Here is a 115,343-nt window from a genome sequence, read left to right on the forward strand (position 1 = left end):
GGGTTTATTACCGGCAATTAATGGTGTTGATGACGTTGCAAAAGTAAAGCGGTTAATTAAGGAAAATCATGACGGCAAAGGCCCCTTCTTTATTGCCGAATGGTATCCGGCCTGGTTTGACTGGTGGGGGACAAAGCACCACACCGTACCGGCAGAAAAATATTTGGGCAAATTAGATTCGGTGTTGGGTGCAGGGCTTTCCATTAACATGTACATGTTTCATGGTGGTACAACCCGTGGTTTCATGAATGGCGCCAACTACAACGACAAGGAACCCTACGAGCCGCAAATAAGCAGCTATGATTATGATGCTCCGCTGGATGAAGCCGGCAACGCGACAGATAAATACAATAAATTCAGGGATGTAATTAAAAGGCACCTTGTTGCCGGGCAAATATTGCCCGAGGTACCAGCTTCCAAGCCGACGATTGCCGTGCCTGCTATTAAGCTTACGCATGCTACCGGTTTGTTTGATATACTGCCGGTTGCAAAAATCAGCAAAACCCCATTGACTTTTGAAGACCTTAACCAGGCTTATGGCTTTGTTTTGTATCGTACTACCATCAATGGCGGTAAAAAAGGTGTAATCAAAGTAAATGGTTTGCGCGATTATGGGATTGTATTTATAAACGGCAAACGCATAGGCATCCTGGATAGGAGGCTGAAACAGGATAGCCTGTTAGCAGATTTGCCAAAAGGTAAAGTACAATTGGATATATTGGTAGAAAATCTGGGCCGTATTAACTTTGGTCCGTACCTGTTAAAAAATACCAAAGGAATAACTGAAAACGTAACCTTTGCTGGCACCGAAATAACCAACTGGAAAATGTTTGGTTTACCGTTTGATGATATCAGCAAAATAAAGCCCAAAGCAGGCAAGTTGAAGCCGAATGAGCCAGTCATCAAAACAGGAACTTTTAATCTGGTCGAAGTTGCCGATACCTATTTGGATATGAGTAAATGGGGCAAAGGCGTAGTTTGGGTAAACGGGCATAACTTAGGCCGCTACTGGAACAACGGCCCACAGCAAACATTATATTTACCTGCCGAGTGGTTGAAAAAAAATAATAATATCGTAGTTTTAGAGCTGATTAAACCGTCGGTAAATGTGATAGGCGGATTGAATAAACCAATTCTCGATCAGCTTCAGTAACTCATAAAATGTCAAAAATGTCAGGTAAGCAAAGCAGACAATACAGGGAATATTTCCTGGCATTGTTTGCTTTTTTTGTTTTAGCAGGTTGTAAATCCCCATCGTCATCAACTAACAATATGCAGGGCGATACGCTGTTTCGTTTGCTAAAACCCGAAGAAACCCATGTAGATTTCAGCAATACTTTAACCGAGGGCTTAAACACCAATGTGTTAATGTATGAGTATTTTTATAACGGGGGCGGGGTTGCCGTTGGCGATGTGAATGGCGATGGCTTACAAGACCTGTACTTTACAGGTAACATGACCGATAATAAGTTGTATTTGAACAAAGGTCATTTACAGTTTGCCGATGTTACCGCCGCCGCAGGCGTGGCAGGGCGCCCCGGTCCCTGGAAAACGGGCGTAAGTTTTGCTGATATCAATGGCGACGGCAAAATTGATATTTACGTTTGCTATTCGGGAAAATTAAGTGCCGAAAAACGTATTAACGAGTTGTTTATAAACCAGGGAAATGATAGTAATGGCACGCCGGTATTTAAAGAAAAGGCTGCAGATTACGGCCTGAATTTTCCCTCCTTTAGTACGCAGGCCTATTTTTTTGACTATGATAGGGATGGCGACCTGGATATGTTGCTGGTAAACCACAATCCTAAGCGCCAAAATAGCCTGGACGAAATAACCGTAAGCAACCTGATGAGCAAAACCGACCAGGAATCGGGCATAAGGTTACTTAACAATAATAATGGCCATTTTGAGGATATAACTAAAGCGGCCGGCATTGTAAATACCTCGTTATCGTACGGATTGGGCGCCGGTATTGCCGATGTAAACGGCGATGGCTACCCCGATATATACATCTCCAATGATTACAGCGTACCCGATAGGTTATACATCAACAATAAAAAAGGAATGTTTACCGACGAGTTGCCTAAGCAGATGGGGCACACTTCGTTTTCGTCAATGGGTAATGATATAGCTGATATTAACAACGACCTTGTGCCCGATATTTATACCCTGGATATGTTGCCGGAGGATAACAAGCGACAAAAAATGTTATTCGCGTCGGATAATTATGAAGCATTTAACCTTAATCTTAAAGTGGGGTTTTACTACCAGTACATGCGTAATATGCTGCATGTAAATAATGGTAATAACACATTCAGCGAAATTGGGCAGCTATCCGGAATATCAAATACCGATTGGAGTTGGGCCCCCTTATTTGCAGATTATGATAATGATGGCTGGAAAGACCTTTTTGTAAGTAACGGCTTTACCCGCGATTACACCAACATGGATTTTTTGAAATACGCCGGCGATAAACTGCGCGATAGGCGGGTTATGCGGCAGGATCTGTTGGCCCTGGTTAACCAGATGCCATCGTCGGAAGTAAAGAGTTACTTTTTCAAAAATAATGCCGATCTTACTTTTACCAATACGAGCGCGCAATGGGGGATAAACCAGCCATCAAACAGCAATGGCGCGGCCTACGCCGACCTGGATAACGATGGCGACCTTGACCTGGTGATCAACAACGTGAATAAACCGGCATTTATCTATGAAAACCAATCGGTACAGCAAAATAAAAATCATTACCTGTCGGTAAACCTTAAAGGGGTAAATAAAAATACCCAGGGTATTGGCGCAAAGGTTATTATTTATGCAGCCGGTAAAAAGCAATATCTTGAACAAATGCCCACCAGGGGCTATGAATCTACCGTATCAGCGGTATTACATTTTGGTTTAGGCGGAGCTAAGCAATTGGATTCTCTGCGTATTATATGGCAAAGCGGTAAGGCACAGGTAGTAAAAAGCATAAAAACCAACCAGCTGATTACGTTATCTGAAAAAGACGCTACTGCGCCTTATATCGCGCAAAATATGGTAAAACCTTTGTTTACTGAAGTGCCATCGCCGGTTAAGTACCATGGTACCACGACTTTGGTTAATGATTTTAAACGACAACCCTTACTTGTCAATCCGCTATCTTACGGCAGCCCGTGCATGGCCAGGGCCGATGTAAACCACGATGGGTTGGATGATGTTTATATAGGCGGCGAGAACGGCAGCTCCGGTGCTTTATATCTTCAGCAAAAAAATGGAGGTTTCACGCTAAAAAAAGAAGCTGCTTTTGAATCCCGTAAAACCGGTACTGATGCTGCCGCAGTTTTTTTTGATGCCAATAACGATGGCAAGCCCGATTTGTATGTATGCGCCGGTGGCTACCACAATTATATGCCAAATGACCCTGCTTTACAGGACAGGTTATATCTAAATGACGGTTCGGGGAATTTTACGGAATCAACTGATGCCCTGCCTAAAATGACTGGCAGCAAAAGCTGTGTTAAAGCAGCCGACATTAATGGCGATGGTTACCCCGATTTGTTTATTGGCGGCAGGGTAGTGCCGGGCAGATACCCCGAGACACCCGAGAGTTATTTGCTGCTAAATGATGGTAAAGGTCATTTTACAGATGCGACAGCGAAATTAAATCCGGTGTTGAAAAGTATAGGGATGGTTACTGATGCTGCCTGGGTAGATATGAATGGCGATAACAAGCCCGACCTGGTGGTAGTTGGCGAATGGATGCCAATAACTGTTTTTGAAAACAGTAACGGCAAACTGACCGATGCCACCGCTAAGTATTTTGATAACAAATATACAGGTTGGTGGAACTGTTTAACCGTGAGCGATGTTAATCATGACGGCCACCCTGATCTTATTGCTGGCAATATGGGCCTCAACACACAATGCAAAGCATCCGACAGGGAGCCTGCCGAAATGTATTATAAAGATTTTGACGATAACGGATCAATTGACCCGATTTTGTGTTTTTACATTCAGCATAAAAGTTATCCCTATGTTAGCCGCGATGAAATGCTTGACCAGATTAGCATGATGCGCGGCCGTTTCCCCGATTATAACAGTTATGCTGACGTTACCATCGATAAGATTTTTACACCGGAAGAAATGAAAGGAGTGGGGCACCTATCGGCAAACTGCCTTTCAACCATGTGCTTTGTAAGTAACAGCAAGGGTAAGCTAAGGCCATTGACCCTGCCGTTGCCCGCACAATATGCTCCTGTTTTTGCCATAACAACTTTAGATTACGACAAGGATGGTAACACCGATCTTTTACTCTGTGGTAATATTAACCACGCCAGGGTTAAGTTTGGTAAATACGATGCAAATTACGGCGTATTGCTCAAAGGAAATGGCAACGGAACGTTTAACTATATAGCCCAGCAAAAATCCGGTTTTAAATTACCGGGAGATGTAAGGTCGGTATTAAAAATAAATGATTTGTATTTGTTTGGTATTAACGGTATGGGGCTTAAAGCCTATCATCCATAGTTATTACTCCTGGCATTGTTGTGGTTAATCAAGAGAATGTTTGGGTACTTTAATTGCCGGCTGCGCTAAACTTTAAAAGTTTTATTAAAGTGATAAGGTTTAGGCTTATAAATCAACTACGGAGAAGTTAATTTAACATCACCTTTTAGTTTCTTTATACCGCTAAATTAACCTTAACCACCGGTACCCGCAATACTGAAAAAGGGGTATATCATATAGCCCGGAATTTGTTTATAGCCTCCACTTTATTTTGTACCTGCAGCTTGGTATAGGTATTGCGGATATGTTTTTTAACCGTACCAGTGGTAATATCAAGCCTGTCGGCAATTTCTTTGTACTGCAGGCCGCGGGCCAGGTGGTTAAGCACTTCCACCTCGCGTTCTGTAAGGTTTTCGGTGGCGGTGGGTTTTGGCTGGGCTGTATTAAATGAAGCTATTACCTTGCGCGATATATAAGCGCTCATCGGCGAGCCGCCTGCCGCAATTTCTGTAATTGCATTCCTGATTTCAGTGGCCGATGATTCTTTGAGTACATAACCTGTTGCGCCACTTTTTAATGATTCAAAAATATTGGTATTGTCGTCGTTTATTGTACATACCATAAATTCGGTATCCGGTAGTAACGGTTTAGCCCGTTTAATAAATTCAATGCCCGACATGCCCTCTAAATTGATATCAACAATAAAAATATCGGGCTTAAGTCCATCGATTTTTTTTAATACAATTTCGGCATTGGTGTATGATCCCATTAGGCTTACGCCGCTCATATCATTAATAATTTGTTCCAGCCCACGCCGGTAATGTAAATTATCTTCTAACAAAATTATCTGGAGCATGCTCGTGGTAAATGTATGACGCTAATATCCTAAAATTATCTTTGTTAAAAATACCTATTATGGCCACCATCTAAACATTCATTTTAAGACTGATGGATGTTCCCTTGCCGGGAGCTGTGTCAATTTTTAAATCGGCATTCAATCTTTTTGCACGCGCGTAAATGTTACGGATGCCCATAGTTTCGTGTTTGCGTACATCAGGCACAAAGCCCCGGCCGTCGTCGCGGATGCTGATATGGAGCCTGTTTTTGTAAAGACTGATGGCAAGAAATGCGTTTTTGGCATCCGAATGTTTAATAATGTTGTTTAAAGCTTCTTTCACCAGCAGGTATACCTGCCGCCTTTTTTCGCCAGTAATGGCAATCATGGTTTCGCCAACCGAGATATTTTCATGAAGGTGAATGTCGCAGCAGTCAAATATTTTAATGGATTGTTTATGAATAAAATTTGCCAGGCTGCTTACCTCATCGTTTTCAACATCAAGGCTCCAGATAATTAACCTTACCTGGGTAGATATATCAGTGATCGCATCATGAATGGCGTCTATTTCTTTAAACGCAGGCTGGTTGGTTACTTTCCGGCTCAGCATTTCGGTTTGCAGTTTAATGCCCGATATACTTGCACCCAGGTCATCATGCACCTCGCTGCTGATGCGCTGGCGTTCACGTTGCAGGGCAAGTGCGTTTTCATAATCCTTTTTTTGTAACCCGATGATAGACAGGTAGTATTTTCGTATCAGCAAAAAGCTTATAAATATAGCGCAGGTAACGGCAATAGCCTGTAGCCATAACTGTTGGTACCATAATGGTTCCACGGTAAATTGGAAAACAAGTGGACGGCTTAACTGATTAAAGCGGTCAATGGCTACAGCATCTAATTCGTAGTGGCCAGGCGGCAGCAGGTCAAACCGTTTTTCGCCGGTTGGCGCAGTACTCCAATTTTTATCAACGTCTTTAAGCCGGAACCGGTATTGTATTTTACCCATGCTTTTGTACGATAAGGCGACACAATTAAATACAACAGGCTGGCCATAAGCGAAACTGTTTTGTTTCCCGGGCATGCCATCATCAAGCAGTATTGGCCTGGGCAGGTTGATATTCCATAAATTTTGAGTAACGGCTATGCCCTTGTCGGTAGCTATATAATAATCACTGCCGTTCCGAACAACATCGGCAACGTTATCTGACGGAAGCCCGTTACTGGTATTTAACTGGCTTACCCGGTAAGTTTGGTAATTATTACTAAAGCCAATAATGCTTACTCCATTAGCCGTGCATGCCCACAGTGTATTGGCGTCTGTCCACACAAGTTTGCGGATGTTGCCCGATGAAATAACAGGCGCGGTAAATTGCCTAAGGGCTTTACCCGTTAACAGGTAAACGCCTTTATCTTCGGTTCCAATCGCGCATACCTGTTCGTTTGCTGCCAGGCACTTTACCACATTTATTCCTTTATCTGCCAGTATCCGTACATATTTAAAGTGGTGAACGTTAACCGGGAGGGTCATTTTATATAATCCGTAGAGTGAACCGACTAACAGGTGGTCTTTTTGCCACGCCAATGATGTTACCCGGATAGGAGGGAATTGGAGCCCGCTTCCGTTTGGTAACGTTACAATCCCTTGCGAAACAAGGAAATAAATTGTATCCCGCTGTTGTACAATCGCTTTTACCGGACCAACGGTATAGAGCATCGGGCGCCATGATAACGGATTGTTATTGGAAACATCTAACCCGAATATGCCATTGTCTGTGCCTATCATAAGCCTATTTCCGGTAATCGGGAGCAAACTTGTCACCCGGTTAAAATCTGACCGGTTTTGATTTAAATACAGGGTGCTTATTGGCGGATTTTGATTAGTGTCAAGTTTCATATAGCTCAACCCGGTTAAAATGTGGCCCGCGAAAAGGTAGCCGCCGGCTATGCATAGTTTTAAAACGTTTTCATTGGCCAGGCCGCTTTCTTTGTTGATGAGCTTTACTTCGGGGTTGGTACTTAAAAAAATACCACTTTCATAGGTGCCAAACCACAAATTATTTTCGCGGTCAATAAGTGTGGATGTGGTAATTTGGTTATTGAGATAGTTTTCCCGCTTGCCGGTGATATAGTTGATGAGATATGTGCCTTGTTTTACCGTTGTAACGGCAAAAGTGTTTTTACCGGTCAGGTTAACCGATGTTACATTGCCGGTAAAGGAGATTTTATGAAGAGATACAATCCCGGTTTTTTGATACCGGTAAACGTGTACCCAATCTTTGGTAAGCAGCAATAAATACTTTCCCTGTATAGCCAGTCTGTACGGCTTGGTATTGTTTTTGGCTGTTGTATAGCTTAAATGTGCTGTCCCAAGCTCATTTTTGAGCATGGTAAGATCATTTTCAGACAAGGCAATCTCTTCTACGCCCGCGCCATAAATATAGCTGCCAGGCTGTTGACGCTGATAGTTTTGGCACTTTAATTCCGCGAAGTGATAAACTTTGGTATTGAGCTCATAGTTTACACAAAGTTCATTATAGCGGTTAAAAAACATGTTTGCAAATGGTTGTACCAAAACTTTTTGAGTGGAGGCAAGCTTGTGGATAGCCCCGTTTTCGTAATAGCAAACCCTGTAATTATTGCAATAAAAAAAAATCCGGTGGTAATTGTCTTCGGCTATACGGAAGGCTTCATTGCTTTCAAGTCCGTCGGCGGCCGTAAAGTTTTTAAAGTGCTGCCCGTCAAACCTGCTTACACCTTTATCTGTAGCTATCCAGATAAAGCCCTTGCTATCCTGCATTAAATAGTTAATTTGCGAGCCGGGCAGGCCATCGGCTGCACTATAGTTTTTTAAGTAAACTACCTGGTATGGGGTGCTGGCATATACACCCGAAAATATAAGTTGACTAAATAGTAAAAGTTTAAGAAAAGGACTTTTTAGCAGCATTTTATCATTTGTATCAACCCAACATCGCGCCGTCATACATTACATGCAGGGCTCGGTTTTGCGCGAATATATTATCTGATAAATATAAAATAAATCGGCCATATTCAATATTACTCCTGAATATTTAAGCAAAACCGTTTCTAAACATTTATTATATTGCCATCCCTTAATTATGAGACTGCAATGAATAAATTGCCCGATTTGGAACTGAAAATTCAAGCCGAGATTGATAAAATACACGTGGTTGCCAACCTGCTGCCGGGTGTAACCATTATACACCGGATGCCCGATTTTAAACTGGAGTATATGTCTCAAAACGGGTTAAACCAGCTCGGTATAACTTTAGCCGAGTTTAGGAGCTATTCTACCCCCGATTATACGGCAAAATATTTTAACCCCGAGGATGCAGAAACGTATGTACCAAAGGTAAAAGATATGATTGAAAGAAATACCGACAACGACATCACCTTTTTTCAACAGGTAAAAATAAATGGCAACCCGGATTGGGTATGGCATTTAAGTACCATGAAAATTTTAATGCGCGATGATGAAGGGTTGCCTTTGCTGGTAATTAATATGGCTTTCAAGGTTGATCCCATTCAGCATGTTACGGCTAAAGTGGAGCGGATGCTGGAAGAAAATACCTTTCTGCGTAAAAACTTCAGTAAGTTCTCCAGTCTCACCAAACGCGAATGCGAAATTTTACGCCTGATGGTGCTGGGCAAAAGTTCGCCCGAAATTGCCGGCCAGTTGTTTATAGCTGCAGCCACTGTTGATACGCATCGCAAAAACATCAAGCACAAATTAGGGGCAACCTCATCTTTTGAATTATCGCAATATGCACGGGCGTTTGATCTGGTGTAAGGATCGGCAAAAAGATTGCACAAACAGACAGGACGAATCTGTTATTCAACATCATAATAGTTTAGCTGTTGTTTCTGATTCGAAATTGAAAAGAATAAAAACCGGCAATAAGCGTTAAACGGCTTGGCCATTACTATACTATTAAAAGACGAATAATAATTTTTTAAGCCAAGCAAAAAACAAGCATCCTTAACCAAAAACTATTGAATGTGCTTATATCGTTCTTCTTGGCCTTTTGGCTTTTGGTGTATCGTCGGCAGGCCTTTTATAGCTGCTGTTACTTTTACCGTAGCTGCTACCGCCATTGCCGCGGTTATTATTGCTATTGTAGCCTCCGAAACTCCTTTTGGGTGGCGGTGGTTTTACGGCGTTTTCTTCGTTTATTTTTACATTCAGGGTCCTGTCGCCCATTGGGGTGCCATCTAACGCAATCACAGCGTTTTCGGCGCCTTCACGGTCCTTCATCTCTAAAAAGGCATAACCTTTACAAATTCTCGTTTTTTTATCCCGTACTATTTTAATCGTACTCACTTCCCCGTGCAGGTTAATTATCTTAACCAGGTCAAGTTCTGTCATGTCCAAAGGGAATCCGCCGACAAATAATTTCACCATTAGCTTTAATGCTTTATTTAGATTTAAAGTTACTCATTAACCAACGAATATCGGTTTCGTTTTATATTAATAACTAAAAATCTGAATATTTTTTTTTGACGGTGTTATATATTTACACTTTTTGAAGCTGAAATCATTGGCTAACAGCATATTTGCCGGGCCGGTTGCCTGGAAATCGCGATATTGAAAATGCGATAAATTTTATCTTACATGCCGCCAACTGCTTGAGAAGGAAAAAAATAGCTTCAAATACCCCGTTTATACCCAAACATCCGCGCTCAAGTATTTTCTCTTTATATTACCAAATAGATTTTGTTGGTTTGTTTTGTTAACCCAAACGCACTAACATTGAAACAGCAAAAAAGTATATCGTTATATTGGGCCTGCCAGCTTATTGGCTGGTCGTTGGCTGGTTTATTTTGGGGATTTTCGGCCTGGATGCAAATGTATACCGGCGGACATAGCGGGCGATATAGTTACACGCTCGCGCTGTTTCACTTTTTGTTTGATATCGGTATTGGCATCCTTATTACCCATGTTTATTATCGCCTGGCGCACCGGTTTAACTTTACGCATTTAAAAGTGCAAAACATGCCTGTGCGCCTCATTCCGGCGGTGCTTTTAATGGGTCTTTGCTATATGCTGCTGGTTACGGTTAAATTGTACGCAGCCCGCTATTATTTTACATTTGCTTACAGCGAAAGCTTTTGGACTTTTTTTTGTCAAAACTACCTGGTGCTATTGGCCACGGGTATCAGGCTTATGGCCATTTGGGTGCTGGCTTTTCACCTGTATCACTATGCTATGATGGAGATAAGCACCGCCACCGATAATGCCCGTTTACAGGTAGTTGCCCGCGATGCACAAATGCAGCAATTATCGGCACAGCTTAACCCGCATTTCTTCTTTAACTCCCTTAACAGTGTTAAAGCATTAACAAATACCAACCCGGCAAAAGCCCGGCGGGCCATTGATTTGCTTTCTGATTTGCTGCGCGCTACGCTATATGGCGGTAACGCAGGGCTTATATCATTACATGACGAGATTAATTTGGTGAATGATTACCTGGAGTTGGAGAAGATCCGTTTTGAGGAAAGGTTGCAGTTTATCACCGACATAGAAGAGGGGACAGAACAATGCCTGATACCCTCGTTAAGCATCCAGACACTGGTTGAAAACGCCATTAAACACGGCATTGCACAACAGAAAAATGGAGGCGAAATTAAAATAGCTATAAAAAAGACAGGCGGAAAAATACATATCACCGTTTTGAACCCCGGCAAGCTCACTTCATCCTTTAACCGGCTGGGCCTTGGTTTAAAAAACCTGGAAGACCGTTTATTACTGCACTATCAAAACCAGGCCAGTTTTATAATTGAGGAGGTATATGGCGATAAAGTTTCATCAACCATCATTATGCCGGCATCATGAAAAAGATAAAGATAATTATTGTAGATGACGAGCGGCTTGCCCGTGAAGAGGTGAGGATGGCGCTGCGCCGTTACCCCGATGTAGAAGTTGTTGGTGAAGCAGCAAACGCCGACGATGCAAAACTTTTGATAGAAAAACATCAGCCTCAATTGATATTCCTGGATGTACAAATGCCCGAAAAAACAGGGTTCGACTTACTGGAAATGTTGGACAATGTGCCCGAAATTATTTTTACTACCGCTTTTGATCAGTATGCTGTGAAAGCGTTTGAAGCTGACGCACTTGATTATTTGGTAAAACCTATAAGAGACGAACGCTTTGCCAAAGCGATGGAAAAGGTGAAGGACAGGTTAAATATGCAGACGGTTAGCCGGCAAATTTTTATAAAGGACGGCGCCAAATGCCATCTTCTAAAAACAGATGAAATTCACCTCATTGAATCGATGGATAATTACGCGGTATTGTATTTTGGTGATAAAAAAACATTCCTGAAAAGATCGCTTAACCAGATGGAAGAAAAGCTGGACGCTGTAACTTTTTTTAGAGTAAACCGGGCGCAAATCATCAACCTGGCCTACATCGATCAAATTAACCATTTGCCGGGCGGAAAACTGAATATCAGTTTAAAAACCGGGCAGGCAGTTGAAGTGTCGGAAAGGCAATCCGTAAAGTTTAAGGGGAAGCTGAAGGCGTAAAGCCCGATGTAGGGAAGAGGTGAAAGGCTAAAGCTGAAAGGCAAAAGGCTGTTTTATAAATAATTATCAATAAATAACAACTGTTAATACAAAAAAGCTTTCTGCTTTTGCTCATCATAAACTAAAAAATAAACATGAAAAAACTAATGCTATTACTGGCTTTAATAGGCCAGTGGGCAACTCTTTTTGCCCAAAAAACGCCTGATGCAGACGTGGAAAAGTATGTTATTAACGATAGTGTGCTTATTAAAACCCCACAGGGGCATACACTGTCGGCAGTTGTTGTGCGCCGGCGCGATGTGGCTGGGCCGCAACCGGCAGCCTTGTTGTTTTTTATTTACTCGGATACCAAAAGGAGTTTGCTTGAGGCCAAATACGCTGCCGATCATGGCTATGTGGGCATAGTGGCCGATGTGCGTGGCAAGCGTTTAAGCCCCGATGAGGTAGTACCTTATGAACACGATGCCGAAGATGTTTATTGGGTAATTGACTGGATAAGCAAACAAACCTGGAGCAACCGTAAAGTGGGGATGTATGGTGGTAGTTATTCGGGCTTTGCGCAATGGGCAGGTTTAAAATATAAGGTACATCCGGCGCTTAAAACCATTGTGCCTTACGTTTCGGCCATTCCCGCTATGGGGCTGCCTATGGAAAATAACGTGTTTATTAACGCCAATTACGGCTGGGCCTTTTACGTAAGCAATAATAAATACCTTGATACCGCTACTTATAATAACCAGCAGCGCTGGCGAAACCTGAGCGAAAACTGGTACCAAAGCGGCGCTGCCTATAATAAAATTGATAGTGTTGACCATGCACCCAATAAATGGTTGCAACGCTGGCTTAAGCATCCTGGTTTTGACAAATACTGGCAAGCTATGATCCCATATGGTAAAGAATTTGGAAAGATCAATATCCCGGTGCTGGCTTTTGATGGTTATTATGATGACGGGCAAACATCCGGCTTGTATTACCTGCGCCAGTTGGCCAAATACAACCCCAGGGCCGACTATTACCTGGTACTTGGCCCGTACGATCATTTCGGTGCACAAAGGGGAGGGGAGCCTGTTTTACGGGGCTACCAGGTTGATTCGGTAGCTATCATCAACACCAAAGCAATTACTTTTGAATGGTTTGATTATATCATGAAACAAGGTAAAAAGCCTGCCATTATTAAAGACAGGATCAATTACGAGGTTATGGGCGCCAACCGCTGGGGTCATGCCACATCCCTGGATAAAATGCACCAAAACATGCTCAGGCTTTACCTCAGTAATGTAAAAAAGGATGATCAGTTTAAATTATCTCCCCAAAAGCCAACCATACCGGCGTACCTTGAACAGGAAGTTGATTTTGCCAACCGTACTACATCTAATAATTACGCCTACCCGTTCCCTATTATTCAAAAAGATGTTTACAGCAACGGGTTTACCTTTATAAGCGACAGCTTAAAACAACCGCTTATTGTAAACGGCGCTTTCCTGGGGCAAATCACAGCGGCTATCAACAAAAAAGATTTTGACTATAGCGTAGTGCTTTATGAAGTGATGCCCAACGGAGAATATTTTGAGCTTACCTACTTTTTGGGGCGTGCCAGCTATTCATGGGATATTAGCAACCGCAAACTACTGCAACCGGGCAAAATAACAACGCTTGCGTTTTCAAATACCAAGGTAGTAAGCAGGCAACTGTGTAAAGGCAGCCGCTTGCTGGTTGTTATCAATGTAAACAAGAATAATTTTTGCCAAATTAACTACGGTACCGGCAAAGATGTAAGCCTTGAAAATATTAACGATGCCAAAACACCGCTTAAAGTAAAATGGTACAACAGCAGCTATATAGATGTGCCGGTATCAAAATAATACCTGTACGACAAACTATGTCGTACAGGTATTATTTTTAACTTTTTTAAATAGCTTATTATCAGTTTGTTGTTGATTGTTTCGGTCGATTTTGGTGTTTTCTGAATCAATCACATACATAACCGAAACGCAACACCTGCGACATGTAGAGTATTGTCGTGGTATATCATCAACCTTAAAACAAGTTAAGGCCAGTTGTTGTTAACCCTTGTACCTGCTTAACACAAGGATCATATGGACACCCCGACATTAAAAACCATCGCTTATCAGCTGATGCAAGGCAACAAAGGCCTGCTGGCCATGGACGAAAGTACCGCTACCTGCAACAAACGTTTCCAGGAACTGGGCATCCCACAAACCGAAGAATATCGCCGCAAATACCGCGACTTAATTGTAAATACGCCCGGATTGGAAGAATACATTAGTGGGGCAATCCTGTTTGATGAAACCATAAAACAAAGTACGGCCGATGGTACCTTGTTTATAGATATTTTGAAGCATAAAGGCATCATTCCGGGGATAAAAGTTGATGAAGGCGCCATCCCGATGGTTGGCTTTCCCGGCGAAAAGATAACCGAAGGTTTAGACGGGCTGGGCAATCGTTTAAAGGCTTACTACCAAATAGGCGCCCGCTTTGCAAAATGGCGGGCAGTCATTACCATTGGTACCGATATCCCGTCGCCAACCTGTATAAAGGCAAATGCTTATACGCTTGCCCGTTACGCCATGTTTTGCCAGGAAGCCGGTTTAGTACCCATTGTGGAGCCCGAAGTAGTGATGGATGGCGATCATTCGCTCCAAAAATGTGCCGAGGTTACTACCGAGGTAATACATGCCCTATTTAACGCCTTATACCAGCACCGGGTTGACCTGGAAGGCATGATCCTGAAACCTAATATGATATTGCCGGGCGAGGACAGCACCGAAAAACCGGGGCTCGATGAAGTGGCCGAAGCAACCATAAAATGCTTTTTAAAAACCGTACCTGCATCGGTACCCGGCATAGCTTTTTTGTCGGGAGGCCAACCGGCAGCGCTTGCTTCCGAAAGGTTAAACCGCATGCACACCCGCTTTGGCGATGTAATGCCCTGGGTGCTCACTTTCTCTTTCTCGAGGGCGATACAACAACCCGCGCTTGAGCTTTGGCGGGGAAACGATGATAACATTGTTGCTGCGCAAAAAGCTTTGCTGCACCGCGCAGCCTGCAATAGTGCCGCCAAAATGGGTGTATACACCGCCGATATGGAAACTGCCGATGAATAGTTGTTAACCCATCGGGCCTATCTTCTGGCAGTTTGCAAATTTTGTTTTTGACCGGGATAGTTTTAACGCCGGGGGCGCAGTCTTAGTAAAAAAAGATTTCCCGCCGCGTTCCAGATACGCCAAAACAAGTTTGGTGCTAAAATCCTACAATATTATGATCAGGGAAACTATTACCAATAGTTCCCAGGGAAATTGCTTTTAAAAGCTGATCCTGAAGAAAGGTAGCTCCTAAGGAGCAAAAAGGGTTGAACTATTCATTTTCTACAAACAGGTAGCCTCTACGAGGCAGCTTAAAAGTGTATTTATATTGTAAAGGTTTTAACCGTTTGTGGCTGAAAAAAAGCTTAAAAGCGATTTTCCTGCAATAGTTCTCTGTCAGCCGCTCATTTTTAGTTTTCTTTATAGTTTTACATGGTTAGATGAGCCGGTTAAAATACCAGCCGACTTTTTTTTAATCCAATACTTATCGCCCCCCCCCCCCCCAAAAAAAAGTCTTAACTCTTGATTCTTGCCTCTTGATTCTATCTCTGTAACAATCTTTAAACATACCCAAATCAAAAAAAGCACTATTTTGCGCTTTAAACATAAGTTGACACTCATGAATAAATATTTACTCACCATTCCGGCGTTTGCCTGGGTTATGTCGGCGTATGCCCAGCAGGGCAGCCCCTTAACTACCAGGGACTATGAACATGCCGAAAGTTTTATGACCTACAATACCGCCCCGTTTGTTGATAGGGCCGATGTAAGGCCTAACTGGTTACCAGGCGATAAATTCTGGTACCGCGTACTCACCGCGCAAGGGAGCGAATTTATATTGGTTGATCCGGTTAAGAAAACACGTGAAGCAGCCTTTGACCATCAAAAACTGGCCCAGCTGCTTTCGGCGGCTTCGGGTAACAAATACGATGGTAATATGCTGCCATTTCAAACCATCAGCTTCCCCGCCGACGGCAAAAAAATGATGTTTACGGCAGCCGATAAACACTGGCAGTATGACCTGGCCACAGACCTGGTTACTGCCGGAGCAGAACCGGAACGCGGCCGCATGCAACCTGGCGGACGAAGGGGCAAAACAGAAGAAGTATTATCGCCCGATGGCAGCCGGGCAGCCTATATCAAAGATTACAATCTTTGGGTGCGCGATACAAAAACAGGCAGCCAAACCCAGCTAACTACCGATGGTATTAAAGATTTTGGTTACGCTACAGATAATGCCGGTTGGCAAAACTCCGACGCGGCAATTTTACGCTGGTCGCCGGATTCAAAGAAGATAGCCACCTTTAAGCAGGATCAGCGTAAGGTGAGCGATATGTACCTGGTTAGCACCAATGTGGGCAAACCGGTATTGAAGCAGTGGAAATACCCCTTGCCGGGCGATGAAATTGCCATGATAACCAGGGTGATTATTGAAGTTGATCACCCTAAAGTAATTACCCTGCAGGTACCACCTGATGCACACCGCGCTACCCTGAGCGACGACATCAGCAGCAGCGGCACATTTGATGATGTGGATTGGAGCGCTGACGCTTCAAAGCTGGCCTTCGTATCTACCTCGCGCGATCATAAAAACGAGAAGTTCCGCATTGCAGATGCCGCAACAGGCGCAGTTAAAGAAATTTTTGAAGAAACCGTGAAAACCCAATACGAATCGGGTTGGGGTACTATTAACTGGAAGTTTTTGCCCAAAACCAACGAGATCATCTGGTTTTCTGAGCGCGACAACTGGGGACATTTGTACTTGTACGACGCTGCCACCGGTAAAGTCAAAAATCAAATTACCAAAGGCGATTTTGTAGTAACCAGGCTCTTGAAAGTTGATGAGAAAACCCGCACGGTTTATTTTATTGCCGATGGTCTTGAAAAAGAGAACCCGTACTACAGCCAGTTATGTAAAGCAGGGTTTGATGGTAAGCACTTCGCGGTGCTGACACCCGAAGAAGGCAACCACAACACTACAATATCGCCAGGGGGCGGTTATTTTGTTGATAGCTATTCTAAACCAGACGTGCCGCCGGTTACCGTTTTACGCGGTATGGATGGTAAGCTGATAACCAACCTGGAAAAGGCCGATGTATCAAGGCTAACCGCTACCGGCTGGAAAGCGCCAACCCCGGTTAAATTGATTGCTGGTGATGGCAAAACCGATATTTACGGACTGATTTTTACGCCGACCAACATGGATGCCGGCAAAAAATACCCGGTTATTGATTACATATATCCTGGCCCGCAAGGCGGAAGCGTAGGCAGCTGGTCGTTTATGGCTTCAAGGGGCGATAACCAGGCGTTGGCCGAACTGGGTTTTATTGTAATAGTAATAGAAGGCACCAGCAACCCGCTGCGGTCAAAAAGTTACCACGATATGAGCTACGGTAATATGTCTGAAAATACCTTGCCCGATCAGATTGCCGGTATCAGGCAGTTATCAAAACAATACCCTATTGATACCAATAAAGTAGGCATATGGGGCCACTCGGGTGGTGGCTTTGCAACGGCCGCGGCCATGTTCCGCTACCCGGATTTCTTTAAGGTGGGTATTTCCGAATCGGGCAACCATGACAACCGCAACTATGAGGATGATTGGGGCGAACGTTATGACGGCTTAGTGGCAAACTCCGATTACGAAGCGCATGCCAATCAAACCTATGCCAAAAACCTGAAAGGTAAACTGATGCTTGCCCATGGCTTAATGGATAACAATGTACCGCCTTACAACACTATGCTGGTGGTTGAGGCGCTTGAAAAAGCCAATAAAGATTATGATCTGGTAGTTTTCCCAAATAGCCAGCATGGTTATGGCCCTTACTCGCCCTACATGATGCGCCGCCGCTGGGATTATTTTGTGAAAAACCTGTTGGGAGTAGATCCGCCGCATGAATACGTGTTGAAATCGAAAACGGATCCGAGGAATGTGGTAAAGTAGAATAACAATATCGAACACCGGATAACCAATGTAGAATGATGAAGTAAATTCATTATTCGATATTCAAAATTCGGTGTTCGATGTTTAATTGGGTTAGTTATGTATTTAGCTCGCTCTCTATAGCTTCCCCTTAAGCCTTTCCTTAACCCCGTTTTCCCATTCATCTTTTAAAATACTCAATACAATCGAGTCGCGCCTGCCGCCATCTTCCAGGGGCATGTTGCTGCGTAAAATACCTTCAACCTGGCAGCCAATGCTTTTCATGGCGGCTATACTGCGCTCGTTACGCGCATCGGCCCGGAATTCAACCCGTATCATATTCAATTCTTCGAACGCGAATTGCAATAGCAAAAATTTACAGTGTTTATTTAAGCCCGAGCCCCTGAATTTTTCGCCATACCAGGTATAACCCAGTTGAAGCGAGTTCAGTTTGGACTGAATGTCGTAATAGCGGGTACTGCCGGCATATTGGCCGGTTTGTTTGTCAATCACTATAAAAGGATATTCGCGGCCTTCTGCGCGTGCTTTAAGGGCGTCATCAACATAACGGCGCATGCCATCCTCATATTTGGCGCTTACGTTGGAGTATCGCCAGGTAGTAGGCTCATTAATTGCAAAAGGCAATAGGTTTTCAAGATCATCGGCCTGTAAAGGGCGTAGTATTACGCGCTCATCTTCTAAAACATAGGTAGCTGTTGGATCAAAATAAGAGGTCATTAGTATAGTTAATTTTTATAAAGCTAAAGGTATAATGATTTTTGAGGATTTAGTCTGAGGTTTTGAGTTCTAAGTCGACAAGCAACGATAGCGGTTTGTCTGCTATTCTTTTAAGGGCTATCCGTGGCAGGTTGAAAAATTCCAGACTTCCGAAGTTTTTAAAACTTCGGAAGTCTTTCGTCGGCTTGTCATTTCCTCTTCGGGTTTTCAGGAAGTTTTATGACTACTTATGACATATCCCATTTTCCTGTCATCCTGAGGAACGAAGGATCTATCAGCAGTGCATGACCGATAGAAAAGTTCGCGAATAGATGCTTCGTTCCTCAGCATGACAGTCTTTTTTTTGAATTGCATTCCCCATTCATAATTTCGCGAAGTTTTACAGCTCAGGATAACAATCTATTACGTATTGCAAAATGCCTCTGTTTATTACTGCTTATCAGCCATCACCTGCTCATACATCTGGTCAAAGGGTTTGTTCTTCAGCTCGATGGCTACGCCCGAGTTGCGTTGCTCGCAAAAGCGGAGCATCTCAAAACAATCAATTAAAATATTATCATCTACGCCTTTAAAAATCATTTCTACAACCTTACCCGATATCTTGTAATATTCCTCCAGTGCGTGCAGCCCTTCTCCGGTTATTTTAATGAGTTTGGCGCGTTTGTCGTCCGGCGATGTCCGCTCGTCAATTTTCTTTTCGGTTATCAGCCGGTTAATCACCTCCATACCCGTGGTGGTTTCGGCGAACATGTAGTTGATCAGGTCGCTTTTTCGTACCTCGCCTAAATGATTAAGGCCGTTAAGGTAGTAGAAACTTTCGGCAGGGGGCAAGGCAATGTGTTTTACCGCTGCACGAAAATAAAGGCTGTATGCACTCATGATACGGCCAATGGTTTTTAACAGGAAGGCGCCATTCATAATACGCTCGCCTTTTTTACCCGGATGTTTAGGCTGTGGCCGCTGTTTCTGAAGATAGTATCTGCAAAATGTTTCAACGGTGTGGTCCGTACTTACCTCTTCAAATTCCGACCAAGCTTTAATTAATTCGACTACTGGCTTCATGATATTCCTATTTCGGCATAAAAATAAAAAATTATTTCTAAAAAGTTTTATTTATTCCTAAATGGTAATATATTTGAAAAATTATTTCGGAATGGTGATAGTTGAATTGAATGCTAAGCGTATTTTTTACCCGGCGATAAATGAAAAGTTTTAATTTTAGCTATTTAAGTAAATGTGTTGAAATCACCTCCGCAAAAGCCCCCTCTAAATCTCCCCCGGTAGGGGAGACTTTAGCTTCGATGCCTGATAAAATCAGCAATCGAACCCAATAAAAGTGGGGAAGTTATTTTGAAAGTTTTGCTAAACTATTTTTTTAATCCTGTAAATCTTGCCAAATCTTGTTAAAATGTTTTTGATTATCAATCGTCCAATAAAGTAGCGTTTATTTGTAATATATTTTTACAGCATCTAATATAACTTGCATATGCAACCTGATAAAACCAAACCAAATCAAAAACCACCCGGCGTATTCAGCCTGCTGAAGCCATACCTGGGCTGGGTTACGCTATTATTAATATTTTCTGTAGCGGCAACTGCAATTAACTTGTGGCTGCCTAAAATAATTGCTAATGGTATTGATGCTTATACACATCACCAGTTTGTAGTTAACGAAGTGATTAAAAAGTTTTCGCTGGCGGCAATACTGGTGTTTATTTTCAGCTCTATCCAGAGTGTGATACAAACTTATTCGTCGGAACTGGTAGCAAAGGACTTGCGCGAAAAGCTGGCAGATAAAATATCGCGCCAAAGCCATGCCTTTATTGAGCAGGCCAATCCATCAAAACTGTTAACTAACCTTACGGCCGATATTGATTCTATAAAGTTATTTGTATCGCAGGCGCTGGTATCAATAGTTACGTCGATTATAACCATTGTTGGCTGTAGCGTAATGCTGCTCACTATTAACTGGCGTTTGGCGCTGGCTGTTATTGTTATTATTCCCATTATAGGTGGTACGTTTGCTTACGTTTTAAAAAATGTGCGGGCGCTATTCATGAAAAGCCGCGGGGTAATAGATACGCTTAACAAAGTTATCAACGAAAGTATTTTAGGGGCGGCACTTATCAGGGTTATTAACTCGCAACAGCTGGAGTTTAATAAATTTTTGGCAGCTAACACCGAAGCCAAAAACTACGGTTTAAAAATCCTTACCTTTTTTGCCGGGTTAATACCTATTGTAACTTTTACCGCCAACATGGCCGGGTTAACCATTTTAGTAATGGGCGGGCATTTTGTAATAAACAGCACCATGAGCCTTGGCAGTTTCGCGGCGTTCAACAGTTATTTATCGCTATTGATATTCCCCATATTTGTGCTTGGTTTTATGAGCAACCTGATAGCACAAGCCAGTGCATCATATACCCGTATCAGCGTTGTTTTGGATGCACCGGATGTTGCCGAAGGGGGCGATTTAAAAGATGCACTTCGCGGCAATGTGGAGTTGAAGGATGTATCAGTGGTTTATGGACAAAAACTGGCGCTTAAGGAAATATCGTTAAAAGTTACCGCTGGGTCAAAAATTGCCATTATAGGGCCAACATCCGCAGGTAAAACCCAATTGCTTTACCTGCTAACCGGGCTTATCAATGCAACAAGCGGCGAGGTTTTATATGATGATAAAAGCATAGCGGCTTATGACAGTGAATCCTTTCACCGGCAGGTGGGCTTTGTTTTCCAGGACAGCATTATATTTAATATGAGCATCCGCGAAAACATAGCTTTCAGCGATACAGTTACCGATGAATCGTTGCAAAAGGCTATCGACACCGCGGAGTTGAAAGACTTCATAGGGAGTTTGCCCGAGCACTTGAATACCATTGTTTCCGAACGCGGTTCCAGTTTGTCGGGCGGGCAAAAACAACGTATCATGCTGGCCCGGGCATTGGCGGTTAACCCTAAAGTTTTGTTACTGGATGATTTTACCGCCCGGGTAGACGGCAACACCGAGAAAAAGATCCTTGCAAATATTCAGAAAAACTATCCGGGTTTAACGTTGATATCAGTTACCCAAAAAATAGCCTCTGTTGAACATTACGACCAGATAATTTTATTGACAGAAGGCGAAATTGTAGCCAGCGGTGTACATGACGACCTGATGAAAACCAGTACCGATTATGTACAGATATTTAACTCGCAACAAAGTACCAGTAATTACGAATCGGTTAAGTCCTGAGTCTTAAGTCGAAAGTCTTGAGTTCTAAGTAGGAAGTAAAAATTCCTATGGGCTCTCAGGTCTTTCGACTTCAAACTTAAGACTTCGGACTTAAGACTTCTAAATAAGTATCAAAAATATTATTACAAAAATATTATTACAAAATGAATTACGATCTTAACCAGCTTGGTAAAACCGCGCCAAAAACGTCAACCTGGGCAGGCTTGCGGAAGCTGATCCAACTGATATCGCACGAGCAGCGAACGCTCATTATAGCGTTAATAGCCATCCTGGTCAACTCCACGCTGAACCTGCTGGGCCCCTTCATTATCGGCCATACCATCGATAATTATGTGCTTCATAAAAATTTTGATGGCGTTATACACAACGCCATTTTATTACTTTGTATGTACACCGCGGCCTTGTTTACCAGCTATAAGCAAACTACGCTGATGGGGGGCGTGGGGCAGCGCATGCTGTTTACGTTGCGCAACGCGATATTTAACAAACTGCAGCAATTGCCGGTCGGTTTTTTTAATCAAAACAAGGCGGGCGACCTTATATCCCGCGTAAATAATGATACAGATAAACTCAACCAGTTTTTTTCGCAATCGCTGATGCAGTTTATCGGTAATATATCTACCATGGTAGGGGCGGGAATATTTTTGCTTGTCATCCACATTGAATTGGGTGCGGCAGCGTTAGCACCCGTTTTAGTGATCCTGTTGCTTACTGTTGTCCTATCGCCATGGGTTAAAGCTAAAAACGCTGCCAACTTAAAAAGTACCGGCGGCTTAAGCGGCGAGATCCAGGAAAGTTTAAATAACTTTAAGGTGATTATCGCTTTTAACCGCCGAGATTATTTCAGGAAGCGATTTGCTATCGCCAACGGTGAAAATTATGAAAAGGCCATCGGCGCGGGATTGGCAAACAACGTTTTTGTGCCGGTTTATGGCTTGTTTGCCAGTATAGCCCAATTGATAGTGCTTACATTTGGTATTTACCTTATTACTCATAAACTATATGGTAGTCAAGCATTGTTTACCCCAGGGGCTCTTATCGCTTATTTGTCATACACCACCTTATTTTATAACCCGTTGAGGCAACTTGCCGCTTTATGGTCAAACTTCCAGACAGCCATGGCTGCCTGGGACAGGATCTCGCAGATATTATCTCTGGAGAGTGACTTGCCACAAATAGCGGTTGGCATAACTGAGCCTAATGCAGCATTACTCGAGTTCAGGAATGTGCATTTTAGTTACGACGAAAGCAAAGAGATACTGCACAATATCAACTTTAAACTGGAGCAGGGTAAAACTTATGCGCTGGTTGGCCCTACGGGCGGCGGTAAAACCACTACGGCATCGCTCATTGCCCGTTTGTATGATCCATCAAAGGGATTGGTATTGCTGGATGGCAAAGATATCCGCACCTATACCGCCGAAGAGCGGAGCCTTAAAATCGGCTTCATTTTACAGGAGCCATTTTTGTTTAGCGGCACCGTGAAGGATAACATTCTGTACAGCAATGATAGGTATAAAGAATATACCAATGAGCAATTGGAGACGGTAATTACCGATGCCAATCTGGGTAGTCTGCTGGCCATTTTTGAGAACGGGCTGGAAACTCCGGTACTTTCGAGCGGTGATAGTATTAGCCTTGGCCAAAAACAACTGATAGCCTTTATGCGCGCCGTGCTGCGTAACCCGCAGATACTGATTTTGGATGAAGCCACCGCCAACATTGATACCATTACCGAAAAACTGTTGAGCGACATTCTGAACAAATTGCCCAAAACCACCACCAGGGTAATCATAGCACACCGCCTGAACACCATTGAAAATGCCGACGAGATCTTCTTTGTAAACTCCGGCGAGGTGATCCGCGCGGGTGGCCTGAATGAAGCGATTGATATGTTGCTGCATGGGAAGAGGGTGAGTTAGGGGAGGAGAATCAAGAAATAAGAATCAAGAATCAAGACAGGAGCTTGTTGGACACATTGTGCCTGCGGTGCGCAGCTGCCGCGAGTTTAGCGTAAGCGTAACTCGTGGTATGCATAATTTAAGCTTCGAGCTTAAATTTAATTTGTTAAATTAACCTCATGAGCAGCAATTATAAATTTCGTAACCAGGAATGTTTATACTTTGTAACTTTTACGGTTGTAAGATGGATAGATGTATTGACCAGGAGAGCGTATAAGGATATCATTGTAGAAAGCCTTAAATATTGCATAAAACATAAGGGGCTTCAATTACATGGCTGGGTTATTATGAGTAACCATGTGCATTTAATTATCAGTACAAATGATAAGCCTATGCAGGATATTTTACGCGATGTTAAAAGGCACACTTCAAAAGCGATAACCAAAGCTATTATTGAAAATGTACAGGAAAGCAGGCGTGAATGGATGTTGTGGTTTTTTGAGCGTGAGGGCAAGAGTAACCCCAATAACGAAAATTACCAATTTTGGCAACAAGGCAATCACCCGATAGAAATATATACAAACAAAGTACTTGATCAGAAACTTGATTATATTCATAATAATCCGGTAACAGCTGGCTGGGTTGATGAACCACACCATTTTCTTTACAGTAGTGCAAGAGACTATGCCGGAGGTAAAGGCTTAATTGATATTATATTGGTTTAGTGCTGTAATTTAAGCTGGAAGCTTAAATTATGCAAGCCACGAGTTACGCTGCGCTAAACTCGCGGCAGCGAAGCAGCGAAAGCCTTAAAAGTTACATAGGTCTTCCTGGTGTGTCATTTCTGCCCATCGTGCAGAAATAAGTTTTGCATAATCAATATAAAAAAGGCCATAGTTTCCAATAGCGTATCCTTCGTTAACTTCTACAATTAAAAATCTTCCATCTGCTGTTAAACCGAAATCGAGAGCGTAACCGGCGGGTGCATTCTCATATGAATTCACTGCTTCTTCTATAATTTTATAATCATACTGGTTTCTCCAGTCGCCCTTGTACAGCTTTACGCCGAGTATTTCCTTGTATCTTACGAAAACCCTCCACTCGCTGATAAACTCAACAGGTTCAGAAACCCATACGGGTACGTCGCCCTCTATGTCACCGCATCCAATTAGATCATAAGTAGTTTTAATATGCCTGCCTGTAAACTTTTTAAGTTTATCGTTGGGTTTCACAAATACATTCCACAATTCGGGATTATTCGAAATCTTATCTATCGTAGATTCGGTTATTTTCCTTCCATAAAATTTCGAAAGGCAATCAGGATAGTCATTATGTTCAGGGATTTTAAAGTCTAATTTCGTCAACGCAGTTTGCACGAAGCCTATGCCGCCAAAGAAGATGTTGTGCGGGGATACCACAAGATCGTCAAAACGCTCTACCTCGATGATTTCAAATCCCATGTAGTAAAAAGCTTCAATTCCTGTAACTACAGTGATATTGCTTGCTTTTCCTCTAATGATTTTTTCCGTATATAGTTTCATTGACTCTGGGGTTGTAAATTAGATCGGTAGTATTTGTGATCGAAAACTTTTATAGTTTGCTGTCTTTGTACAATCGGTGTAGCTATTTAGAAGAACTCTCCATAGCTGGGCTTTGACGCTTCTATTAAAAGCGGATATCCGCCTGATCGAAAGATTGATAGTCAATACCTATATGGCCAATAAAAGCAAGCCATAAATGTCAACGCTGCGCCAAACTAAGGGAGATATACTGGTTAAAAAAATAGTTGTCTGCTTAACACTAAATAATTGCATAATTATTTTTACACTTGTAAATAAACTCTAATTAAATTATGCAGAAGTATAGCGGCCAGAAACGCATTTTAGTGGCTACCGATTGTATCATTTTTGGATTTGATGGATGGAATATTAAGCTATTGCTGGTTCAGCGTGGCCTTGAGCCCGAGAAGCATAAATGGAGCCTGATGGGCGGCTTCCTTCAGCCATCAGAATCGCCGGAAGATGCCGCTAACCGCGTTTTGGAATTGCGTACCGGGCTTAAAAATGTATATATGGAGCAGTTCCAGGTATTTGGCAGCCCCGATCGTGACCCGGTTGAACGCACGCTTTCTATAGCCTATTTTGCATTGATAGACATTCATCAGTACGAAAAACAGCTGAGTGAAGAGTATCACCCCGAATGGTTTTTGCTGGATGAGATGCCCGACCTGATATTTGATCATGCCCAAATGGTTAAACTTGCATTGAGGCAGTTGCGCTATAAAGCAGCACTCCACCCGATATTGTTCCAGCTATTGCCCGACAAGTTTACTATCCCGCAATTGCAGGCGCTATACGAGGGCGTTTATCAGGCCAAATTCGACGACAGGAATTTCAGCCGTAAACTATTATCAACAGGCTTGCTGGTTAAGCAGCCCGAAAAAGATAAACTGTCGTCAAAAAAAGGCGCGTTTTATTACAAGCTCGATCAATCGCACTACGAACAAAATTTCGAATCGTTTTTAAACCTAGTGCCAAACCCGGAAAAGTTTTTTTAAAATTCTGAGTGCCGAACCTGGCTGTTTCAAAGCTTAAGATCACCGATTTTTCAGGCAGCTTTTTTTGATTTTCGCGTAAAATATTTTCATTTTGTTTTTGTGCGAATAAATGCGCTTTTTGTGTCAATAAATAGTGCATTTGTTGCTGAAAAGTTGGAATTAATTGCCTCTTTTTTGGCTATTTGTGTATGAATAAAGGGCAGTTTCGAAATATAGAAGGCAGCATGTAAATTTGTACTGTTTACCCACAAAGAAACCAGGTTGCATGTTGTTTTGTACTGCATCGGATTTGTGGAATCCGCTTTAATTTGTGTGAATTATTTTCTATCGGTTTTGATCACCCATGCAATCCATATAAGATCCAATTTTTATTAACGGATACGTATTTTGGCTTGCTTCCCCGCAATTTTTGTTAAAAAACGCGCAAAGATTAAAACTTTATATAAATTTACTTTTCATACCGATTATTGAACCAATTTAAAACCTAAATTTTTGCCATGTCCGTAGGAGTGTTGTATGTTGATGATGAGATAAATAATTTAAATAGTTTTAAGGCAGCTTTCAGGCGGAGTTTTAATATTTATACGGCTCAATCGGCAGCAGAGGGGTGCCAGGTACTGCAAGCTTATGAAATAGGTGTTATAATCACAGATCAGCGGATGCCGGTTACAACCGGTATCGAATTCCTGGAGTCGATTTTGCCTCTGTACCCCGATACAATCCGCATACTTTTAACCGGTTTTTCGGATGTTAATGTTGTAATGGAGGCAATTAACCGCGGGCAGGTATACAGGTACCTGGTAAAACCCTGGCAAAATGATGAGCTTAAAATTTATATTCAAAATGCCATTGAAATATATGAGCTGCGAAAACAAAATAAGGAGTTAACCTATAAATTGCAGATAGCTAACCTTGAACTCGAATTGATTAATAAAACAGGAGGATAGTTTTGAATTAAGATAGGTTTGCCGGCCACACAATACACTTTAATAATCAACAAATGTTTCGCATTTCAAATCTTACATTTCAAAGCTATTATTGTTGATATGAAGACGATTTGCAAAACTGATTTGTGTGATTTTTTATGTTTTGCAGTGCTTAATAGTGTCAAATCTCCTGTCTCACATCTAATATTTGTTTCCCTTTTTCTAATCTGCTTTAATTTCGATGTAAGGGCGCAAAGCGGTTTTTCAAACCAGGGTACCGAATTCTGGACCGTTTACATGGATCATATTGATGCCCCCACTACAAGCGATCCCAGGGGTACGGTAAGTAAAATGGATCTTTATATTACTGCCGATGCAAATACCCGGGTAACAGTTGCCATAGCCGATGGCTCTTTTTCGCAAAGTTATGATGTAGTTGCCCGTCAAATACTCACTGTTATAATACCTGCAAGCGCTTTTATAGACCAACAAGGCCTAAGTTTAAAAGGTATTCATATTACCGCACAAAAGCCGGTTGCGGTTTACGCCCATATTTTTGCGCAGAGTGTTTCGGGTGCCACACTTTTGTTGCCTGTAAATGTGCTTGGTAAGGATTATGTTTCTATTAATTACACCCAGATATCCAATTCGCTCAGCAGTGAAAAAAGACCATCTTATTCCACATTCGCGGTAATTGGTACCGAAGATAACACCACCGTTGAAATAACGCCAACTACCTACCTGCTGAACGGCGAGCCGCCAGGTAAGGCCTTTACCGTCACTTTAAACAAAGGGCAGGTGTACCAGGGCCTGGCCAATGACGATTTAACAGGTACCCGCATCCGCACCTTAAGTACACAGGTCGGCTCATGTAAAAAGGTAGCTGTTTTTTCGGGGAGCTCAAAAATACTTATCGGGTGTGCTTCCAAAAATAATACCTCTGATAACCTTTTTCAGCAGGTTTATCCTACAGCTGCCTGGGGCAAAAATTACATTACGGCCCCCTTAAAAAGCCGCTATTACGATGTTTTCAGGATAGTTAAAAGTGATCCTAACACAACAGTAAATTTAAACGGCGCTAATCTTTCATCTTCGGATTTTGTTAACGGGCGCTATTACGAGTTTAATTCGCTTGCGCCAAATGTTATTAAAGCCGATAAGCCGGTGCAAGTTGTGCAATATGCCGTAACCCAATCAAAAACTATTAGTTGTATTGATACCGCGTATGATACGGGCGACCCGGAAATGATTTATCTTAATCCGCTTGAGCAAACGCTTGATCATGTTACCTTAAACTCAACCGGCAACTTCAGGATAGTAAATAACTTTATCAATGTAATTATTAAAACAACCGCGGTGCCAACTTTTGCACTTGACGGTAAACCTTATACCCAATTTAAGCCAGTTAGCTATAATCCGGCTTATTCATACGCCCAGATAGATGTTAATAACGGCGTTCACCACATTAGCGCGGCTGATGGTTTTAATGCCATAGCATACGGTTTCGGTAATGCCGAATCATACGGATACGCGGCGGGTACCAACCTCAAAAATCTAACCCGGTTTATAGCTTTAGATGACCCCAAAACGAATACCTCTACATTAAACGGCTGCTCTGGCGTAGCCTATAAAATACAATTAACCCTGCCCTACAAAACCACGCGGATTAAATGGGATTTTAAAAATGGGGTTACTTACGATGATAGCAATCCGGTTGTAAAATCAACTTCGGTAAAAGGGGGGCAGATCTTGTATTTATATGAGTACGCAGCCGAAAAGGTTTATAAGGCCGGCGATTACACGGTACTGGCAACCGTATTTAATCCTGTTGCCGACGAGTGTGGCTCGGATGAAGACGTAGAGCTCGACTTTAATATCTCCGATCCGCCTGTATCAAAATTTAACTTTTCGGATGTATGTTTGGGCGATACCACTTTTTTTAGGGATGCATCGATAACCAATGGCCGCGAAATTAAAACCTGGTTATGGGATTTTGGCGATGGATACACCGATGTGGTGCAAAACCCGTCACATTTTTATAAAAATATCGGAGAATACACAGTCAGGCTTACTATTACTAATGAAAATGGTTGTGCCGATATATCGGAGGCTTCTACCGTTAGCATCAGCAATTTGCCTGTAGCAAATTTTGATGTTGCTGCTTCAGGTTGTCCGGCGCAGGATATAACCTTTACCGATCAGTCTGTAACTACTGATGGTACAATATCAAAATGGATATGGGATTTTGGAGATAGCACTGCCGTGATAACTAAAACAGATAAATCGCCCATTGCACACGTTTACCAGGTTGCCGGTACTTATATTGTAAAATTAACCGTGATGAATGCTAATGGCTGCTCCGGATTGGCTATGCAAAAGACTATAGCAATAAGCGAACTTCCGGTAGTCGATTTTATTTTGCCGGACGCTTGTACTGCCGATTATGTTCAATTTAAAGACAACAGCACCATAGCCGACCACACAGAGGACGATTTTATTTACCATTGGAATTTTGGCGATGTTAACGCTACCGCCGCCAACAATACATCTGTCCAAAAAAATCCGCAACATCATTATACCGAGGCCCGCGATGATTACCAGGTAAGTTTGACAATTACATCAAAATATGGTTGTACTTACACCAAAACAAAAACTTTTACTGTTAACGGCGATATCCCCAAAGCAAATGTGGTTTTAAAAGACCCATCGGCAGTATGTAGTAATAAAGAAGTTTTTTTTGAAAACCGGTCGACGGTTAATTTTGGAAAGATAACCCGGCTGGAGGTTACATTTGATATGGCAGACGCCTCATCATTGAGGGTATATGAACATCCGGTTTACGGGCAACAGTTACGCTATACTTACCCGGTATTTACCGATGGCGACCGTACTTTTAATGTGCATGTCGCAGCTTATTCTGGTGGTGTTTGCGCCAATATTCAGGATTTTCCCATAGTCGTAAAAGCTACTCACATTATCACTTTTGCGCCTGTACCATCTATTTGTCCCGAGGCTAAACCTATACAACTTGCGCCTTTAAGTGTGACAGGCCAGCCAGGCAGCGGCTCATATTACGGCAATGGTGTAAGTTTAAGCGGCTTATTTAACCCGGCTGTTGCCGGTACGGGTGCAGCTAATATCAACTACGTATATGCAACTGCTAATACTTGCCCCGATACTGTGAAACAACAGATTGTGGTGTACCCGTCGCCAACTGTAGCTATAGAAGGGCCGCTAACCCTGCTTGAAGGCGCCACAGTTACTTTGAATGCATCGGTAACCGGTCATGAGCTGGTTTATAAATGGTACCCATCAACAGGTTTGAATCGTGATGACGGGTTGAACCCTTTAGCGGGCCCCGCCGAAACTACCACTTACCGGTTGACGGTAACATCTGCCGAAGGCTGTTCAAGTTCGGCTGATGTTACGGTGAAGGTTTTAAAATACCTGGTAATACCAAACGCATTTACACCTAATGGCGATGGAAGAAATGATGTCTGGAATGTGAAATATTTAAATGATTATCCCGACAATACCGTCGAAGTATATAACAGGTACGGCCAAAAACTATTTTCATCAATTGGCTATCCTGTTCCCTGGGATGGCAGATACAATGGAAATTACCTTTCGCCAGGTACATATTATTACATTATCAATCCTAAAAATGGTCGTAGGGTGGTATCCGGAAGTGTCACTATTATGAGATAGTAATAATGTTAAAATTTATAAAAACTACATGAATAACTGAAAACGTCGATATTTTTATAAATTCTATCGATAGAATATGTAATAGATACAGAGAAAGATTATATTCGTCAATTGGTTACAATGCACCCCATAACGGCAAACAGAATGGATCTGATTTGCCTCCGGGAATGTATTATACATAATGAAACCTAAACCGGACGGAATGTTATTTGGGTTTTTGTAGCCATTATAAGATAAATTAATGAAGAGAATTTTATACGCGATTGTTTTTTTTATTGCAGGTGTACATTTTGCATATGCGCAGCAAAAGCCTCAATACACCCAATATATTTTTAATAATTACCTGCTAAACCCGGCCTTAACCGGAATTGAGAATTATACCGACGTTAAAGCAGGCTACCGTAGCCAATGGACGGGTCTTGAAGGCGCACCTACAACCGGTTATTTAAGCATCAACGCGCCTATAGGCGATAGATTTGTGCAGGGTGATGCCACGGCCTTCCCGGCAAGCGGCGGGCTTAATCCATCGAGCAGGTTATATACGCAGCAATACCAGGCTGCCGAACCACACCACGGCATTGGCTTAACTTTAGTATCTGATAAAACGGGCCCCATAAGCCAAACAACTATTGATGCTACTTACGCCTACCATTTAGGTTTGACCGATAGATTGAACCTTGCTGTTGGCGTATCGGCGGGCGTAAGCCACAACGTACTCGATCGTGCGGCGCTTCATTTTGGTGGGGTAGATGACTCTGATCCGATCCTGGCTAACCTTAACACCAACCAATGGAAACCCGATTTGGGCTTTGGTGTTTGGGCTTATGCTTCTGATTACTTTTTTGGTGTATCGGTGCAGCAGATATTGCCGCAAAGCCTGTATGTAACCGGGTCATCATCGTTAAACAAAACGGTGCCGCACTACTTCTTTACGGCTGGCACCAAGCTGTTTTTGTCTGATGATGTAACACTTATCCCGTCGGTATTGGTTAAAGTGATACAGCCGGTGCCTACTACTTTTGATGTAAATATGAAAATATCGTTCCAGGACAAGTTTTGGTTAGGAGGCTCATACCGCCGTAGCGATTCTTTTGCGGCCATGGTTGGTTTCAACCTTAGCTCCTTCATAAATGTAGGTTACTCTTATGATTTTACTACCTCCGCCCTAAATACGGTGAGTAACGGATCGCACGAAATAGTTATCGGGATACTCCTTAATAACCGTTACAAAGTTACCTGCCCGCAACATACGTTTTAAGTTGGTAGCAAGTAGTTAGTATCAAGTATCAAGATAGGAGGGGACTGACTAACATGGCTATTTCTATAAATAAAAAATGCCCTGACACACAATCGTGGCATTTTCTGTTTCTTTTATATTTATCTCATCTGCACATCTTCCTACAGTTCTCTGCGCAGCCTTGCAACCGGGATGTTCATTTGCTCGCGGTATTTGGCTACTGTGCGGCGGGCTATGTTATAGCCGGCATCCTTTAATATATCGGTAAGTTTTTCATCGGCAAGGGGGTGGCGTTTGTCTTCTTTACCAATATGCTCTTCCAGGATCTTTTTAACTTCTTTATTAGATACCTCTTCGCCGCTTTCGGTCTGGATGGCTTCTGAGAAGAACGATTTTAACAGAAAGGTTCCAAACTCCGTTTGAACGTATTTAGAGTTGGCCACACGTGATACGGTACTGATGTCCATGTTTATCCTGTCGGCAATGTCCTTCAGGATCATTGGCTTCAGGTTTTTATCATCGCCCGTAAGGAAAAACTCATATTGGTACTGCATAATAGCATTCATTGTTTTTAACAATGTTTGCTGACGCTGTTTAATAGCATCGATAAACCATTTGGCCGAATCGAGCTTTTGTTTTACAAATTGTACTGCTTCCTTTAGTTTCTTATCCTTTTGCGATGCCTTATCATAATGTTGAAACATTTCCTGGTATGACCGGCTTACACGCAACTCAGGAGCGTTTTTGGAGTTTAAGGTGAGTATCAGTACGCCATCGTTATTGGTGATATGAAAGTCAGGTATCACCTGCATCTGTTTGGTGTTAATTTCGTTACTATCGCCCGGCTTAGGGTTAAGTTTTAAAATTTCGTTGATAACACCCCGCAACTCGTCCGAATCCATGTTTAACGATTTTTCAAGCTTATCGTAATGCTTGCGGGTAAACTCGTCAAGATATTGCTCAACAACGATGATCGCCTTTTTTATGATAGGGTCATTAGGGTCTTTTTTGCGGAGTTGGATGAGCAGGCACTCCTGCAAGCTACGTGCGCCTACACCGGCCGGATCAAAGCTTTGGATCACTTTTAACATGTCTTCAACTTCTTCATCCTCGGCCATCACATTTTGCGAGAAGGCCAGGTCGTCGGTAAGCGACATAATAGGGCGGCGCAGATATCCATCATCATCAAGGCTGCCAATAATCTGTTTGCCTATCCTGAAATCCTTATCACTCAGTGGTAACAGGTCAAGCTGGAGTTGCAGGCTTTCAAAAAAAGAGCTCTGTACAGCAATCGGTATCTCTTTTCGCTCATCCTCATCATCGCCATTTTGATCATACCGCGATCCATAGTCATTTACGTTATCATCCTGCAAATAATCATCTATGTTAAACTCATCCATTTCACCCTTTTCTTCGTCGCCATTAAAAGTGTCTTCGTCGGGGTCGCGGTCAGGGTATTCTTCAACAGGCTCATTCAAATTTGTTAAGCTCAGGTCTTCAAGCGCGGGGTTTTCTTCCAGTTCTTCTTTAATACGGGTATCAAGAGATACGGTAGGCACCTGCAGCAATTTTATAAATTGTATTTGCTGTGGCGATAGCTTTTGTAAGAGTTTTTGTTGAAGGTTCTGTTTTAGCATAGTTAAGATGTGGCCAAAAATACATCAATTACCGTTAACTTTAAAATAACTTACCGTAAATGGAGTAATGATGATAAATGCTAAATAAAAACTTTTGTTTGGTTGATGTGTTAACAATCTTAATCAAAAATTAATATCATGGCCATAATAAAAGAATTTAGGGAGTTTGCCCTGCGTGGCAGCGTTGTTGACCTTGCAGTAGGTGTTATTATTGGCGCCGCTTTTGGTAAAATAGTTACCTCGCTGGTAACGGATATCATTATGCCGCCAATTGGCCTTATTATAGGCGACGCTGATTTTAAAGATATCAGGATATTGCTGAAGCATGGCGATGCCGACAAAAAAATACCCGATGTAGCCGTTAACATTGGTAATTTTATTAACATAACAATTGAGTTTTTGATAATTGCTTTTTGTATTTTTCTTATTGTAAAAACAATTAATGCACTTAAACGGCCGCCTGAGCCTGCCCCGGAACCAGAACCGGTTCCAACAAAAGAAGAAGCTTTACTTATTGAAATCAGGGACCTGCTGGCTGCAAAGAAAACTTCTCTATAGTTGTAAGGATCGTGGCTGTACTTTTGTCTGGTGCCCGCTTTTAAAAAATGCGGGCCGTAAACCATCGGTTTTGTGCTAAAAGCTTTTGCGCGACTTAGGATCAGTTAGTATAATATAGTCTGCCAGTTTACTGAATTTGCTCCAGTCGGGATTGTCAAAGTTGTCATCGGCATAAGCGCCTACGGTTATTACGCGCGCTTTTGGGGCATATTTTTTTAACTGGGCAACAGCGCCCATTTTTTCTTCACTATGAAACCCGCCGTTAATTTGCATGATTTTAAAGTCGGTATGTTTTTTATAAAACTGCGCTATTGACCAGCCCATGGTTGCATCCCAAAGGTTTTGCGACTGATAAATTTGCATCCCTGCCATAGTGTTGTGGCCGCCCATTATCTTTACAAATTTATCGTAATAGGCGCCCGTAGCCGTATCAATGGGCAGGGGAGGAAGATAGCCCTTGGCTTGGGCGTTAAGTTGCTGCAGGCTGTTTAAACCGCTGCGTGTTACCATGTTGGTATAGCGCGATGGAGCGTTGGCTGCCACTATGGGTATTTGGCTTTGTTTGGCCAGCTCAACCATGGGGCGATAATCTTTATAATTGGGCCAGGTGCGTGCATCACTTATCAGGCTTTTTTCGCGGATGAGGCCGTTCAGGTATTCGTTTAATACCAGCTGGCAATCGGTAGTAAACATTTCCATGGATAAAGCCGTTTTACCGGGATATTGTTGCGCCAGTTGTTTAAAAAGTTCCAGTTCCAGTATATGCCCTGTAGAGTCATTGTGTTCCTCGCCAAAAAATAATATGTCGGCTTTAGCCATGTTATTGATAATATCGGCAACTGCTGCGGTTTTCTGGGTTGCTGTGCTATATATTTTATAATGAATTGGTTCGGTTGCCTGGCTTAAAGCAACAAACGGTAAGCAAATGAAAAGCAGCAGGATAGATAGTTTCATATTGTGGTTTTAAAGCGCTTAATTTACAGTATTAAACATGGAGCCGCAAATAGGAAAAATAGTGTTTGAAATGTTTTAAAATATTACTACATTTGCGCTCTTGTTTTTAAAACGACGAATAGAATAAATAGTTATGAAAAGAACGTTTCAGCCTTCTCAAAGAAAAAGAAGAAATAAACACGGATTCCGTGAACGCATGTCAACTGCTAACGGCAGGAGAATATTAGCAGCCAGAAGAGCTAAAGGCAGAAAAAGATTATCAGTTTCTGACGAGGGTCGTCATAAAGCATAAACCGGTTGCACTGATTGGCATTAAGCCAACCAATGGATGCCGATTGTCTGCTTAAATTCCGGATCCAGATAAGCAACTATGTATACTTTTAAAAAAGAAGAACGGTTATGTAATAAAAGGCTTATTGATAAGCTTTTTCATAGCGGCTCTTCTTTTTTGTGTTATCCTTTTAAGGCCTCGTGGTTGTATCATACCCAACCGCAACAATATCCTGCCCAAATATTATTTTCGGTTTCCAAAAAGCGTTATAAGCACGCTGTCGACCGTAATTTAATAAAGCGCTATATGCGCGAAAGCTACCGGCTGCACAAACAACAAAACCTATACAATTTGCTGCAAACAGCCGATAAAACCATCGTGCTATCGGTAGGTTATATTGGTAAAACAATTGAGCCCTACAGTGTCATCGAAAAAAAGATGCTGAAGATGCTTGCCCAACTCGCAGAACAATTAACTGCTACTAATGCTCCTGCTGTATGATGGCGCTGGTAAGCTTGTTTAAAACGTTGATAGGCTATATTTTTATCGTGTTGATAAAAATATACCAGTATTTTATTTCGCCGATGACGGGTGCTTCGTGCAGGTATACGCCAACATGCTCGCAATATGGGGTAGAGGCTATCAGGAAGCACGGGGCTTTTAAAGGCGGATGGCTGACCATTAAACGAATTGCCAGTTGTAACCCCTGGGGAGGGCACGGGCATGATCCGGTACCTTAATTAGTTTTAAGTTTTGAGTGATGGGTTTTAAGTTTTCCTTGTTGCCCTAAGCTTAAAAGGTTTAATTTTTTGTTTTGTAAAGTGCGGTGGTGATTGAATTTTTCAACTCACAACTCACAACTCACAACTCACAACTGAAAAAAATGGGCCTCATTTTACAAATAGAAACCGCAACAACGTCATGCTCGGTGGCATTGGCGGCCGATGGTAAGATTTTGGATTTTAAACAGGTAAATGAACGTAATAAACACGCCGAGGTAATCACTTTATTTATTGAGGAACTTATAGCTGCCGGTAATTTTACTTACCGCGACCTGGATGCCATTGCTGTAAGTTGCGGCCCGGGCTCGTATACAGGCTTAAGGATTGGGGTATCCACAGCAAAGGGCCTTTGCTTCGCGCTTGATAAACCACTTATAGCAATTGAAACTTTGGAAGCGATGGCTTATGGTGTAATTAATGATAACACAATAGCCATCAATAAAAACATATTGTTATGCCCCATGATTGACGCCCGCAGAATGGAGGTTTATTGCAGTGTATTTAATTATGCGGGCGAAAAGCTTAAAGATACAGCCGCCGAAATTATTGATGAAAATAGTTTTGCTGATTTATTAAGCAACAACCAGGTTTTGTTTTTTGGCGATGGTGCAGATAAATGTGAAGCTGTTTTAGGCGGTAACCCCAACGCCATTTTTTTACACAATTTCGAAAACTCCGCGACCTACCTTACCCAAAAGACAGCCGGGAAGTTTGCCAATAAAGATTTTGAAGATGTGGCCTATTTTGAACCCTATTATCTGAAGGATTTTATAGCGGGGAAAAAGAAGTAAAAGCCGGGAATCAAAAAACAGAGGCCAACCTAAATGTCATGCTCTTGATTTTCGATTATTGACTGTTTGCCATTTATAACAGAAACTTATATTATTTTTGAGCGGTTAATTAAATAAATGGCAAAACTATCTACCTCGCGGCAAAAAGCCCTGATGCGCAAATATGCCCGCAACGTTAAGTTTTTGATGATGCTGGTGAGCATCTGCCTTATCGTTTTCTTTTTACCAAAACAGGCAAAGTTTAGTTATGAATACGAAAAAGGGCGCATCTGGAACCAAAAAGACCTGGTGTCGCCTTATAATTTTGCTATACTAAAAACGCCCCAGGAAATTGATAACGAAAAGAAAACCGCCTATGAAAGTATCACCCCTGTATACCAACTTGATGCCGCCGCAGGCGACCAACAGATAGAAGGTTTTAAAACCGATTTAGAAATCAAGTGGCATAATGCGGGTATTAACGATAAACTTAAACCTAAATATATTGATGCGGGCATAGCTTTATTAACAAATTTATATAATACCGGTATTTTAAAGCTCAACGATAAATATCTGCGCCACGCCAATAACTACCCTATTACCATTTTAAATAAAAACGTAGCTACAGAAAAAAATACCAACGCCCTTTTTACCAAAGAAAGCGCGCTGGCGTATTGTGATAAGGTATTAAGTAAACGAACCGATATCGACAGGGCTTTTATGCTCGATTTGCTGCAAAACCGGATCCAGAACAACTTAAGCTATGATGATAACCTAACCACAAGGCTGGAAAAAGAAGTGTACGATGGCCTTTCTATCACCCGTGGAATGGTACAAAAAGGCGAGGTGATAGTTTATAAAGGTTCGGTTATTAACGATGATGTTTATCAGAAACTTGAATCCTACAAAAAAGCGTTTGAAAATAATGCCCGCGTTAATGGTAACCACGTATTGGTGCTGCTGGGGCAATTTTTATTGGTATCAATAGCCATATCGTTGCTTATGATATTCCTATACCTGTTTCGTAAGGATATTTATGCCGATAACCGGCTGGTGGGTTTAATATTGCTTGTAATAACAGCTATGCTGGCCACTTTGTCGGCCGCTATCAAATTCCAGTTCCCAGTAAATTTGTATTATATACCTTATTGTATTGTACCAATCATCATCCGTATTTTGTTTGATACCCGTTTGGCGCTCAACATTCATTTGCTGGTAGTTTTAATAGCCGGATTTTTTGTACCCAATAGCTTCGAGTTTGCTTATTACGAAATAACCGCCGGGATGGTATCCATTTACAGTATCAAAAACTTAATCCGGCGCGAGCAGTTCCTGGTTTCTGCCGGGATAATTGTATTTACCTATTTTGTGGCGTTCCTGGGCATTTCGTTCATAAGGGAAGGTACTTTCCTGGAGATTGACTGGATGGATTTTCTGCCTTTTGTGGTAAGTGTACTGCTTACATTGCTGGCTTACCCAATGATTTATGTATTTGAAAAGATCTTCTCCCTTACATCTGATATCACCCTCATCGAGCTTACCAATACCAACGCGCCTTTGTTGCGCGAACTGGCCTTTACGGCGCCCGGTACCTTCCAGCACTCGTTACAAGTGGCCAATTTGGCCGAGAATGCAATTTATAGCATCGGTGGCAATGCTTTATTGGTTAGGGCGGGAGCTTTATACCATGATATTGGTAAAATGGAGAACCCGCTGTTTTTTATCGAAAACCAAAGCTCGGGCTTTAATCCGCATGATAAGCTGCCGTACGAGGAGAGCGCACAAGTAATTATCCGCCACGTGAGCAAAGGGATTGAAATGGCCCGCAAAGCCAACCTGCCCGAAGTTATTATTGATTTTATCCGGACCCATCACGGTAATACCCGCGTCGACTATTTTTACCAGTCATCATTGAAGAATTTTCCGGAGAAATTCATTAACGAAAACATTTTTAGGTATCCCGGGCCCATCCCTTTCTCTAAAGAAGCGGGTGTTTTGATGCTTGCCGACTCCGTTGAGGCCGCTTCGCGCTCATTAAAAGAACCGGATGAAGAATCGATAAGTGTTTTGGTAGATAGGATTGTAAAATATAAGCTAGATCAGAACCAGTTGAAAGACAGTAATATAACGCTGAAAGATATAGAAACTATTAAAGAGATATTTAAGCGGATGTTGATGAGCATTTACCATGTGCGGATAGATTACTAAAAATCCGAACTTTTTTTTTGACGGGAAACATGAATTGCTATATTTGCAATCCCGAAAACGGGGGACAAGTTTAAAAATACTGGTGAGGTGCCTGAGAGGCCGAAAGGATCAGTTTGCTAAACTGACGTACGGGAAACTGTACCGAGGGTTCGAATCCCTCCCTCACCGCTGATAAGAATATCAAAAACTAACAAAAGCCTGTAAATCATATGATTACAGGCTTTTGTGTTTTCAGAAAACACCCAAAATATGCAATAAATCGCATATAAAAAATGTATAATTCGTTGAGTAGAACCCTCAATTAAATTTACTCAACGAAAACTGCATAACTATCTGTTTTATAGCATGTTCAATGCTTAAACATCTTGACTTTTGACTGCTGCATTTCGATATTTATTCACTTAAAAAGAGTCGTTATGTTAGAAAAAAGTTTAGGCTTATTATTTTATATAAGAAAGCCGAAAAGTTACACTGATGGATTATTGCCCATTTACCTGCGAATTACAGTAGATGGTATTCCTAAAGAAATTTCCACAAAAAGGTCTTGGGATCCCGGAAAATGGAATGCCAAAGCCAACAGAGCTACCGGCACAAAGGCAGAATCGAGGTCGCTTAATGAATACCTGGATATATTGCAAAATAAAGCCTACGAGGCGAGGATGCAGTTAATTGAAAGGGGTAAGGTGGTCTCTTCGATTGCAATATTGGATATTTTATCAGGGGATGGTCAGCGAAAATGGATGTTACTCACACTATTCAAAAATCACAACGATGAACTGAAAGCGATGATTGGGAAAGGAGTAGCCAAGGGAACAGTAACCAATTTTAATACTTCATACAGCCATATTGCCACCTTTCTTAAATCGGTATATAGAATAGACGATATCAGCATTCTTGCCCTCGACCTTGAATTCATAAAGAAATTATATAATTGGTTTAGGACGGCTAAAAGTTTGAATCATAATTCAGCGCTGAAGAATATTGCTAACATGAAAAAGATCGTATTGGATTGCGTTGATAACGGCTGGCTGCTCAATGACCCTTTTGCGAAGTTTGAAATGACCAGGGATGAAGTTGATACTTCACGGAATTTAAAATAGGTTTCTGAAGGCATAAAATAATATTTCTTGATAAACGACTTACCATAGTTTTAGTTTATATGCCTGAAAAAAATCGTACGTTGCCTTCATAAATAAGCGGTTCGCGCCCAATCTGGGGAGCAAATTGCCTTAGTATGTCCGCTAAGCCCATTTTTAATTTTCTACCAAATTTAAATATAAGTTTAAAGCAAATAGAGGCACATTTTGGTTCGAGCACGCTCTGTTATGGACACTGGAACATTGAACCAATTTCGGAACAACTGATCAAGGCACGCGGAATCAAGACGTCAACCCCGCCAAGGCCTCACATTTTACCACTTCGCATTCAGTTTAATTACGCTATATTAGTTGGTCAGTCCCATAATGTTATTTCCTTTTATATCGGTTTCAAACAATGCGTTTAAATTTATTGATAACGGCTATTATAATATGCGTCTTCAACACAGCTACCGCGCAAAACAGTCAGTACCAATTTTCGCATTTGGATATTACCGATGGGCTTTCCAACAATCAGGTAAATTGCATTTATAAGGATACTAAAGGGTTTATGTGGTTTGGGACCATGGCCGGTCTCAACAGATACGATGGTTATAAATTCAAAATATTCAAAAATAACATTCGTGACGCCACATCGTTGAGTGATGATTTTATCATAGACATCACGGAGGGCCCTTTCAATAAACTTTGGATACAAACACGCAATGGACTTAATGTATATGACCCATTGGCCGAGCGGTTCGAACGAAATATTAACCGTACATTATCTAATCTCTCCATTCCGGGTAATTCAATCAACAACATAAAAAAAGACAGGTACGGCAATTTCTGGTTCCTGCATCCCACGCTTGGTGTTTATAAATATAATCCAAACGCGAAAAAAACGATACATTTTGAGCATAAGACCGGCGATACCACTTCGCTTTATGCTGATAACCCGACAGATCTGTCAGAGGATTTAAATGGTGATATTTTACTGATCTATCAAAACGGAATTATTGAAAAGATAAATCATCATACCAATAAAATCGATCAGAGAATATACGCCGTTAAAAAAATATTCAGCAATGAACAAAGTACGTTTAGGATTTTTATTGACCGCCAGAACGATTTATGGGTGTTCAATGTAAATAATCCGCACGGTATATATTATCTGAATTTAAAACGTAATATCGTTAAGCACATCAATACAACTTCGGCTGGCAGTCACTTAAATTCCGATGTTGTTACTAATATTATTCAGGATGACAAAAATACGATCTGGATAGCAACGGATAATGGCGGGATCAATCTTTTAAATAAAAGTGATTTCACAATTGAATATTTAGTAAAAAGGGAGGACAATAGTAAAAGTTTGGCGCAAAACGCTACAATATCACTTTTTAAAGATAATACAGGAATTGTTTGGATAGGTACTGTTAAAGAGGGTATCAGTTATTATCATGGGGATATTATCAAGTTCCCCTTGTATAAACATTATTCCTCCGACCCCTCCAGCATAGGTTATGATGACATCAATAAGTTTGCTGAAGATAAAAAAGGCAACTTATGGATAGGCACTAATGGTAAAGGCCTTATTTATTTTAACAGAAAAGACGGCACTTTTACCAGTTTTCTGCACAATGCAGCCAATGCTAATAGTTTAGCCAATAACGTTATTGTTAGTTTATGTGTAGACCATGAAAATAAGCTATGGATTGGTACCTATTTTGGCGGGTTGGATTGTTATGACGGCAAGACTTTCACGCATTACCGTCACAACGATGCTATCCCCAACAGTATATCTGATAATAGCATCTATGAGATCATGGAAGACTCTTCTCATCGCTTGTGGATAGGGACGCTTAACGGCGGGCTTAATTTATTAGAACATGGCAGCCAAGCCTTTAAACATTATAAAAAAGATAGTCCCGGTTCTATTCTAAATAACTATATATCAGGTTTGGCAGAAGATGAAGATCAGAATATATGGATCAGCACTTCTTACGGGATCAATGTCTTGCTGAATAGATCTCATAAATTCATTTATTATTTAGCCGACCCGAAAAAAGGCAATAGCCTGATCAACGATAACGTTACCAATTTAACCGAAGATTCCAGGCATCTTTTCTGGATAGCTACCCGCAATGGCTTAAGTATTTTTGATAGATCAAAAAGGCAATTCACAAATCTCAGGAAAGAAGACGGACTACCCGATAACGCGATCCTGGATATATTAGAAGACGATAACCATAATATGTGGGTAAGCACACCCAATGGATTGTCGAACATTATAGTAAAACAACAAAATGGAAAATTGAAATTTCGGTTTGAGAACTATAACGAAACCGACGGTTTACAAGGGCGTGTATTTAATGAAAATGCATCGCTAAAGACAAAAAGCGGCGAACTCGTTTTTGGAGGACCACACGGCTTTAATATTTTTAACCCTTCATCGATAAAATTGAACAAAGGCGCTCCCAATTTAATCTTAACTGATTTTCAGCTTTTTAACAAGAGTATAAATGCAGGAGACATCTTAAACGGGCATGTTGCACTTTCAAAATCTATAACGGAAACCAAAAACATAACTTTAAAATACAATGAAAGCGCCTTTTCAATAGAATTCGCTGATCTGAACTTTTTCAGTCCGGGTAAATCTAAACTTGAATACAAATTGGATGGATTTGATAAGGACTGGATAACCAGCGATACGAGGATCAGAAAAGCTACCTATACCAACCTGGACGCTGGGAATTATGTGTTCCGGGTGAGGGCCTCAAACGCTATGGGGATACAGAACACCAACGATTTGACCTTAAATATAAAAGTGTTGCCCCCGTTCTGGAAATCGCCAATCGCCTATGTTATTTATATATTTTCCATTCTTGGGATCTTGTATTACATCCGCAAACAAGGCATTAAAAAAATAGAAACGCGGTTTGAGATTGAGCGCGTGCGAAAGGAAGCGCAGGATAAGCACGAGCTGGATATAATGAAAATAGATTTTTTTACCAACGTTAGTCACGAATTCAGAACGCCTATCGCCCTGATTATGGCGCCGGTTGAAAAATTGTTAAAACAGGCCGATGATAATTATAGCCGGCGAAAGCTTCAATTGATCCACGAAAATTCTAAGCGGCTGCTTAATATGATTAACCAGCTATTGGATTTTAGTAAAATGGCAGTAAAAAAACTTCAGCTTGACCTGCGTGAAGCTGATATCATTAAAATTATTAAAGAAGCAAGCGATTTATTTACCGATTTGGCGGATAAAAAAAATATCAGTTTTTCATTTAAGTGTGATACTGGTTCGGGATTTGCTTTTTTTGATCAGGATAAAATTGAAAGAATACTTTTTAACCTGCTTTCAAATGCATTTAAGTTTACCCCCGACTTTGGTAATGTAGCAGTTGAAGCAAAGTTGTTGGAATCCAATAGCGTGGAAATGACCTTGCTCGAAATTAAGGTAATAGATTCGGGTGTCGGTATTCCCGCAGATAAAAAGGATAAAATTTTTGAACGTTTTTTTCAGAATGACATGCCCGCCTCATTAATTAACCAGGGCAGTGGTATTGGCTTATCAATTACAAAAGAGTTTGTTGATTTGATGGGCGGCGCCATTTCCGTTGAAAGTGAACATGGGAAAGGGAGTTGTTTTATTGTGCGGCTGCCCTTAAAGATATCCCATAAAAATAATTTTACCGGTATTGAAAATACCCCCGAAAGATTGGAAGCTCCTAAACCCGACAGACCAAGTCAGGAAAAACGCAATAAAAATATTACCATTTTAATTGTGGAGGATAACCCCGATTTCAGGGCTTATCTAAAAGATGATCTCGGGCAATTGTATACTGTTGTTGAGGCTGTAAATGGTAAAGAAGGCTGCCAAAAGGCATTGGCATTACATCCTGATTTGATCGTAAGCGATATTAACATGGCCGAAGTTGACGGTATTGATTTTTGCAAAAAGATCCGAAGCGATAAACGCACCGAACATATACCATTTATATTAATTACCGCTTTTACCGGCGACGAAAAGCAGCTGGCCGGTTTGGGAACCGGGGCGAACGACTACCTAACCAAGCCTTTTAATTTTGAAATATTACGTTTTAAAGTGCATAACCTGCTTAAAAACCAGCAATTAGTAAAGGAAACATATCAAAGACAAATTGAAGCCAAACCCGGCGATTTAGAAGTAGAAACTCCTGATGTGAAATTCATGAAAAAGTTATTGGCTGTTATTGAAACGAATATTCCAAATCAGGGATTTTCGGTTGAGTTATTAAGCAGCCAAATGAATATGAGCCGTAAGGGATTATACAATAAAGTATTTAATCTTTCCGGCAAAAGTCCGGTTGAGTTTATTAAGTCAGTAAGGTTAAAAAGAGCAATACAACTTCTCCAGACAAATCAATTCACCATAGCCGAGATCGCTTACGAAGTGGGTTTCAATGATGCGAAATATTTTTCCAAAGTATTTAAAGCAGAGTTTTTGGTGACTCCTTCTCAGTATTTGGATAATACGGATCTAATTAAAATCTAAGATCACTCTACCTCAAAACTAATCATTTAAAAAAACCGGGCGGTTCGCGTACCTGTACAAAAACAGAACGTATCTGTAATCGCTGTTTTTCCTTTCAATAATTTATGGTTATGAAAAAAAGTCGCCTTTTGCAAAGGGGGCTTTTACACCAATTTTTAACGTCAATAAATATTAAAATACTGGTTTTCAGTTATTTGTGTTTTATGCGGATTCGCATTTTTCATACCAAACATCCCCATTATAACCCACAGCGATTAAAGTTTGCCGATAACTTTACCGGAATATAATACGTCCAATTTATTATATCAAGCCCTGATTTATAAACCAACTAATTTGATTATGCCTAAAAAATTACGATTTAAACGTTTAACGTTTTTTGAACCTTTTCGCCCTGCGGGAACCTTTTACTCAAGACCGCCCCGCTTTTAGGATGCCCACAATTTTAAAGCTTTTTTGATATATGCGAACACACGTATTCTTAGCTTTTTGGTGGCGTACCTGATCGGTACATTAAATAATACGAACCAATAAATTTCAAAACCAATAAAGATCACCCTATAAATTATGAAGAAAAAGCGACACTGAAAACTTAACAACCAAACCAAGTACAATAAACCAATTATTTGATTCCTATTAAAATTCCTTTATAAATGGAAAAAAGTTTACAAAAAAAATTAAGACACAGTATATTGCTATTTATAGCAGCTGTTTTTCTGGGCTTTTCGGCTTATGCGCAAAGCAAAAAGATTACCGGAAAGGTAACAAGCGCCGACAATTCAGAGCCGCTTCCCGGCGTCAGCATCAAAATTAAAGACGGAAACACCGGGGCGATATCGGGTGCCGATGGTACTTATGCCATCGACGCAAAACCGGGCGATGTGCTGGTATTCAGTTTTATCAGTTATGCTACCCAGCAAATAAATGTAGGGTCGAGGGGGACAGTTAACGTAGCACTTGCGCCATCCGTTAACGGCCTGGATGAGGTAGTTGTAATTGGATACGGAAGAGCGACAAGAAAAGACCTTACAGGTTCCATATCATCTGTTAAATCTTCTGATATTGTACAAACGCAGCCTACAACAATCGATCAGGCATTGCAGGGTAAAGCAGCCGGCGTTATAGTACAACAGGTATCCGGCCAGCCGGGCGGGGATGTTAACATACAAATACGTGGCGTAGGCGGCTTTACAAGTTCACCGCCGTTGTACGTTATAGACGGTGTACAGATCCCGCCTAATACACAGTCCCCGATCTCCGGTAATGGTTCTAATCCGTTGTCATCTCTTGATCCCTCTCAGATAGCCTCGATCGATATCTTAAAGGATGCCTCGGCTACTGCTATCTATGGCTCCCAGGCCTCAAATGGTGTGGTGATAATCACCACCAAAAGAGGGACTTCCGGCGCGGCGGCAATAAGCTATGACGGCTACTTTGGCTGGCAAAAGCTGCCAAAATATTATAACACGATGGACTTGCGGCAATACGCCACGTTCATGAATGAAAAGGCGGCCATCATCGGTTATGACCTTCGCCCGCAGTTTGCCAATCCGCAGTATATGGGTACCGGTACCAATTGGCAAAAGGCATTGTTCCGTACTGCTCCGGAGCAAAACCATAATGTGGCGATAAGCGGCGGCAACGACAAAACTAAATATTTTTTATCGGGCACTTACTTTTCCCAACAGGGGATCGCGTTGGGGTCAGATTTTAAGAGAGGGACACTTAAATTAAATTTAGATAATAAGACAACCAACTGGTTAAAAATAGGTACAAGCCTGGCTTTTGCCAACGTATCCGAAAACGTAGCCACAAGCAACACCGGCGTAATTTTACAGGCATTGCGGCAAACTCCCGATGTTGAAGTAAAAAACCCGGATGGTACCTGGGGCGGCAACGATCCCAACATATATGGCGCGTACGGCGTTAACCCATTTGCGATAGCAACAATATTAACTGATGTAAAAAGCAGGTACCAGTTGATCGGGAACGCCTATGCTGAAATTCAGTTCACAAAAGACCTTGTTCTGCGCAATGAAGTATCCGGGAATTTTGATTTTGCCAACGAGGATTATTTTAATCCAACTTATACCATGGGGGCGTACACCAGGACATCCAATTCAGGTACAACCACCAGTGGGCAAAACTTTTATAAGTCCATTACCAATTACCTCACCTACCAGCATACGTTCAATAAGAAATACTACGTGAGCGCGACCGCAGGGCACGAGGCCCAGAAGGTTAATACCAGCTCAGTTTCGGCGAGTAGGACAAATTTTGTGAGCAACAGCGTTACAACCATAAGCAGCGGCGACCCAACCACCGCAACTAACACCGGCGTTAAAGGGGCCGGAGCACTGGAAGCTTATTTTGGCCGTGCAAACTTTACTTATGATGATAAGTACTTAATAACCGCAACCGTCCGCAGGGATGGTACATCAAAGATCGATTCTGCAAACAGGTGGAATACCTCGTACTCGGGCGCTATTGCCTGGAGAGTTAACCACGAAACGTTTTTGAAAAGTGTAAGATCAATAAACGATTTGAAACTCAGGTTAAGTTACGGGTTGGTAAATAACCAAAACATTGCCGAATACGCTTATGGCTCAACGTTAACCACCGTGGCTACAGGCCTTTCAGGCAATTCACAGCTAACAGCCACATTAGGGAACCCCAATATAAAATGGGAAACTACAAAGTCCTACAACCTTGGCTTGGATGCCAGCTTTTTTAACAACAGGATTGAGTTTTCCGGCGATGTTTACTACCGCAAAACAAACAATTTATTATTAAGCCTTACCGAGCCTTACTATTCGGGGACGTATGCCGCGGGCGGGTATTCGCCAGGTGCAGTGCTGGCCCCTTACGTTAATATCGGATCTGTCAGCAACAAAGGCTTTGAGTTCACGCTGACAACCACCAACATTAAGTCAAAGAGCCTGAGCTGGAGGACCAGCCTGGTTTATTCGCAAAACAAAAATACCGTTTTGGCGCTGGCACCCGGAACACCGGCCATTTATGGTACTAATTCCAAAACAGTTGTAGGAGGTTCCATCGGTGAGTTTTATGGATATCAAACATTGGGGATATACAAAAATGCTGCTGATTTTACTAAATATCCGGCAGTGTGGCAAAATGGAAGCGGCCCTATTCCTATTACGCCGGGCTCAGGCGGGGTTTGGGTAGGCGATGTTATTTTTAAAGATAACAACAACGATGGTAAAATAGACGCCTCCGATCAAACCAGCTTAGGTTCGCCGCTGCCCAAATTTCAGTATGGCATAACCAATACCCTTACTTATAAAAACTTTGATTTAACTGTTTTTATGACCGGCGAATACGGTAATAAAGTTTACAACGGCGTAAAAGTAGCAGGTAACGACCCAAATCAGAATTTTGGTTATTTCGCATCAGTACTTAATTATTCCAGGATTGGCCTGATTAACCAAACCGGTTCCGCATCGGATATTAACAACGTTTATATTACTAATCCGGGCACCAACATCACAAGGATCAGCCAAAGCAGCGGCAATCAAAATACCATCTTTTCGGACAGGTATGTCGAAGACGGGTCTTTCCTGAAGTGCAAAAGCATAGCGCTTGGTTATAAATTCTCTCCAGCTCTTTTGTCGAAGATCCACCTGAAGTCATTGCGCATATACTGCAATTTGACGAACGTATTTACTATCACAAAGTACACAGGGTACGATCCTGAAATTGGTTCATGGAACCCCTTAAATGCAGGTATCGACAACGGCTATTATGCGCAGCCCCGCGTTTTGACCATTGGAGCCAACATATCCCTAAATAATTAAAAATTACTATTATGAAGCAGCTAAAAATATTTATTTCTTTATTAATTGTGATTGTGGTGGCAAACGGTTGCAAAAAGGAATTCCTCAACAGGCCACCTTTAACCGGCATCACAACCGATAACTTTTATAAAAGCACGGCCGACTTAAGACTGGCTACAGCCGCTATTTACGCGCAGCCATGGTTTAACTGGAACAATTTCGGTTATCTTGGTATTGGCGATGTGATGAGCGGTAATATGCTCACTCCCTATAATCCGCAACTGGTACAGTATACCACATTTTCACTAACCAGTGACAATAGTGACCTCGCAAACGCGTGGCAGGGCTTTTTTAATGTTGTTGCCCACTGCAACATCAATATAAAGGCCATCAATACAAAATTACCTGATAGCGTATCGGTAAAAGGTAAAAACGGGGCGCTTGGCGAGTTAAGGTTTATAAGGGGTACCGCTTATTTTCATATTGCCCAGTTATGGGGCGCAGTACCTATTATTGAAGATAATGACAAATTAATTGCGAACCCGTTGGTGCCACGCCATAAGCTTGCCGACGTTTATAAGTTCATCATAAACGATTTAAGGTTTGCTGTAGCCAACCTGCCTACTTCAGATCAGCCGGGGCGGGTAACCACCTGGTCGGCACAGGGAATGCTGGCAAAGATATATCTAACCAGGGCCGGCTTAGGTCAAAGTGGTACCAGGAACCAAAATGACCTGGACAGCGCGACATATTTTGCGGGTAATGTATGCAAAACAAGCGGTTTAAGCCTTTTGCCAAGTTATTACAACCTTTTCCGTACACAGTATAATGACAATTCCGAATCCTTGTTCGCCTTTCAGTGGGCCCCCGGGGTTGGGTACGGTAACGGCAATAGTATTCAAACCTTTTTTGCGCCGAGTTCCTTGCTTGTAACCGGTAACGGAGGCTGGGGCGGAGCTTATGGCCCGACCATCGATTTAGCCAATCTGTATACTTCGCAGGATTCCATCCGTCGTAAAGCTACCTTTATGCTGACCGGCGATTATTATCCCGAATTAAATGCCGCAGGCGGGGGGTATACATCCGGTGGCTGCAATGTAAAAAAGCATGTTGTAGGCACCGCTGCCGATAACAACTCGCCAACAATGGACTTATGGTCATCCATTGAACACAATACCGTACTGCGCCTGGCTGATGTATATTTAATTTATGCGGAAGCGTTGATGGGTAACAATAGCTCGACCAGCAATGGGCAGGCATTGCAATATTTTAACGCGGTAAGGACACGGGCGGGTGTACCTGCGGTAACCAGCATTACCAGTACATCTTTGATGAATGAAAGAAGGATAGAACTGGCATTTGAAGGCCAGTACTGGTTTGACCTGGTCCGTCTTTCCTACTACAATCCGCAGGAAGCGGTTAAGTCGCTTAACAAGCAAATCAGGCAACAGTTTTCATATGATCCCGGTACAGGAATAAAAACACCTGTACCAAATGGCATGGTGATTACGCCTGCAACCGTTGCAAATTTCACCCTGCCAATACCGGCAAATGACCAAACTGCCGACCCCATATTATTGCAGGCGCCGGTGGCCTATTATAAATAAAATCAAATCATTTTTTACCAAATAAAAAATCATGAAAAAGCTACTTCAAATAAGCCACTATCATTTATTGCTTGTTTTATCCGCGGCGGTGATGCTTTTTGCTCAGTCAGGCTGCAAAAAAGAAGCATCGTCATCTACCGGGATGCCTGCCATTACATCCATACGTAATTATGTTGCACATCCCGGCGATTCCCTTTTAAGCAAAGTTGGCACCGGCCAGTGGGTTGTTATTTCCGGTCACAACTTAAAAGGCGCCTTGAATATTTATTTTGATGGCGTTGCGGCTTCTTTTAATGACGCCTGGTTCTCTGATACCAGCGCTATCGCATTGATCCCTGCTGTTATCGCTTTCCCAACAGTAGCTGCAAAGCAGCTAAATACCATACGTTATGTTACTACACATGGCGAAACCACCTTCTCTTTTCCCATTGTAGCTCCCGCACCCACAATTTCCGGCATTTCAAATGAGGACGCCAATCCCGGAGATTCTGTTACCATCAACGGGTTGAACTTTTTCTACGTTCAAAGTTTAACTTATGCAGGTTTGCCCGTAACCGGTTATACCTCATCAAATGATGGTACAGCCATTAAATTAGTTGTGCCTGCCGCGGTTACCCAAACCGGCGGAATTGTTTCGGTTACCACAAAAACCGGCTCGGCTGCTACCGTTTATAAGGTGCATGATTTTGTTGACGGTGTGCTGAATAATTACGATAACGTCAATAATTTCAGTTGGGGATCCGGAAGTTCAAACAATTCGGCAACTTATCCCGGCAACAACGGCAATTATGGTATAATGAACGCATCGAACGTTGGTGGCGGAGATGGTTCCTGGTGGAATTGGGCGCGGTCAATCAATCTTAACCCGGTTCAGTGGGTGCCTGTCGCTAACCTGCAGGATGTAGTGAGTAATTATGCTTTAAAGTTTGAAATATCGGTAACTACGCCCTGGACAGGCGGTACAATCGGGATTTTAAAGGATTATTCATGGAATTATGCCGTCAACTACAATCCGTGGAAAAAAGGCAATGGCTCAACAACCGCGTTCACAACTAAAGGCTGGCAAACAGTAACCATGCCGTTATCAAGCTTTGTAGACAGCAAGGGCTTACCAGCCGCAAGCCTGACTGATTTACTTGGCTCGGGCGGAGCAGGTGGCGTAAACTTTTTCTTTGTAAACAATGGAACAACAACCGTCGCCTCGTTTGAAGCCGCGATTGATAATATCCGAATCGTAAAAATTAAATAAAAGCTTGTTTTAGTTGGTTATATGATGCCATGGGCCTTTGAGAGGGCCCTGGCATTTTTTTACGATGAGCACAGTTTGTTAACATAAACAAACTGTAACCATATCAATCCAATCATGCTACAATTATGCTTTAAAACGCAATAGGATAAATAAATCGGTGTAACTCACAAATTATAAACATATACATAATAACGAATGGCCAATACCCAGAAAAGTTGTCTTTTAGGCTGTGCATTAGCACTGCTAACTGCAGGCTCAGCCAAAGCGCAAAGCCTGGTAAACCCAACAACCGAAGTCAAGATCACCCGGCTGATCAAAAAAATGACTTTAGAGGAAAAAGTGAGCATAATACATGCAAGTTCATCATTCACATCCGGCGGAATAAAACGCTTAGGAATCCCCGAACTCGTCATGTCTGATGGGCCACATGGTGTGCGGTCAGAGCATGGCCGGGGCTACGATGCAATTGCCAATGTTAACGATGCAGGCACCTATTTGCCTACGGGCAATACGTTGGCCGCTACCTGGAACCCTGCGTTAGGATACGCTTTCGGCGCGGTATTGGGCAGCGAAGCCAAGTACAGGGGCAAGGACGTGATACTGGGCCCCGGTATTAACATTATACGATCACCGCTAAACGGACGCAATTTTGAGTACCTGAGCGAAGACCCTTACCTGGTGTCGCAGATGGCTGTTGGTTATATTAAAGGGGTGCAGGATCAGGGTATATCCGCCTGTATAAAACACTTCGCCGCTAATAACGAAGAGGTTGACCGGGGAACCGTTGACGTTCAGATGAGTGAACGCGCGCTGCGTGAAATTTACCTGCCGGGTTTTAAAGCAGCCATCACGATTGGAGGTGTAAATACCGCCATGGGTTCTTATAATAAATTCAGGGGACAGTACGCTACGGAGAATGCGTACCTGATAAACAAGATACTGAAAGGAGAATGGGGATTTAAAGGCGTTTTGATGAGCGATTGGGGTGCCGTGCACAATACGATGGAAGCGCTGCAAAATGGTACCGACCTGGAAATGGGCACGGATCTGAATATGTTGCCCAATCCCAATTATCATAAGTTTTTTATGGGCGATACTGTGGTCAGCCTTGTTAAAAGTGGTAAAGTACCGGTAGCCCTTATTGACGATAAAGTGCGACGCATACTGCGGATAATGTACAAAACCCATATGCTTGGTGGCGCAACACGTGCACCCGGAGCTTACAATACAGCTGAGCACCAGCAAACGGCATTAAAAGTAGCCGAAGAAGGTATTGTATTATTGAAAAATGAAGGCCGGGTGCTGCCGCTTAAAAAATCGGCAATAAAAAGTATAGCCGTTATAGGCAATAATGCTGACCGGGAAAATGCGCTCGGCGGAGGCAGTTCACAGGTCAAGGCTAAATATGAAATTGCTCCGCTACATGGGTTGAAAAATCTGTTGGGAAATTCGGTAAACATACAATATGCCCAGGGCTATAAAATAGCAAAAGACGCCGTTGCCGATCCGCAGTTAATTCAACAAGCTGTTGACGCGGCCACAAAAGCCGATGCAGCGATCATATTTTGCGGATGGACGCATGGCTACGATTACAATGTATGGGGTGATAATGCTTTTGATGCAGAGGGCGTTGACAAACCCAACATGAATATGCCTTTTGGTCAGGACGAACTGATCAAAGCTGTACTGAAAGCCAATCCTAACACTGTTGTGGTATTAATGGGCGGCGGCCCGATAGATATTACCCAATGGGTAAGCCAAAGTAAAGCTATTATTGAAGGCTGGTACCCCGGTATGGAAGGTGGCAATGCTTTAGCAAAGATTATTTTTGGCGAAGTTAACCCATCCGGCAAGTTGCCAATGACATTCCCTAAAAAACTGGAAGAATCGCCCGCGCACAAATTAGGTGAATTCCCAGGCGTAAATGGCACCGTACATTATAACGAAGGCATATTTGTAGGCTACCGTTATTTTGATACTTATAAAATTGAACCCCAGTTTGCTTTTGGTCATGGGCTATCATATACCACGTTTGACTATAGCAAGCTTACATTGCAAAAAGGTGCCGGTAAAACAGCTGTAGTTAAATTTATAATAAAAAACACCGGTAAGGTTGCGGGTGCTGAAGTGGCGCAGTTATACGTAAAACAAACGAGACTGTCTGTTGAGCGTCCCGATAAAGAATTAAAAGCGTTCAAAAAAGTGTTTTTGCAACCCGGCGAAAGCAGAGAAGTTAGTTTTATCCTTAATCAGGATGCGTTTTCTTATTATGATGAAAAAAAGAATAACTGGGTTGCCGATGCAGGGCAATACAATATTTTGGTGGGCAGTTCGTCCAGGGATATTCGCGTAAGTAAAAGTGTAGAATTATAAAACCCTTACACATTTGGCTGGCGGTTAATTTGAGCGCATTTAAAATGTTCCGTCCTTGAGAAAGATGGTAAGCAAAGCCGATAATCAATATTATATCGACAGGACTCAGTCTGGTAATGTAAGTTTTGAGAAAGGTTTAGTTAAGCTTGATGTTGCCCCCCGCTTATCTGGCAAAAAAGGTTTGGCTCTTGAATTGGTGGTTGATGCTTCGTCGGTTGAACTGTTTGCTGATGGCGGGCTTACAGTAATGACCAGTATATTTTTCCCCAACAGACCTTATAATAAAATTCATGTTAATGGTGATGATGACTTTTTGATCAGGGATTTAAGTTATTCAAGTCTGTATTCAATTTGGTAGTTGAAGTGGACATTCCAGAGCCATTGACCACTTCGTTACGGAATTAGCAAACGGCTAATTCCGTAACCCTTTGAGAATATTAATTTATTGATTATTAATTGCGATTTTCTTAATTGCTTACACAACTCGGTGCTCCAAAGCGCACGGAGTAGCTTGTTCAAACCTCACGGAATATCCACATCAATGCCATTAACTGAGATTTTTCCGGACCAAGCTTATGGCTCGCTTGGAGAACGGCAGCATCAGGATAGGCGTGTATTCAGCGGGATTTATTATAACCAGGTCAAGGATTTTATGGCTGACTGGCCGCAAAAATTACAAATAGGCATAGTTCTTCACATGTGGTATTGAAATACTTTGAGCGAATATTCGACGATTAACCTCTTGATCGGTTGTGATTTACTTGAATATTCTCTAAATTTGTAATAGAGATTTACAACAGTCAAAAATCGAATGTATAATTCGTGTAGTATGATTGTTTTCTGTTAATAAAATATTCATTATCAATGATATATAGAGGTAGGTTCGAATCCCTCCCTCACCGCTGGTAAGATTATCAAAACACACCAAATGCCTGTAAATTATACATTTACAGGCTTTTTTGTTGCCGTGGGGTAACCAAAACATACGCTAATTCGCAAAAAAAATGAGTGACATTCATGGCGTCTTTTTATTATCAAAAAGAAACGTCATGAAAATGTTTTAATTATCTTATTTACAACATGTTAATCTATTAAGCATCTTGGCTTTTTACCGCTGCATTTCGATATTTATTTACTTAAAAATCTATCGTTATATTAGAGAAAAGTTTAGACTTGATTTTTTTTAAAACAACCAGGAAATTACGAAGGTGGAGAGATGTGTATCTACCTTAAAACTACTGTAGATGGTTTTTCCAAAGACCTTTCTGTTGAACGTTGCCATCGGATGACTCTTTAAAAAACTGGATAAAATACTGACTCAGGTGACTTTGGCAAGTAAGGTTGCACAATGTGAAACTTGGGATGATGTATAAAAAGCCGGGCTCAAGCTCCAGCGTTGTTGAAATATCTGAAATTTCACCTGCACCGGCATCAATATAATAAAGTCTGAAATATGGACTGATCACGTTTTTATAATTCCATTTAGGGCCAAGGCTCACATGATCTACATTCAATAGCGTATAGGTATGTTTTAATGCTCTTTTAATCATAATGTGCAGTAAATAAGCTGTTTTTAAGTTATTATTCAGCCGTACGGGTATCCTTATATGTGTTTCAGGCAGGAGATCCCCAAAAATACCTCGTGCTTTCGCCAGGACAATATTAAACAAAATGTCGGTTTTGTATAAAAAAAAGTCCCATTAGGCCAACTATTTAACAATTATTTGCAGGTAGATTTGGTTTATCAATTACAAACGGCAGTTGTAATAATTGCCGATAACCAATTATGATTGTGACCTAAGAGAATTTTTGACTTGTGACCCGGGGCAACTAACCTGTACAAACGGTTGTACCTGACTAATGTATAAAAACATCAAAATTTAATTCATGAAAAGAAGAACGCTAATAAAAGGTTTGGCTACGGGATTGTCCTCGTTATACCTGTCTAAACTTTATGCTAACAATCTGTTGCCGGCCCATTCAAATCCTGGCATCGCTGCCGGCCCATTTAAGCCAACATGGGATTCATTGGCCCAATACCAGGTGCCTGATTGGTTCCGTGATGCCAAATTTGGCATGTGGGCGCACTGGGGGCCACAATGCCAGCCAGAGCGCGGTGATTGGTATGCCCGCGGCATGTACCAGGAAGGCAGCGATCAGTATAAATATCATGTTCAAAAATATGGACATCCTTCAAAATTTGGTTTTAAGGATGTGATTAACGAATGGAAAGCTGAGAAATGGGATCCCAGCGAATTGGTGGGTTTATACAAAAGTGCAGGCGCCAAATACTTTATGGCATTGGCCAATCACCATGATAATTTTGACCTTTACGACAGCAAATACCAAAGCTGGAACTCTACCAAAATTGGCCCCAAAAAAGATCTGATTGGCGGCTGGGCCAGGGCTGCTAAAGAACAAGGCCTGCCTTTTGGCGTCAGTGTACATGGATCACACCCCTGGACCTGGTACGAGGTTGCCCAGCGCGCCGATAAAAGCGGACCATACGCGGGCATACCTTATGATGGTAAGCTTACCAAAGCGGATGGCGCAGGTAAATGGTGGAATGGCTATGATCCGCAGGAATTATATGCGCAAAACCACGCCCTGAGCAAGGACAGCCTTGATGATAACAGCATGGGTAGCCACTGGGATTGGGGCAATGGCGCCAGTGTGCCCAATAAAGCTTACTGTGATAAATTTTTAAAACGCACTATTGAACTGATAGATAAATACGATCCTGAGCTGATTTATTTTGATGATACTGCTTTACCGCTTTGGCCGGTAAGCGATGCGGGCTTAAAAATTGCGGCACATATGTACAATACCAGCATAAAAAAACATGGTAAACTACAGGCAGCACTGTTTGGCAAAGTACTGAATGAACAACAGCGTAAATGCATGATATGGGATATAGAACGCGGACAAAGCAACCAGATAGAACCTTTGCCGTGGCAAACAGATACCTGTATAGGTGGCTGGCACTATGATCGCCGCATATTTGATTATAAGGGCTATAAAAGTGCAAAAACCGTAGTGCATACCCTTGTTGATATAGTAAGTAAAAATGGCAACCTGTTGTTAAATATCCCGGTACGTGGCGATGGTACTATTGACAGCGAAGAACGCGCCGTAGTTGAAAACATAGGAGCCTGGATGCAGGTAAACGGGGAAGCGATTTACGGCACCCGCCCCTGGAAAGTATTTGGCGAAGGCCCGGCAATAGAATCGGCAGCGCCAATCAACGCACAGGGCTTTAACGAGGGCAAAGGAAAGCCGTTTGTGGCCGAAGATATCAGGTTTACTGTAAAAGGTAAAAGCCTTTATGCCACCATGTTGGGATGGCCGACAGGGAATGAAGCCTTGATTAAAAAGTTAGCAGGTAATGAGGCAGGTAAGGTAAGCAGGGTAAGCCTGCTTGGAAACGGTAATTTGAGTTTTGAGCAAACCTCGGCCGGCCTCAAAGTAAAATTGCCTGAGCAAGCTCCCGGTAAAGATGCGTTTGTTTTAAAAATTGAAGGGGTTGTTTAATATCCGATCATGACAAAGAATAAAACCCTTTTCCCTTTTATATTGATTACCAGTTTGTTTTTTTTATGGGGTTTTGCGCATAACCTTGACCCTATATTAATTCCACACCTGAAAAAATCATTTACCCTGACAACAGTTCAGGCGACCCTGGTGGATTCTGCAGTGTTTATAGCCTATTTTTTGATGGCTTTGCCGGCAGGCTTCATTATGAAAAAATATGGTTATAAAACAGGCATTATAACGGGCCTGCTTATTTTTGCATTTGGTTCCTATTTGTTTATACCTGCCGCCAATACGCAACAGTACACGTTTTTCCTTGTCGCCTTGTTTATCATTGCCTGCGGATTGACTATTTTAGAAACAGCCGCGAATCCGTATGCTTCTTCATTGGGCGATCCGGCAACCTCTACACAAAGGCTTAACTTTGCGCAATCGTTTAACGGGTTGGCTACAACGTTGGCACCTATAATTGGGGGGCGTATTATACTTACCAAAGGTTATACACCGGCACAATTAAGCGTAATGACAGAGCAGGGCCGCAAACTGGCGCTTGCTGCCGAAGCCTCTTCCGTGAAAATGCCGTACTTTATACTGGGTAGCGTACTGGTTATCATCGCCATCCTTTTTGCATTTACACACCTGCCCAAAATTCAGCATCATGAAGGCCATAAAGCCAGTAAAAACATTTTTCATGCCCTGAAGCACCGCCATTTAGCCTGGGGCGTTGCAGCACAGTTTTTTTATGTGGGCGCGCAGGTTTGTGTATTCAGTTTATTTATTCTGTATGCTCCAAAAGCAGCCGGCATTACAGAAGTAAAGGCGACCTACTATTTGGGTTTATGTGGTTTTGCGTTTTTGATAGGCAGATTTATTGGTACGTTTTTAATGCGGTATTACAGCTCAGCAGTTTTGCTGGCGGCTTATGCATGCGTCAATATCTTACTTTGCGTTGTCGCCATTTTAGGGCATGGCATGGTAACCGTTTACACGGTCATCGGCATCTGCTTTTTTATGTCAATTATGTTCCCCACTATTTTTGCGCTGGGTATAAAAGAGTTAAAGGCTGATACAGAATTTGGCAGCAGCCTCATCATTATGTCAATCGTGGGCGGTGCCGTTTTGCCAAGGGTGTTTGGTTATATCAGCGATGCAACAGGCAACATCCAATATGGCTATGTGGTACCATTGCTTTGTTTTGTGGTGGTGGCATTTTTTGGATTTAGAGGTTACCGGGTAAAGGTAAAGCCGGAAAATTTGCCGGTTTCAGTTGTCTTTTAAAAATAAATCGTTCTTATAATGAAAGAAATCAGATTACCAAAAGTGATTTTCGGAACCAGCGGGTTAGGAAATTTATATGTGGCGCTTTCGGATGAAGCTAAATTGGCCATTGTTGAACAGAGTGTAAAATGTTCGCGAAAACCGGTCGTATTTGATTCGGCAGGTAAATACGGTGCCGGCCTGGCATTGGAATCCCTGGGAAGCTCTTTAAAGCAATTGAATGTCAGCCCTTCAGACGTGCTGATCAGCAATAAGCTGGGCTGGCTGCGCACAGAACTGAAAACAGCCGAACCTACTTTTGAGCCTGGCGTATGGCGTGACCTGAAATATGATGCCGTACAAAAAATAAGTTATGAAGGCATCCTGGAATGCTATGAGCAGGGTAATGAGCTGCTGGGCGATTATCGTGCCGAACTGGTATCCGTACATGACCCGGATGAATACCTTGCTGCGGCAAAAGACGATTTGGAACAAATGCAACGCTACCGGGATATCCTGGAGGCTTATCGTGCATTAAATGAATTAAAGGAACAAGGCAAGGTAAAAGCGATTGGCGTAGGATCAAAGGATTGGAAGATCATTAAAAGAATAACCCAGGATGTTAAACTTGATTGGGTAATGATTGCCAATAGCATGACGATTCACAGTCATCCAAAGGAGTTAGTGGAGTTTATGAAGGAGCTTGAAAAGAACGATATCGCTATTATAAATTCTGCAGTATTTAATGGAGGGTTCTTAACCGGGTCGGCCTATTATAACTATCAGCTGAAAGACCCGGTAAAAGACGAAGGCTTGTATCAGTGGCGGGAGATGTTTTACCAGGCCTGCAAAGATTATAATATTAAACCGGTAGATGCATGCGTAGTTTTTGGATTAAAAGCGCCGGGCGTTAAAAGTATTGCGTTGAATACCACAAATGCCGAAAGAGTGGCACTGAATGTTGCTGTTGCTTCTTTAAAAATCCCGGCAACATTCTGGAATGAAATGAAAGAACGGGGATTGATTGATAAGGCATATGCTTCGGCCTATTTATAAAAATTAAACACTACTATGAAAAGATACTGTTTAGCGCTCGACTTAAAAGATGATCCACAACTAATAGCGGAATATGAACATTGGCATAAAGCTGAAAATGGCTGGCCCGAAATACGAAAAAGCATCCTGGATGCTGAAATTAAAGATATGCAGATCTATCGTACAGGAAACCGCTTGTTTATGATCATGGAAACCAGCGACCAGTATGTAGCAGAAAAAAAAGCGGCTATGGATGTAGTTAACCCTAAAGTACAGGAATGGGAACAGTTAATGTGGAAATTCCAACAGCCCTTGCCCTGGGCAAAAGAAGGGGAGAAGTGGGTAATGATGGAACAGATCTTCCAACTTTAAAATAAATAATATGCAAGTAATAGTTTGTGAAGAGCCTGGGAAATTGACACTCAGCCATCAGGAAAACCCGGCAATACAAGAAGGCTATGCCCAGATCAGGATTAGAAGAATAGGTATCTGCGGTACCGATCTGCATGCCTTTGAGGGTACACAGCCGTATTTTAACTACCCACGCGTTTTGGGGCATGAGCTTTCAGGTGAGTTGGTTGAGCCTAACGGTGCGCCCGGTTTTAAAAAAGGCGAGATCGTAACATTTATCCCATACTTTAACTGCGGTGTTTGTATTGCCTGCAGATCAGGAAAGCCTAACTGCTGTGCTAAAATTAATGTTTGTGGCGTTCATGTTGACGGAGGAATGGCCGAATACCTGAATGTACCAACGTATTCACTGGTACACGGTGAGGGGTTAAGTTACGATGAACTGGCATTGGTAGAGCCATTAGCCATAGGGGCCCATGGGATCAGGCGGGCGGGTGTAAAGCCCGGCGAATATGTATTGGTGATAGGGGCCGGGCCAATCGGCCTCGGAATAATGGAGTTTGCCCGCATTGCAGGGGCTAAAGTAATCGCCATGGACCTCAACACAAAAAGACTTGAATTTTGCAGAGACAGACTGAAGGTGGATCATATTATTAACGTGTCTACCGAAGATGTACTGGAACAATTGGCTACGATAACAAAAGGAGACATGCCTACAGTGGTGATAGATGCTACGGGCAGCCTGAAAGCAATTAACAGCGGATTTCAATATATGGCACATGGAGCCAGGTATGTGCTGGTTGGTTTGCAAAAAGGAGATATTAGTTTCAGTCACCCGGAATTTCACAAACGAGAGGCCACTTTAATGAGCAGCCGGAACGCTACACGGGAAGATTTTGAGCATGTTATTGCATCCATGAAAAAAGGCTTGGTACAACCATCTAATTATATTACCCATCGTGTACAATTTGATAAGGTTACAGATGAGTTTGAAAGCTGGCTCGATCCTGCGAACGGAGTAATTAAAGCGATGGTAGAGGTATAGGAACTCCCGGTTTTTTAATAGGGGTAAGGACAAGGAAATTGCGTTTAAAATTAGATTAAAACTTACACCATAGCGATGGATTTGAAACCCTGGATGTTCGAAAGATTTTTTCCGGGGCTACTGTGTGTGTTCATTTTTATATATCCAAACCTGTTGCGTTCGCAACAGGTGAAACAGTGAAAAATCACATCTATCTATTAATCAATAAATTATGGATTGTCATAAAATCAAAAACGCAACAGCAGACGAAATAGAGCGGCTATCAGGAGGCAAAAATTGGAGGTTCCAAACCAAGTGATTCCTCTATTTGACCGCAACTTTCCTCGTTCCCAAATTAAGGGATCGCGCATTCACCTGGCCTTTTTATTTCTTTCGACCACCCCAGGTTTCAAACCTACCCCTGTTTGCCAATGTGCTGTATCAACAATTTCTTTTAATAACTTTTTCCGGTATTTGACCCTTTAAATAATTTAAATGCGATTTTCCTGGCGGTAACGATCATCATAGTTTTAGCTAATTTATTTGATCTGTAATAGCCTTACTTATAGATTGTTGTATGTGTTTGCACATTTGGTCTATATTTTTATTCATCCCTGCCCCCTCCTTTTTTTCAGGTAACCATAGCTTCAACCCTTGGAATATCACTTCAATGCGGTGCGTTTGAAATGCTGATTTTGAACAATATTCCACCAATTACCAGTTGAACCAGCATCCATTTATTTTTTGACTTAGCGAACAGCTAAGGCTTTGTTTTAATTTTTATTGATATGGTAAAAAACTTACTAAAGAACTGTGACAAGCTTTTTGATATTAAAATTTCGCAATCGATTGCAAGCCTAAAAACGGTAACTAATTTCTTTATATCACAAACATCGCTCCCGTTATCGCCAATAAGATGGGAAGAGCACTCCAATGCGCCGCCTGCTTATAACGATATAACGTTCGGGGCCTAAACTCCCGCCCTCAAGTATTCTAAACCTTTAATAATCAGCCAATTTGTTTCACTTAAATTAAAAATTCATGAAAAGAAAACTATTTACACAACTCCTGATCTTCGTCGGGATAACCTTATCAGCTATCATGATAAGTTTACCGGGCTTTTCGCAAACGGGGAAAATTACCGGCAAAGTGTCGGATAAAGACGATGGATTGCCTCTGCCCGGCGTATCTGTCAAAGTAAAAGGAAAGCCCGAGGTTACGGGTACAAATTCGGAAGGTGTCTATTCCATAAACGCTGCCTCGGGCAGTACGCTGGTATTCTCTTTTGTTGGTTACGAACAAAAAGAAATTGTTGTTCCGGCATCGGGCGCTCTTAACGTGGTTTTATCAAAAAGTACCAGTAACCTGAACGAAGTGGTGGTAATAGGCTATGGAACCTCCCGCAAAAAAGACCTGGTAGGTGCCGTTAATGTGGTGAATGCTAAAGATGCCGGCGCCAATACATCACTAAGCCCTGCACAACTGATAATAGGAAAGGCCCCGGGCGTTCAGGTAGTGCCGACAAATGGTGTGCCGGGCTCAACTGCGAAAATTATTGTACGTGGTGTGGGTTCTTTCACCGATGTTAGCCCGTTGTACGTTATTGATGGCATACAGGGTAATGAAGGCTTGTTCAATAGTATTAGCCCACAAGATATCGAGAATATTACCATATTAAAAGACGCAGCTTCTACAGCAATATATGGCGTTGCCGGTGCTAATGGTGTTGTAATTATTACAACAAAAAAAGGTAAAACAGGCGCTCCTCAAATATCGTTTACCTCGCAGGTAGGTTTTGCAACCATACCTAAAAAGCTTGATCTGCTGAAAGCTGCAGATTATGTAAAGCTCCTTAAAGATATTGATGTTACCAACAATAATCCCACACCGGTAAAACTTACCACACCATATGTTTTGGTTGACAGGAATGACTGGCAAAAACAAATTTTTAAAACAGCTTTATCAACACAAAATGACATAAGTGTAAGCGGCGGAAATGATAAGATTATATATAATATGTCGGCGGGATACGTAACACAGCAAGCCACAGTTAAGGATTATCAATTAAAAAGGTTTAATAACCGGTTTACATTAGAGGAAAAATTAGGCCGTTTTCGCTTCGGGCAAACCTTAAATTTGAGGTATACCAAAACGGGGGGAATTCTGGCAGGCATAGGTAACGCGCTTCAATATGCGCCTTATCAACCCATTTATGATTCTTCAATTCGGGGCGGTTATTCCATACTTACCAATATAGATGATGACAGCAATGCAGTAAATCCATTAGAGGATTTAGGCGTAAAAACGCAAAGCGGCCATGAACTGATATTATTTCCGCAAGTATTTGGAGAAGTAAGAATTATAAATGGTTTAACATTCAGGTCACAAGCGTCAGTACAATATGGCAGCAGTGTGAGCAATTCTTATAATATACCCTACGTAACCGCCAATAAACTGTCTTTCGACCGGCAAGCGGGCCGTAGTTTTAACGACTACTCCAGTTACACCATTGAAAATTATTTTTCCTATAACCATACCTTTGGCAAACACAATGTTTCGCTAACAGCGGGTACAAGTTATAAAGACGCAGGCAGCAGTAGCTTTGTTAACCTAACAGGTACCGGTATGCTGACCGATGAAGTAAGAGACATATCGGTAGCGACAAAAATTACACCCGCCAGTTCCTCAGGTTATGCCAATGGAGCTGGTATCGAACAATCTTACTACGGACGTTTGATTTATTCTTACGACGATAAGTATATTCTTTCAGCCAGTTTAAGGCGCGATGGGTCTTCCAACTTTCCCAAGGCAAACCGTTACGGAAATTTTCCGGGCGCGGGCTTTGCATGGCGCTTCAGTCAGGAAGATTTCGTAAAAACAGCCCTTCCATTCATCAGCGATGGTAAACTTCGGGTAGGATGGGGACGTACCGGTAATAACCGGATCTCGCTTACCGCCAGTGATGTGTATACCTTTAATGGATCGACTGCGGGAAACCTGGCGTATTCTTTTGGCAGGAATGAGCAATTTGTTAGTGGTACAACGCTTACTACTATCGGAAACGGATTATTACACTGGGAAACAACCGACCAAACCGATGCGGGGATCGATCTGGGTTTTCTCAACAACAGGATAACTTTTAATGCCGACTATTACAACAGAAAAAGTAGCGGGTTATTAGTTAATATACCCGTACCGCCAAGTTTAGGTATAGGGATAAATACAGGCGGCAGTTCCCAGACTGTTAACGCGGCGGATGCACAAAATAAAGGTCTTGAATTTCAGGTAGGTTACCATTCTGAGGTTAAAAGTGATTTTAGCTATAACATAAGTGTTAACGGTGCTTTTAACACTAATAAAACAATATCGTTAGGCACCCAATCGCCGACTCCAATTGTGGGTGGGACAGGTGTTGCAGAAACATTGACCCAGCCGGGTAGCCCTATCGGGGCATATTATGGTTATAAGGTTGATCATGTAGCCAAAGACCAGGCCGAAATTGATGCATTAAATGCAAAAGCACAACAGAAGGCCGGTAATCAGACTGCGGTTTACCAGGGTGGATTAAAACCCGGCGACTTTATATTTAAGGATCTGACAGGCGACGGAACCGTCGATTCAAAAGACCAGCAGGTTTTGGGGAGCGCAATTCCAAAGTTTATGTATGGAATTAATATAGGTGCTAATTACCATAATTTCGATCTTAATGTAGTGTTATCAGGTGTGCAGGGTGTGCAAATTGGAAACGATCTGAGGTCCAGTTTGGAGTTTGCAGGAACAGGGCATAACGCCTCAACCGCCATATTAAACAGGTGGCAAAAGCCTGGAGACAATGCCGCTTTGCCACGGGCCGGACAGAATGCTAATGGATCCGGAAATTTAAGGCCATCGGATTTCTTTATAGACAACGGCGCCTATTTACGTGCCCGTAACATCACCCTGGGTTATACCCTTGGTAAAGCCTCTTTGCGATCGTTTTCAGGTAATGTTTTAAGTAGACTGCGCGTATATGTTGCCGCGGAAAATTTATTTACTATAACGGGCTATAAAGGGTATGACCCCGAAATAGGCTCAGACGGGGGCGATCTTATTTTTAACCGCAATATAGATCGCGGCCAGGTTCCGCAGCCGCGTACAATTTTATTCGGGATACAAGCAGGATTTTAAGTAACATTTTGAAAGATATAATTATGAAAAGATTTATGAAATTCCTTATGACGGGAGGGTTGTTGGTTCTCTCGATAGGGTGTAAAAAAGATTTGAGTTTGGTTAATAAAAGCGCGTACACTTCTGATACGTATTTTACCAGCGATGTTGCCTTAAACGAGGCTGTTGTAGCCACTTACGCAGGTTTGCTGCATAATGGCATGTGGGCACGCGAGTGGTATTTTACTTTTGATCTGCTTGGCTATGATGCCAAAAATAATCAGCCCCTTGTAGGTGATTTGCTGCAATTGGCACAGTATAATTTTGGACCCGACCAGAACCAGGCGGGTCAGATGTGGTCGGCATTATACCAAATAATAGCGCGTGCCAATGTGGTTATTGACCGTACGCAGGTATGGAAACCGGATCCGCTTAAACCTACAGAGGCAACGGACCAAAAACAATATATTGCCGAGGCTAAATTTTTGCGGGCTTATGCTTATTTTCAATTAGTTAATTTGTATGGCCGGGTACCACTCCGCACCCACTACATAACGCTGCCAACACCTGCAGATATTAACGCACCAAGATCACCTGTCGCAGATGTTTGGGCGTTTATTGAACAGGATTTGAAAGATGCTGAAGCAGGCCTTCCTCTTTCCTATGCTTCTGAAAATTACGGACGTGCTACACAAGGGGCTGCGGTGGCACTTTTGGGTAAATCTTATTTATATGAAAAAAAATGGGCCCTGGCACAAACAGAACTTACCAGGTTAACCAAGGCGCCTTTCAGTTATTCGCTTGCACCGGTTTATAACGATCTGTTTGATGATCCGAAGCAGAATGATGCTACCGCGAATCCTGAAACCATTTTCCAGGTGATGAACCAGAAATGGACAGACTGGGGTGTAGGTAACCAATATTACGTTTTTGGAGGACAGGAAACCTGGGGCGGCAAAGCAACACACTCAGACCGTGCGCAGGAATATGGCTTTAATGATTGGAACAACGTACATATAACTACAACCGCTGTTAAGGCTTTTACCTATCCTAACCCACAAAACCCCGCTGCAAATTACGTAGACCCCCGCGCAGCTTTCACCTTTTATGGCGATGCTGCAAGTGGCGGGCAAACACAATATTGTCAGCAATGTTCTGGAGGGCCTGTTGATTTCCCCTTCGCTTCAAAAGGATACGAGTGGCTTAAATATGAATATTATAACAAGCAATCATCTTTTGGCGGACCGCAAAGTGGTATAAACGGCCAGGTAATACGCTATGCCGATGTTTTGCTTATGCTGGCAGAAAGCTATATACAGCAGGGTAACACAGGTGCCGAGCCGTTAGCTTTAATTAACCAGGTACGTAACAGGCCAAGTGTTAAAGCGCCACTTTATACCTCGCTCGGTAGCCAGGCAAATGCCATGAGCATCCTGATGCGTGAAAGGCAGTTGGAACTAACCGGCGAACAAAGCCGTTATTTTGACTTGATACGCTGGGGCATTGCAAAGCAAACAATAAATGCTGAAAGGAAGATTGAAGACGGCACGCAGCCGTTTCAAGATAAAAATGTGTTGTTACCAATACCTTTAGCCGAGAAGAATGCCAATTCTGCGGTTGCTAAGGATATTTCCGGTGATTGGAATTAAAAAAACCGAACCTATAGTTTTGTAGAAAAGAGTGCGCGCTGCCAATGGTGCGCGCTCTTTTTCACAAAGGCCCGATTCAAGAAAAAAATGAAATAATGCAAGAGTCACAATTTGAAAAAGTAAAATCTGTAATGGATTTAATTCAAGCCAACACATCATGGACATGGTATAACAATAACGAATTGGAAAAATTAAATGAAAAAGTGGAAGTTATCCTGACTATTTTAGATGAAAACAACGAGTTATTAAGGGAACTAATTTGCGTTATGAAAAACCAAAAAAGCTAATGAACTGATTGGTGTTATTGCGCAGTTGAATTATAAAAAAAGATTGCCTGAAAAATATCTTAAAGGGTATAGGCCACTCTTTTATCAAATTGCAAAATCATTTTCGCGAAACAGATAAGTGATATCTTTCCACCTAATGGTCCCAAAAAGGCATCTCTTCATAATTACTTAAAAACATAATACCCCGCTGGTTTTTATATGCATTTACAACCTCTATTCCCGTTGTAGTTGCTATTCCGCTTATCAGACAGGCAAATACTTCGTCCGCTGGTTTAATTTTATGATTGGCCGGCAGAAATATCCCAGAGTTGGATATAATAGCCAGGCTTTCAAGAAAAAATCTTGTTATTACATCCATATCAAAATCATTACGGTACAAACCTGTTTTTACACCGCGTGCTATATTTGCTTTAACGGTTTGATGAATGAACATTGTTTTATGACCTTTAAGTTTTTCATAAGCCAATTCATGATTTTTTTCGAGGTCATAAACAATGGCCGGATTTAAAATATTGTGAAGCTCCATTACATTTACCAGCAAAAAATACAACTCAATAATAGCGTCGTCGCTTTTTGCAATAAGAGTTTTACAACGAAAAATATTTTCAGCTATTGCCGTATCTACAAATGTCTCTACCAATGAATCTTTATTAGAATAAAATTGATAAACAGTTTTTTTGCTAATTCTGAGGTCAGATGCAATATCATCCATGCTAATGCTACGAATGCCATAACGGCTAAAAAGTGAATGCGCTTTGTCGGCTATTTTTTTTGAGGTGTCCATTGATTAGGATGTTGGCTTTAATAAAAAACTGAATCGGCGAGGTTGAAAGCTGGCTGACACAAGGTAGTTTTACTTTAACATTAGATATCGTCAATAATACCTCGGGTTTGATTGTCGTGCTTGTATTATTTAAGGTGGCTGCTAATCAATAAGGAGGTGCCTGGCCCGATAAAGAGGAAATATATCTGTATATTGAGTAGTTATTTAAATGCTATCTGAAAAATATAAATATCAGGTTTGAAGCCAGGCGATATAAAAATATTCGATTGACCCGCGTTGATTTTATTTTCAATATCAGGCGGCTTATTATTGTAAATTTAAATTCTATTTGTTTTTCGCCGGTATAAAATACCGAATAGTAGATGATACTGATTATGCAGATTAACATAACGCCGTGGGTAAATCCAAATATCATTTTCATAATTATCTTATTTAGTTTGTGTACTTACATGTTTTTTAATTAGCTGCATTGCAGCATGTACAAAAAAAGGGATTAAACATTCATATTAATTTAAGATATCTTAAAAAAGCAATGCGAAAAGTGGAAAAAAACCATGGCTAAACCATTTTACTTATGATTTAAATCACTTTTTTGGCCTGATAATTAATCTTAAAGCAGGGTCGTTTGTTATCAAGCTACAGAACCAATTGTACGCCAGTTTGATTTTGTTCCCGAACCCCACAATTGGGATGATATGAACAAATAACCAAACAAACCAGGCAGGCAGTCCTTTAAAGAAGGCGTTCGGTAAATCTACCACGGCTTGGTATTTCGAGATGATTGCCATACTTCCTTTGTTTTTATATTTAAATGCGGTTAACGCTTGCCCGGCTTGTAACCGCTTAAGATTTGAGGCAAGGTGAACTCCTTGCTGAATTGCAACCTGTGCGAGTTGCGGGTGCCCGTTTGGATAATCCACATCTGCTGTTTGAATGCATTGATCGCCAATTGCGAAAATGTTTTGTGTGCCCTTTACCCTGTTGAATTCATCAACTATAATTCGCTTGCCCCGGCCAGTACATTCGTCAATAAGTCCGGGCACTTGGCGTGCTATAACACCAGATGTCCAAACCAGGGTTGCGGCCGGGATACATTCTCCTGTGGAAAGGCGAATATCGCCATCAATATAGTCCTTAACCGAGGTGTTTAATTTTATCTGCACCCCCAATTTATTCAATACCTTGTAAGCCTCTGCCTGCGATTTTGCACTCATCGGGCCAAGCAGGGTACTCCCTGAACTAATTAAATAAATATTAGCATCGTTTTTTTTAAGTTCGGGATAATCTTTGTTGATCAATGAATGAATCATTTCGGCCAACATACCCGAAACTTCCACACCTGTTGGCCCGCCTCCCGAAATAACAATATTCTGCAGTTTTACCTGCTCGACCGGGTCATTTGTTCTTACGGCTTTCTCCGCATTCAACAATAAATGGTTACGAAGATGGATCGCATCATCAATTGTTTTCATGGGTAAAGCATGCTTTTTTATATTCTCCAATCCAAAATAATTGGTCTCTGTTCCCATTGCGAGTATTAAACAATCATAAAATAAATCGCCATCCGACGTCTCAATTTTGTTGTTTGATGCTTCAATCTTTTTCAATTCACCGAGGTGAAAACGAAGATTTTCCTTGTATTGGAACATCCGCCTAAATGGATAACTTATATTTGAGGCTTCGATAAAAGCCGTTGATACCTGGTAAAGCAGGGGCGGAAAAAGGTGATAATTATTCTTATCTACAAGCGTAATATCAAATAATTGGTTTCCGGCAAGGTGCTTTGCCAGATTGAGTCCCGCAAATCCGCCTCCAATGATTACTATTTTCATATGATTTTCTTTTTATTGGCCTGTCAGGATTTTCAGATCTGAAACTGCTATCAAATAAGACAGCTGCGCGGCATACATATCGGCCTCGGATTTTGCTAAGAAAGACTTTGTATTGAGCAAATCAGTTTTCACATTAAGGCCGGCAGCCTGCTTGTTTTCCTGTATTTTTAGTTCCTCCTTTTGGTAGGAAACGACCTTTTGCGTAACTGTGATCAGTGCCTGCGACTGATTAATTTTCCTATAAGCCTTTTCAATATCATTATTTACCTGCTGCTGGGTATTAAGAATATTCTCTTCAGATTGCTTTAATTGAAACTGCCGCTGTTTTACTATCTTTTTGTTTGAGAAAATATCCTGCAGGTTCCATTTTAAATTCAAACCTACATATGGGTTGTCGGAAGGTACTATAGCGCTTCCGAATATATAAGAATAGCCTCCAACCAAACCTATATCCGGTATATTACTTTGCCTGGCTGCTTTTATTCCCAATAAAGCTTTCGATTTGTTCAGGTTAGCTATTTGCAAATCGGCGTTTGAACCAGATGCCACGTTCTTGTACTCCTGTAAACCATTTACCTGTTGAATAGCCGGCTCAACCTCTGCAAGCTTTAATGAACCGGCATTTACGCCGGTTACATTAGTCAAATCACCTATATAATCCTGAATCTGTATATTTATTTTCAGAATATTTTGTTCTTCGTCGGCGATGTTAGCCTGTAATCCTACCTTATCTGCATTGGTTGTTTTACCGGCTATTAAAGCATTTTCAACATCTGTAAATTTTGACTTAGCCAGGGCCAGCTTCGCCTCCGCTTCATCCAGTTGCTTTTGTAAAATCAACGTTCCGTAGTAAAGCTTTACTACTGCCTGCTTTATTTGCAACGACGTTTTGAATCTTTCCTTTTCGGTTAATATCTCGTCCGTTTTATCTGCTTTCAGTAAAGTGCTGATTTTGGCCTGCTGGCTGATGGGCTGGTAAACCGATATTCCGGCGCCATAATTATTGTGTTTACCCACTTTAAAAGTTTCGTCGGTGTTAGGATTTGATTCCAGCGTACCTTTAGGAATGGTGATTTCTCCCAAATTGAAAACATGTTGATAGTTACCATTCAGGGTAGGAGTGGCATACCTCTTGATTTCATCTTCTTTGGTTTTTTCCTGCTTTTCTTTAATTTCCCACTGTTTTATTGCTAATATGTGGTTATTCTTTAACGCGGAATCTTGTAATTGTTCCAGTGTATAAGATTCTCTATTTTGAGCATGCAACGAGGTACTGCGGCATAAAAAAATAAATAACGGCAGTAAAAGGCATTTTATATTTTTTTTCATTTTGTGGTTGGCTTTAATTTTTTTCTAAATTGATGGGGTTTGGCTTTATCCAGGCGATGTATAGCACAGGGACACTGATTAATGCCATAACCATGCTCCATACCACGCCAAATGCCAGTACACTTGCAAGAGGCGCCCACATGGCAGATCCTGATATAATCATGGGCAACACACCAATCGCCGCTGCCATAGCAGTAAGGAAGATGGGCCTTAAGCGCCTTTTCCCTGATTCTATAGCTGCTGCTTTTAAGTCAAGTCCATGTTTCATCAATTCGTGGGTATGGTCTACCAGGATGATTGCATTTCGTACTACAATTCCCGAAAGTGCTATCAAACCAATAAAAGATGTGAAACTGAAGTAGTTTCCGGTGATATAGAGGCCCATGATTGCGCCAAACAAACTTAGCGGTATCGTAAGCATCACTATCGCCGCTTCTTTAAGGTCGCGGAATTGAAAAAGAAGGATAAAAAATATCAGCACAAGGCTTACAAGCAATGCTGCAACTAATTGCCCTAATGCTTCTTTTTTGTTAAAATCTTCGCCGCCATAATCGATGCGATATCCGTTGGGCAGTTGCAGTTTAGCTATCTCAGGCTGTATAGCTGCCAATAATTCTGACGGAAGAACATCCGGTGTTGTTTCACTTTGCACGGTAAGCGTCCTTACACCGTTGCGGTGCATAATGCGGCCGGTTTGCCAGCGAGGTGTCAAATCTGCAATTTGTCTTAGCGGAACATCAGCGCCGGTAACAGGAGATCTCAAATAAATATTCTGGAGATCGTCAGTAGTCTGCCTGTTTTTTGGATCCAGTCTAAGTACAATATTTACCGGATTATTGCCTTCATAAATGGTAGAAATAGCAGCGCCGCTAAAGCCGGTGTACACCGATTGAGAGATACCGGTAGTAGTATAGCCAAGGCGGCTGGCTTCTTCTTTTAATTTTATCCCTATTCCATAATAATCTTCTGCAAAGTCGCTTCTCACAAAACGACTGCCTTTCGCTTTTTTAATAATATCACTTACCTGTGTTCCGATAGATTTCAAGTGATCGATGTCCTCCCCGATAATTCTAACCTCAACCGGTGCTTTGAGCGACGAACCCTGTTGCATCAACTTAACATAGGTTGTACCCTCAGGTATTAGCTTATCAACCTTACCGCTTAATTCCTCGGCGAGTTCATCAGTAGTCTGTTCTGTGGTGGTGTTAATAAGTATCTGTGCGTAATTATTTGTGGGGAACTCCGGAGAGAAATTATAATAGAACCTCGGAGAGGCAGTTCCCGAAAATGTTGCATAAGACACTACTCTTTTATCGTTTTTTAACAATGCTTCCACCCTTAAAATGGCTTCATGGGTCTTTTCTATTTTTGTACCGGTAGGCATCCATAATTCTACTACAAACTGGCTCCTTTCTGCCGCCGGGAAAAATTGTTGTCTTATTCCCTTTGCAAACAGTATCAATGCAAATACAATAGGCACTAAACTGCTTATGATAGTTATCTTCGGATGATTGACACACCAATCTAAAAGTTTGTTATACCCGTTCTGCATTAAGTCCAGCAATGATTTTCTTTGTTTCTTTTTGGGCGTTTCTTCCTCGGGAGCGTCGCTTTTTTGGTGCAACCCTTTTTTGATAAAAGTGAAACAAAGCATAGGGGTTAATACCATTGCAACTAAAAATGATGATGCAAGGGCTACTGCTACGGTTATAGGCAATGCGAAAATAAATTCACCCACAGTTCCCCGTAACAAAATCATCGGCATAAAAGAAGCAATGATAGTAACGGTTGCAGCAAGTACCGGCACTACCAAGTCATTGGCGCTTCTCCATGCTGCGGTTGCCCTGTCAACACCTTCATCTAACAGTTCTACATAATTGTCGGCAATTACAATAGCATCATCCACTACCATTCCCAATACGAGGATTAGCGCGGCAAGGGAAACCTGGTGCAATTCAATCCCCAATGCATGCATTATGGCATAGGTTACCGCAACGGTCATCGGGATTGCCATAGCTGCTACAGTAGCTATACGTAAGGGCAAAAGCAATACAACCACAACGATCACTGATACGATGGCCAAAAAGAATTCCCGGATGAAATGCGATATATTTTCGTCGACCACCTGGGGCTGATTAACAACGGTGGTGATTTTGATATTGGATGGAATTACTTTTCTGGCTTCTTCAATTTTGCCGGTTATTTCTTTACCAAATTTCACAATGTTATTGCCTTCCTGCATCTGAACCGAGAGGATTACAGCTTTGTTGCCATTAACCGCAATAATATTATCCGGATCAGCATAATCCCTGGTTAAGGTGGCTACATCTCCCAGCTTTGCTACAGAACCCGATTGGGACGTGCCAACTATTTGATTGGACAGGTCTGTTTCGGTATTATAGTAGCCATTTGTATAAAGCGGCGTTTTGTTGCTGCTTGTTTTAACCTCGCCGGTTGGGTTAATGTTGTTTTGAGATTGGAGGAGCTGTACAACCTGTTGGGCGTTAACCCCATATTGTGACATTTTCTCCGTGTTGGATGACACCACAATTTCCTCTTGCTGCTCGCCTATCCGCTTTATTTTTGAAGCAGCGGGTATGGTGCGCAGATAATCTTCCAATCTTTGGGCATAGTGTTTTAATTCTTCGTAGCTGGCTGTTTTGCTTTCCAGCCCGATTACCAGGGCTTCAGTATCGCCGAAATCCGAGTTTACAACAGGCCCTTTAACGCCTTCCGGTAAATCAATTTGCTTTGATACTAAAAGCTGGTGGCGAAGTTTACTCCAAAATATGTCGGGTTGTTTTACGCTCTCGGTCAGCTCGACGTTTACTACCACTACGCCATCCTTTGTAGTAGAATATGTTTTTGATTTATCTACCTCTTCATATTGAAAAAGATATTGTTCCAGTTTTTTTGTAACCTGGTCTTCCACCTGTGCGGAGTTAGCTCCCGGGAAAAATGCAATGACTAAGCCCTGGCGGATGGTAATTTTAGGATCCTCCCTGCGTGGCATATTCAATAGGGAATTTACACCAACCGCAAAAAGCAATAGCAGTACCGATAATGTGACCTGCTTATACTTAAGCGATGCTTTTATAATATTCATTTCAGTTTTATTTATTGGTTATAGAAATTGATGAACCGTCAGACAATCTTTTCTGGCCGCTGGTAACCACCACTTCGCCGTTAGTAAGCCCCGAAATAATTTCAATTTTGTTATCAAACATATCACCCAGGCTTATTCTGCGCTTAAATACCTTGTCCTGTGTTTTATCCAGCACAAAAACGTAGCTCTGATTGGCCAAATCCTGTTGAATGCATTCCGCCGGTAATAAGATCATCTGCTTTTTTTCGGTGGTAGCAATCTTTGCCTCGGCAATCATTCCTGGCCGGATGAGCAATTCCGGGTTATCCAGTTCAATTTTAATGGTGAAAGCCCTGGATGTAGCATCGGCTGCTGAGCCAACTTCAGTTACTTTTCCGGTGAATACTTTATCGAGCGATGAAATGTTAATCTTGCTGATTTGCCCAATCTTTATTTCATGCAGTTCAGCTTCAGGAACATAAGCCAATACCTTTACCTTTTTGATATCTGCAATAACAAATAGCGGCACGCCAACGCCCACGATCTCACCTATTTCAGTTTGTTTTTTGAGCAATACGCCGCTAATTGGCGAATACAACCTCGTATCCGACAGATTTTTTTGCTGTAACTGTTGCTGAAGTTTTGCCTGTTGTAAATTGAACCCTACTTTGGAAAAGTCGCTTTCACTTAAACTGCCTCTGTCATGCAATATGTTTAAGCGGTTAAATTCGTCAGTTGCGGTACTAACCTGTACATCGGCTGTACCCTTGGCAATGGAATAATTAGTTGGATCCAGGCTGGCAACCAGTTGTCCTTTTGCAATATTTTCTCCTTCTTTACTGGATATATAGTTGATTTTGCCACCCACCATAAAACTAAGCTTCACAGTGGTGTTACCTTCGATGTTTCCGCTAACAGAAACCTCTTTGGCTATAATATCGGCATGAACAACCTGTGTTCTGACAGCAAAAGTTGAAGGTGCACTTTCTGCGGCGGTCTTGTTTTTGCTTTTGCAGCCCGGCAGAAAAATCAGGGCCGGTAAAATCAGGACTGGTATAAGTTTGTTGTTTCTTTTCATATTAATGTTATTTTTATTATTCTGTGAAAAATTGTTCTTGTATTTGTATTTCGTTTATATCAAAAAAATGCAGTATGCTTTTAACTTTCTCAATAAATTCCTGATTGCCCGAAAGAATAAAATCCATGCGTTTCATTGTGTTGGCGTTTAGTACAGCTTCAATCTCCTCGTTTGGAAATACCGTTGCGGCTTCAATTTCTTTTGAGATGTAGCTTACGTATAGCTGAGTAGGGAAACGCCTCTCAAGTATTTGCAGTTCTTTTTGGAATATGTGTTGTTTGTTTACAGAAAAATAGAGTAGCGAGACTTGCTGACAATTCAGGTCAGTCAATTTGAACTTTATGGCCGGAAAGACGGATGCAATCCCAAGGTCATCTGTTATAAATATATAATGGATCCCCATTTCTTCAATCTCCTTTTGCATTACCGAAAAATTATAATGCAAAGGAAGACAAGAAGGGTGAGGCTGCTTTTAAGATATCTTAAAAAATGAAAAGGGTACGCAAAATAATCGCGCAGGTTTTTAATGAGATATTTTGTTATTAAATAGGGCTTTCAAGATCATTCATTTAACGTAGCTTTGATAAGCCAACAATTATAAATGTTTATGAGACACCTGATTTTTTTGCTTGCTTTGGTGCTTGCCGCTCAATTTGTACGCGCTCAACCTTCTCCTGTTAAGGTGAAAGAGGGATTGGTACAAGGAACTTTTGAAAGCGGCCTTACCATTTATAAAGGCATTCCTTTTGCCAAGCCTCCGGTAGGAGAGTTGCGTTGGCGTGCTCCGCAACCCGCCGCAAAATGGAATGGTGTTCGGCTGGCCGATAAATTTGCGCCGGAGCCTATGCAGGGTGGCAACCCCGTTTCAGGAAAAAGTGAAGATTGCTTGTATCTGAACGTTTGGACGCCGGCTAAGTCGCCTGCAGACAAAATACCCGTGCTGGTGTGGATATACGGCGGTGCTTTTAACTTTGGGGGAACTGCCGAACCATCTTATAACGGGGAAAAGCTGGCAAAAAAAGGTGTGGTGCTGGTAAGCATTGCCTACCGGGTAGCACAGCTAGGGTTTTTGGCGCATCCCGAATTGAGCGCCGAAAACCCCAATCATGTTTCGGGAAATTATGGCCTGCTGGATATGATCGCGGGCCTTAAATGGATCAGGGAAAATATTGCTGCCTTTGGCGGTGATCCTAATAAAGTCACTATTTTTGGTGAATCGGCAGGGGGTATCGCGGTAAGTATGTTATGTGCAAGCCCGTTGGCTAGAGGCCTTTTCCATGGTGCAATCTCCCAAAGCGGCGGCTCATTCGGCCCTACACGTAATATAACTTATCCGGGCGAAAATATGAAAAGTTTGCCTGTTGCGGAAGCTGCCGGCGCAGCATACGTTAAAGATGCCGGCTTTACTTCAATTGCCAATTTGCGAAAGATAGATGCAGATAAACTGCCCCAGGTACGTGGATTAGCCTGGCCTGTTATAGATGGCCGGGTAATACCTGGCGACCAGTATAAACGTTATGAAGAGGGGAAATATAACGATGTACCTGTCCTGGTAGGTTATAACTCCGACGAGGGCGCTAGCTTTTCGCCTCCAAAAACTCCGGAAGATTATGTTGCCGCGGTAAAAGAACGCTATGGTAAGTTTGCTGATGAACTTATTAAAGCTTATCCGGCCGGCACCGATAATGTTGCTAAAACTGCCCGTGATTTGATGCGGGATGCCGCGTTTGGCTGGCATACCTGGAGTTGGGCAAGGTTACAGTCAAAGGGTAAATCGAAGGTTTTTTTTTATTATTTTGATCAGCATCCCGATTATCCGGAAGGTTCGCCCCGTGCAGGATATGGATCGCCCCATGGACAGGAAGTAACTTATGTATTTGGTACGCTGGATACCTCGAGTCCGCAAACTACTAAAACAGACCTGGATATTTCAGATGCGATGGGCACGTATTGGACAAATTTTGCGAAGTATGGCGATCCAAACGGGTCGGGAGAGCCTAAATGGCCCGCTTTTAGCGATGCTAATCCTGTTGTTATGTACTTTTCGCAAACTGTACATACCGGCCCCGTACCGGGCGCCACATCGTTAAAGGTGTTGGATGGTTATTTCAAGTGGAGGCTTTCACCCGATGGCGAAACCAGGATTAAATAACATTTGGCATTATGAAATCGTTCCGGTGACTAAAACTTTACCTGGTGCCGTTTAATGAAAACTTATTTCTGGGCCCTTATAACACTCAGGGTTTGTTGGGTAATACCTAAATAGGAAGCGATATGCCCAAGCGGCACCCGCAATAAAATATTTGAATAATTGTCTATCATCGACTTGTACCGTTGCTCTGCAGTTTGGAACTGTAGCGAAAAAAGTTTGTCCGAAAATTGTTTTATCGTCTCGACCGCTACAATAAAAAAGAAATCTTTGAATGCATCGATATTATTAACTAAAGCATTAAATTCCGTAAAGTGCATAGTCCTCAATGTAGTGTCTTCAAGAACCTCCCTGCCATAAGGATCTATTTTGTTAAAATAAACACTCTCCAACGACATTGTAAAGGCATTTTCGTCAAAAAAGAAATGAGTGATATCCTTTCCGTCTTTGTTATAAAATGTCCGGATCATTCCCTTTTCAATAAAATGAACTTTTTGCGACCGGTTACCGGGGTCTGCCAGTATAGTCCCTTTAGGATAAAACTCCCGCTTGAAAGCGGCATCAATTACACTGCTTTCTTCTGCATTGAACTTTATTTTACTATTCATGTATTGGGTCAATTCCATATACTCTTTGAAGGGGGAATATTATAACTAATTGAAGGCCAAATATACTACATAAGTATAAGTTGGTACCGGAAATTTGTCAATTTGAACATTTCGTGCCCTATTTATTCACTTTTGTACCCGTTCATCCATCTTCCCTGTCTATATTTTTGGCTGCCCGATCAATAAACCTGAGCGCATTTTCAAATTAACGATAACTGTTTTTTTGTTTCCGGATAAGAAACGAAAGCACTGTTATTGAAACGAAGATCGTATTGTTAGCTATCGTTTTTTATGGCCGGGAATAAATACAATTAATTACCAATTATATAATCTAATACAAGCATATGAATGAACCTGGATGTTGCCGATGATGTAATCAGGCTGCTATATGGGTCTGTTACAGCCGCAATAGTCTGTGCGTATTTCATTTTTATCGCTTTTTACAAGAAACCAATTTTACATTCAATATGAGAACATTAAACTATTTTTTCGGTATCGCTATCATTCTGGTGGCGTCGGGATGCCACAAACAGGAAACTCCCGGTTCGGCCGTTAAGCCGCTTGCTAAAACCAGTAAAAAGACGTTGACTGCAACCAGTTATCCGAGTTACAACGTTTCGCCACTTCCGCCCGATCAAACAGGGATGACCAGTACGGCAGCTCAACTCGCTGCAAATATGACGTTAGGGTACAACATTGGCAACACAATGGAAGCAGTAAATAATGAAAACGGATGGGGAGCCCCCAACATTACCCAGGCCCTAATTGACAAGGTAAAACAAAGCGGTTTTAACGCGATACGGATTCCTTGTAATTGGAATTGGTCACATGTGCCGGATTCAACAACTGCAAAAATAGACCCGGCCTGGCTCGCCCGCGTGCAGCAGGTTGTGCAATACTGTGTTAACGACGGTTTGTATGTAATATTAAATATACATTGGGACGGTGGATGGTTGGATGCCAATATTACAACCACAGCGCAGGCTGCAGTTAATGCCAAACAAAAGGCACTTTGGGAGCAAATTGCAACCCAAATGCGCGGTTTTGATCAACACCTGATTTTTGCCAGCGCTAACGAACCTCCCGCTTCAGATGCCACAGGGATGAGTATTCTGCTTTCTTATCATCAAACTTTTATCAACGCTGTCAGATCAACCGGCGGGCACAACAGTTACAGAACCTTGGTTGTCCAGGGGCCAAGTACAGATATTACAAAAACAAACAACCTGATGAACACCCTTCCCTCAGATCCGGCATCCAACCGTATGATGGTTGAAGTACATTACTATACCCCTTACAATTTCTGTTTGATGGACGGAGACGCATCTTGGGGTAACATGTTTTATTATTGGGGGGCGGGATATCACTCCACCACCGATCCTACACGCAACGCCACCTATGGGGAGGAGTCGGACCTCAATGGATATTTCCAATCGATGAAGACGAAGTTTGTTAACCAAGGCATCCCGGTTGTAATGGGAGAATTTGCAGCAGGGCGCCGATCTCTTACAGGAGATGCTTATGATCTCCATATTGCCTCAAGGGCTTATTGGTATAATTATACTGTGCACCAGGCACTGGCAAACGGCATGCTTCCATTTCTTTGGGATACAGGTTATATCATTAACAGGTCTACGTATGCTGTACAAGATCAACAGCAATTAGCGGCGCTTGTGCAAGGAACACAGACTGCCGCTTCATCTGCAATTCAGGTTGGAAGTGTGTATCAGATTGTAAACAGATTCAGTTTTAAAGCTTTAGAGATTGGCGGCTGGGCAAGTGCTAATGGGGCAACGGCGGGTCAATGGGATTATTTAGTCGGACAAAACCAGCAATTTAAGGTGCAAGCCGGGAGCAGCGGGCACTATCTGTTAACGCCTATGCATGCCAGCGGAAAGTGTTTGGAAATTTATAATTGGTCTGGCTCCAACGGAGGTATCGCAGACATATGGGCTTACTCAGGTACAGGCGGTAATAATCAAAATTGGATAATCCAGGCCACCGATAACGGATACTTTAAAATTGTAAATGTAAATAGCGGAAAAGCGCTGGAAGTTGTTTCATCTTCAACAGCGACTTCGCTTAGAAATGGTACTGCCGTTGATCAATCGGATTACACCGGCGCCAAAAATCAGCAATGGGGATTTGTGAAAATATAAACTGGTACGAACAAATTTAAACAACCTGTTAAAAAAAATGCTGTTAGCCCAGAAAAAAAAACATTTAAGATATCACAATAAAGTTGTGATTTAGTTGAAGAAAGGCAGGTTAACGCGTCCGGGGTGCGATACGGACGCGTTTTTTTAAGAGATCACAATAATACTGTGATTGTAATTAAAAAAAGACAGGTCAAATGCGTCCGGGGTGAGATACGGACGCATTTTTATTTTAATAACTCATCCTTTGAAAATCGGCGTAAAAATTGAATCATGTCTGCTCATTATACAACATTTGTGCTACCTTAGTGTACTAACTTTATAAAAGTTAATCTGTTGATTTTGGGCTTTCAATAATGATCTCCATTCGCATAAAATATTATTTTTTACTTACAGTTACTTTAATTTTCGGATACGTAAATGTTTTTGGACAAAGCAGTCAGTACCGGTTTTCACACCTCGATATAAGTAACGGGCTTTCACACAACCAGGTTAATTGTATATTTAAAGATTCTAAAGGTTTTATGTGGTTTGGCACTGCATCGGGCCTTAATCGTTATGACGGCTATACTTTTAAAGTATTTAAGCGCGATGGCAATAATAAAAATTCAGTTAGTGACGATTTTATTTACAGGATTTTTGAAGGCCCTGATAAAAAATTATGGATACTAACCCGTAGTGGATATTGTTTTTATGATCCTGAAACGGAACAGTTTAACGGTGATATGCGGCCGTTGCTTCATTCATTAAAACTTCCTGCTTATCCCCACGTCTCTAAAATATTGCGGTCTGGCTCAACAGACTTTTGGTTTTTGTTCCCCGATTCAGGTATTTACAGATACAATGCCATAAGCAAGCAAACAAAACACTATTTTCATAGCAATCGTTCCACCCCGTTGTTATATTCAAGTTCCATTGCAGACATCACTACCGATGCTAAAGGCAATGTATGGATAGTTTATAGTAATGGCATAGTGGAGATGTTTGATATTAAACTTAATAAAATTAGCTACCATACGGATGCCTTTAATAAGGCAACAAATTATAAAAGCGGGGATTATTCTTTAATGGTAGATCGCGACAATGATTTGTGGCTTTACGCATTTTATAAGGAATCTGGTATATTTTACTACAGCCCTTCAACAGGGGTTGTGCGGCATATTGATAAGGAATCGGCCGGGGCAAAGTTAAATGCGAAGGTAATTACCAGTATTGTTGAGGCCGATGATGGCCTGATATGGATTACCGCTGACCATGGGGGCATAAATGTACTGGACAAAAAGGATTTCAAAATTACTTATCTGCTAAACCGGGAAGATGACCCCACATCATTAAGGGAAAACAGTGTATTCCTCTATAAAGATATCTTCGGTATTATGTGGGCGGGTACTTTTAAAAAGGGAGTAAGTTATTATCATAAAAATATCATCAGGTTTCCGCTCTATAGGCATTTTGCCTCAGATCCTGGTAGTTTAAGTTTTAACGATGTTTACAAATTTATAGAAGATAAGCACGGAAACCTCTGGATTGGCACCAATGGGGGCGGCCTGATTTATTTTAACCGCACAACAGGTAGGTTTACACAATATAAACATGATCCGGGAAACACAAATAGTCTGAGTAATGATATTATTGTTGACTTATGTGTTGGTTATGACCAAAAACTATGGATAGGAACCTATTTTGGTGGTCTGGACTGTTTTGATGGAACCAAATTTACCCATTACAAACATGATGATAAAGTAACCACCAGTATAGCTGATGACAGGGTTTGGAGTGTTCTGGAAGATTCGTCGCACCGTTTATGGATAGGGACGTTTGCCGGAGGTCTTGAAATTTTCGACCGTTCAAAAAAAATATTTTATCATCCTTTTAAACAGAGTGAAATCAGGTCTCCGATGATAACAGCAATGTTTGAGGATAAGCGTGGCAATATATGGACCGGAGGATATTTTGGTGTAGATGTAATACTGAAAAATGGGAAAGGGGTAACTCATTACATCTCAAATGGCAGTGACGCAAATAATTTAGTAGACAATAATGTAAACAGCATTAACGAGGACAGCCGTGGTTTGATGTGGATAGCGACATCAGGAGGGTTGAGTGTTTTCAATCCAAAGACAAATAATTTTACATCGCTGACAAAAACAAATGGGCTCCCGGCAAATTCAATATCGAAAACGCTGGAAGATAACAAAGGAACGATGTGGGTGAGCACCTCAAATGGGTTAAGCCATGTCACCTTAACACCGAAGGGTAACGGTTTTAGTTTTCATTTCGAAAACTTTGACGAAACGGATGGCTTGCAAGGCCGTGAATTTAATATGAATTCCGCTTTAAAAACACGCAGTGGCGAATTGATATTTGGAGGTGTTGACGGCTTTAATATTTTTGACCCTAAAAGCTTAGGACCCAACGTTAATAAGCCACAATTGATATTTACCGATTTTCAGCTTTTCAATAAAAGTGTATCAGCCAACGAGGCTATTAACGGGCATGTGGTACTATCAAAAGTAATATCGTTAACAAACAACATTGTACTTAATCATAGCGAAAATATCTTCTCGATAGAATTTGCCGCACTTGATTTTTTCAATCCCGGAAAAGTAAAATATCAGTATATGCTGGAGGGATTTGATAAAGGTTGGGTAAATGCGGATAATAGAACACGAAAAGCCAACTATACTAACCTTGATGGGGGGGATTATGTATTTAAGGTGCGGGCATCCAATTCCGGTGGTGCATGGAATCCCAATTATATTTCGTTAAAGATCAAAATATTGCCGCCATTTTGGAAATCAACTTTTGCATATGTTGTCTATGTGGTACTGTTTCTGGGCATCCTTTTGCTTATCCGGCAACGCGGTATACAAAAAATAAGAAGGCAATTCGCAGCTGAACAGGAAAAGCAGGAAGCAAAATTACTGATAGAACAGGAGCGCCAGGAAGTTAAACGTATGCAGGAGCTTGACCAGCTGAAAACTAAATTTTTGACGAATGTAAGCCACGAATTCAGAACGCCCCTTTCGCTGATCATGGCGCCGGTTGATAAAATGCTTACCCGTGCCGATCAGGAACAGAAACAGCAGCTGAGCATGATAAGAAAGAATGCCAGGCGATTATTAAACCTGGTAAATCAGCTGCTTGATTTTCGTAAGATGGAAGTTCAGGAGTTGAAATTGCATAGCAAGCCCGGCGATATTGTGAAGTTCATCAGCGAAATAAGCATGTCATTTACAGATATAGCCGAAGAAAAAGGGATTGATTTTGTCTTTGATACCTCGATTGACTCGTTGTTTACCAGTTTTGACCACGATAAGATAGAAAGGATATTGTTTAACCTGCTATCAAATGCCTTTAAATTTACGCCGTCGGGCGGCCAGGTAAGCGTTTTGCTCAATGTAGATGGGAAGACTGCCGACGCCCCGCTTGAGATTAAGGTGATTGATACAGGTATTGGCATTCCGCTTGAAAAACAAAGTAAAATTTTCGAGCGTTTTTTTCAACACGATATTCCTGAGTCGATGATCAATCAAGGCAGCGGCATTGGCCTGGCAATTACACATGAGTTTGTGAAGATGCATGGAGGAGAAATAACGGTTGAGAGTGAGCCAGATCACGGCAGCTGTTTTATCATTAAATTGCCATTTATTGTTTATGCTGGGTTAGAAACGGATGTAGTAGCCGTCGACGAGGCTGATATCGGGAATCCGGGTGAAGACAGCCACAGTGAAATTAAAGCCGTACCCAAACAGCAACGGGCAAATAAAAAGCCGGTGGTTCTTTTAGTTGAGGATAACGATGATTTTCGTTTTTACCTGAAGGACAACTTAAAAGATATATTCTTTTTAATCGAAGCTTCAAACGGAAGGGAAGGCTGGCAAAAGGCCCTTTCGCAACATCCGGATATTATTGTAAGCGATATCAGCATGCCCGAGATGACAGGAATTGAATTATGCAAAAAACTAAAGAATGATAAACGTACATCGCACATTCCCGTTGTTTTGCTAACCGCATTAACGGGTGATGAAGAACAAATAAAAGGTTTGGAAATTGGTGCTAATGATTACATGACAAAACCCTTTAATTTCGAAATACTTCTTTCAAAAATCAAAAACATCTTAACCCTTCGGGATACCTATAAGCGGACGTACAAAAAGCAAATGGACGTGCAACTGCAGGAAACGCCTTTACAAAACGAAGATGAGAAACTGTTAAGGAGTATTGTTGAATATATAGAATCGAATATATTAAACGAAAGCCTTTCGGTAGAAGAATTGAGCCGCAAGATGAACATGAGCCGCGGATCGTTATATAATAAGGTGTTGGCGCTTACCGGCAAATCGCCGGTTGAATTTATTCGTTCCATCAGACTAAAAAAAGCGGTGTATTTACTGGAGAACAGTCAAATGACAATCAGCCAGATTTGTTATGAAGTCGGCTTCAATACCCCTAAATATTTTACAAAACTATTCAAGGATGAGTATAAGACTCTTCCTTCTGCCTATATCAGTTCTATTCGCCCAAAGAAACTGTCGGAAACAGAAAATAACGAATAACGCCTTTCATAAACAAATACTCCCGAAACGAGCAGTTGGTAATCATGCAGAGATGACTGTTTAAAAGTACTGCCTGGCGCGCCAACAGGATGATAAAGCATCCCGCTATCGGCTTTGCAATGTTAACTTTTAATCCATATAAGTTGGTGTGCAGCCATATCGCACGGACTTGTCCGTATTTAAGTTTTGTACTTGCTTATTATAAACTGAATTCCTTTGTCTAAACTTTTACTTCATTCATTGTAGCTAAGTTTTAGCTTACCACGATCAGATAGTATTGCGGCTGCGGGGCTACAATACCGGATTAACGTATTTATGATGCCGGGTATATGGAATTATCCACTAAGTTGGCGGTTTTTCAAGGTATTTAATCCAAATCAGGTTGTTTTTGTTGTTTAAGTATCTTGTTTTCAGTTTGTTATATTTCATTGAACATTTGGTCTATATTTTTAGTCAACTCTGCCGCCCCTCCCTTTTTCAGTTATCATAGCTTCACTCTCAGGAATACAAGGTCGATGCGGCACGTTTAAATATGCCGTTTTTGAAAAGAGTTCCACCAATTATTAATAGAACCAAGAGTTAATTTATTTTTTTCCTTAGCAAGCAGGTGTCTGACTGTGTTTAGATTTTTTACTGATAGCTCGTGCGCAACTAGTGTGCAGGAACTGACAGTGAATTAGGTTTAAACGGATCTTTTTTGGCGGTTGTTTGTCGGGGTTAATTATTAAACAAAGCAAGTATGAGTAAAAATTAAAGCCAATTAATTACTAACCAAAGAACAATGAACCAATTATCAAACCTTAAAATCCTTTTAAAAGATGGATAAAAATTTACAAAAGAGAGTGAAATACCAGATTTCATTAATTATCACGGGCATATTCCTTTATTTTTCTGCCCATGCACAAACGGTAAATATCACCGGGAAAATAACAAGTGCAGACGATGGTCAGCCAATTCCGGGAGTAAGCGTTAAAATTAAAGGCACAGGCCTCGGCACTATATCCAGCGCTGATGGTAGCTACAATATAGCCGCTGAACCGGGCAAAGTGCTTGTTTTTAACTTTTTAGGCTTTGCGAAACGGGAGATAACTGTTAAACAAGCCGGAGCAATTAACGTGAAGCTCAATTCAACATCCAGCAATTTGAACGAGGTAGTCGTTATCGGTTATGGTAAATCGCGAAGGCCAGATGTAACGGGCTCTATCAGTTCAATAACTGGTACCGAATTGCGCCAAACACAGCCCACTACTTTTGACCAGGCCCTGCAAGGAAAAGTTGCCGGTGTAGTAGTGCAACAGATATCAGGTCAGCCCGGTGGTGGCGTATCTATTCAAATACGTGGTGTGTCGTCAATATCAGGCGCCAATGCGCCATTGGTTGTTATAGATGGTGTTATTATTCCGCCAGCTACCGACCCTGGTCACGGTTCCAATCCCTTAAGTGGTATCAATCCTAACGACATCGAATCGCTCGACGTATTGAAAGATGCATCTGCAACTGCCATATACGGTTCGCAGGCTACCAATGGTGTTATCGTTATTACCACAAAAAGAGGTAAAGCAGGGCGGCCAACAGTAAATTACGATTTTTATACCGGTTACCAGGAGATTCGTAACAGGCTCCCTACCGTGGACTTACAACAGTTGGCAACATTTTTGAATGCCCGCGCACAAGTTTGGGGCTACGGTACAAGGCCGGAATTAGCCAATCCGCAATATTTAGGTAAAGGTACCGACTGGCAAAGTGAATTATTCCGTAAAGCGCCGATGACCAATCATACACTTTCTGTAAGCGGAGGCGATGAAAAAACCCAATATTATATATCGGGGTCTTATTTCAATCAGCAAGGTATAGCGCTTGGATCTGCTTTCAAAAGATACTCAGTACGTATAAACCTGGACACTAAAACTACCAAATGGTTAAAATTAGGAACCAGCCTTCAGTTTTTTCGTGTTTATGAAAACACAGTTGCCACTGATGGCGGTGTAATTGGCCAGGCGTTAAGCTTGACACCCGATGTTGCGGTAAAAAACGCCGATGGTTCCTATGGTGGCGTTACCACCTCGGATGGTTGGGTACCACCTGTTGCAAACCCTGTAGGCATAGCCAACCTTACAAAAAACGAATCTGCAAGATACGAGGCGTATACCAACGCTTATGCAGAAATACAGTTTACAAGGGATCTGTCATTCCGTACAGAAGTATCTGGTAACTTCACATTTGGCACCCACGATACTTTTAATCCGGTTTATTCATTTGGTACAGCAACAAACAATGCCTCCAACACCGTTAGCAATGCCAGCTCGGATATTAATCACGACTACTTCACCACATGGCGCCAATATTTAACTTTTAACCATAATTTCAAGAAATCTAAATTCAGTATTTTAGGAGGGCACGAAGCAAATACAGATTATTACGAAAAGGTAAGTGCTTCGGGTAAAAATTTCGTTTCAAATAATGTGCATGTTATTAGTGCTGCTGATCCTACTCTAACGACCCCACCCGGTGGCGATCGTGGTCCTGGTAGCGCATCGGAATCTTATTTCGGCCGGGTTAATTTTTCCTGGGATGATAAATATCTGATCACCGGCAACCTGCGCAACGATGGCTCTTCAAATTTTCCGGTTGACCATAATTGGGCTGTTACCTATTCAGGAGCATTTGCCTGGAAAATTAATAACGAGGCGTTTTTAAAAAATGTAAAATCTATAGATGAATTGAAACTGAGACTTGGTTATGGGCTTACCAATAACCAGGGTATACCGGGCAATACCTATGCAACCCAACTTACAACAGTTCCTACCGGTTTATCAGGTGTTTCGCAGTTTCAAAGCAATTTGGCAAATCCAGACGTAACCTGGGAAAAAACAAATTATTATAATGCCGGAATTGACGCAACGTTTTTTAATGGCCGCATAAACTTGTCATTCGATGCTTACGACCGCGAAACAAACGGGCTTTTATTAAAAGTCCCGCTTCCTGAATTTAGCGGTACTACCTCTGGTTGGTCGCCGGGGGCCATGGATGCACCTTATGTAAACGTTGGCTCTATCCGCAACAGAGGGTTTGATTTTCGTATTAGCACTACTAATACCAATATCAGAAACTTTTCATGGAAAAGTGATTTTACCTTTTCACGGAATGTGAACACAGTACTTAGTTTAGGTTCTGGCGGAAGTGATGCCAGCTTAACTACCTCTGTTCAAAAAACCGTAGTAGGGCAGGCAATAGGCGAATTTTACGGCTACATATATGATGGCATATTTGCAAAGCCAAGTGATTTTCAAAACCATGCCCGGAGTGCTGATCAAAGCGGAAAACCTTATCCAATTACTCCTGCTTATGGCGGTATCTGGTACGGCGACCGTATGTTTAAGGACCTGAATGGTGATGGTATTATCGATACCAGAGACCAAACTTTCCTGGGCTCACCTCTCCCTAAATTCCAATATGGGATCAACAATTCATTTACCTACAAGAATTTCGGCCTGAATATCTTCTTCAGTGGTAGTTATGGCAACAAAGTTTATAACCAATTGGCTGTATCACAAACCAGTTCACAAAATAACACATCCTATTTTGTCCAGGTATTAGATTACGCGAAATATGCAATGGTAAATCCACAAGGTTCGTCATCTGATATTAACAACGTGTATATTTCAAACCCAAATACATCGGTTGTAGGTTTAAGACAGGATAATGTCACCAATTATAATAATCGTCCTTCTACTTTGTGGATCGAAGATGCTTCATTCCTGCGTTGTAAAAATATCAGGTTAGATTACAGTTTGCCAGAAAGCATGTTGTCGAAAGTATTCTTGCATTCACTCCGTGTATACGCTAATGTATCCAACGTATTTGTAATCACAAAATATAAAGGGATGGATCCTGAAATTGGTACATGGAATCCCCTTCAGGGCGGTGTGGATGGTGGTAACTATCCTTTACCACGCGTATTTACTATTGGTGCAAGCCTAACCTTTAACAAATAAAATGATTACCAATTTTAAAAAGATATTTTATGAAACCAATTAATAAAATTGTATTTTTTTTGCTACTCGGAGCAGCAATTGCCGGGTGTAAAAAGGCATTCTTGAACCGCCCATCCAACTCGAAAATCAGCTCTACTAATTTTTACAAAACCGCCAATGATTTAAGGTTGGCTACTGCCAGTTTGTATGGAGGTGCGCCTTGGGGGCAATGGCATTATAATGCGCTGTTGCAATTGGGCGATATATTGAGCGGAACCGGTCACGTAGGCTATAACGATGATATGGGGCAGCTTTTTAGTCGTACAATTACGGCGAATAATGGCATTTTAAATTCGGGTTGGACAGGTTTGTATAATGTGATCGGTCAATGCAATAATGTTATTAATGCCATACAGAACACAGCGTCGGCATCTATCCCGCAGGCAACCAGGAATGCTGCTATTGCCGAAGCTAAGTTTATACGTGCGGTAGCTTATTATCACCTTGCTGTTTATTGGGGCGCTGTGCCAATTGTTGAGGACAATTCCAAATTGATTGAAAACCCTATGCTTTATCGTAATACTGTTGCTGATGTATTTAAATTTGTCACCATCGATTTAACTTATGCCGCACGAAACCTTCCTTTAAAAGATGACAAAGGCAGGCTAACCACCTGGTCGGCGCAAGGAATGCTGGCCAAAGCGTATTTAACAATGGCAGGTGTGGGCAGCAAACAGGAAGGGCAGCGCAACACGGCATTGCTGGACAGTGCAAAAAAATATGCAGGCAATGTGTGTAAAAACAGCGGATTAACGCTTCTTGGGCAGGATGACGCGAACCACCTGGGTTATTATAATCTTTTCAGGTCGCAATACAACGATAACCCCGAAGCATTGTTTGCATTTCAGTGGTCGCCAGATCAAACGAGTTGGGAAACTGGTAACATGTATTTAACCTTTTCACCAAGCAATTCTATAAATCCTCAAAAAAACGGTGCCTGGTTTGGCTTGGCCCCAACCTGGGATTTGTATAAGATGTACTCAGCTGATGATACAATAAGGCGCAAAGCCACTATTATGCTCAACGGAGATTATTACCCCGAATTGAATGCTGCAGGTGGTGGTTTTAAATCAACAGGCGTTGGTTTAAAAAAACACATTATTGGCAACGAAGTGGATAACAACGCGCCAACAATGACTTATACGTCATCAGTTGAGCATGACGCAGTGCTCAGGTTGGCTGATGTATATTTAGTATATGCCGAAGCTATTTTAGGTAACAATGGTATTACTACAGATATGGATGCCTTAAGCTATTTTAATAAGGTGCGGACAAGGGCTGGCGTTGCCCCTCTGACTAAGTTGGACGGTCCTACAATACTTAAAGAGAGAAGAGTTGAACTTGCTTTTGAAGGGCAATATTGGATAGACCTTGTCAGATATTCTTTTTACAGTCCGATGGCAGCAGTGAAGTTGCTTAACGATCAGGATGCCACTCACAGCCGTCAAACGTTTAGTTATGATCCTGCAACGCGTAAGGCAACAAGGGATACTACTGCTGCTCCATCTGCGGTTGCGGCATCCATCAGTTCATTTACATTGCAAATTCCGGCATCCGAATTATCCTCCGATCCGAAATTGGCGGCTCCACCGGTACCATATTATTAATTGAAACATTTTAAATAAATTGTTATGAAAAAGAAATCATACCTAAGCTTGTTTTTTTTGCCGCTTTTATTCATGATAGTGGCCTTATTACCAGCTTGTAAAAAGAATGCTGACGGCAGTAGTGCCCCTCCGGTTATCGCGGCTATTAAAAGTTATGTGGCGTCGCCTAATGATACGGTTTTGCATAGCGCTGTAGCAAAGGGCCAATGGGTAGTAATAACCGGGCAGAATTTGCAAAATGCAACTCAAATTTATTTTGACGGGGTTCCTGCCTCTTTTAACATTGCTTTATTTGCCCCCGGCAGTGCTGTTGTGCAAATCCCTGCCATACAGTTTTCAACAATTGATACTGCCAAACTGTATACGGTAAAGTATGTTACAACGGCAGGTTCAACAGTGTTCTCTTTTAAATTAGGCCCGCCGGCACCTACAGTTACGGCCATATCTAACGTATTTGCCGCCCCGGGCGATTCTGTTTTCCTTTATGGTACAAATTTAGTACTGGTTCAACGCTTTTTGTATGGCGGAACTCCAATTTCGTCGTTTAAATCAAACCTCGACGGAACTTCCCTTGGTTTTCTGATGCCGGCAACAACACCCACCGATCAGTTATTGGTGGTCGCCAAGGCTGGTACTGTTAATATGAAAATAGTAGCAACGCCAACCATTACCAGCATTTCAAATGAAAATGCCCGGCAGGGTGATTCGGTGTTTGTTTATGGTACATATCTTAAAAATATCCAATCACTATCGTTTGCAGGTACCCCGATTACCTCCTTTAAAGAAACAAGTGATGGAAGTTCTGTTCGTTTTGTTTTGCCTGTGCTAAGCAAAAGCGGACCGGTATCTGTAACTACAAAGTTTGGTACAGCTGCTACCGTGTACAATGTAAACGATATAGCAACAGGTGCAATATCAAATTGGGAGTGGAGTGGTGCCTTTAACTGGCAATGGTGGGGCGGAGCCAACCTCACCAGTGGCGATCCGAGTTCCGGATGGCCTCCATACAACCCAGACTTTCCTGGTAATTCAAGCTTGTTCATGGTGCTGAAAAACGGCGTTATGACTAAGGGCGAAGGGAATACGTACTCTAATTATGCAATACTCATGAACGGGGCGCAATGGGTGCCGGCATCTCATCTTAATGACGCGGTTAGCGATTGGGCGTTTAAATTTGATGTAAATATCTCAAAACCATGGAATGGCGGTACAATTGATATTCTAAGCGGCGTAAATAGCAGCCCTATAGCCAGATGGGAACCATGGCAAAAAAATGAGACGACAACCGCAGCGTACGCAACAAAAGGTTGGATAACGGTGACTATTCCGTTCTCATCGTTCCGTAAAGCAGATGCTACGCTTGGCGAGGGCAAAGGGGAATCAATATCCAAACTTGCCGATTTGGTAGGTACATCAGGAAATACTTCGTGTACAGTATATATACATAATTATAGTACTTCGGCCACTGCAACGGGTTTTTATGGTGCTTTTGATAACTTAAGAGTTGTTAAAATTAAATAAACAGTTTAAGCTCTACGGCTGCATACTGACGTGGAGCTTAAACTAATTAAAAGATGAATTTTAATAAAAAACGAATATGAAGATAATGAAAATAGAGACGGCGTATAAGATACTTGGAGTGTTTTTTGCGATTTTGGTTGTGGTTTCTTGTAAAAAATCAGCAACACCGTCCGCACAGCTAACGCTTTCCAATTTAACAGATGCTATACCGGATGGTGGTGGAACTATAGACTTAAAATTTACCACCAATGCCGCCTGGAGTGTTGATACTACCGGTTTAGGATGGCTGCATTTAGACAAGACATCGGGCAATAGCGGTGATGCATCCATTAAATTTACGGCAGCAGCAAATTCATCTGGCAGTACCCGGTCAACGGTGTTAAATTTAACTTCGGTTAATGGTCAAAGAAGGCGAATTACCATAATGCAAAATGCCCAAATCTACCCTTCATATAATATATCGCCAAAAGCACCCGATGCAGCCGGCATGGGCAGCACTGCCACGCAATTGGCCGCAAAAATGACAATGGGATGGAACATTTATAACACTTTGGATGCGCCCGGATGGGAAACCGGATGGGGAAACCCTAAAGTTACCCAGCAGCTGATTGACCTGGTAAAATCAACTGGTATGAATGCCATAAGGATTCCTTGCACCTGGAGTAACCACATAATAAATAACCAAACTGAGGAAATAGACCCACTCTGGCTCGCCCGCGTAAAAGAAGTTGTTCAATATTGCATTAACGACAATATGTATGTGATACTTAATACCCACCACGAGGGTTATATCGACTGCACAGTTACAGGTACTAAACAGGATACTGTTAATGCCAAGCATAAGGCAATTTGGCAGCAAATAGCCACGGCGATGCGGGATTTTGATGAGCATTTGATATTTGCCAGTGCCAATGAACCCAATGCAAGTGATATACCCACAACCGTTACCTTAATGCGTTATCACCAATCATTTATTGATGCAGTGCGTGGTACCGGTGGTAAAAACGCTTATCGTTCGATAGTTATTCAGTCGCCTTCTACGTCACTTGATTTGCTTGCTTCTTACCTTGATCCGGCCAATGCGTATAAAACACCGACACTACCTACCGACCCTACGCCTCATAAAATGATGGTAGAGTTTCACTTTTATAGCCCGCCGCAATTTTGCATATTAGGTGGCTACGGTAGTACCACACCTATGGACGCAAGCTGGGGAAAAGAATTATATTTCTGGGGAAAAGACTTTCATACAAAAAACCCACTCTTCCTGGATCGCAACTGCGTAGCCTCAACAGAAGAAGCTTATATGGATAACGCATTTAAAGACGTTAAAACAAAATTTGTCGATAAGGGTATCCCGGTAGTTATGGGCGAATTTGACATACAATATCACGCTGAGAGATTAACCGGATACCCGGCTGATTCGATATTGGCATTAAGATCGGGTTGGCATTACTATGCTTATATCACAAAGCAAGCCAAAGCACATGGTGTGCAGCCGTTTTTATGGGCCAGCGGTATATTTCAGCGGCCAAATACCGGTGTGCCCGCATATATAGGAGACCGGCAGGCATTAGATTCGCTAAAAAAAGGCGCAGGGTTTTAAGCAAAGCAACAAGTAATATAAAACCTTTCGTTAAAGTTCACCTATTGTGGGTGGTAAAAAAGATCATCTGAACAGTATTCTGTTCAGATGAATTTTTTAGGTAAAGATTAGGGGTAAATGAAAATAAACTATAGGCGAAACAACAGTAAACACGTTCGCTTATATTTAACAACACATAACGATGCTGTGGATTATTGGCTAACTTATATTACAAAACAAGCGAAAGCCAACGGGATGCTGCCATTTTTCTGGGATACGGGTGGTGCTCTGGACAGGCAAAATTATTCAGTAAAAGATCAACGGACAATTGTCGCCCTTAACAAGGGTGTTAACTAATATATACACAAAAAACCGCAAATTGCATTCGAATAATTGCAGAGTCAATATCGCCTGCATTTATAACAAATGATATTATTGATAATGCTGAATGAAATTTATGGTGAAACAACTTATAACAGCTTCTATAGAAAAGCCCAGGACCTTTTTGATGAGAAAATTATTAACAACAATTGTATTGGGGATCTTAATCCCTTCGGCTGCGTTAAAAGCACAGGAAGCCAGCCGTTTTTTCCCGGAAAAAGATTTGGTAACAACCGGTATCTATTATTACCCCGAACATTGGAGTGAAGCCCAATGGGAAAGGGATATAAAAAAGATATCAGACATGGGTTTTGAGTTTGTTCACCTGGCCGAATTTGCCTGGTTTAAAATGGAACCCGAGGAAGGACGGTTTGATTTTACCTGGCTCGACAGGGTAGTGACCCTTTGCACAAAGTATCATCTCAAGGTTTTGTTGTGCACGCCTTCTGCAACAACTCCAACATGGATGCGGATAAACTATCCGGAGACGTTTGTTATGGATGGCCACTATATCCGTGCGGAGAATGGTACGCGTGGATTAGAGTCAATGGTCAATCCGAAATTCCGTGGCTTTGTAAAAAAAATAGTAGCGGAAATGGCTATACGATACGGGCAGAACAAAAACGTGATCGGGTGGCAAATAGATAATGAACCGGGTGCTGTGTCTGACTATAGTCCCTCATCACAGGAAGCATTCAGAGCGTGGCTGAAAAATAAATACAAAACCATTGACGCATTAAATACTGCCTGGGGTGCCGCATTCTGGAGCCAGTGGTTTAATAGTTTTGACCAGGTTATCATCCCTAATACTAACCTTGTAGGTTGGTGGGGTAATAATCCCCATGCCTTACTGGATTTTAAAAGGTATTCGGCAGATGCGCAGGCTGAGTTCCTTGATTTTCAGGCAGAAGTTTTACGCGGTAACGTTTCAAAGGCGCAATTTATTACCACCAACTATACTGCCGTTTGCACCGGTTCAGATCCTAACCGTACTACGAAACTGGATTTCGCAACATACACGGCATATCCAAACGGGGGATCTGACAACATTGGCGAATCAGGTTTCCGTTTAGGCAACAGCGATGTCGTTCTTTTTGCTTCAGAATATTACAAATCTGTGGGTGGTGTCTCGGGGGTTTTGGAAATTCAGCCGGGCCCCGTCAACTGGGGGAGCTACAATCCGCTGCTTTTACCGGGTACTGTTAGGTTATGGCTGTACCACAGTTTTGCGGCTGGAGGCAAGGTCGCCTGTTCGTACCGCTTTCGTCAAATTTTATATGGCGCCGAACAATATCATGGCGCTGTAATACAAACGGATGGCGTAACACCTTCGCAGGGCGGTAAAGACTATATGCAGTTTATGAAAGAAATAACAGAACTGAGGAAGCAATTTACGCCAGGCGCGAAGATGCCCGCAAAGCTGGCCGCACGGTCAACAGCGCTGCTGTGGAATGTGGAAAATTACTGGAGCATTGACAGACAAAGACAGACAGGACAATGGAATACATGGGATTACCCGGTAAAATTCCTTAAAACTGCAAGGTCATTGGGAGCGCCGGTTGATGTCATTAAGGAAACTGCAGATTTGTCTAAGTATAAATGTGTAATCGTTCCCGCTTATGAAATGATTGATTCTGCATTGGTAAAAAAATGGAATGACTATGTAGCCAAAGGCGGTCACCTGGTTATTACCTGCCGTACGGGTACCAAAGATCACAGGGGCCATTTTTGGGAATGGGAGACCGCCCTGCCCATTTCAAACCTGATTGGTGCCCATGTAAGCCAAACCGATATGCTTTCATCATATGGTAAAGGCGATATTCTGATGAATTCAAATCATTATCCATGGCATAGCTGGGCCGATTTGCTTGTGCCGGATGATACTTCCGGTGTGCTGGCCACATATAATAACCAGTTCTATAAAGGAAAAGCTGCCGTAGTAAAACACCGGATTGGCAAAGGCTACGTAACCTATATCGGCGTAGATACCGATGATTCTAAATTAGAAAAAGATTTGTTGAGGCAGATTTATAAAGATGCCGGTGCTACAACGGAGGATTATCCTCCCGGTGTATTTGTTTATTGGCGCGATGGCTTTTATACAGCATTAAATTACTCATCAGAAAACTACACGGTAAATCTGCCGGAAAAAGCAAAGGTTTTAATTGGGGATAAAACACTAAAACCATCGGGCGTGCTCGTGTGGACAGAATAATTTTAATAAGAATTAACAAAACAGATGAAAAAAATAATTTGGGTATTGGTGGTTTCGCAATTCGCTTTTTTGGCAAATGTAAAAGGGCAAAGAGCGATTAATGTAGATTTAAACAAGACATCGGGTAAGCTTAATGCCATGTTTAACGCCTGCGTAGGCGCAGGTCGGGCAAATGAAGGGCTACGTGCCGACTGGCAGCAACAACTGGAATACGTAAGAAAACAATGTGGTTTTCGATATATCCGCATGCATGGCTTACTCACCGATGATATGGCCGTGTATACCGAAGACTCAAAAGGGAAACCTCAGTATAATTATATGTATGTAGATGCGCTGTTTGATTTTCTGCATAAAATTGGGATGAAGCCTTTTGTAGAACTGGGTTTTATGCCTAATGCCCTGGCAAGCGGAAGCCAGACAATTTTTTGGTGGCGTGGCAATGTTACCCCTCCAAAAGATTATAACAAATGGCAGGCGCTCATAACCAACCTTGTTCAGCATTTTACAGAACGGTATGGTGCCGAGGAAGTAAAGTCGTGGTATTTTGAAGTATGGAATGAGCCTAACTTATCTCCCGGATTCTGGACGGGGACGCAAGACGATTATTTTAAATTGTACGATTATTCTGCAAGGGCGGTTAAAAGCGTAAACCCCGAATATAAAGTAGGCGGCCCAGGCACTGCAGGCGCGGCCTGGGTTCCCGAAATGATAAGCCATTGCAGCAAGAATAATATTCCAATCGATTTTGTAAGTACCCATTCTTATGGGGTAAACCAAGGCTTTCTGGATGAGTATGGCAATTCGGGCACGGTATTAAGTAAAGATTCGCTGGCCGTAAGTGGCGACGTGCTGAATTCCCGTAAACAAATTGCTCAATCAGAAAAACCCGGCCTGGAACTGCATTATACGGAATGGAGTTCATCCTACACACCGGCTGATCCTGTTCACGATAGTTATCATGAAGCCGCTTATATACTGGAAAAATTAAAACAGGTTGGCAATGCTGCCAACTCCATGTCGTACTGGGTTTTTACCGATGTGTTTGAAGAACCAGGCCCACGGTTCACACCTTTCCATGGAGGTTTTGGTTTACTCAACATTCAAGGCATAAACAAACCGGCTTTTTATTCTTATAAATTCATGAATAAACTTGGAGGAACTGAGTTAGCCAATACCGATACACGTTCATGGGTTTGCAAAAATGATAAAGGGGATATCCAGGCATTATTATGGGATTATACCTATACTTTGCCGGATTCTGTCAATAATCAATCTTATTACATCAAGAATTTGCCCGCCAAACCAAAAGGGAAAGTGAAAATAAATCTATCGCATGTACCTGCCGGAAAATATACGATGGAAGTTTATAAAGTAGGTTATAGGGTGAACGATGCATACACAGGCTATGTTGATATGGGCAGGCCCGGACAGTTAAACAAGCAGCAGGTTGAAAAGTTAAAACAAGAAAATGGCTCTCCTGTAACAAAACAGGAAATCGTAATAAAACCCAATACAGTATACTCTCGCGAATTTGATATCCGGGAAAATGATGTCATCCTGGTAAACCTGATTAAACGCTAACCGATGAAGATATTGAAACCAAAAATAGCTGTAAGGACATGCTTTGCGCTTTTTTTTATACTGCTGGCAGCAGGAGCGGCAAATGCACAGCAAAGTCTTAATAATAGCAAGCAGGAAGAAAAAATCCGTTCCCTCATCAGCCAGATGACTTTGCAGGAAAAAGTGGGCCTGTTACATGCCAATTCCAAGTTTTATGTATCCGGGATAAAGAGGTTAGGTATCCCCGAACTGGCGCTGAGTGATGGGCCGCATGGCGTACGCGCCGAAATTAACAGGAACGACTGGGCTTATTCGGGCTGGACAACTGATTCGGCAACCTGCTTTCCTCCGGGAACAGCCCTTGCGGCAACCTGGAACCCTCAACTGGCCTTAAAACAGGGACTTGTATTAGGCGAGGAAGCCCGGTTCCGGAAAAAAGATGTGCTGCTTGGGCCTGGCATCAACATTATCCGTTCGCCACTTGGGGGCCGAAACTTCGAATACATGAGTGAAGACCCTTTTCTTATTTCGAGGATGGCCGTTGCTTACATCAAAGCACTGCAGTCAAAAGACGTTGCGGTGAGTGTAAAACACTGGGTAGCCAACAATCAGGAAACGCATCGCGACTCTGTCGATGTACAAGTAAGCGAAAGGGCTTTTCGTGAAATTTATTTACCCGGTTTTAAAGCGGCTGTCACTGAGGGCGGAGCTTACACCGTTATGGCTGCCTATAATAAATTCAGGGGTGACTGGTGTTCGGAAAACGAATATCTCAACAGGCAAATCCTGCGGAAAGAATTTGGATTTAAAGGCGTGTTGATGACCGACTGGGCCGCGGCACATAGCACGGTAAAGGCCGCGTTAAGTGGGCTCGACCTGGAAATGGGCACCGATATAAAAGATTACAACGAATGGTATTTTGCTAATCCGTTAATAAAAGCCGTAGAAGAAGGAACAGTACCGGTATCGGTAGTTGATGAAAAAGTTGCTAATGTGCTGCGTGTAATGTTCAAAACCAGGATGTTTGACGAAGGTAACCGCGAAAAGGGAAAAATGAATACACCGGAGCATCAAAAGGCGGCTTACAATTCTGCTGCCGAAGCCGCGGTATTACTTCAAAACAAAGGCAATATTCTTCCTTTCAATTTTAAAAAAATACAATCGATTGCGGTTATTGGTGATAATGCTACCCGGAAACATTGCGGGGCGGGGCTTAGCTCAGAAATAAAAGCATTATATGAAATAACCCCTTTACAGGCAATCAAGCAAAAGTTCGGCGCCAGCATAAAAATAAACTTTGCGCAGGGGTACGAAAAACAATCTACTTTCAAAGAAGGCAGCAACAGGGGCCAGGAAAATTCGAATAATGTTGACTGGAAATTGATTGAAGAGGCTGTAAAAGTTGCCCGGGAATCAGATGTGGTTATCATTTTCGGAGGCTTAAACCATGATTTTGATACCGAATCTTTCGACAAACAAAATATGGATTTGCCTTATGGACAGGAAGTTTTAATGCAGGAAGTGGCAAAAGTCAATCCTAACACAGCCGTGGTAATAATAGCGGGTTCGCCTGTAAAATTAGCGGGCGTTGTTAATCGGGTACCTGCTATTTTATGGTCGTGGTATGGTGGCATGGAGGCTGGCAATGCGGTGGCAGATATACTAAGTGGCAAGGTGAATCCATCCGGTAAATTACCTTTTACATTACCTGTAACGCTTGATCAGTCGCCGGCCCATGCTTTGGGTAATTTTCCCGGAAAAGATTTGAAGGTAAATTACGAGGAGGATATTTTGGTGGGATACCGCTGGTTTGATAGTAAGAAAATCCAGCCCCAGTTTCCTTTTGGATACGGGCTTTCATACACAGGTTTCGTACTCAGCAGTTTTTCGACGGACAAGAAGATCTATGAAGAGAATGATATCATCTACGCAAAATTCACAATCAAAAATACAGGCAGCCGTTACGGTGCCGAGGTTGTGCAATTGTATGTAAGCGACCCTGTTAGTTCGGTTTTGCGTCCTGAAAAGGAATTGAAGGCTTTCGAAAAAGTTTTTCTGCAACCTGGCGAAACTAAAACAGTTGAACTGGATGTAAAAGTCGGTGATTTGGCTTTTTATGACGAAACAAAAAAAGCATGGAAAGTTGAAGCCGGCGAATTTGTTCTTCAAATAGGTAATTCATCACGTAATCTTTTAAAAACAGTAAAAATATCCGTTAAATAAGCGTCAATCTGGATACTGTCATAGTCAGAAACAACTTTCAATTAATAAACAAATGTCGGTTTTGTATAAAATAAAGTCCCTTTAAATTAAACATTAGGGCATTCTTTAAGCTAAATTTGACTCACCAATTATCAATTCCTTATAATGAATTAAGTGGGGAACCAAACATTGACTGCTGCTTCTTCCTGTCTGGATTTGCTGAGCCCTGCTAAACAAATAACAAAGGAATTTATTCTGCAGTTAGGTAATTCATCACGTAATATTTCAAAACAATAAAAATATCAGTTAAATAAATGAAAATGCAAATCAAACAGCTGTTGATAGTTTCAACGCTATTGCTGGCTGTCTTGTCGGTTAAAGCTCAAACTTTATATGTCGGCACCAATTATCATCCACATGATGATAAAGACCAGGAAAAAATAAAAAAAGATATCGCGTTGATGAAGGCCGCCGGATTCAGGGCGGTTAGGATGGGGCACCTGGCCTGGGACAGTTATGAACCTTCTGAAGGTAAGTTTGATTTTAAATGGTTTGATTTTGTGATGGATATGATGAATAAAGCAGGGATTAAGGTGATCCTTGATATCGCTATTCGTCCGGCGCCAGTTTGGTTGCACCACAAGTATCCCTCAATTGATGTTACCAGCCCGGGGGGTAATGCGCAATACCCCAATCATCGCTACATGGATGATGTAGGGGATCCGATGTATCAGAAATACGCCGTACGCTATGCGGATACACTTACAAAACATTACGCTAAACACCCGGCCCTGTTAGCTTTTGGTGTTGATAACGAACCTGGTGATGGCCCTATTTCATACTCAGAAACTGTGAGGAAAAGGTTTGTTGTTTGGTTAACCAAAAAGTATGCTACCATTGATAATTTTAACAAAGCATGGGCTACACAACGTTGGTCAAGAAGGATTAACGAATTTGACGAAGTTGGGCTACCCGTGGCCGGCGAGAAAAATGGCGCCCCGGAGAAAATATTAGATTTCAGGCGTTTTATTTCAGATGAAGTTAACCAGATTTTATTCAAGGTACTCGACAAGGTTAATGCCAATGCCCCTGGTGTACTTACCAACACCAATGCCTGGTACTTTAGCTGGATGAGATATTTTGACTATTCGGAAATTGCCTATTCAGGGAAAATGGCCCGCGAGGGTTGCGGCTACTATCCCGGAAACTCATTAACCACCAATTGGGGTGTTATGAACGCCAACTTTGTAATTTCCCGTAACCAGTTTGAAAGTACAAACCCTTTCTGGTGCAGTGAGTTTACAACAATGACGGCGGTTCCTAATTCGATCAGAAAATCGGCCTATGCTACACTAATGTACGGCAATCAAATGGTTTGCGGATGGACCTGGCAAAGTATGTGGTCGGGCGAAGAGCAATATCTGGAAGGGATGCTTGATTGGGACGGAGTTCCCAATCGTAAATATGAGGAATACAAAAAGATAGCCACCGAGTTTAAAAAGATCGAAAAATACTTTCCCTACAAGCTCAGCCCGGAAGTTGGTTTAGCATTCTCCTTTCCAAGTCAGATAGCCAGCAGTTCGTTTCCCGAGGTGCAGGACCAACAGTTACAGAGCTGCTGGAATTTGTTCCATTACCGCAATATGGATTCCCGCATTTTGGAGATCAGCAAGAGCTCATTAAAGTATAAATTACTTTTTGTGCCGGGCGTAACTGTAATGGATGAAATAACTGCCAATAAAATCAGAAATTTTGTAAAAAATGGCGGCACTGTTGTGATGACAAGTAATTCTGCCGTGGTTGACGAAACCGGGAAAGTATTTGCATCCACCCATCCGGGGCGTTTAAGCGATGTGTTCGGAATACGGGTAGCCGGTTATGAAGAAACAGAGCAGATGAACGAAATATCCCGCACATCGTTGAGAGGCAAAAAAATTGAACTGAATTACAATGGGAAAACTATTGGCGCTGAATCAACCCGATTTGACGTTATGGAATCTAAGGGAGCCGAAATTCTTGGAAGTATAACCAGCCTGGATAAAGATTATCCGATTATTACTTCTAACAAGTACGGCAAAGGCAGGGCAATTTATGTCGGCTTGCCTGCAAGTGGCGAGGTATTAGGTCCGTTGCTTGATAAACTAATAGATGAACTGGGTATTAAAAAGGGGTCACAGGTTCCCGCAGGCGTTATGGCAAGGCAGATTGATAAAAACCATTTTTTATACCTGAACGTGACGGGAGAACCAAAAGAAATACCAATGAATGGGAAATCGCAGAGTATTCTTTTTGACAAAAGTTATACCGGCAATTTTACTATTGCACCGTACGAGCCGGAGTTTATAGAAATAAAATAGATTTTGTTCCTGGTATATTGAATAACCAAAAATGATAATTGAATATATCCTGCAATCGATTGAGTATATAAAATATTGGGTTAAAAAGGTGTGACTGGGCAATGTCACCATATGGGGTAATTCTTAAACAGCACTAAATGCAAAAAGTAAAGGACTTAATAATAACAGCGGTTTTATTTGCTGCGTTTTTATGGCCGGTTGGCAGCAACGCGCAAACAAATATATATGTTTCCGTCAGCGGAAATGATAATAATCCGGGTACTAAAAGCAAACCGTTAGCCTCTATAAGTAGTGCGTTGAGAGTGGCGAGGAAAGTTTCCGGCGCCGTTTTCATCAGGCTTTACGGAGGTACATATTATTTGAGCGATCCTGTTGTGTTCAGTTCTGCTGACTCCAGAAAGGATAACGAATCGCTGGTGTTGACGACTGTTGGCCATCAGAAGGTTATCATAAGCGGCGGCGCTAAATTAGACGGCTTGAATTGGACAGCATACAAAAATGGTATCTGGCAGGCTAAGATTGGTCATGACTTTGTTTTTGATGAACTGTTGGTGAACGGAAAATTACAGCACATGGCCCGTTACCCGAACTATGACCCTTCGGCGCAGATTCTCAGTGGCACAGCAGCAGATGCCATTAGCAAAGAACGTGCTGAAAGATGGAAGTCGCCCGCCGGCGGGTATGTACATGCATTGCATAGTGCAAGGTGGGGCGATTTTCATTATATCATTACGGGGAAAGACACCAGCGGCCAACCTATACTGGAAGGGGGCTGGCAAAATAACCGGCGTTCGGGCATGCATGAAAAATATCGTTATACTGAGAATGTTTTTGAAGAGCTTGATACCGTCAACGAATGGTATTATAACAAAAAGACTAAAATCTTATATTATTTCCCTGCTAAAGGCCTTGATTTAAAGACTGCAAGGTTTGAAGAACCGCAGATTGCCCATTTATTTGAATTCAGGGGGACGGAAGAAAAGCCGGTTAAAAATATTACGATCTCCGGACTGACGTTGACGGAAACAGCACGCACTTTTATGCAAAACAAGGAGCCGTTGCTGCGCAGTGACTGGACGATTTACCGGGGCGGGGCAGTATTATTCGAAGGTGCCATACATTGCCGCCTCGAAAATAGCCTTCTGCATAATCTGGGTGGCAACGCTGTTTTTTTTAATAAGTACAACCGCGGCTGTCAAGTGTCCGGGTGCCAGATTTCCGAAATCGGTGCAAGCGGCATTTGTTTTGTTGGCGATCCGGGTGCGGTACGTTCGCCCAGCTTTGAATATAACGAGTACATACCACCGACAGAAATAGACCGTACACCCGGGCCTAAAACAAACAACTATCCAAAAGACTGTAAAGTTTATGATAACCTGATGTTTAACCTCGGTTACGTAGAAAAACAATCAACCGGGGTGGAGCTATCTATGTGCCAGGATATCACGGTAAGCCACAATACCATTTACGATGTGCCCCGCGCCGGTATAAACGTAAGTGAAGGAACCTGGGGAGGGCATATCATTGAATATAACGACGTGTTCAATACCGTAAAAGAAACCGGAGACCATGGTTCATTTAATTCCTGGGGCCGCGACCGTTACTGGCAGGCCGATAAGAAAAAACTTGATTCAATTGTTGCCGAAAATCCCGGCATAGCACTCCTTGATGTTGTAAAGCCGATTGTGCTTCGTAATAACAGGTTCCGCTGCGACCACGGTTGGGATATTGACCTGGATGACGGATCCAGCAACTACCTTATCTACAATAACCTGTGTTTAAACGGAGGTATCAAGCTAAGGGAGGGCGTAAACCGCGTTGTTGAAAACAATATCATGGTTAATAATACTTTTCACCCCCATGTATGGTTTAAGAACAGCGGCGACGTGTTTCGCCATAATATTGTTGGAACAGGATACTTGCCTATCGGGATTTCGGCATGGGGAAAAGAGGTTGATTACAACGCTTTTCCTGATTCTGCTTCACTGGCTGAAGCGGGCTTGCGCGGAACGGATAGTCATTCGGTGCGCGGGCCTATAACCTTTGAAAATCCGCGGGAAGGAGATTTTCGCGTGAAAGAAGGTGCTGCTGCGTTGTCCGTCGGTTTCAAAAACTTCGCAATGGATAGTTTCGGTGTGGTTTCCGTGCGGCTGAAGGCCATTGCCAAAAAGCCAATCTTCCCGGCAATTGTAGTAACCGGTAATTTAAGCAAAGATGATGCAATAGATTTCATGGGTGCCAGGGTCAAAAACCTGGGCACAGCTGGCGAGCAATCTGCAACAGGCATGGATCAGATCAGAGGTGTGTTGGTGCTCTCAGTTGCCCATGGATCGGCTGCATCGGCATTTCTTCAGGCCAATGATGTGATATTGACTTTTAATCGCAGGCAGGTTAACAACCTTATAGATCTGCTGGAAGCCCGGGGCACGGTTACCGGGAAAAATACCGAAATAATGATCTTTCGCAACCAACACCAGTTGAAGCAAAAGATTGAAGTAAACATGTAATAAATACGAATTTATGAATAGAAATTTTTTCCTGGGAATCGTTTTTTCTTTATGCTCAACAGTATTTTGCAGTGCTCAAAATAGCGCGCCTACACCATTTGGCCCGGTCCCAACCAGTAACCAACTGCGTGTGCAACAAATGGAATCCTATGCATTTGTGCATTTTTCATTGAATACCTACACTGATCAATCCTGGGGATTTGGTAACGAAGATGTGAATTTGTTTAATCCAAAGGATCTGGACTGCCACCAATGGGCGCGGGCCTGCAAAGAAGCGGGTATGAAAGGAATCATCATTACCGCAAAGCATCACTGCGGTTTTTGCCTTTGGCCATCAAAATATACGGCGTATTCAGTTAAAAATTCGCCATGGAAAAATGGCAAAGGAGATGTGGTACGTGAAATGGCCGCCGCCTGTAAAGAATATGGTTTGAAACTGGGCATTTATTTATCGCCCTGGGACAGAAACAGTCCGGATTATGGTAAGCCGGAATACATTACCTATTTCAGGAATCAGCTTACTGAACTACTGACTAACTATGGGCCCATTTTCGAAGTGTGGTTTGATGGTGCTAATGGCGGGTCGGGCTATTACGGTGGTGCCAATGAAACCCGTACTATTGACCGGACGACCTACTATGACTGGAAGAATACTTATGCGCTTATTCATAAACTACAGCCAAATTGCGTAATCTGGAACGATGGCGGCGACAGGGGCGATCTTCGTTGGGTTGGAACGGAGTCCGGTTATGTAGGTGAAACCAATTGGAGCCTGCTTAATGCTACAGGCGAAGTAACCTGGGATATGTTACATCATGGTTTAGAAAACGGTAACGCATGGGTTCCCGCCGAAGTAAATACTTCTATCAGGCCGGAGTGGTTTTATCATCCCGGTGAAGATACTAAGGTAAAAACGTTACCCCAACTGATGGAGACTTATTATCACTCCATTGGCCGTAATGCTACTTTCCTGCTTAACTTCCCTATCATGCCCAATGGTTTGATCAATGAACGAGACGAAAAAGTAGCTTCGGAATTTGGCAAAGCAGTTAAGGAAGTCTTCGCAGTAGATCTGGCTAAAATAAAGAAAACAACTACTTCCAATGTTCGTGGCAACAATAAAGCTTTTGGCGCGGATAAGGCTGTTGATAATAATGAAGACACTTATTGGGCAACAGACGATCATGTAAAAACAGCATCGCTGACTATCGATTTGGGCAGGCCGACTACATTCAATCGTTTCCTGGTGCAGGAGTACATCAGGTTGGGACAGAGGGTGAAAGCATTCAAAGTTGAAGCCTTTGTTGGCGGTAACTGGAAAGAAGTAGCCAACGCAACAACCATTGGGTACAAACGTATTCTTACTTTCCCGAGTGTGAAGGCAACAAAGGTTCGGCTAAATATTACGGATTCAAAAAGTTGTATTCTTATTTCCAATATTGGCGTTTATGATGCGCCGCAGATTTTGACTGCACCTGCTATAATCAGGGACCAATCCGGTAAAATCATTATAACCCCGGCAGACAAGGAATCGGTAGTTTATTACACATTGGATGGAAATGTACCCACTACGGGTTCAAAAAAATATACCGGGCCATTTCAAACAGATGGGAAATTGGATGTAAAGGCAATTGCTGGTGATGCTACAACGGGCAAAAGCAGCCCTGAAGTTGAGGAGAAATTTGACCTGCCCCGCACGGATTGGAAAATTTTAGGAGTAAGCGACGAAAAGGCTAACGCAATTTTAGATGGAGATCCGTCTACCGTATGGCACCAGGATAAAGAGAAAAAAATACCCGTTGATTTGGTGATCGACCTGGGAAAAGAAGAAACCCTGTCTGGTTTCAGGTATTTGCCCGATCCTGGTTTATGGGGGCCCGGTATAATTACAACCTATCAATTTTACGTATCAGGCGACAACAAAGAATGGAAACTGGTTGATGAAGGAGAGTTTCCCAATATCAAAAACAACCCGCTGATGCAAATTAAAAACTTTGCGGCTGTAAAAGCGCGCTATATTAAATTGAAGGCTTTGAAAAATACAGAAGGCAACGATAATACAGGATATGCCGAAGTGGATGTGATTACAAGCCAGCCCTAATGTTATTATCCGGCATTTGAGGAGCCGGTTATCCATTTAAATGATGAATAGACATAATCAAATTAATAATCAATTATTTAATATGCTACTGCGGGGAATAGCTTTCTTGTTTGCAGCTTTATTAGCTTTAAATGTAACAGCACAGGACAAGTCAAATGCCGGATCGGAAAGGACAAGGGATAATTTTGACTTCAACTGGCAGTTCCACAAAGGCGATATCGCTATCAAGCGGGCGGTTAAAGCTGCCGGTTACGGCGGTTTAACAGATATCAATGTCAAAGTTGAAACAAATAAAGAAGCCATTGTTGCTTATACCGATGTTGATAAAGCAGCTACGTTCAAACCCGAAGATTGGAAGGGAATAAATCTTCCGCACGATTGGTGTGTGGAAGGGACATTTGTTAACGATAAATCAATCGGGAGCTCGCCGGCTGTCAGCGGATATCTTCCGGGCGGGATAGCTTTTTACAGAAAAGAGTTTGAAATACCGGAAACTGACAAAGGAAAAAAAGTATCCATCGAATTTGACGGCATTTTCAGGAACAGTACCGTTTGGGTCAATGGCCAGCTCATGGGCAACCATCAAAGCGGCTATACGCCTTCAAACTATGATTTGACGGATGTATTGCGCTACGGCAACGAAGGCAAAAATGTTATTCTTGTAAAGGTTGACGCTACCGAATATGAAGGGTGGTGGTACGAGGGGTGTGGAATTTACCGGCATGTTTGGCTCAATAAAACCGATAAGCTCCATGTCGACCGGTTTGGTACCTATGTTACTACAACTTTAGTTTCACCCGCTGAAGCCGCTGTAAACGTAAAAACCAATATCAAAAACGAATATGGCGTAGCTAAAAACATTACGCTCGTCTCTAAGATTGTCGATAATAAAGGAGCGGTGCTTGACGCCAAAACTTCGTCGCAGGTAATTGAGCCGTTTAGCACAGCTGAGCTTTCACAAAAAGGAGTTATTCAAAAGCCCTTGCTTTGGTCGCCCGAAACACCAAATCTTTATAAAGTACTTACTGAAGTTTCCGAAAACGGGATTGTCATCGACAATTACGAAACCACTTTTGGGGTAAGGACAATCGAAATAAACCGAAATGGGGTGTTTCTGAACGGGAAGCTTTACCCGGTGAAGGGCACTTGCAACCACCAGGATTTTGCCGGGATTGGTGTGGCACTTCCGGATAAAATAAACGAATACAAATTAAAGTTGCTCAAAGAAATGGGCAGCAATGCTTATCGTTGTTCCCATCATCCGCCCACGCCGGAACTGCTTGATATGTGCGACAGGATGGGATTACTTGTATTGGACGAAAATCGCATGTTGTCCAGCTCTGAAGAAGGGATAGCGGATTTGAAATCCATGTTGTACAGGGATCGTAACCACCCGTCGATATTTATGTGGAGTATGGAAAATGAAGAGTGGATACAAGGTACGGTAACCGGGGCCAGGATACTACGAACACTGGTTGATATTACTCATAAAATAGACCCAACGCGTCCTGTCACCGCCGCTATGAATCATGGACGGAACGAAGGCGGGTATGCCGATGTGCTGGATGTTGTGGGATATAACTATGGAGACAAGGGGCTGGCGTATGTGAAAGATCATGAAAAATATCCCAACCGTGTTGAGTTTTGTACAGAGTCCACAAGTTTCATTTCAACCCGTGGCGAGTATCAGAACGATTGGGGAAAAGGTTATGTCTCCAACCTCGGGTTGTGGCAACCAAACTGGGGGCCGCTGCCTGGTGAAGACTGGGCAGACATTGTTAAATATCCCTATCTGGGAGGATTGTTTGTATGGACAGGTTTTGACTACCGTGGTGAGCCTACACCATACCAATGGCCATGCGTTACATCTCATTTCGGATTTATGGATATATGCGGCTTCCCCAAAGATGGGTACTACGCGTACAAAGCAGCCTGGACAAACGAACCGGTTGTTCATATTTTTCCCCATTGGAACTGGCCCGGCAAAGATGGAGACAGCATACAAGTGCATTGTTACACCAATTGCGACGAAGTGGAGTTATTGCTCAATGGCAAAAGCATAGGCAGGCAAAAAACAACTCCTTATACCAAACTGATATGGAACCTTATATATAAACCCGGTAAACTTGAAGCCAGGGGTTATAAAGGCGGAAACTTGGTAACAAGGGACATTGTTGAAACAACAACTGCTCCGGCACAACTAACCTTGAAGAGCGATTGCAGCTTACTTAAAGCTGACGGTACCGACGTGGCCGTTATTCAGGTGGCGCTAAAAGACGCCAAAGGAAGGGTAGTCCCTACCTCGGCAAACCTTGTAAAGTTTTCAATTGAAGGCCCGGGAAGAATCATTGGCACAGGCAACGGTAACCCCAGCAGTCATGAACCGGATAAAGCCAGCCAGCGGATGGCATTCAACGGATATTGCCAGGTGCTGGTGCAATCAAATAAACAGGCCGGGGAAATCCGGTTAAAAGCCTCTTCCGAAACCCTTAAAGGAGCTGAAGTTGTTATTAAAGTCCAATAAGGTTAAAATATTATTTCTTCAAAAAGTACAGATCACTATGAAACTGCATAAAACTTACAGCACCACATATCATGTTAAAGCAATAGTTACTGCCTTGCTGTTTTTGGCAGGCAACATCGCGTGCCAGGCTCAAAATTCCAATAAAACCGGGCGAAAACAACTATTTGATTATAACTGGAAATTTTTTCAAGGCGATACTGCATCGGCAAAATCGAAGGATTTTAACGATATGAGTTGGCGGAGCCTTGATTTGCCGCACGATTGGAGTATCGAAGGCAAAATAAGCCCTAAAAACCCGACCGGAGGAGCGGGGGGATATTTCCCGGCAGGTATTGGTTGGTACAGGAAAACCTTCAAAGCGCCGGGTGAATGGAAAGGCAAAAAAGTCTCCATTTATTTTGAAGGGGTTTATATGAATTCTGAAGTGTTTATTAATGGAAAATCGCTCGGTATTTACCCATATGGCTATTCGTCCTTTAGTTATGACCTTTCGCCTAATTTGGATTTTAATAAAGAAAATGTAATAGCGGTGCGGGTAGACAATTCGCAGCAAGTGAACAGCAGGTGGTACAGTGGCTCCGGCATTTATCGCCACGTTTGGATGAATGTTACCGATGCGGTCCACATAGCAGAGTGGGGAGTTGCAATTACAACCCCTGATGTCTCTCCCAAAAAAGCAACCGTTCAAATTAAAACATTGGTAAAAAACGAAAGTAATTTGCCTCAAAGTATTGTTCTGAGCACCTGGTTAACGGATGCAAATTCTAAAAATGCAGGAAATAATCAAATAAAGGTTGAACTGGCTGCCAATAGTGAGAAAGAAGTTACCCAAACGATCACTGTAGCAACTCCCATGCAATGGACGCCTGAAACACCACGTTTATACAACGCTCAAATAAGTATCATACGGATTAAGAAATTAGTTGACGAGACAGAAACAAGTTTTGGCATACGTTCCATAAAGTTCACGCCTGACAATGGATTTCAGCTTAATGGCAAAACAGTAAAGCTCAATGGAGGGTGCGTGCACCATGATAATGGTTGCCTGGGCGCTGCCGCTTTTGACCGTGCAGAGGAGCGTAAAGTAGAGTTGCTCAAAGAAGCAGGCTTTAACGCTGTAAGAACTTCCCATAATCCCCCTTCTGAGGCTTTTTTAAACGCTTGCGACAGGTTAGGCCTGTTGGTTGTTGATGAATCGTTTGACTGCTGGAAAACAGGCAAAAACAAACAGGACTATGCACAATATTTCGCCCAGTGGTGGAAACGCGACTTAGATGCTATGGTTTTGCGGGATCGTAATCACCCTTCAATTGTAATGTGGAGCATTGGTAACGAAATAGTGGAGAGGGGCAGCCCCGACGCAGTAAAAACAGCCAAAATGCTTGCAGATGCTATAAAAGAGATAGATCCTATCCGCCCCGTTACATCCGCTATTGTGGATAATGGTAAGGACTGGGCAACGCTTGATTCCCTTATGGCTGCACATGATATAGGTGGTTATAATTATCATTTATGGAGCGCGTCTGCTGATCATAAGCGGGTGCCTTCACGAATGATCGTTCAAACAGAGTCATACCCCAAGGATGCTTTTGCAAACTGGAAGTTGGTTAAAAACAACAATTATGTTCTCGGGGATTTTGTTTGGACAGCGATGGATTATCTTGGGGAATCGGGGATAGGTCGCTGGTATTATTCGGGCGATGTACCTGGCGAACATTGGGAACATGATTTTTTCCCGTGGCATGGCGCCTATTGTGGCGATATTGATTTGATCGGGTGGAGAAAGCCGATTTCGCACTATCGTAGCCTGTTATACAATAATACCGAAAAGCTCTACATGGCTGTTCGTGAGCCCGAACCTGATCCCCTGGAGATTAAAACAACATGGTGGTCTGTATGGCCCACCTGGGAAAGCTGGACCTGGCCGGAGTATTTGGGAAAGGCCATTAAGGTAGAAGTTTATTCAAAGTATCCTAAGGTACGTCTTTACCTTAACGACAAACTTATTGGCGAAAAGCCAACGACTGGCGAACAGGAACATAAAGCTGAATTTACTGTGCCCTATTCGCCCGGCCGGCTTAAAGCAATTGGTGTGGATAACGATAAGGAGATTGAATCAACCATCTTGCAAACCTCCGGAGATGCTGCCAAAATCAAACTAACTGCTGATAGAAAAGAGATAATAGCTAATGGACAAGACTTGTCGTACGTTACCATAGAGATAGCCGACAAGGATGGTGTACTTGAGCCAAATGCTGCGAACCGATTGCTTTTCAAAATTGAAGGCCCCGGATCAATTGCCGGAGTAGCCAACGCAGATATGAAAGATACGGACCCATACGTTGGAAATACGCACAAAGCCTGGCACGGACGCGCGTTGGTTATTGTCAGAAGCACTCATGGTGTGGGCGATATTAAATTAACGGTCAGTTCAGCTGGTTTATCTGGGGCTACTTTAAACATTAAAGCATTTTCCGGGAAAAGCAACTAAAACAAAGCGTAGGGTTCTTTGGCGGTCAAAAAAACTGCATCGATTCCAAAGAATACTGCATCTGTAGTTTAAATCAAAAGATAAATAGGATGAAAAGGTGTTTAATAATTGGCACTATATTATTGTTTTCGTTAAATCTGTTCGCGCAGTTGCCGTATCAGAACCCTAAACTAACTTCCGAAGAGAGAGCCAGGGATTTGATATCCCGCCTGTCATTACAAGAAAAAGCCGACCTGATGTGTGATCAGTCAAAGGCTATTCCTCGTTTAGGAATAAAAAAGTTCAATTGGTGGAGCGAAGCTTTGCATGGCCTTGCGCAAAGTAACGATGTTACCGTTTTTCCTGAACCTATTGGCATGGCGGCATCATTTAACGATAAACTTGTTTTTAATGTATTCGACGCCGTCTCTGATGAATTTCGTGCCAAATACAACCAATCAAGAAAAAATGGTGAAGAAAACCGCGCGTTTCTAAGCCTTTCGGCCTGGACGCCCAATATCAACATATTTCGTGATCCGCGTTGGGGCCGTGGACAGGAGACGTATGGCGAAGACCCTTATTTAACCTCGCGCATGGGCATTTCGGTTGTAAACGGTCTTCAGGGGCCTGCTGATTCCAGGTATAAAAAGCTGCTTGCCTGTGCCAAGCATTTTGCTGTTCATTCAGGTCCGGAGTGGAGCCGGCATACGTTGAACCTCAGTCAGGTGACCCCGCGTGATTTATGGGAAACCTACTTGCCAGCGTTCAAATCGTTGGTGCAGCAGGCCGATGTCCGTGAAGTAATGTGTGCTTATCAGCGTTTGGACGATGAACCTTGCTGTGGCAGCACCCGTTTGCTTCAGAAAATACTTCGCGACGACTGGGGCTTTAAATATCTGGTTGTGTCTGATTGCGGGGCGATAGCCGATTTTTATAGTAATCATAAGGTTTCCTCCGACGATATTCATGCTGCTTCTAAAGGAGTTTTAGCCGGAACCGATGTTGAATGCGGATTTGGCTACGCATTTGAAAAATTGCCCCTGGCTGTGAAAAAAGGGTTGGTAACGGAAGAGGAAATAAATAAACATTTGACGCGGGTTTTAGTTGCTCGTTTCGACCTGGGCGAGATGGACAATGACTCACTTGTACCGTGGTCTAAGATTCCTATGTCGGTAGTAAATTCAAAAGATCATCAGAAACTGGCGCTCCAGGCGGCGCAGGAATCTATGACCTTGCTGCAAAATAAAAGCAGTATTCTTCCATTATCGAAATCAATAAAAAAGATCGCGGTAATAGGCCCGAATGCAGATGAAAAGCCCATGATGCTGGGCAACTATAATGGTTATCCGGCAAATACCGTCACCATTCTGCAAGGCATTAAATCCAAACTCACCGATGACAGGATATTTTACGACAAAGGCTGCGACCTTACCGAAGATATGATCACGGAAAGCATCTTTGGAAAAAGTTTGTTTAATGGCAAAACTGGGGTAGAGGCCACCTATTGGAACAACAAGGAATTCAAGGGAGAGCCCGTAGCACACGATCAGGCTGTTAACCCAATACAGTTAACAACGGCCGGCCAGCATCAATTTAGCGCAGGGGTAAACCTTAAAGGATTTTCCGGTAAATACGAAACTGTTTATAAAGCTACAAAATCCGAAATGTTAGTTTTTAAATTGGAGTACGCCGGAAAATGCCAGGTAGTTGTTAACGGCGACACGTTACTAAATAAGGATTCATACCAGGCTGTCCCTGCCAGGATACCTTTCCAGGTCGAAACGGGAAGAGAATACAAAATTGAAATCAGGTTTTCGGCGATTTTTGAATGGGTAGACGCCAGCTTAAAACTAAATGTTGGCAGGGAAATACCTGTTAACTATGATGATTTGATAAGTAAACTGAAGGGAATAGACGTGGTGGTTTTTGTCGGCGGCATTTCTCCTAAATTAGAAGGTGAAGAAATGGCAATACAAATCCCTGGCTTTAAGGGAGGCGACCGTACGGATATTAATCTTCCTGCCTCACAACGTAAGTATTTGCAGGCGCTGAAAAAAGCAGGTAAAAAGATTGTATTTGTAAATTGTTCTGGTTCTGCTATCGCGTTAATGCCCGAAACCGAAAGTTGCGATGCCATACTACAAGCCTGGTATGGAGGGCAATCGGGCGGACAGGCGGTGGCCGATGTTCTGTTTGGAGATTATAATCCATCGGGGAAGCTACCCATTACATTCTACAAAAACTCGGACCAGTTGGGCGATTTTGAAGATTATTCCATGAAAGGAAGAACGTACAGGTTCATGAACGATGCCCTTTTTCCTTTCGGCTATGGATTGAGTTATACAACTTTCAACATTGGAGAAGCCCGGTTTAATAAAAATTCTATAAATGCTGGTGAATCGATTGTATTGACAATTCCCGTGTCAAATACCGGCAGACTGGATGGAACCGAGGTAATACAGGCTTATGTACGTAAAGTAAATGATGCCGATGGCCCATTGAAAACGTTAAGAGGATTTAAACGCGTGGAAATCCCCCCAGGAAAAACTCAGCAGGTTATTATCGAGTTGGGTTCTGCTGCCTTCGAGTTTTTTGATTATGACCAGCAAAAAATGACGGTTGCTCCCGGCGAATACGAAGTATATTACGGAACCAGTTCAGATTCAAAAGATTTAAAAACGGCCAGGATTTCGATTGGGCGATAAAACCGGAAACCATGATAGTTGGAATACCTTTTTTGTCATTCCAAAATCGTTAACCAGTTTGTTCTGGAATATCAATTTTAAGTAAAGAATTCATTGGAAGTGCGGTCTCCGATTGAACTTTTGTGCTGAAAGGTCCCGCCATCGAAATTTGCAAAATGCTAACAGTAAACAAAATAAACATTCAACAAGAACTTGATTTTTGTTGAAATAAGAAATCTTTTATGAAAAAATTAATTCTACTTGCTCTTTTATTTGCTTCAAGTATTCAATTTCATTGTTTATACGCGCAGGAATTACCTCAATTAAAGCATGAGGGTAATATAAACAGATTGTATGTTGATGGTAAGCCATTTATTATGATTGCGGGAGAGTTGCATAACTCTACATCCTCTAACCTAACATATTTGGCGCCCATTTTACCCAAATTAAAAGAAATGGGACTTAATACAGTTCTCGCATCTATTGCATGGGAACAATTAGAACCACAGGAGGGCAAGTTTGATTTTTCTATTATTGATGGAATAATATCCCAGGCCCGCGAAAGCAAACTAAAACTTTGTCTGCTATGGTTTGGAAGCTGGAAAAACGGGCTTTCTACTTATCCGCCGCTTTGGGTAAAAAAAGATTCAAGGCGCTTTTTTAAACTGAAGCAAAGCAACGGGAGCACCGGTGAAGTAATTTCGCCCTTTTGCAAAGA

Annotated in this window: 70 protein-coding genes and 1 tRNA gene (2 of these 71 cut by a window edge); 55 read left to right on the plus strand and 16 right to left on the minus strand. The window is 42.1% G+C overall.

Annotated features, from left to right (window positions below; translation table 11 throughout):
- Both AC1DXF_RS05795 and AC1DXF_RS05800 read left to right on the plus strand, forming a co-directional pair.
- Nucleotides 1-1,153: the 3' portion of a glycoside hydrolase family 35 protein gene (locus tag AC1DXF_RS05795; RefSeq protein ID WP_477447050.1), read on the plus strand. 671 nt of this gene lie to the left of the window's left edge; 1,153 of the gene's 1,824 nt are visible here — the last part of the coding sequence; the start codon falls outside the window, past its left edge; it ends in the stop codon at nucleotides 1,151-1,153.
- An 8-nt stretch (nucleotides 1,154-1,161) separates the two neighbouring features.
- Nucleotides 1,162-4,506, plus strand: coding sequence for a VCBS repeat-containing protein (locus AC1DXF_RS05800; protein WP_477447052.1), 3,345 nt, complete (start codon nucleotides 1,162-1,164; stop codon nucleotides 4,504-4,506).
- Nucleotides 4,507-4,717: 211 nt separating this feature from the next.
- On the opposite strand, the gene AC1DXF_RS05805 is transcribed toward AC1DXF_RS05800, so the two are convergent.
- Together AC1DXF_RS05805 and AC1DXF_RS05810 are read right to left on the minus strand one after the other, a co-directional pair.
- Nucleotides 4,718-5,341, minus strand: coding sequence for a response regulator (locus AC1DXF_RS05805; protein ID WP_477447054.1), 624 nt, complete (start codon nucleotides 5,339-5,341; stop codon nucleotides 4,718-4,720).
- 70 nt (nucleotides 5,342-5,411) lie between these two features.
- Nucleotides 5,412-8,264, minus strand: a complete 2,853-nt coding sequence (locus tag AC1DXF_RS05810) for a sensor histidine kinase (protein WP_477447056.1) — start codon at nucleotides 8,262-8,264, stop codon at nucleotides 5,412-5,414.
- A 183-nt stretch (nucleotides 8,265-8,447) separates the two neighbouring features.
- Between AC1DXF_RS05810 and AC1DXF_RS05815 the strand changes: the two genes are divergently transcribed.
- The gene (locus tag AC1DXF_RS05815; protein ID WP_477447058.1) at nucleotides 8,448-9,128 is read left to right on the plus strand and encodes a response regulator transcription factor; all 681 of its coding nucleotides are present in this window, start codon (nucleotides 8,448-8,450) and stop codon (nucleotides 9,126-9,128) included.
- Between the two features lie 213 nt (nucleotides 9,129-9,341).
- Here the strand turns inward: AC1DXF_RS05815 and AC1DXF_RS05820 are convergent, their stop codons facing one another.
- Nucleotides 9,342-9,740, minus strand: a complete 399-nt coding sequence (locus AC1DXF_RS05820) for an RNA recognition motif domain-containing protein (RefSeq protein WP_477447061.1) — start codon at nucleotides 9,738-9,740, stop codon at nucleotides 9,342-9,344.
- A gap of 348 nt (nucleotides 9,741-10,088) precedes the next feature.
- Here AC1DXF_RS05820 and AC1DXF_RS05825 point away from each other — a divergent pair, with 348 nt between their 5' ends.
- The 5 genes from AC1DXF_RS05825 (at nucleotide 10,089) to AC1DXF_RS05845 (ending at nucleotide 17,914) form a co-directional block, all read left to right on the plus strand.
- Entirely contained in the window at nucleotides 10,089-11,171 is a 1,083-nt protein-coding gene (locus AC1DXF_RS05825) for a sensor histidine kinase (RefSeq protein WP_477447063.1), read from the plus strand.
- Nucleotides 11,168-11,866 (plus strand): LytR/AlgR family response regulator transcription factor, encoded by a 699-nt coding sequence (locus AC1DXF_RS05830; RefSeq protein WP_477447065.1) that lies wholly within the window; start codon nucleotides 11,168-11,170, stop codon nucleotides 11,864-11,866. Before AC1DXF_RS05825 ends, AC1DXF_RS05830 begins: the two co-directional genes overlap by 4 nt.
- Nucleotides 11,867-12,000: 134 nt before the next feature.
- Nucleotides 12,001-13,728, plus strand: a complete 1,728-nt coding sequence (locus AC1DXF_RS05835; RefSeq protein ID WP_477447067.1) for a CocE/NonD family hydrolase — start codon at nucleotides 12,001-12,003, stop codon at nucleotides 13,726-13,728.
- Nucleotides 13,729-13,962: 234 nt separating this feature from the next.
- On the plus strand, nucleotides 13,963-14,991 hold the full coding sequence (locus tag AC1DXF_RS05840) for a class I fructose-bisphosphate aldolase (protein WP_477447069.1): 1,029 nt from the start codon (nucleotides 13,963-13,965) through the stop codon (nucleotides 14,989-14,991).
- Between the two features lie 598 nt (nucleotides 14,992-15,589).
- Nucleotides 15,590-17,914, plus strand: coding sequence for a S9 family peptidase (locus tag AC1DXF_RS05845; RefSeq protein ID WP_477447071.1), 2,325 nt, complete (start codon nucleotides 15,590-15,592; stop codon nucleotides 17,912-17,914).
- A 117-nt stretch (nucleotides 17,915-18,031) separates the two neighbouring features.
- Here the strand turns inward: AC1DXF_RS05845 and AC1DXF_RS05850 are convergent, their stop codons facing one another.
- Nucleotides 18,032-18,631, minus strand: a complete 600-nt coding sequence (locus AC1DXF_RS05850) for a GNAT family N-acetyltransferase (protein WP_477447073.1) — start codon at nucleotides 18,629-18,631, stop codon at nucleotides 18,032-18,034.
- A gap of 429 nt (nucleotides 18,632-19,060) precedes the next feature.
- Nucleotides 19,061-19,693, minus strand: coding sequence for a MarR family winged helix-turn-helix transcriptional regulator (locus AC1DXF_RS05855; RefSeq protein WP_477447075.1), 633 nt, complete (start codon nucleotides 19,691-19,693; stop codon nucleotides 19,061-19,063).
- A gap of 424 nt (nucleotides 19,694-20,117) precedes the next feature.
- Between AC1DXF_RS05855 and AC1DXF_RS05860 the strand changes: the two genes are divergently transcribed.
- From AC1DXF_RS05860 to AC1DXF_RS05870, 3 genes are all read left to right on the plus strand, one after another.
- Nucleotides 20,118-21,866, plus strand: a complete 1,749-nt coding sequence (locus tag AC1DXF_RS05860) for an ABC transporter ATP-binding protein (RefSeq protein ID WP_477447077.1) — start codon at nucleotides 20,118-20,120, stop codon at nucleotides 21,864-21,866.
- 143 nt (nucleotides 21,867-22,009) lie between these two features.
- A complete protein-coding gene (locus AC1DXF_RS05865; RefSeq protein WP_477447079.1) occupies nucleotides 22,010-23,788 on the plus strand; it encodes an ABC transporter ATP-binding protein in 1,779 nt (592 codons plus the stop codon).
- Nucleotides 23,789-23,946: 158 nt separating this feature from the next.
- Nucleotides 23,947-24,492: an REP-associated tyrosine transposase gene (locus AC1DXF_RS05870; RefSeq protein ID WP_090652938.1), complete on the plus strand. Its 546-nt coding sequence runs from the start codon at nucleotides 23,947-23,949 to the stop codon at nucleotides 24,490-24,492.
- Between the two features lie 84 nt (nucleotides 24,493-24,576).
- Here the strand turns inward: AC1DXF_RS05870 and AC1DXF_RS05875 are convergent, their stop codons facing one another.
- Nucleotides 24,577-25,308 (minus strand): ATP-grasp domain-containing protein, encoded by a 732-nt coding sequence (locus tag AC1DXF_RS05875; protein WP_477447081.1) that lies wholly within the window; start codon nucleotides 25,306-25,308, stop codon nucleotides 24,577-24,579.
- 311 nt (nucleotides 25,309-25,619) lie between these two features.
- Between AC1DXF_RS05875 and AC1DXF_RS05880 the strand changes: the two genes are divergently transcribed.
- The 4 genes from AC1DXF_RS05880 to AC1DXF_RS05895 all read left to right on the plus strand — a co-directional run bounded on the left by AC1DXF_RS05880 (nucleotide 25,620) and on the right by AC1DXF_RS05895 (nucleotide 32,216).
- Entirely contained in the window at nucleotides 25,620-26,324 is a 705-nt protein-coding gene (locus AC1DXF_RS05880) for an NUDIX hydrolase (protein ID WP_477447083.1), read from the plus strand.
- A 497-nt stretch (nucleotides 26,325-26,821) separates the two neighbouring features.
- Nucleotides 26,822-27,271, plus strand: a complete 450-nt coding sequence (locus tag AC1DXF_RS05885; protein ID WP_477447085.1) for a response regulator — start codon at nucleotides 26,822-26,824, stop codon at nucleotides 27,269-27,271.
- A 276-nt stretch (nucleotides 27,272-27,547) separates the two neighbouring features.
- Nucleotides 27,548-30,958 (plus strand): PKD domain-containing protein, encoded by a 3,411-nt coding sequence (locus tag AC1DXF_RS05890; RefSeq protein ID WP_477447087.1) that lies wholly within the window; start codon nucleotides 27,548-27,550, stop codon nucleotides 30,956-30,958.
- 241 nt (nucleotides 30,959-31,199) lie between these two features.
- Entirely contained in the window at nucleotides 31,200-32,216 is a 1,017-nt protein-coding gene (locus AC1DXF_RS05895) for a PorP/SprF family type IX secretion system membrane protein (RefSeq protein ID WP_477447089.1), read from the plus strand.
- A gap of 140 nt (nucleotides 32,217-32,356) precedes the next feature.
- Here the strand turns inward: AC1DXF_RS05895 and rpoN are convergent, their stop codons facing one another.
- Nucleotides 32,357-33,832, minus strand: coding sequence for an RNA polymerase factor sigma-54 (gene rpoN, locus AC1DXF_RS05900; protein ID WP_477447091.1), 1,476 nt, complete (start codon nucleotides 33,830-33,832; stop codon nucleotides 32,357-32,359).
- A 138-nt stretch (nucleotides 33,833-33,970) separates the two neighbouring features.
- Here rpoN and mscL point away from each other — a divergent pair, with 138 nt between their 5' ends.
- Entirely contained in the window at nucleotides 33,971-34,390 is a 420-nt protein-coding gene (mscL, locus tag AC1DXF_RS05905) for a large-conductance mechanosensitive channel protein MscL (RefSeq protein WP_477447093.1), read from the plus strand.
- Between the two features lie 75 nt (nucleotides 34,391-34,465).
- Here the strand turns inward: mscL and AC1DXF_RS05910 are convergent, their stop codons facing one another.
- A complete protein-coding gene (locus tag AC1DXF_RS05910) occupies nucleotides 34,466-35,344 on the minus strand; it encodes a ChaN family lipoprotein (protein ID WP_477447095.1) in 879 nt (292 codons plus the stop codon).
- A 133-nt stretch (nucleotides 35,345-35,477) separates the two neighbouring features.
- Here AC1DXF_RS05910 and rpmH point away from each other — a divergent pair, with 133 nt between their 5' ends.
- The 13 genes from rpmH to AC1DXF_RS05975 all read left to right on the plus strand — a co-directional run bounded on the left by rpmH (nucleotide 35,478) and on the right by AC1DXF_RS05975 (nucleotide 54,375).
- A complete protein-coding gene (gene rpmH, locus AC1DXF_RS05915; protein ID WP_076375290.1) occupies nucleotides 35,478-35,636 on the plus strand; it encodes a 50S ribosomal protein L34 in 159 nt (52 codons plus the stop codon).
- A 78-nt stretch (nucleotides 35,637-35,714) separates the two neighbouring features.
- Nucleotides 35,715-36,116, plus strand: coding sequence for a ribonuclease P protein component (gene rnpA / locus AC1DXF_RS05920; protein ID WP_477447097.1), 402 nt, complete (start codon nucleotides 35,715-35,717; stop codon nucleotides 36,114-36,116).
- On the plus strand, nucleotides 36,113-36,355 hold the full coding sequence (gene yidD, locus AC1DXF_RS05925) for a membrane protein insertion efficiency factor YidD (RefSeq protein WP_477447099.1): 243 nt from the start codon (nucleotides 36,113-36,115) through the stop codon (nucleotides 36,353-36,355). Before rnpA ends, yidD begins: the two co-directional genes overlap by 4 nt.
- Nucleotides 36,356-36,498: 143 nt before the next feature.
- Complete coding sequence (gene tsaB, locus AC1DXF_RS05930; RefSeq protein ID WP_477447101.1) at nucleotides 36,499-37,188, plus strand: tRNA (adenosine(37)-N6)-threonylcarbamoyltransferase complex dimerization subunit type 1 TsaB; 690 nt, start codon at nucleotides 36,499-36,501, stop codon at nucleotides 37,186-37,188.
- Nucleotides 37,189-37,305: 117 nt separating this feature from the next.
- Nucleotides 37,306-39,375 (plus strand): HD family phosphohydrolase, encoded by a 2,070-nt coding sequence (locus AC1DXF_RS05935; protein WP_477447103.1) that lies wholly within the window; start codon nucleotides 37,306-37,308, stop codon nucleotides 39,373-39,375.
- Nucleotides 39,376-39,456: 81 nt separating this feature from the next.
- Nucleotides 39,457-39,543: transfer RNA gene (locus AC1DXF_RS05940), tRNA-Ser, on the plus strand.
- 248 nt (nucleotides 39,544-39,791) lie between these two features.
- On the plus strand, nucleotides 39,792-40,475 hold the full coding sequence (locus tag AC1DXF_RS05945; protein WP_477447105.1) for a phage integrase SAM-like domain and Arm DNA-binding domain-containing protein: 684 nt from the start codon (nucleotides 39,792-39,794) through the stop codon (nucleotides 40,473-40,475).
- Between the two features lie 394 nt (nucleotides 40,476-40,869).
- On the plus strand, nucleotides 40,870-44,997 hold the full coding sequence (locus AC1DXF_RS05950) for a hybrid sensor histidine kinase/response regulator (protein WP_477447107.1): 4,128 nt from the start codon (nucleotides 40,870-40,872) through the stop codon (nucleotides 44,995-44,997).
- 650 nt (nucleotides 44,998-45,647) lie between these two features.
- Entirely contained in the window at nucleotides 45,648-48,809 is a 3,162-nt protein-coding gene (locus AC1DXF_RS05955) for a SusC/RagA family TonB-linked outer membrane protein (RefSeq protein WP_477447109.1), read from the plus strand.
- Nucleotides 48,810-48,820: 11 nt separating this feature from the next.
- On the plus strand, nucleotides 48,821-50,395 hold the full coding sequence (locus AC1DXF_RS05960; RefSeq protein ID WP_477447111.1) for a RagB/SusD family nutrient uptake outer membrane protein: 1,575 nt from the start codon (nucleotides 48,821-48,823) through the stop codon (nucleotides 50,393-50,395).
- Between the two features lie 31 nt (nucleotides 50,396-50,426).
- Nucleotides 50,427-51,644 carry a glycan-binding surface protein gene (locus AC1DXF_RS05965; protein WP_477447113.1) on the plus strand — a complete coding sequence of 406 codons (1,218 nt, stop codon included), beginning with the start codon at nucleotides 50,427-50,429 and terminating at the stop codon, nucleotides 51,642-51,644.
- Between the two features lie 195 nt (nucleotides 51,645-51,839).
- Nucleotides 51,840-54,017 (plus strand): glycoside hydrolase family 3 C-terminal domain-containing protein, encoded by a 2,178-nt coding sequence (locus tag AC1DXF_RS05970; RefSeq protein WP_477447115.1) that lies wholly within the window; start codon nucleotides 51,840-51,842, stop codon nucleotides 54,015-54,017.
- Between the two features lie 64 nt (nucleotides 54,018-54,081).
- Nucleotides 54,082-54,375, plus strand: coding sequence for a GH32 C-terminal domain-containing protein (locus AC1DXF_RS05975; protein WP_477447346.1), 294 nt, complete (start codon nucleotides 54,082-54,084; stop codon nucleotides 54,373-54,375).
- Between the two features lie 877 nt (nucleotides 54,376-55,252).
- On the opposite strand, the gene AC1DXF_RS05980 is transcribed toward AC1DXF_RS05975, so the two are convergent.
- Nucleotides 55,253-55,567: a hypothetical protein gene (locus AC1DXF_RS05980; protein ID WP_477447117.1), complete on the minus strand. Its 315-nt coding sequence runs from the start codon at nucleotides 55,565-55,567 to the stop codon at nucleotides 55,253-55,255.
- Nucleotides 55,568-55,904: 337 nt separating this feature from the next.
- Between AC1DXF_RS05980 and AC1DXF_RS05985 the strand changes: the two genes are divergently transcribed.
- The 8 genes from AC1DXF_RS05985 (at nucleotide 55,905) to AC1DXF_RS06020 (ending at nucleotide 67,297) form a co-directional block, all read left to right on the plus strand.
- The gene (locus AC1DXF_RS05985) at nucleotides 55,905-57,548 is read left to right on the plus strand and encodes an alpha-L-fucosidase (protein WP_477447119.1); all 1,644 of its coding nucleotides are present in this window, start codon (nucleotides 55,905-55,907) and stop codon (nucleotides 57,546-57,548) included.
- Between the two features lie 9 nt (nucleotides 57,549-57,557).
- On the plus strand, nucleotides 57,558-58,826 hold the full coding sequence (gene fucP, locus AC1DXF_RS05990; protein WP_477447121.1) for an L-fucose:H+ symporter permease: 1,269 nt from the start codon (nucleotides 57,558-57,560) through the stop codon (nucleotides 58,824-58,826).
- Nucleotides 58,827-58,844: 18 nt separating this feature from the next.
- On the plus strand, nucleotides 58,845-59,861 hold the full coding sequence (locus AC1DXF_RS05995; RefSeq protein WP_477447123.1) for an aldo/keto reductase: 1,017 nt from the start codon (nucleotides 58,845-58,847) through the stop codon (nucleotides 59,859-59,861).
- A 15-nt stretch (nucleotides 59,862-59,876) separates the two neighbouring features.
- Nucleotides 59,877-60,212 (plus strand): L-rhamnose mutarotase, encoded by a 336-nt coding sequence (locus AC1DXF_RS06000; protein ID WP_477447125.1) that lies wholly within the window; start codon nucleotides 59,877-59,879, stop codon nucleotides 60,210-60,212.
- Between the two features lie 10 nt (nucleotides 60,213-60,222).
- Nucleotides 60,223-61,236, plus strand: coding sequence for a zinc-binding alcohol dehydrogenase family protein (locus AC1DXF_RS06005; RefSeq protein WP_477447127.1), 1,014 nt, complete (start codon nucleotides 60,223-60,225; stop codon nucleotides 61,234-61,236).
- Nucleotides 61,237-62,256: 1,020 nt separating this feature from the next.
- A complete protein-coding gene (locus tag AC1DXF_RS06010; RefSeq protein WP_477447129.1) occupies nucleotides 62,257-65,382 on the plus strand; it encodes a SusC/RagA family TonB-linked outer membrane protein in 3,126 nt (1,041 codons plus the stop codon).
- A gap of 35 nt (nucleotides 65,383-65,417) precedes the next feature.
- Nucleotides 65,418-67,010 carry a RagB/SusD family nutrient uptake outer membrane protein gene (locus AC1DXF_RS06015; RefSeq protein WP_477447131.1) on the plus strand — a complete coding sequence of 531 codons (1,593 nt, stop codon included), beginning with the start codon at nucleotides 65,418-65,420 and terminating at the stop codon, nucleotides 67,008-67,010.
- Between the two features lie 131 nt (nucleotides 67,011-67,141).
- The gene (locus tag AC1DXF_RS06020) at nucleotides 67,142-67,297 is read left to right on the plus strand and encodes a hypothetical protein (protein WP_477447133.1); all 156 of its coding nucleotides are present in this window, start codon (nucleotides 67,142-67,144) and stop codon (nucleotides 67,295-67,297) included.
- Between the two features lie 133 nt (nucleotides 67,298-67,430).
- On the opposite strand, the gene AC1DXF_RS06025 is transcribed toward AC1DXF_RS06020, so the two are convergent.
- The 6 genes from AC1DXF_RS06025 to AC1DXF_RS06050 all read right to left on the minus strand — a co-directional run bounded on the left by AC1DXF_RS06025 (nucleotide 67,431) and on the right by AC1DXF_RS06050 (nucleotide 75,829).
- A complete protein-coding gene (locus AC1DXF_RS06025) occupies nucleotides 67,431-68,081 on the minus strand; it encodes a TetR/AcrR family transcriptional regulator (protein ID WP_477447135.1) in 651 nt (216 codons plus the stop codon).
- A 584-nt stretch (nucleotides 68,082-68,665) separates the two neighbouring features.
- Entirely contained in the window at nucleotides 68,666-69,913 is a 1,248-nt protein-coding gene (locus AC1DXF_RS06030; RefSeq protein ID WP_477447137.1) for an NAD(P)/FAD-dependent oxidoreductase, read from the minus strand.
- Nucleotides 69,914-69,925: 12 nt separating this feature from the next.
- Nucleotides 69,926-71,242: a TolC family protein gene (locus AC1DXF_RS06035; RefSeq protein ID WP_477447139.1), complete on the minus strand. Its 1,317-nt coding sequence runs from the start codon at nucleotides 71,240-71,242 to the stop codon at nucleotides 69,926-69,928.
- A 13-nt stretch (nucleotides 71,243-71,255) separates the two neighbouring features.
- Entirely contained in the window at nucleotides 71,256-74,348 is a 3,093-nt protein-coding gene (locus AC1DXF_RS06040) for an efflux RND transporter permease subunit (RefSeq protein ID WP_477447141.1), read from the minus strand.
- A 7-nt stretch (nucleotides 74,349-74,355) separates the two neighbouring features.
- On the minus strand, nucleotides 74,356-75,405 hold the full coding sequence (locus tag AC1DXF_RS06045; protein ID WP_477447143.1) for an efflux RND transporter periplasmic adaptor subunit: 1,050 nt from the start codon (nucleotides 75,403-75,405) through the stop codon (nucleotides 74,356-74,358).
- A gap of 16 nt (nucleotides 75,406-75,421) precedes the next feature.
- Entirely contained in the window at nucleotides 75,422-75,829 is a 408-nt protein-coding gene (locus AC1DXF_RS06050; RefSeq protein WP_477447145.1) for a ferredoxin reductase domain-containing protein, read from the minus strand.
- Nucleotides 75,830-76,012: 183 nt separating this feature from the next.
- Here AC1DXF_RS06050 and AC1DXF_RS06055 point away from each other — a divergent pair, with 183 nt between their 5' ends.
- The gene (locus tag AC1DXF_RS06055) at nucleotides 76,013-77,557 is read left to right on the plus strand and encodes a carboxylesterase/lipase family protein (RefSeq protein ID WP_477447147.1); all 1,545 of its coding nucleotides are present in this window, start codon (nucleotides 76,013-76,015) and stop codon (nucleotides 77,555-77,557) included.
- A gap of 62 nt (nucleotides 77,558-77,619) precedes the next feature.
- On the opposite strand, the gene AC1DXF_RS06060 is transcribed toward AC1DXF_RS06055, so the two are convergent.
- The gene (locus AC1DXF_RS06060) at nucleotides 77,620-78,162 is read right to left on the minus strand and encodes a Crp/Fnr family transcriptional regulator (RefSeq protein WP_477447149.1); all 543 of its coding nucleotides are present in this window, start codon (nucleotides 78,160-78,162) and stop codon (nucleotides 77,620-77,622) included.
- A gap of 467 nt (nucleotides 78,163-78,629) precedes the next feature.
- Here AC1DXF_RS06060 and AC1DXF_RS06065 point away from each other — a divergent pair, with 467 nt between their 5' ends.
- The 17 genes from AC1DXF_RS06065 to AC1DXF_RS06145 all read left to right on the plus strand — a co-directional run.
- Nucleotides 78,630-80,321, plus strand: coding sequence for a cellulase family glycosylhydrolase (locus tag AC1DXF_RS06065; protein ID WP_477447151.1), 1,692 nt, complete (start codon nucleotides 78,630-78,632; stop codon nucleotides 80,319-80,321).
- A 353-nt stretch (nucleotides 80,322-80,674) separates the two neighbouring features.
- Entirely contained in the window at nucleotides 80,675-84,877 is a 4,203-nt protein-coding gene (locus AC1DXF_RS06070; RefSeq protein WP_477447153.1) for a hybrid sensor histidine kinase/response regulator transcription factor, read from the plus strand.
- Nucleotides 84,878-85,695: 818 nt separating this feature from the next.
- Nucleotides 85,696-88,872 carry a SusC/RagA family TonB-linked outer membrane protein gene (locus AC1DXF_RS06075; protein WP_477447155.1) on the plus strand — a complete coding sequence of 1,059 codons (3,177 nt, stop codon included), beginning with the start codon at nucleotides 85,696-85,698 and terminating at the stop codon, nucleotides 88,870-88,872.
- Nucleotides 88,873-88,901: 29 nt separating this feature from the next.
- A complete protein-coding gene (locus tag AC1DXF_RS06080) occupies nucleotides 88,902-90,518 on the plus strand; it encodes a RagB/SusD family nutrient uptake outer membrane protein (RefSeq protein ID WP_477447157.1) in 1,617 nt (538 codons plus the stop codon).
- 24 nt (nucleotides 90,519-90,542) lie between these two features.
- Nucleotides 90,543-92,039, plus strand: a complete 1,497-nt coding sequence (locus AC1DXF_RS06085; protein ID WP_477447159.1) for a glycan-binding surface protein — start codon at nucleotides 90,543-90,545, stop codon at nucleotides 92,037-92,039.
- Between the two features lie 76 nt (nucleotides 92,040-92,115).
- Nucleotides 92,116-93,645, plus strand: coding sequence for a cellulase family glycosylhydrolase (locus tag AC1DXF_RS06090; RefSeq protein WP_477447161.1), 1,530 nt, complete (start codon nucleotides 92,116-92,118; stop codon nucleotides 93,643-93,645).
- Between the two features lie 117 nt (nucleotides 93,646-93,762).
- The gene (locus AC1DXF_RS06095) at nucleotides 93,763-93,981 is read left to right on the plus strand and encodes a hypothetical protein (protein WP_477447163.1); all 219 of its coding nucleotides are present in this window, start codon (nucleotides 93,763-93,765) and stop codon (nucleotides 93,979-93,981) included.
- Nucleotides 93,982-94,132: 151 nt separating this feature from the next.
- Nucleotides 94,133-96,220, plus strand: coding sequence for a beta-galactosidase (locus AC1DXF_RS06100; RefSeq protein ID WP_477447165.1), 2,088 nt, complete (start codon nucleotides 94,133-94,135; stop codon nucleotides 96,218-96,220).
- Nucleotides 96,221-96,244: 24 nt separating this feature from the next.
- A complete protein-coding gene (locus AC1DXF_RS06105) occupies nucleotides 96,245-97,801 on the plus strand; it encodes a GH39 family glycosyl hydrolase (protein WP_477447167.1) in 1,557 nt (518 codons plus the stop codon).
- 3 nt (nucleotides 97,802-97,804) lie between these two features.
- A complete protein-coding gene (locus AC1DXF_RS06110; RefSeq protein WP_477447169.1) occupies nucleotides 97,805-100,003 on the plus strand; it encodes a glycoside hydrolase family 3 C-terminal domain-containing protein in 2,199 nt (732 codons plus the stop codon).
- A gap of 293 nt (nucleotides 100,004-100,296) precedes the next feature.
- Entirely contained in the window at nucleotides 100,297-102,339 is a 2,043-nt protein-coding gene (locus AC1DXF_RS06115) for a beta-galactosidase (RefSeq protein ID WP_477447171.1), read from the plus strand.
- 137 nt (nucleotides 102,340-102,476) lie between these two features.
- Complete coding sequence (locus AC1DXF_RS06120) at nucleotides 102,477-104,846, plus strand: right-handed parallel beta-helix repeat-containing protein (protein ID WP_477447173.1); 2,370 nt, start codon at nucleotides 102,477-102,479, stop codon at nucleotides 104,844-104,846.
- Between the two features lie 13 nt (nucleotides 104,847-104,859).
- Nucleotides 104,860-106,947, plus strand: coding sequence for a discoidin domain-containing protein (locus AC1DXF_RS06125; RefSeq protein WP_477447175.1), 2,088 nt, complete (start codon nucleotides 104,860-104,862; stop codon nucleotides 106,945-106,947).
- An 82-nt stretch (nucleotides 106,948-107,029) separates the two neighbouring features.
- Entirely contained in the window at nucleotides 107,030-109,471 is a 2,442-nt protein-coding gene (galA, locus tag AC1DXF_RS06130; protein WP_477447177.1) for a beta-galactosidase GalA, read from the plus strand.
- 37 nt (nucleotides 109,472-109,508) lie between these two features.
- The gene (locus AC1DXF_RS06135) at nucleotides 109,509-111,962 is read left to right on the plus strand and encodes a glycoside hydrolase family 2 TIM barrel-domain containing protein (RefSeq protein ID WP_477447179.1); all 2,454 of its coding nucleotides are present in this window, start codon (nucleotides 109,509-109,511) and stop codon (nucleotides 111,960-111,962) included.
- 89 nt (nucleotides 111,963-112,051) lie between these two features.
- Entirely contained in the window at nucleotides 112,052-114,646 is a 2,595-nt protein-coding gene (xyl3A, locus tag AC1DXF_RS06140; RefSeq protein WP_477447181.1) for a xylan 1,4-beta-xylosidase, read from the plus strand.
- Between the two features lie 221 nt (nucleotides 114,647-114,867).
- A protein-coding gene (locus AC1DXF_RS06145; RefSeq protein ID WP_477447183.1) for a GH35 family beta-galactosidase crosses the window boundary here: on the plus strand, nucleotides 114,868-115,343 show its 5' end (the start). The gene runs 1,195 nt beyond the window's last position; the window shows 476 of its 1,671 coding nt (coding positions 1-476); its start codon is at nucleotides 114,868-114,870; its stop codon lies off the right edge, out of view.

Source organism: Mucilaginibacter sp. P2_A5, from assembly GCF_056404995.1.

Excerpts from the sequence above, each read along its gene's own strand:
- AC1DXF_RS05980 (WP_477447117.1), bottom strand. The coding sequence starts at position 55,567 with ATGATTAAAAGAGCATTAAAACATACCTATACGCTATTGAATGTAGAT.
- AC1DXF_RS05955 (WP_477447109.1), top strand. The coding sequence starts at position 45,648 with ATGGAAAAAAGTTTACAAAAAAAATTAAGACACAGTATATTGCTATTT.
- AC1DXF_RS05820 (WP_477447061.1), bottom strand. The coding sequence starts at position 9,740 with ATGGTGAAATTATTTGTCGGCGGATTCCCTTTGGACATGACAGAACTT.
- AC1DXF_RS05995 (WP_477447123.1), top strand. The coding sequence starts at position 58,845 with ATGAAAGAAATCAGATTACCAAAAGTGATTTTCGGAACCAGCGGGTTA.
- AC1DXF_RS06065 (WP_477447151.1), top strand. The coding sequence starts at position 78,630 with ATGAGAACATTAAACTATTTTTTCGGTATCGCTATCATTCTGGTGGCG.
- AC1DXF_RS06105 (WP_477447167.1), top strand. The coding sequence starts at position 96,245 with ATGAAAAAAATAATTTGGGTATTGGTGGTTTCGCAATTCGCTTTTTTG.
- AC1DXF_RS06015 (WP_477447131.1), top strand. The coding sequence starts at position 65,418 with ATGAAATTCCTTATGACGGGAGGGTTGTTGGTTCTCTCGATAGGGTGT.
- AC1DXF_RS05975 (WP_477447346.1), top strand. The coding sequence starts at position 54,082 with ATGGTAAGCAAAGCCGATAATCAATATTATATCGACAGGACTCAGTCT.
- mscL (WP_477447093.1), top strand. The coding sequence starts at position 33,971 with ATGGCCATAATAAAAGAATTTAGGGAGTTTGCCCTGCGTGGCAGCGTT.
- tsaB (WP_477447101.1), top strand. The coding sequence starts at position 36,499 with ATGGGCCTCATTTTACAAATAGAAACCGCAACAACGTCATGCTCGGTG.
- AC1DXF_RS06100 (WP_477447165.1), top strand. The coding sequence starts at position 94,133 with ATGAGAAAATTATTAACAACAATTGTATTGGGGATCTTAATCCCTTCG.
- AC1DXF_RS05850 (WP_477447073.1), bottom strand. The coding sequence starts at position 18,631 with ATGACCTCTTATTTTGATCCAACAGCTACCTATGTTTTAGAAGATGAG.
- AC1DXF_RS06095 (WP_477447163.1), top strand. The coding sequence starts at position 93,763 with ATGAAAATAAACTATAGGCGAAACAACAGTAAACACGTTCGCTTATAT.
- AC1DXF_RS06060 (WP_477447149.1), bottom strand. The coding sequence starts at position 78,162 with ATGAATAGTAAAATAAAGTTCAATGCAGAAGAAAGCAGTGTAATTGAT.
- AC1DXF_RS06045 (WP_477447143.1), bottom strand. The coding sequence starts at position 75,405 with ATGAAAAGAAACAACAAACTTATACCAGTCCTGATTTTACCGGCCCTG.
- AC1DXF_RS06050 (WP_477447145.1), bottom strand. The coding sequence starts at position 75,829 with ATGCAAAAGGAGATTGAAGAAATGGGGATCCATTATATATTTATAACA.
- AC1DXF_RS06075 (WP_477447155.1), top strand. The coding sequence starts at position 85,696 with ATGGATAAAAATTTACAAAAGAGAGTGAAATACCAGATTTCATTAATT.
- AC1DXF_RS05945 (WP_477447105.1), top strand. The coding sequence starts at position 39,792 with ATGTTAGAAAAAAGTTTAGGCTTATTATTTTATATAAGAAAGCCGAAA.
- AC1DXF_RS06120 (WP_477447173.1), top strand. The coding sequence starts at position 102,477 with ATGCAAAAAGTAAAGGACTTAATAATAACAGCGGTTTTATTTGCTGCG.
- AC1DXF_RS06115 (WP_477447171.1), top strand. The coding sequence starts at position 100,297 with ATGAAAATGCAAATCAAACAGCTGTTGATAGTTTCAACGCTATTGCTG.
- AC1DXF_RS06040 (WP_477447141.1), bottom strand. The coding sequence starts at position 74,348 with ATGAATATTATAAAAGCATCGCTTAAGTATAAGCAGGTCACATTATCG.
- AC1DXF_RS06085 (WP_477447159.1), top strand. The coding sequence starts at position 90,543 with ATGAAAAAGAAATCATACCTAAGCTTGTTTTTTTTGCCGCTTTTATTC.
- AC1DXF_RS05890 (WP_477447087.1), top strand. The coding sequence starts at position 27,548 with ATGGATCATATTGATGCCCCCACTACAAGCGATCCCAGGGGTACGGTA.
- AC1DXF_RS06000 (WP_477447125.1), top strand. The coding sequence starts at position 59,877 with ATGAAAAGATACTGTTTAGCGCTCGACTTAAAAGATGATCCACAACTA.
- rpoN (WP_477447091.1), bottom strand. The coding sequence starts at position 33,832 with ATGCTAAAACAGAACCTTCAACAAAAACTCTTACAAAAGCTATCGCCA.
- AC1DXF_RS06090 (WP_477447161.1), top strand. The coding sequence starts at position 92,116 with ATGAAGATAATGAAAATAGAGACGGCGTATAAGATACTTGGAGTGTTT.
- AC1DXF_RS06070 (WP_477447153.1), top strand. The coding sequence starts at position 80,675 with ATGATCTCCATTCGCATAAAATATTATTTTTTACTTACAGTTACTTTA.
- AC1DXF_RS05935 (WP_477447103.1), top strand. The coding sequence starts at position 37,306 with ATGGCAAAACTATCTACCTCGCGGCAAAAAGCCCTGATGCGCAAATAT.
- AC1DXF_RS05970 (WP_477447115.1), top strand. The coding sequence starts at position 51,840 with ATGGCCAATACCCAGAAAAGTTGTCTTTTAGGCTGTGCATTAGCACTG.
- AC1DXF_RS06005 (WP_477447127.1), top strand. The coding sequence starts at position 60,223 with ATGCAAGTAATAGTTTGTGAAGAGCCTGGGAAATTGACACTCAGCCAT.
- AC1DXF_RS06080 (WP_477447157.1), top strand. The coding sequence starts at position 88,902 with ATGAAACCAATTAATAAAATTGTATTTTTTTTGCTACTCGGAGCAGCA.
- yidD (WP_477447099.1), top strand. The coding sequence starts at position 36,113 with ATGATGGCGCTGGTAAGCTTGTTTAAAACGTTGATAGGCTATATTTTT.
- AC1DXF_RS05870 (WP_090652938.1), top strand. The coding sequence starts at position 23,947 with ATGAGCAGCAATTATAAATTTCGTAACCAGGAATGTTTATACTTTGTA.
- xyl3A (WP_477447181.1), top strand. The coding sequence starts at position 112,052 with ATGAAAAGGTGTTTAATAATTGGCACTATATTATTGTTTTCGTTAAAT.
- AC1DXF_RS06110 (WP_477447169.1), top strand. The coding sequence starts at position 97,805 with ATGAAGATATTGAAACCAAAAATAGCTGTAAGGACATGCTTTGCGCTT.
- AC1DXF_RS06035 (WP_477447139.1), bottom strand. The coding sequence starts at position 71,242 with ATGAAAAAAAATATAAAATGCCTTTTACTGCCGTTATTTATTTTTTTA.
- AC1DXF_RS05830 (WP_477447065.1), top strand. The coding sequence starts at position 11,168 with ATGAAAAAGATAAAGATAATTATTGTAGATGACGAGCGGCTTGCCCGT.
- AC1DXF_RS05880 (WP_477447083.1), top strand. The coding sequence starts at position 25,620 with ATGCAGAAGTATAGCGGCCAGAAACGCATTTTAGTGGCTACCGATTGT.
- AC1DXF_RS05960 (WP_477447111.1), top strand. The coding sequence starts at position 48,821 with ATGAAGCAGCTAAAAATATTTATTTCTTTATTAATTGTGATTGTGGTG.
- AC1DXF_RS05835 (WP_477447067.1), top strand. The coding sequence starts at position 12,001 with ATGAAAAAACTAATGCTATTACTGGCTTTAATAGGCCAGTGGGCAACT.
- rpmH (WP_076375290.1), top strand. The coding sequence starts at position 35,478 with ATGAAAAGAACGTTTCAGCCTTCTCAAAGAAAAAGAAGAAATAAACAC.
- AC1DXF_RS05845 (WP_477447071.1), top strand. The coding sequence starts at position 15,590 with ATGAATAAATATTTACTCACCATTCCGGCGTTTGCCTGGGTTATGTCG.
- AC1DXF_RS06010 (WP_477447129.1), top strand. The coding sequence starts at position 62,257 with ATGAAAAGAAAACTATTTACACAACTCCTGATCTTCGTCGGGATAACC.
- AC1DXF_RS06030 (WP_477447137.1), bottom strand. The coding sequence starts at position 69,913 with ATGAAAATAGTAATCATTGGAGGCGGATTTGCGGGACTCAATCTGGCA.
- AC1DXF_RS05950 (WP_477447107.1), top strand. The coding sequence starts at position 40,870 with ATGCGTTTAAATTTATTGATAACGGCTATTATAATATGCGTCTTCAAC.
- AC1DXF_RS05965 (WP_477447113.1), top strand. The coding sequence starts at position 50,427 with ATGAAAAAGCTACTTCAAATAAGCCACTATCATTTATTGCTTGTTTTA.
- galA (WP_477447177.1), top strand. The coding sequence starts at position 107,030 with ATGCTACTGCGGGGAATAGCTTTCTTGTTTGCAGCTTTATTAGCTTTA.
- AC1DXF_RS06020 (WP_477447133.1), top strand. The coding sequence starts at position 67,142 with ATGGATTTAATTCAAGCCAACACATCATGGACATGGTATAACAATAAC.
- AC1DXF_RS05810 (WP_477447056.1), bottom strand. The coding sequence starts at position 8,264 with ATGCTGCTAAAAAGTCCTTTTCTTAAACTTTTACTATTTAGTCAACTT.
- AC1DXF_RS05855 (WP_477447075.1), bottom strand. The coding sequence starts at position 19,693 with ATGAAGCCAGTAGTCGAATTAATTAAAGCTTGGTCGGAATTTGAAGAG.
- AC1DXF_RS05910 (WP_477447095.1), bottom strand. The coding sequence starts at position 35,344 with ATGAAACTATCTATCCTGCTGCTTTTCATTTGCTTACCGTTTGTTGCT.
- AC1DXF_RS05875 (WP_477447081.1), bottom strand. The coding sequence starts at position 25,308 with ATGAAACTATATACGGAAAAAATCATTAGAGGAAAAGCAAGCAATATC.
- AC1DXF_RS06025 (WP_477447135.1), bottom strand. The coding sequence starts at position 68,081 with ATGGACACCTCAAAAAAAATAGCCGACAAAGCGCATTCACTTTTTAGC.
- AC1DXF_RS05815 (WP_477447058.1), top strand. The coding sequence starts at position 8,448 with ATGAATAAATTGCCCGATTTGGAACTGAAAATTCAAGCCGAGATTGAT.
- AC1DXF_RS05865 (WP_477447079.1), top strand. The coding sequence starts at position 22,010 with ATGAATTACGATCTTAACCAGCTTGGTAAAACCGCGCCAAAAACGTCA.
- AC1DXF_RS05840 (WP_477447069.1), top strand. The coding sequence starts at position 13,963 with ATGGACACCCCGACATTAAAAACCATCGCTTATCAGCTGATGCAAGGC.
- AC1DXF_RS06125 (WP_477447175.1), top strand. The coding sequence starts at position 104,860 with ATGAATAGAAATTTTTTCCTGGGAATCGTTTTTTCTTTATGCTCAACA.
- AC1DXF_RS05885 (WP_477447085.1), top strand. The coding sequence starts at position 26,822 with ATGTCCGTAGGAGTGTTGTATGTTGATGATGAGATAAATAATTTAAAT.
- rnpA (WP_477447097.1), top strand. The coding sequence starts at position 35,715 with ATGTATACTTTTAAAAAAGAAGAACGGTTATGTAATAAAAGGCTTATT.
- AC1DXF_RS06135 (WP_477447179.1), top strand. The coding sequence starts at position 109,509 with ATGAAACTGCATAAAACTTACAGCACCACATATCATGTTAAAGCAATA.
- fucP (WP_477447121.1), top strand. The coding sequence starts at position 57,558 with ATGACAAAGAATAAAACCCTTTTCCCTTTTATATTGATTACCAGTTTG.
- AC1DXF_RS05895 (WP_477447089.1), top strand. The coding sequence starts at position 31,200 with ATGAAGAGAATTTTATACGCGATTGTTTTTTTTATTGCAGGTGTACAT.
- AC1DXF_RS06055 (WP_477447147.1), top strand. The coding sequence starts at position 76,013 with ATGAGACACCTGATTTTTTTGCTTGCTTTGGTGCTTGCCGCTCAATTT.
- AC1DXF_RS05800 (WP_477447052.1), top strand. The coding sequence starts at position 1,162 with ATGTCAAAAATGTCAGGTAAGCAAAGCAGACAATACAGGGAATATTTC.
- AC1DXF_RS05860 (WP_477447077.1), top strand. The coding sequence starts at position 20,118 with ATGCAACCTGATAAAACCAAACCAAATCAAAAACCACCCGGCGTATTC.
- AC1DXF_RS05805 (WP_477447054.1), bottom strand. The coding sequence starts at position 5,341 with ATGCTCCAGATAATTTTGTTAGAAGATAATTTACATTACCGGCGTGGG.
- AC1DXF_RS05985 (WP_477447119.1), top strand. The coding sequence starts at position 55,905 with ATGAAAAGAAGAACGCTAATAAAAGGTTTGGCTACGGGATTGTCCTCG.